Annotated in this window: 109 protein-coding genes, 1 tRNA gene and 1 riboswitch (2 of these 111 only partly in view); of the genes, 56 read left to right on the top strand and 54 right to left on the bottom strand. The window is 63.6% G+C overall.

All coding sequences use genetic code 11. The features are described from left to right. Positions 1–781, top strand: the 3' portion of a protein-coding gene (locus NKI64_RS01470; protein WP_352443954.1) for an esterase-like activity of phytase family protein. The gene continues 245 nt to the left of window position 1, outside the view; the window shows 781 of its 1,026 coding nt (coding positions 246–1,026); the start codon falls outside the window, past its left edge; the stop codon is at positions 779–781. A 5-nt stretch (positions 782–786) separates the two neighbouring features. On the opposite strand, the gene NKI64_RS01465 is transcribed toward NKI64_RS01470, so the two are convergent. The 3 genes from NKI64_RS01465 to rpmB form a co-directional block, all read right to left on the bottom strand. Next, the gene (locus tag NKI64_RS01465; protein ID WP_352666271.1) at positions 787–1,458 is read right to left on the bottom strand and encodes a polyamine aminopropyltransferase; all 672 of its coding nucleotides are present in this window, start codon (positions 1,456–1,458) and stop codon (positions 787–789) included. A 3-nt stretch (positions 1,459–1,461) separates the two neighbouring features. Next, a complete protein-coding gene (locus NKI64_RS01460; protein WP_352666269.1) occupies positions 1,462–2,142 on the bottom strand; it encodes a queuosine precursor transporter in 681 nt (226 codons plus the stop codon). Positions 2,143–2,263: 121 nt separating this feature from the next. Then, positions 2,264–2,560, bottom strand: coding sequence for a 50S ribosomal protein L28 (rpmB, locus tag NKI64_RS01455; protein ID WP_023670682.1), 297 nt, complete (start codon positions 2,558–2,560; stop codon positions 2,264–2,266). A gap of 259 nt (positions 2,561–2,819) precedes the next feature. On the opposite strand from rpmB, the gene NKI64_RS01450 reads away from it, so the two are divergent. The 3 genes from NKI64_RS01450 to NKI64_RS01440 are packed head-to-tail and all read left to right on the top strand — an operon-like array spanning position 2,820 to position 5,223. Then, entirely contained in the window at positions 2,820–3,620 is an 801-nt protein-coding gene (locus NKI64_RS01450; RefSeq protein ID WP_023685359.1) for a DUF3108 domain-containing protein, read from the top strand. A gap of 44 nt (positions 3,621–3,664) precedes the next feature. After that, the gene (yddG, locus tag NKI64_RS01445; protein ID WP_023670684.1) at positions 3,665–4,552 is read left to right on the top strand and encodes an aromatic amino acid exporter YddG; all 888 of its coding nucleotides are present in this window, start codon (positions 3,665–3,667) and stop codon (positions 4,550–4,552) included. Continuing rightward, positions 4,549–5,223, top strand: coding sequence for a lysoplasmalogenase family protein (locus tag NKI64_RS01440; RefSeq protein WP_023699113.1), 675 nt, complete (start codon positions 4,549–4,551; stop codon positions 5,221–5,223). Before yddG ends, NKI64_RS01440 begins: the two co-directional genes overlap by 4 nt. Here NKI64_RS01440 and NKI64_RS01435 read toward each other — a convergent pair. Continuing rightward, the gene (locus tag NKI64_RS01435) at positions 5,220–5,645 is read right to left on the bottom strand and encodes a cupin domain-containing protein (RefSeq protein ID WP_023706325.1); all 426 of its coding nucleotides are present in this window, start codon (positions 5,643–5,645) and stop codon (positions 5,220–5,222) included. The two genes, NKI64_RS01440 and NKI64_RS01435, sit on opposite strands and share 4 nt — an antisense overlap. Before the next feature lie 20 nt (positions 5,646–5,665). Further along, positions 5,666–6,433 (bottom strand): hydroxyacylglutathione hydrolase, encoded by a 768-nt coding sequence (gene gloB, locus NKI64_RS01430; protein ID WP_023706326.1) that lies wholly within the window; start codon positions 6,431–6,433, stop codon positions 5,666–5,668. 118 nt (positions 6,434–6,551) lie between these two features. Between gloB and NKI64_RS01425 the strand changes: the two genes are divergently transcribed. The 3 genes from NKI64_RS01425 (at position 6,552) to NKI64_RS01415 (ending at position 10,145) form a co-directional block, all read left to right on the top strand. Further along, the gene (locus NKI64_RS01425; protein WP_023670688.1) at positions 6,552–7,334 is read left to right on the top strand and encodes a class I SAM-dependent methyltransferase; all 783 of its coding nucleotides are present in this window, start codon (positions 6,552–6,554) and stop codon (positions 7,332–7,334) included. Between the two features lie 137 nt (positions 7,335–7,471). Beyond that, positions 7,472–9,292 carry an ABC transporter ATP-binding protein/permease gene (locus tag NKI64_RS01420; RefSeq protein WP_352463193.1) on the top strand — a complete coding sequence of 607 codons (1,821 nt, stop codon included), beginning with the start codon at positions 7,472–7,474 and terminating at the stop codon, positions 9,290–9,292. Between the two features lie 64 nt (positions 9,293–9,356). Then, on the top strand, positions 9,357–10,145 hold the full coding sequence (locus NKI64_RS01415; RefSeq protein ID WP_352666265.1) for a DUF1194 domain-containing protein: 789 nt from the start codon (positions 9,357–9,359) through the stop codon (positions 10,143–10,145). 51 nt (positions 10,146–10,196) lie between these two features. Here the strand turns inward: NKI64_RS01415 and NKI64_RS01410 are convergent, their stop codons facing one another. After that, a complete protein-coding gene (locus tag NKI64_RS01410) occupies positions 10,197–11,132 on the bottom strand; it encodes a glycosyltransferase family 2 protein (protein WP_023673297.1) in 936 nt (311 codons plus the stop codon). 248 nt (positions 11,133–11,380) lie between these two features. Between NKI64_RS01410 and NKI64_RS01405 the strand changes: the two genes are divergently transcribed. After that, positions 11,381–11,746 (top strand): DUF1330 domain-containing protein, encoded by a 366-nt coding sequence (locus NKI64_RS01405; RefSeq protein WP_352666263.1) that lies wholly within the window; start codon positions 11,381–11,383, stop codon positions 11,744–11,746. 7 nt (positions 11,747–11,753) lie between these two features. Here the strand turns inward: NKI64_RS01405 and metW are convergent, their stop codons facing one another. Both metW and metX read right to left on the bottom strand, forming a co-directional pair. Then, on the bottom strand, positions 11,754–12,368 hold the full coding sequence (gene metW / locus NKI64_RS01400) for a methionine biosynthesis protein MetW (RefSeq protein WP_023685353.1): 615 nt from the start codon (positions 12,366–12,368) through the stop codon (positions 11,754–11,756). After that, the gene (metX, locus tag NKI64_RS01395; RefSeq protein ID WP_023685352.1) at positions 12,365–13,534 is read right to left on the bottom strand and encodes a homoserine O-acetyltransferase MetX; all 1,170 of its coding nucleotides are present in this window, start codon (positions 13,532–13,534) and stop codon (positions 12,365–12,367) included. Before metX ends, metW begins: the two co-directional genes overlap by 4 nt. A 55-nt stretch (positions 13,535–13,589) precedes the next feature. Beyond that, positions 13,590–13,667: riboswitch (SAM riboswitch) on the bottom strand. Between the two features lie 126 nt (positions 13,668–13,793). Here metX and hisC point away from each other — a divergent pair. Both hisC and NKI64_RS01385 read left to right on the top strand, forming a co-directional pair. Beyond that, positions 13,794–14,903 carry a histidinol-phosphate transaminase gene (gene hisC / locus NKI64_RS01390; protein WP_352623534.1) on the top strand — a complete coding sequence of 370 codons (1,110 nt, stop codon included), beginning with the start codon at positions 13,794–13,796 and terminating at the stop codon, positions 14,901–14,903. 4 nt (positions 14,904–14,907) lie between these two features. Then, positions 14,908–15,843 (top strand): prephenate/arogenate dehydrogenase family protein, encoded by a 936-nt coding sequence (locus NKI64_RS01385; protein ID WP_352666260.1) that lies wholly within the window; start codon positions 14,908–14,910, stop codon positions 15,841–15,843. 7 nt (positions 15,844–15,850) lie between these two features. On the opposite strand, the gene NKI64_RS01380 is transcribed toward NKI64_RS01385, so the two are convergent. Together NKI64_RS01380 and NKI64_RS01375 are read right to left on the bottom strand one after the other, a co-directional pair. Next, the gene (locus NKI64_RS01380) at positions 15,851–16,774 is read right to left on the bottom strand and encodes a sugar kinase (RefSeq protein ID WP_352666258.1); all 924 of its coding nucleotides are present in this window, start codon (positions 16,772–16,774) and stop codon (positions 15,851–15,853) included. Positions 16,775–16,898: 124 nt separating this feature from the next. Further along, complete coding sequence (locus NKI64_RS01375; RefSeq protein ID WP_023731074.1) at positions 16,899–17,897, bottom strand: DUF2125 domain-containing protein; 999 nt, start codon at positions 17,895–17,897, stop codon at positions 16,899–16,901. Between the two features lie 124 nt (positions 17,898–18,021). On the opposite strand from NKI64_RS01375, the gene NKI64_RS01370 reads away from it, so the two are divergent. From NKI64_RS01370 to NKI64_RS01360, 3 genes are all read left to right on the top strand, one after another. Beyond that, positions 18,022–18,555 carry a gamma-glutamylcyclotransferase gene (locus NKI64_RS01370; RefSeq protein WP_023698719.1) on the top strand — a complete coding sequence of 178 codons (534 nt, stop codon included), beginning with the start codon at positions 18,022–18,024 and terminating at the stop codon, positions 18,553–18,555. 165 nt (positions 18,556–18,720) lie between these two features. Then, complete coding sequence (locus NKI64_RS01365) at positions 18,721–19,668, top strand: aldo/keto reductase (RefSeq protein ID WP_023698718.1); 948 nt, start codon at positions 18,721–18,723, stop codon at positions 19,666–19,668. A gap of 83 nt (positions 19,669–19,751) precedes the next feature. Beyond that, positions 19,752–20,378 carry a LysE family translocator gene (locus NKI64_RS01360; protein ID WP_023698717.1) on the top strand — a complete coding sequence of 209 codons (627 nt, stop codon included), beginning with the start codon at positions 19,752–19,754 and terminating at the stop codon, positions 20,376–20,378. A 69-nt stretch (positions 20,379–20,447) separates the two neighbouring features. On the opposite strand, the gene NKI64_RS01355 is transcribed toward NKI64_RS01360, so the two are convergent. Beyond that, the gene (locus tag NKI64_RS01355) at positions 20,448–21,257 is read right to left on the bottom strand and encodes a lysophospholipid acyltransferase family protein (RefSeq protein WP_023673308.1); all 810 of its coding nucleotides are present in this window, start codon (positions 21,255–21,257) and stop codon (positions 20,448–20,450) included. A 115-nt stretch (positions 21,258–21,372) separates the two neighbouring features. Continuing rightward, complete coding sequence (locus NKI64_RS01350) at positions 21,373–22,278, bottom strand: LysR family transcriptional regulator (RefSeq protein ID WP_023698716.1); 906 nt, start codon at positions 22,276–22,278, stop codon at positions 21,373–21,375. A 114-nt stretch (positions 22,279–22,392) separates the two neighbouring features. Here NKI64_RS01350 and NKI64_RS01345 point away from each other — a divergent pair, with 114 nt between their 5' ends. Then, positions 22,393–23,025, top strand: coding sequence for a pyridoxamine 5'-phosphate oxidase family protein (locus tag NKI64_RS01345; RefSeq protein ID WP_023673310.1), 633 nt, complete (start codon positions 22,393–22,395; stop codon positions 23,023–23,025). 92 nt (positions 23,026–23,117) lie between these two features. Here NKI64_RS01345 and NKI64_RS01340 read toward each other — a convergent pair whose 3' ends face one another. From NKI64_RS01340 to ftsE, 3 genes are all read right to left on the bottom strand, one after another. Next, a complete protein-coding gene (locus tag NKI64_RS01340; protein WP_023673311.1) occupies positions 23,118–23,837 on the bottom strand; it encodes a YdcF family protein in 720 nt (239 codons plus the stop codon). Between the two features lie 133 nt (positions 23,838–23,970). Further along, the gene (locus NKI64_RS01335; protein ID WP_023673312.1) at positions 23,971–24,960 is read right to left on the bottom strand and encodes a cell division protein FtsX; all 990 of its coding nucleotides are present in this window, start codon (positions 24,958–24,960) and stop codon (positions 23,971–23,973) included. After that, complete coding sequence (gene ftsE, locus NKI64_RS01330; RefSeq protein WP_023685344.1) at positions 24,953–25,612, bottom strand: cell division ATP-binding protein FtsE; 660 nt, start codon at positions 25,610–25,612, stop codon at positions 24,953–24,955. Before ftsE ends, NKI64_RS01335 begins: the two co-directional genes overlap by 8 nt. Positions 25,613–25,792: 180 nt before the next feature. On the opposite strand from ftsE, the gene NKI64_RS01325 reads away from it, so the two are divergent. The 3 genes from NKI64_RS01325 (at position 25,793) to NKI64_RS01315 (ending at position 27,430) form a co-directional block, all read left to right on the top strand. After that, positions 25,793–26,428, top strand: a complete 636-nt coding sequence (locus tag NKI64_RS01325; protein WP_023685343.1) for a hypothetical protein — start codon at positions 25,793–25,795, stop codon at positions 26,426–26,428. Positions 26,429–26,451: 23 nt separating this feature from the next. Beyond that, positions 26,452–26,994 carry a hypoxanthine phosphoribosyltransferase gene (gene hpt / locus NKI64_RS01320; protein ID WP_023673315.1) on the top strand — a complete coding sequence of 181 codons (543 nt, stop codon included), beginning with the start codon at positions 26,452–26,454 and terminating at the stop codon, positions 26,992–26,994. A 64-nt stretch (positions 26,995–27,058) separates the two neighbouring features. After that, complete coding sequence (locus NKI64_RS01315) at positions 27,059–27,430, top strand: response regulator (protein WP_023698715.1); 372 nt, start codon at positions 27,059–27,061, stop codon at positions 27,428–27,430. A gap of 6 nt (positions 27,431–27,436) precedes the next feature. Here the strand turns inward: NKI64_RS01315 and NKI64_RS01310 are convergent, their stop codons facing one another. Continuing rightward, on the bottom strand, positions 27,437–28,387 hold the full coding sequence (locus NKI64_RS01310; RefSeq protein ID WP_023804532.1) for a DMT family transporter: 951 nt from the start codon (positions 28,385–28,387) through the stop codon (positions 27,437–27,439). A 226-nt stretch (positions 28,388–28,613) separates the two neighbouring features. Between NKI64_RS01310 and NKI64_RS01305 the strand changes: the two genes are divergently transcribed. Then, positions 28,614–29,477, top strand: a complete 864-nt coding sequence (locus NKI64_RS01305) for a LysR family transcriptional regulator (protein ID WP_352666254.1) — start codon at positions 28,614–28,616, stop codon at positions 29,475–29,477. Here the strand turns inward: NKI64_RS01305 and NKI64_RS01300 are convergent. The 3 genes from NKI64_RS01300 to NKI64_RS01290 form a co-directional block, all read right to left on the bottom strand. Further along, a complete protein-coding gene (locus NKI64_RS01300; RefSeq protein ID WP_352543167.1) occupies positions 29,474–29,845 on the bottom strand; it encodes a glyoxalase superfamily protein in 372 nt (123 codons plus the stop codon). The two genes, NKI64_RS01305 and NKI64_RS01300, sit on opposite strands and share 4 nt — an antisense overlap. A gap of 41 nt (positions 29,846–29,886) precedes the next feature. Further along, complete coding sequence (locus NKI64_RS01295) at positions 29,887–32,475, bottom strand: TIGR02302 family protein (protein ID WP_352666252.1); 2,589 nt, start codon at positions 32,473–32,475, stop codon at positions 29,887–29,889. Positions 32,476–32,611: 136 nt separating this feature from the next. Continuing rightward, on the bottom strand, positions 32,612–33,553 hold the full coding sequence (locus NKI64_RS01290) for a threonine/serine dehydratase (RefSeq protein ID WP_352666250.1): 942 nt from the start codon (positions 33,551–33,553) through the stop codon (positions 32,612–32,614). Between the two features lie 50 nt (positions 33,554–33,603). On the opposite strand from NKI64_RS01290, the gene NKI64_RS01285 reads away from it, so the two are divergent. Next, the gene (locus NKI64_RS01285; protein WP_352666248.1) at positions 33,604–33,906 is read left to right on the top strand and encodes an ArsR/SmtB family transcription factor; all 303 of its coding nucleotides are present in this window, start codon (positions 33,604–33,606) and stop codon (positions 33,904–33,906) included. Between the two features lie 20 nt (positions 33,907–33,926). Here the strand turns inward: NKI64_RS01285 and lysA are convergent, their stop codons facing one another. The 3 genes from lysA to argH all read right to left on the bottom strand — a co-directional run bounded on the left by lysA (position 33,927) and on the right by argH (position 36,951). Beyond that, complete coding sequence (gene lysA, locus NKI64_RS01280; protein ID WP_023748497.1) at positions 33,927–35,195, bottom strand: diaminopimelate decarboxylase; 1,269 nt, start codon at positions 35,193–35,195, stop codon at positions 33,927–33,929. Between the two features lie 80 nt (positions 35,196–35,275). Next, entirely contained in the window at positions 35,276–35,482 is a 207-nt protein-coding gene (locus tag NKI64_RS01275) for a hypothetical protein (protein WP_023673325.1), read from the bottom strand. 68 nt (positions 35,483–35,550) lie between these two features. After that, the gene (argH, locus tag NKI64_RS01270; protein ID WP_352666246.1) at positions 35,551–36,951 is read right to left on the bottom strand and encodes an argininosuccinate lyase; all 1,401 of its coding nucleotides are present in this window, start codon (positions 36,949–36,951) and stop codon (positions 35,551–35,553) included. A gap of 35 nt (positions 36,952–36,986) precedes the next feature. Here argH and tlpA point away from each other — a divergent pair, with 35 nt between their 5' ends. Then, positions 36,987–37,679, top strand: coding sequence for a thiol:disulfide interchange protein TlpA (tlpA, locus tag NKI64_RS01265; protein ID WP_023694022.1), 693 nt, complete (start codon positions 36,987–36,989; stop codon positions 37,677–37,679). Here the strand turns inward: tlpA and NKI64_RS01260 are convergent. Together NKI64_RS01260 and NKI64_RS01255 are read right to left on the bottom strand one after the other, a co-directional pair. Then, a complete protein-coding gene (locus NKI64_RS01260; RefSeq protein WP_352666243.1) occupies positions 37,676–40,123 on the bottom strand; it encodes a bifunctional diguanylate cyclase/phosphodiesterase in 2,448 nt (815 codons plus the stop codon). The two genes, tlpA and NKI64_RS01260, sit on opposite strands and share 4 nt — an antisense overlap. Positions 40,124–40,270: 147 nt before the next feature. After that, positions 40,271–40,417 (bottom strand): hypothetical protein, encoded by a 147-nt coding sequence (locus tag NKI64_RS01255; RefSeq protein WP_023685332.1) that lies wholly within the window; start codon positions 40,415–40,417, stop codon positions 40,271–40,273. A gap of 185 nt (positions 40,418–40,602) precedes the next feature. Between NKI64_RS01255 and ugpB the strand changes: the two genes are divergently transcribed. The 4 genes from ugpB to NKI64_RS01235 all read left to right on the top strand — a co-directional run bounded on the left by ugpB (position 40,603) and on the right by NKI64_RS01235 (position 44,796). After that, positions 40,603–41,913 carry a sn-glycerol-3-phosphate ABC transporter substrate-binding protein UgpB gene (gene ugpB / locus NKI64_RS01250; RefSeq protein ID WP_023685331.1) on the top strand — a complete coding sequence of 437 codons (1,311 nt, stop codon included), beginning with the start codon at positions 40,603–40,605 and terminating at the stop codon, positions 41,911–41,913. A 71-nt stretch (positions 41,914–41,984) separates the two neighbouring features. After that, the gene (ugpA, locus tag NKI64_RS01245) at positions 41,985–42,869 is read left to right on the top strand and encodes a sn-glycerol-3-phosphate ABC transporter permease UgpA (protein WP_023686696.1); all 885 of its coding nucleotides are present in this window, start codon (positions 41,985–41,987) and stop codon (positions 42,867–42,869) included. Between the two features lie 9 nt (positions 42,870–42,878). Beyond that, positions 42,879–43,727: a sn-glycerol-3-phosphate ABC transporter permease UgpE gene (ugpE, locus tag NKI64_RS01240; RefSeq protein WP_352666241.1), complete on the top strand. Its 849-nt coding sequence runs from the start codon at positions 42,879–42,881 to the stop codon at positions 43,725–43,727. 7 nt (positions 43,728–43,734) lie between these two features. Then, positions 43,735–44,796 carry a sn-glycerol-3-phosphate import ATP-binding protein UgpC gene (locus NKI64_RS01235; RefSeq protein ID WP_023726979.1) on the top strand — a complete coding sequence of 354 codons (1,062 nt, stop codon included), beginning with the start codon at positions 43,735–43,737 and terminating at the stop codon, positions 44,794–44,796. Positions 44,797–44,831: 35 nt separating this feature from the next. Here NKI64_RS01235 and NKI64_RS01230 read toward each other — a convergent pair whose 3' ends face one another. The 3 genes from NKI64_RS01230 to NKI64_RS01220 form a co-directional block, all read right to left on the bottom strand. After that, positions 44,832–45,914: an ABC transporter ATP-binding protein gene (locus NKI64_RS01230; protein ID WP_023701410.1), complete on the bottom strand. Its 1,083-nt coding sequence runs from the start codon at positions 45,912–45,914 to the stop codon at positions 44,832–44,834. After that, positions 45,911–47,482, bottom strand: a complete 1,572-nt coding sequence (locus NKI64_RS01225) for an ABC transporter permease (protein WP_023818492.1) — start codon at positions 47,480–47,482, stop codon at positions 45,911–45,913. Before NKI64_RS01225 ends, NKI64_RS01230 begins: the two co-directional genes overlap by 4 nt. 154 nt (positions 47,483–47,636) lie before the next feature. Continuing rightward, entirely contained in the window at positions 47,637–48,644 is a 1,008-nt protein-coding gene (locus tag NKI64_RS01220) for an iron ABC transporter substrate-binding protein (protein ID WP_023711730.1), read from the bottom strand. 204 nt (positions 48,645–48,848) lie between these two features. On the opposite strand from NKI64_RS01220, the gene NKI64_RS01215 reads away from it, so the two are divergent. From NKI64_RS01215 to NKI64_RS01205, 3 genes are all read left to right on the top strand, one after another. After that, positions 48,849–49,400, top strand: a complete 552-nt coding sequence (locus tag NKI64_RS01215) for a sigma-70 family RNA polymerase sigma factor (RefSeq protein WP_023671665.1) — start codon at positions 48,849–48,851, stop codon at positions 49,398–49,400. Position 49,401: 1 nt separating this feature from the next. Beyond that, positions 49,402–50,040 carry an NrsF family protein gene (locus tag NKI64_RS01210; protein ID WP_352666239.1) on the top strand — a complete coding sequence of 213 codons (639 nt, stop codon included), beginning with the start codon at positions 49,402–49,404 and terminating at the stop codon, positions 50,038–50,040. A 202-nt stretch (positions 50,041–50,242) separates the two neighbouring features. After that, on the top strand, positions 50,243–52,177 hold the full coding sequence (locus tag NKI64_RS01205; protein ID WP_050587141.1) for a PAS domain S-box protein: 1,935 nt from the start codon (positions 50,243–50,245) through the stop codon (positions 52,175–52,177). Between the two features lie 27 nt (positions 52,178–52,204). On the opposite strand, the gene NKI64_RS01200 is transcribed toward NKI64_RS01205, so the two are convergent. The 7 genes from NKI64_RS01200 to NKI64_RS01170 form a co-directional block, all read right to left on the bottom strand. Continuing rightward, positions 52,205–53,083 carry a 3-hydroxybutyryl-CoA dehydrogenase gene (locus tag NKI64_RS01200; protein WP_023671668.1) on the bottom strand — a complete coding sequence of 293 codons (879 nt, stop codon included), beginning with the start codon at positions 53,081–53,083 and terminating at the stop codon, positions 52,205–52,207. A gap of 120 nt (positions 53,084–53,203) precedes the next feature. Continuing rightward, positions 53,204–54,133 (bottom strand): electron transfer flavoprotein subunit alpha/FixB family protein, encoded by a 930-nt coding sequence (locus NKI64_RS01195; protein WP_023671669.1) that lies wholly within the window; start codon positions 54,131–54,133, stop codon positions 53,204–53,206. Between the two features lie 20 nt (positions 54,134–54,153). After that, the gene (locus NKI64_RS01190; protein WP_023671670.1) at positions 54,154–54,903 is read right to left on the bottom strand and encodes an electron transfer flavoprotein subunit beta/FixA family protein; all 750 of its coding nucleotides are present in this window, start codon (positions 54,901–54,903) and stop codon (positions 54,154–54,156) included. Between the two features lie 215 nt (positions 54,904–55,118). Then, the gene (locus NKI64_RS01185) at positions 55,119–55,919 is read right to left on the bottom strand and encodes a rhomboid family intramembrane serine protease (protein WP_023671671.1); all 801 of its coding nucleotides are present in this window, start codon (positions 55,917–55,919) and stop codon (positions 55,119–55,121) included. Positions 55,920–55,950: 31 nt separating this feature from the next. Further along, positions 55,951–56,532 (bottom strand): cob(I)yrinic acid a,c-diamide adenosyltransferase, encoded by a 582-nt coding sequence (locus NKI64_RS01180; RefSeq protein ID WP_023698700.1) that lies wholly within the window; start codon positions 56,530–56,532, stop codon positions 55,951–55,953. 19 nt (positions 56,533–56,551) lie between these two features. After that, positions 56,552–56,743 (bottom strand): twin transmembrane helix small protein, encoded by a 192-nt coding sequence (locus NKI64_RS01175; protein ID WP_023671673.1) that lies wholly within the window; start codon positions 56,741–56,743, stop codon positions 56,552–56,554. 24 nt (positions 56,744–56,767) lie between these two features. After that, the gene (locus NKI64_RS01170) at positions 56,768–57,634 is read right to left on the bottom strand and encodes an SDR family oxidoreductase (protein WP_352666235.1); all 867 of its coding nucleotides are present in this window, start codon (positions 57,632–57,634) and stop codon (positions 56,768–56,770) included. 60 nt (positions 57,635–57,694) lie between these two features. Between NKI64_RS01170 and NKI64_RS01165 the strand changes: the two genes are divergently transcribed. Next, entirely contained in the window at positions 57,695–58,546 is an 852-nt protein-coding gene (locus NKI64_RS01165) for a YihY/virulence factor BrkB family protein (RefSeq protein ID WP_352666233.1), read from the top strand. Here the strand turns inward: NKI64_RS01165 and NKI64_RS01160 are convergent. Next, complete coding sequence (locus tag NKI64_RS01160) at positions 58,543–59,418, bottom strand: DMT family transporter (RefSeq protein WP_031193215.1); 876 nt, start codon at positions 59,416–59,418, stop codon at positions 58,543–58,545. The two genes, NKI64_RS01165 and NKI64_RS01160, sit on opposite strands and share 4 nt — an antisense overlap. Before the next feature lie 218 nt (positions 59,419–59,636). Here NKI64_RS01160 and NKI64_RS01155 point away from each other — a divergent pair, with 218 nt between their 5' ends. After that, complete coding sequence (locus NKI64_RS01155; RefSeq protein WP_023671677.1) at positions 59,637–59,924, top strand: hypothetical protein; 288 nt, start codon at positions 59,637–59,639, stop codon at positions 59,922–59,924. On the opposite strand, the gene gluQRS is transcribed toward NKI64_RS01155, so the two are convergent. Then, on the bottom strand, positions 59,925–60,800 hold the full coding sequence (gene gluQRS / locus NKI64_RS01150; RefSeq protein ID WP_352666231.1) for a tRNA glutamyl-Q(34) synthetase GluQRS: 876 nt from the start codon (positions 60,798–60,800) through the stop codon (positions 59,925–59,927). It lies immediately after the preceding gene. A gap of 74 nt (positions 60,801–60,874) precedes the next feature. Here gluQRS and NKI64_RS01145 point away from each other — a divergent pair, with 74 nt between their 5' ends. Both NKI64_RS01145 and NKI64_RS01140 read left to right on the top strand, forming a co-directional pair. Continuing rightward, complete coding sequence (locus tag NKI64_RS01145) at positions 60,875–61,516, top strand: DNA-3-methyladenine glycosylase family protein (protein ID WP_023685318.1); 642 nt, start codon at positions 60,875–60,877, stop codon at positions 61,514–61,516. 128 nt (positions 61,517–61,644) lie between these two features. Beyond that, on the top strand, positions 61,645–62,202 hold the full coding sequence (locus NKI64_RS01140; RefSeq protein ID WP_008874122.1) for an HNH endonuclease: 558 nt from the start codon (positions 61,645–61,647) through the stop codon (positions 62,200–62,202). A gap of 266 nt (positions 62,203–62,468) precedes the next feature. Here the strand turns inward: NKI64_RS01140 and NKI64_RS01135 are convergent, their stop codons facing one another. After that, positions 62,469–62,987 (bottom strand): disulfide bond formation protein B, encoded by a 519-nt coding sequence (locus tag NKI64_RS01135; protein WP_023731053.1) that lies wholly within the window; start codon positions 62,985–62,987, stop codon positions 62,469–62,471. 62 nt (positions 62,988–63,049) lie between these two features. Further along, the gene (locus tag NKI64_RS01130) at positions 63,050–63,634 is read right to left on the bottom strand and encodes a YqaA family protein (RefSeq protein ID WP_023685316.1); all 585 of its coding nucleotides are present in this window, start codon (positions 63,632–63,634) and stop codon (positions 63,050–63,052) included. A gap of 206 nt (positions 63,635–63,840) precedes the next feature. Here NKI64_RS01130 and NKI64_RS01125 point away from each other — a divergent pair. Further along, positions 63,841–63,925 (top strand) — tRNA-Leu (locus NKI64_RS01125). 188 nt (positions 63,926–64,113) lie between these two features. On the opposite strand, the gene NKI64_RS01120 is transcribed toward NKI64_RS01125, so the two are convergent. From NKI64_RS01120 to NKI64_RS01105, 4 genes are all read right to left on the bottom strand, one after another. Then, positions 64,114–64,689 carry a cation efflux transmembrane domain-containing protein gene (locus tag NKI64_RS01120; RefSeq protein ID WP_352666229.1) on the bottom strand — a complete coding sequence of 192 codons (576 nt, stop codon included), beginning with the start codon at positions 64,687–64,689 and terminating at the stop codon, positions 64,114–64,116. A gap of 139 nt (positions 64,690–64,828) precedes the next feature. Beyond that, positions 64,829–65,980: a YncE family protein gene (locus NKI64_RS01115; protein ID WP_023673758.1), complete on the bottom strand. Its 1,152-nt coding sequence runs from the start codon at positions 65,978–65,980 to the stop codon at positions 64,829–64,831. Positions 65,981–66,055: 75 nt separating this feature from the next. After that, the gene (locus NKI64_RS01110; protein ID WP_352666227.1) at positions 66,056–67,336 is read right to left on the bottom strand and encodes a GNAT family N-acetyltransferase; all 1,281 of its coding nucleotides are present in this window, start codon (positions 67,334–67,336) and stop codon (positions 66,056–66,058) included. After that, on the bottom strand, positions 67,336–68,739 hold the full coding sequence (locus NKI64_RS01105; protein WP_352666225.1) for a lipopolysaccharide biosynthesis protein: 1,404 nt from the start codon (positions 68,737–68,739) through the stop codon (positions 67,336–67,338). The genes NKI64_RS01110 and NKI64_RS01105 overlap by 1 nt, the downstream gene beginning before the upstream one ends. A gap of 444 nt (positions 68,740–69,183) precedes the next feature. Here NKI64_RS01105 and NKI64_RS01100 point away from each other — a divergent pair, with 444 nt between their 5' ends. The 3 genes from NKI64_RS01100 to NKI64_RS01090 all read left to right on the top strand — a co-directional run bounded on the left by NKI64_RS01100 (position 69,184) and on the right by NKI64_RS01090 (position 73,103). After that, on the top strand, positions 69,184–69,684 hold the full coding sequence (locus NKI64_RS01100) for a type IIL restriction-modification enzyme MmeI (RefSeq protein WP_352666223.1): 501 nt from the start codon (positions 69,184–69,186) through the stop codon (positions 69,682–69,684). After that, complete coding sequence (locus NKI64_RS01095) at positions 69,638–72,595, top strand: class I SAM-dependent DNA methyltransferase (RefSeq protein WP_352666221.1); 2,958 nt, start codon at positions 69,638–69,640, stop codon at positions 72,593–72,595. Before NKI64_RS01100 ends, NKI64_RS01095 begins: the two co-directional genes overlap by 47 nt. Positions 72,596–72,821: 226 nt before the next feature. Continuing rightward, complete coding sequence (locus tag NKI64_RS01090; protein ID WP_352666219.1) at positions 72,822–73,103, top strand: hypothetical protein; 282 nt, start codon at positions 72,822–72,824, stop codon at positions 73,101–73,103. 338 nt (positions 73,104–73,441) lie between these two features. Here NKI64_RS01090 and NKI64_RS01085 read toward each other — a convergent pair whose 3' ends face one another. Together NKI64_RS01085 and NKI64_RS01080 are read right to left on the bottom strand one after the other, a co-directional pair. Next, positions 73,442–73,945: a hypothetical protein gene (locus NKI64_RS01085; RefSeq protein ID WP_352666217.1), complete on the bottom strand. Its 504-nt coding sequence runs from the start codon at positions 73,943–73,945 to the stop codon at positions 73,442–73,444. Between the two features lie 441 nt (positions 73,946–74,386). Then, the gene (locus tag NKI64_RS01080; protein ID WP_023673765.1) at positions 74,387–74,659 is read right to left on the bottom strand and encodes a DUF4242 domain-containing protein; all 273 of its coding nucleotides are present in this window, start codon (positions 74,657–74,659) and stop codon (positions 74,387–74,389) included. A gap of 244 nt (positions 74,660–74,903) precedes the next feature. Between NKI64_RS01080 and NKI64_RS01075 the strand changes: the two genes are divergently transcribed. Further along, positions 74,904–77,492: a helix-turn-helix transcriptional regulator gene (locus NKI64_RS01075; protein ID WP_352666215.1), complete on the top strand. Its 2,589-nt coding sequence runs from the start codon at positions 74,904–74,906 to the stop codon at positions 77,490–77,492. Between the two features lie 222 nt (positions 77,493–77,714). Here NKI64_RS01075 and secA read toward each other — a convergent pair whose 3' ends face one another. Then, positions 77,715–80,447: a preprotein translocase subunit SecA gene (secA, locus tag NKI64_RS01070; protein WP_023672992.1), complete on the bottom strand. Its 2,733-nt coding sequence runs from the start codon at positions 80,445–80,447 to the stop codon at positions 77,715–77,717. 243 nt (positions 80,448–80,690) lie between these two features. Here secA and NKI64_RS01065 point away from each other — a divergent pair, with 243 nt between their 5' ends. Continuing rightward, positions 80,691–81,611 carry a peptidylprolyl isomerase gene (locus tag NKI64_RS01065; RefSeq protein ID WP_352666213.1) on the top strand — a complete coding sequence of 307 codons (921 nt, stop codon included), beginning with the start codon at positions 80,691–80,693 and terminating at the stop codon, positions 81,609–81,611. 46 nt (positions 81,612–81,657) lie between these two features. Here NKI64_RS01065 and NKI64_RS01060 read toward each other — a convergent pair whose 3' ends face one another. Both NKI64_RS01060 and NKI64_RS01055 read right to left on the bottom strand, forming a co-directional pair. Next, a complete protein-coding gene (locus NKI64_RS01060) occupies positions 81,658–82,245 on the bottom strand; it encodes a TetR/AcrR family transcriptional regulator (RefSeq protein ID WP_023701426.1) in 588 nt (195 codons plus the stop codon). A gap of 112 nt (positions 82,246–82,357) precedes the next feature. Then, positions 82,358–83,638 carry a caspase family protein gene (locus NKI64_RS01055; protein WP_245264077.1) on the bottom strand — a complete coding sequence of 427 codons (1,281 nt, stop codon included), beginning with the start codon at positions 83,636–83,638 and terminating at the stop codon, positions 82,358–82,360. Between the two features lie 115 nt (positions 83,639–83,753). Between NKI64_RS01055 and argJ the strand changes: the two genes are divergently transcribed. The 5 genes from argJ to NKI64_RS01030 all read left to right on the top strand — a co-directional run bounded on the left by argJ (position 83,754) and on the right by NKI64_RS01030 (position 86,902). Next, on the top strand, positions 83,754–84,995 hold the full coding sequence (argJ, locus tag NKI64_RS01050; RefSeq protein ID WP_023672988.1) for a bifunctional glutamate N-acetyltransferase/amino-acid acetyltransferase ArgJ: 1,242 nt from the start codon (positions 83,754–83,756) through the stop codon (positions 84,993–84,995). Positions 84,996–85,023: 28 nt separating this feature from the next. Continuing rightward, positions 85,024–85,773, top strand: a complete 750-nt coding sequence (locus tag NKI64_RS01045; RefSeq protein WP_023713717.1) for a GNAT family N-acetyltransferase — start codon at positions 85,024–85,026, stop codon at positions 85,771–85,773. After that, the gene (gene mutT, locus NKI64_RS01040) at positions 85,770–86,186 is read left to right on the top strand and encodes an 8-oxo-dGTP diphosphatase MutT (RefSeq protein ID WP_023685791.1); all 417 of its coding nucleotides are present in this window, start codon (positions 85,770–85,772) and stop codon (positions 86,184–86,186) included. The genes NKI64_RS01045 and mutT overlap by 4 nt, the downstream gene beginning before the upstream one ends. A 97-nt stretch (positions 86,187–86,283) precedes the next feature. Next, entirely contained in the window at positions 86,284–86,592 is a 309-nt protein-coding gene (locus tag NKI64_RS01035; protein ID WP_023686679.1) for a hypothetical protein, read from the top strand. 127 nt (positions 86,593–86,719) lie between these two features. Next, complete coding sequence (locus NKI64_RS01030) at positions 86,720–86,902, top strand: Flp family type IVb pilin (protein WP_023672984.1); 183 nt, start codon at positions 86,720–86,722, stop codon at positions 86,900–86,902. Positions 86,903–86,914: 12 nt separating this feature from the next. On the opposite strand, the gene NKI64_RS01025 is transcribed toward NKI64_RS01030, so the two are convergent. Further along, positions 86,915–87,787, bottom strand: a complete 873-nt coding sequence (locus tag NKI64_RS01025) for a methyltransferase domain-containing protein (RefSeq protein ID WP_023733657.1) — start codon at positions 87,785–87,787, stop codon at positions 86,915–86,917. A gap of 72 nt (positions 87,788–87,859) precedes the next feature. Between NKI64_RS01025 and NKI64_RS01020 the strand changes: the two genes are divergently transcribed. The 4 genes from NKI64_RS01020 to NKI64_RS01005 all read left to right on the top strand — a co-directional run bounded on the left by NKI64_RS01020 (position 87,860) and on the right by NKI64_RS01005 (position 90,324). Beyond that, positions 87,860–88,645: a ComF family protein gene (locus NKI64_RS01020; protein ID WP_196813620.1), complete on the top strand. Its 786-nt coding sequence runs from the start codon at positions 87,860–87,862 to the stop codon at positions 88,643–88,645. A gap of 22 nt (positions 88,646–88,667) precedes the next feature. Continuing rightward, positions 88,668–88,949: a glutaredoxin 3 gene (gene grxC / locus NKI64_RS01015; RefSeq protein WP_023672982.1), complete on the top strand. Its 282-nt coding sequence runs from the start codon at positions 88,668–88,670 to the stop codon at positions 88,947–88,949. Positions 88,950–89,035: 86 nt separating this feature from the next. Then, positions 89,036–89,902 carry a carbon-nitrogen hydrolase family protein gene (locus NKI64_RS01010; protein ID WP_023693997.1) on the top strand — a complete coding sequence of 289 codons (867 nt, stop codon included), beginning with the start codon at positions 89,036–89,038 and terminating at the stop codon, positions 89,900–89,902. Next, entirely contained in the window at positions 89,899–90,324 is a 426-nt protein-coding gene (locus tag NKI64_RS01005) for a DUF1178 family protein (RefSeq protein WP_023672980.1), read from the top strand. Before NKI64_RS01010 ends, NKI64_RS01005 begins: the two co-directional genes overlap by 4 nt. Positions 90,325–90,328: 4 nt before the next feature. Here NKI64_RS01005 and NKI64_RS01000 read toward each other — a convergent pair whose 3' ends face one another. Beyond that, complete coding sequence (locus NKI64_RS01000) at positions 90,329–90,814, bottom strand: MarR family winged helix-turn-helix transcriptional regulator (protein WP_023672979.1); 486 nt, start codon at positions 90,812–90,814, stop codon at positions 90,329–90,331. A 101-nt stretch (positions 90,815–90,915) separates the two neighbouring features. Between NKI64_RS01000 and NKI64_RS00995 the strand changes: the two genes are divergently transcribed. Then, complete coding sequence (locus NKI64_RS00995; RefSeq protein ID WP_023693996.1) at positions 90,916–91,806, top strand: DMT family transporter; 891 nt, start codon at positions 90,916–90,918, stop codon at positions 91,804–91,806. Between the two features lie 87 nt (positions 91,807–91,893). Here NKI64_RS00995 and NKI64_RS00990 read toward each other — a convergent pair whose 3' ends face one another. The 4 genes from NKI64_RS00990 to NKI64_RS00975 all read right to left on the bottom strand — a co-directional run bounded on the left by NKI64_RS00990 (position 91,894) and on the right by NKI64_RS00975 (position 95,224). After that, positions 91,894–92,226 carry an MmcQ/YjbR family DNA-binding protein gene (locus NKI64_RS00990; RefSeq protein ID WP_023693995.1) on the bottom strand — a complete coding sequence of 111 codons (333 nt, stop codon included), beginning with the start codon at positions 92,224–92,226 and terminating at the stop codon, positions 91,894–91,896. Between the two features lie 25 nt (positions 92,227–92,251). Continuing rightward, positions 92,252–93,001 carry a bifunctional 2-polyprenyl-6-hydroxyphenol methylase/3-demethylubiquinol 3-O-methyltransferase UbiG gene (gene ubiG, locus NKI64_RS00985; RefSeq protein ID WP_023672976.1) on the bottom strand — a complete coding sequence of 250 codons (750 nt, stop codon included), beginning with the start codon at positions 92,999–93,001 and terminating at the stop codon, positions 92,252–92,254. Positions 93,002–93,086: 85 nt separating this feature from the next. Continuing rightward, positions 93,087–93,386 (bottom strand): antibiotic biosynthesis monooxygenase family protein, encoded by a 300-nt coding sequence (locus tag NKI64_RS00980; RefSeq protein ID WP_352666209.1) that lies wholly within the window; start codon positions 93,384–93,386, stop codon positions 93,087–93,089. Continuing rightward, positions 93,383–95,224, bottom strand: a complete 1,842-nt coding sequence (locus NKI64_RS00975) for a CHASE3 domain-containing protein (RefSeq protein ID WP_023731038.1) — start codon at positions 95,222–95,224, stop codon at positions 93,383–93,385. Before NKI64_RS00975 ends, NKI64_RS00980 begins: the two co-directional genes overlap by 4 nt. A gap of 245 nt (positions 95,225–95,469) precedes the next feature. Between NKI64_RS00975 and NKI64_RS00970 the strand changes: the two genes are divergently transcribed. The 9 genes from NKI64_RS00970 (at position 95,470) to NKI64_RS00930 (ending at position 109,051) form a co-directional block, all read left to right on the top strand. Then, the gene (locus NKI64_RS00970; RefSeq protein ID WP_023707556.1) at positions 95,470–96,723 is read left to right on the top strand and encodes an aspartate kinase; all 1,254 of its coding nucleotides are present in this window, start codon (positions 95,470–95,472) and stop codon (positions 96,721–96,723) included. Between the two features lie 83 nt (positions 96,724–96,806). Continuing rightward, positions 96,807–99,077: a phosphoenolpyruvate--protein phosphotransferase gene (ptsP, locus tag NKI64_RS00965; protein WP_023672972.1), complete on the top strand. Its 2,271-nt coding sequence runs from the start codon at positions 96,807–96,809 to the stop codon at positions 99,075–99,077. 8 nt (positions 99,078–99,085) lie between these two features. Next, the gene (gene prfA, locus NKI64_RS00960) at positions 99,086–100,165 is read left to right on the top strand and encodes a peptide chain release factor 1 (protein WP_023686670.1); all 1,080 of its coding nucleotides are present in this window, start codon (positions 99,086–99,088) and stop codon (positions 100,163–100,165) included. Beyond that, positions 100,158–101,036 (top strand): peptide chain release factor N(5)-glutamine methyltransferase, encoded by an 879-nt coding sequence (gene prmC / locus NKI64_RS00955; RefSeq protein WP_352666206.1) that lies wholly within the window; start codon positions 100,158–100,160, stop codon positions 101,034–101,036. Before prfA ends, prmC begins: the two co-directional genes overlap by 8 nt. Before the next feature lie 304 nt (positions 101,037–101,340). Next, positions 101,341–102,336, top strand: a complete 996-nt coding sequence (locus tag NKI64_RS00950; protein ID WP_023748456.1) for a DUF4167 domain-containing protein — start codon at positions 101,341–101,343, stop codon at positions 102,334–102,336. 208 nt (positions 102,337–102,544) lie between these two features. After that, the gene (clpB, locus tag NKI64_RS00945; RefSeq protein WP_023672968.1) at positions 102,545–105,151 is read left to right on the top strand and encodes an ATP-dependent chaperone ClpB; all 2,607 of its coding nucleotides are present in this window, start codon (positions 102,545–102,547) and stop codon (positions 105,149–105,151) included. 71 nt (positions 105,152–105,222) lie between these two features. Then, positions 105,223–105,579 carry an MmcQ/YjbR family DNA-binding protein gene (locus tag NKI64_RS00940; protein ID WP_023685771.1) on the top strand — a complete coding sequence of 119 codons (357 nt, stop codon included), beginning with the start codon at positions 105,223–105,225 and terminating at the stop codon, positions 105,577–105,579. Between the two features lie 292 nt (positions 105,580–105,871). After that, on the top strand, positions 105,872–107,389 hold the full coding sequence (locus tag NKI64_RS00935) for a L,D-transpeptidase family protein (protein WP_023822820.1): 1,518 nt from the start codon (positions 105,872–105,874) through the stop codon (positions 107,387–107,389). 102 nt (positions 107,390–107,491) lie between these two features. Continuing rightward, positions 107,492–109,051 carry an MFS transporter gene (locus NKI64_RS00930; RefSeq protein ID WP_023824674.1) on the top strand — a complete coding sequence of 520 codons (1,560 nt, stop codon included), beginning with the start codon at positions 107,492–107,494 and terminating at the stop codon, positions 109,049–109,051. Between the two features lie 173 nt (positions 109,052–109,224). Here the strand turns inward: NKI64_RS00930 and NKI64_RS00925 are convergent, their stop codons facing one another. Next, on the bottom strand, positions 109,225–110,967 hold the 3' portion of the coding sequence (locus NKI64_RS00925; protein WP_352666204.1) for a M23 family metallopeptidase. 228 nt of this gene lie beyond the right edge of the window; 1,743 of the gene's 1,971 nt are visible here — the last part of the coding sequence; its start codon lies beyond the right edge, outside the window; it ends in the stop codon at positions 109,225–109,227.

Genomic DNA, 110,967 nt, shown 5'->3' with positions numbered 1-110,967 from the left:
CGTCAAACCCGGCAGCGATTTCATCGGCGTCGCCGATACGGGCTTCTGGTTCTTCGGCTCGATCACCCATGATGCCGACAAGCGGCCGTCCGGCATCCAGAATTTCCGCATGCAGCAGATGGTCGATGAAAAGGGCCGGCCGATCGACAGGAAATGGGAAGTCGATGCCGAGGGCCTTGCAGTCAAGGACGGCATCGCCACCGTCGGCTTCGAGCGCGATCACCGCGTCGCCCAGTTCAAGATTGACCCCAGCAACATGACGGCCCCGTTCAAGCAACTGAACTTTCTGGTTCCAGCCCGCGAACTGCGACAGAACCGCGGTTTCGAGACCGTCACCCACGCCAATCCCAACGGCCAGCACGAGGGCGGCCTCGTCGTGGTCTCGGAAAAGAGCTTGGACAAGGCTGGCAACATCTATGCCGCCATCATCGAAGGGCCGCACAAGGGCGTCTTCACGGTCAAGCGCAACGGTGATTTCGACATCACTGACGGCGCCTTCCTGCCGGATGGCGACCTGCTGCTTTTGGAGCGCAGTTTCTCGATGGCCGGCGGTGTCAGGATGCGGCTAAGGCGCATCTATGGCGAAAGCGTCGAGAAGGGCGCGGTTGCCGACGGGCCGGTGCTGATGGAAGCCGACATGGGCTACCAGATCGACAATATGGAAGGACTCGACGTCTGGACCCGCGATGACAGAGCGCTGATGGTGTCGCTGATCTCGGACGACAACCATTCGATCCTGCAGCGCAACCTCTATCTGGAATTCATCCTGCACCAGGATTGAGAGACCTAAGGCTTGGTGGCGATCCAGATGACGTGGCGCGCGCCGCGCTTGCCATTGGCGCGCGTCTTCACCTCGTCCACGACAAAGCCCGCCTGCTTGAGCCTAAGTGTGAAGCCGGCATCGGGGCCTTGCGACCAAACAGCCAGCACGCCCCCGGGCCTGAGCGCTGCACGCGCCGCGCCGAGGCCGGCAGCGCCATAGAGGGCGTCGTTGCCCTTGTAGACGATGCCTTCGGGGCCATTGTCGACATCGAGCAGGATGGCGTCCCAGGCTGCCTTGTCGGATCTTATGATGTGCCCGGCGTCGGCTTCGCGAACCGTCACACGGGGATCGTCGAGACAGCCGGCGAAGACCGCCTCCATGGAGCCGCGCGCCCAGGCGATGACGGCGGGGACAAGCTCGGCAACGGTGATGCCTGCGTCGGCGCCCATTTGGGCAAGCGCAGCGCGCAGCGTAAAACCCATGCCGAGGCCGCCGATCAGGATTTTCGGTTGGGCGCGGCCGCCGATCTTTTCACAGGAGAGCTTGGCCAGCGCTTCCTCGGAGCCGCTGAGGCGGCTGTTCATCAGCTCATTGGTGCCGAGCATGATCGAGAATTCGCTGCCGCGCTGCTTGAGGCGCAGTTCCTGTCCGCCGTCAGGCGTTTTGGCCGAGCCGAGCTGGACCCAGGGAATCACGGCCTAGACAGCCACGGCCGGCTGGCTCCAGTGGGCGGCGAGCAGCCGGTAGGGGATCAGGGCCACAACAGCGATGATCAGCTTCAAAGAGAGGTCGCCCAGCGCCCAGGAGACCCAGCGCATGGACTCGACCGGCAGCACGCCTATCAGCGGCGCCGTCTCCAGCGCAAAGCTGTCGTTCGGGCCGGCAAAAGCGAAGGCGGCCGAAAAGGCGATGCTGAAGAACACCAGGGTGTCGAACACCGAGCCGACCAGCGTGCCGACGATCGGCGCGCGCCACCAGCTCTGCCGGCGCAACCGGTTGAACACGGTGACGTCGAGCAATTGCGCGCAAAGGAAGGCCGCGCCGGAAGCTGTGGCGATGCGCACCAGCCGGTCGGCTGATGTCTCGAACTCGATCAGGCCGTGGCGAAACAGGAAGGGCGGGACGAGGATCGAGCAGACTACCGCGGTCATGAAGCCGACAAGGACGATGCGGCGCGCCACGGTCGGCCCGTAGCGGCGGTTGGCAAGGTCGGTGACCAGGAAGGAGAAGGGATAGGTGAAGGCGCCCCAGGTCAGGATGTCGCCCAGCGACAGACCGCCGGCCTGGCCCTGCATCGGGAACTGCACGAGGATGTTCGATGCCACGACGACAAGCGCCATGGCGGCCACAAAGGGCAGATATCGCGAGAAGGAAGTCATTTTTTTATCCTGGTAATGGAACCAGCCAGGCGCTAGCCGAAGTTCGGGTCGCGCTGCCTTAGAAGTTTTGAGCATCGGATTGCTCCGATGCTCAGGGCGGTCGTCCCCCGCCTTGATATCGTTAAGCGGCGGGCTGGTCGGCCAGCTTCTTGGCGATCTGCTTCTTCAACAGGCGCGCGCGCTGCGACAATTCCTTGGCGTCGGCCTTGGCCAGGAAGGCGTCGAGGCCGCCGCGATGCTCGACCGAACGCAGCGCGTTGGCCGAAATGCGCAGGCGCACATTCTGGTTCAGCGCTTCCGAAATCAGCGTCACATTGACGAGGTTCGGCAGGAAGCGGCGCTTGGTCTTGTTGTTGGCGTGGCTCACATTGTTGCCGGTCTGGACTGCCTTGGCAGTGAGTTCGCAGGTGCGGGACATGGTTCTAACCTTCAGTTCTGTCTAGCCTGCCAAACCTTGTTCGCCCGCGCCGGGTGGCGCGCGGTTTCAGTCAGGCGGCCTTATGGAAAAGTTGGCGTTCCTTAGTTGCATTTCGCCAATGCGTCAAGCTCCGGCTTGCCCACGACTGTGACGGGCGTTTCACATAAAGGCCGGAATTCAGCCTATAAGCGGTCGGACAGGGACATTTCAAGCCGGAGTCGCCCGCCTCCGGTTAAAAAAATCAAGGACCGAGCCCGCCATGCTTCGCCCGTCACATGCCGTTGTCGCCATATTTGTCGCCGCCTTGCCAACATCAACCCTTGCCGCCGCGCCCGCAGCCACCGCACAGTCCTTCAAGGGCGAATACACGGTGTCGTTCCTGGGCCTTTCCGTGGCCAAGGCGACATTTTCCAGCCACTACGAAGGCGATAGCTATTCCATAGACGGCACCGTCTCCAGCGCGGGTCTCGCCACCTTGTTCGACGACACGAGCGGCACGATCTCGTCAAAGGGCAAGATCCTGGGCAAGCAGATGCAGCCGCAGGTATTTCGCGCCGATTATAAGTCCGGCAAGAAGGCTTCCATGGTCGATATCCGCTTTGCCAATGGCGCGGTGACCGCCACCCAGATCATTCCCGAGCCGAAAAAGCGCAATCCCAAAAACTGGATACCGCTGGGCAGCAACGATCTGGCATCGGTGCTCGATCCGATGGCGGCTACCGTCATCCATGCTGACAGCCTCGACCAGGTCTGTGGGCGCAAGGTGAAATTCTATGACGGCGAGATGCGCGCCGACCTGACGCTGACCTACGCCTCGAAAGGATCGATCTCGGTCAAGGGCTACAAGGGCGACACCGTTACCTGCAAGATGAGCTTCGAGCCGGTGGCAGGCTACCGCAAGGGCCGCAAGGCGCTGAATTACCTGAAGAAGAAGAGCCAGATGATGGTGACGTTTGCACCGCTCGGCCAAACCGGCATATATGCGCCGATCCACGCCACGGTCGGGACGCAGATCGGCACCTTGACTGTCAGCGCGGGGCGGTTCGAAGCTACTGAATAGACGCGCCCACCCGAATAGAATGGGGCGAGTCGCCGGAGACGGGCATGGGGCGCGCAACACTGATCGGTTTCTCGGCGGTCGCCATGTGGGCGCTGCTGGCGTTGCTCACCGATGCGTCGGGCGCCGTGCCGCCATTCTTGCTCTCGGCCATCACCTTCACCATCGGCACCGCCGTCGGGTTGGTTGCCCGGCTGTTCATGCCGGCGACCGATAAAAGCCTGAAGATCCCACGCCAGGTCTGGGTGATCGGCATTGCCGGACTGTTCGGCTACCATTTCTTCTATTTCACCGCGCTGCGCAACGCGCCGGCGGTCGAGGCAAGCCTGATCGCCTATCTGTGGCCGCTGCTGATCGTGCTGGGATCAGCGCTGATGCCGGGCGAGAAGCTGGCCTGGAACCATGTCGTCGGCGCGCTGCTCGGGCTCGCCGGGACCGTGCTGATCGTCACCAAGGGTGGCGGCCTCGCCTTCGATGCTCGCTACACCTTCGGCTATGCGATGGCGGCCGTCTGTGCGCTGCTGTGGTCGTCCTATTCACTGCTGTCGCGGCGCTTTCCGGCGGTGCCGACCTCGATCGTCACCTGGTTCTGCGCCGCCACGGCAGCCCTGTCCCTCATCTGCCATCTTCTGCTGGAAAAGACGGTGCTGCCCGATGGCCCCGGCCAGTGGCTGGCGGTGGTTGGTTTGGGGTTGATGCCGGTGGGTGCCGCCTTCTACGCCTGGGATATCGGCGTCAAACGAGGCAACATCCAGGTGCTCGGCGCGGCAAGCTATGCGGCGCCACTGCTGTCGACATTGGTGCTGATCGCGGCGGGCGTTGCCGAGCCGTCGCTGCGTATCCTGGCTGCCTGCGTACTGATCACCGGCGGCGCGGCGCTGGCGGCGAAATCGTTGTTCCTGCGCAAGGCGGCAACTGGCGGGGCAAGCGCATGACGATGCCGTTTGCCGGCGGCATCGACGCCAACGCAAATGCAACATTGATTTTTTCGCTGGTGGCGGCAGTGATCTACGCCTTCACCCTGGATATGCGGCCGACGCTGGCCCGCTCGGCGGCAAAGACGCTGGCCGTGGCCATGCTTGCGGCACTCGCCTTCATGCAAGGTGGGCCACTGTTGCTCGTCGTCGCACTGCTGCTCAGCGGCGTCGGCGATGCCTTCCTGTCGCGTGACGGCGAAAAGGCCTTCCTCGGCGGGCTGGCCAGCTTCCTTGCGGCGCATGTCCTCTATGTGCCGCTCTTCCTGCTCGGCGGCGGCGGGCTGGATGTGCTCAGCACCGAGACATGGCGCGGCGCCATCGCGCTTGCCATGGCGGCCTTCGCAGTCGTCATGCTGGCGGCGCTCTGGCGCCGTGTCAGTCCCGGCCTGCGGGTGCCGATCGCCATCTATATCGCGGCCATTCTGGCGATGGGCATCTCGGCGTTGACGCTCGCCAATCCGTGGGTCATCGGCGGCGCTGTTATGTTCATGGCATCGGACGGGCTGCTTGCCGCGGAGAAATTCCTGGTTCCGGCAATAGCACCCTATCGCGCCGGCATCCGTTATGCGGTCTGGGTGCTCTACTATGCCGCCCAACTCTGCATAACTCTTGGTTTTCTTCTGGCCTAAGGCTGCCAGCCCGGCTCGGCCATTTCAAACGCGGCGAAGTCGAAGCCCGGCGCCACGGTGCAGCCGACCAACGTCCATTCGCCGAGGCTGCGCGCCGATTGCCACCAGCCGGCCGGCACGACGATCTGCGGCCGCTCGCCCGCCGCAAGCTCAATGCCGAGCACCTGCTCGATCACCTGGTTAAGCATTGGACTACCTTCCTCGCACATCGACAGCGCCAGCGGCGCTCCGGCATGGAAGTGCCAAACCTCGGCCGCGTCCTTGACCCGGTGCCAGGCCGAAATCTGGTCCTGTTCAAGGAGGAAATAGATCGCCGTCGAATGGCCGCGCCCGGCGCCGTCGCGAAAGGTCTCGGCATACCAGCCGCCTTCCGGATGTGGCTTGAGGCCGAGCGTGGCGATGATTTCAGCGGCGCTGGTCATGGCTGATCCCGGAATGATGCTCAGAAATTGTCCTTGCGCTTGCGGATTTCCGCGAACACTTCGGCGTCGGAGGCCGCCTCCATACCGAGATGCTTGCGGATCGCCGGGTCGTGCCAGCGCAGGAACGGATTGGTCGACAATTCCTCGCCGATCGTGGTCGGCAGCGTCGCCTTGTTGTCGGCGCGCAGGGTCTCGATCTTGGCGGCGCGTTCTTTCAGCGCCGAATTGGTCGGGTCGACGGTCAACGCAAAGCGGGCGTTCGAAAGCGTATACTCATGGCCGCAATAGATGACCGTGTCGGCCGGGAGTGCGGCGAGCTTCTTCAGCGACTCATACATCACCGGCGGCTTGCATTCGAACAGCCGGCCGCAGCCGAGCGCGAACAAAGTGTCGGCGGTGAACGCCACTTTCGAGGCCGGAAAATGATAGGAGACATGGCCCGCTGTGTGGCCGGGCGTGGCGATGACATCGATCCGCTCACCGCCGAGATGGACGACCGAGCCTTGCCCGACGGTCTCGTCGATGCCGGGGATCTTTTCCTTTTCCGCCTCCGGTCCGACGATGCGCAGCTTGAAGCGCTCCTTCAGCGCCAGATTGGCCTCGACATGGTCTACATGGTGGTGGGTGGTCAGGATCATCGTCGGCTTCCAGCCGGTACGCTCGATCGCGGCAATGATCGGCGCTTCTTCGGGCGCGTCGATAATGGCGGTCTCGCCGCTTTTCGGGTCATGCACCAGCACGCCGAAATTGTCGCTGCGGCACATGAACTGTTCGATTTCGACGGGCATTGGCATCTCTCCATCTGTTGGCGCAGACATAGGGCGCTTGGCCGCCGATGTCACTCTAGCTTTGCAGAACGTGCCGGCTTTGTTGAACTTGGGCGGCATCGCAGCTACCGTCCCGCGCATGCATTCCGATATCGTCGATCTCCGCTCCTTCTATTCGACCACGCTCGGCCGCCTGGCTGAACGCTCGATCACCATGGCGCTGTCCTCAATATGGGCAACAGTGCCCAATGAGCGGCTGGTCGGGCTCGGCTATACCTTGCCGTGGCTGGAGCGGTTCGGCACCGATGCCGAGCGGGTGTTTGCCTTCATGCCTGCCACGCAAGGGGCCGTCGTCTGGCCGGCGAACGGACCGACGGCGACGGCGCTGGTCTTCGACGAGGAATTGCCGCTGGTCGATTCCTGCATCGACCGCATGCTGCTCGTGCATTCGCTTGAACATGTCGAAAACCCGCGCGAGACGCTGAACGAGATCTGGCGGGTGCTGTCGCCGGCAGGGCGCGTCGTCATCGTCGTGCCCAACCGGCGCGGTGTCTGGGCGCGGTTCGAGCACACGCCGTTCGGCAATGGCCGGCCGTTCTCGCGCGGCCAGCTGACAGAATTGCTGCGCGAGGCGAATTTCACACCGGCTTCCTGGTCCGACGCGCTGTTCTTCCCGCCATCGCCGCGGCGCTTCATGATGCGGTTCCACAATGTGCTGGAGCGCGCCGGCCGGCGGTTCTGGCCGATCTTTTCCGGCGTCATCGTGGTCGAGGCGCAGAAGCGGCTCTATCAGGGCGTGCCGGTCGCGCAGCGCGCCTCGCGCCGTGTCTTCGTGCCGGTACTGTCACCGCACGGTGCGACGCGGCTTGGCCGCCGGGCGGAAGGGGTGACATCGACGACGCGTCAGGTGACACCTTCGTGATCATCATGAAAACTGGTGTTGCGTGGGTTTTTCCCACCTATCTGTCGCAGATGCATTCGCGGTCCGTTTGAGCGGCGGATGCCTTCAAGTCTCTCCATCTGGTTTCAGCAACGCTTCTGAACGCAAGGACCTCGTGCATGGCTGATCAACCGGACAAGTCCGCCACCGCTCAGCCGGTAACCGTCGAAGCCAGCAGCCTGCGCGATCAGGTGGCGACGATAAAACGGGCGCTGATAGGCTCACCGGTGCGCAAGTGGCTGGTCTGGACGTCGGTCGGCATTATGGCGGTCATCGTCGCGACGTCGATCGGCCAGGTTCTGCTCAACCGCTGGAACCAGCCTTTCTACGATGCGCTGGCGCGTCGCGACATGGCGGCCTTCCTGCATCAGCTGATGATCTTTGCCGTGATTGCCGGCACGCTGCTGCTGCTCAACATCGCTCAGACCTGGCTCAACCAGATGATCCGGCTGAAGCTGCGCGAGGCGCTGACGCTCGACCTGATCGACCAATGGATGCGGCCGGCGCGGGCCTTCCGGCTCGCCAATGCCGGCGCCATCGGCGTCAATCCCGACCAGCGCATGCAGCAGGATGCTGCGCATCTGTCCGATCTGTCGACGGACCTCGGCGTCGGCCTGCTGCAATCCTTCGTCCTGCTGGTGTCGTTCGTCGGCGTGCTTTGGCAACTCTCGTCGGGCTTCGTCTTCCACATCAACGGCTGGTCGCTGGCGATACCGGGCTACATGGTCTGGGCCGCGTTCCTCTATGCCGGCATCGCCTCCTGGCTGAGCTGGCTGGTCGGGCGGCCGCTGATCCGCCTCAACAGCGACCGCTACACCCGCGAGGCCGAGCTGCGTTCCGGGATGGTGCGCGTCAACGAGAATGTCGACGCCATCGCGCTCTATCACGGCGAAGCCGATGCCAAGAGACGGCTCGAAATCGACCTTGGCACGGTGCTGGGCGCGATGCGAAACATCTACAAAGCGCAGATCAACCTGTCCTGGGTGACCGATACCTATGGCTGGATCACCGTGGTGGCGCCGATCCTTGTGGCATCGCCGGTCTATTTTTCAGGCGATATCAGCTTTGGCGGGTTGATGATGGCGGTCGGCGCCTTCAACCAGGTGCACTCGTCGCTGCGCTGGTTCATCAACAATATCGGCGGCATCGCCGACTGGCGCGCCACGCTGATGCGCGTTGCCGACTTCCGCATTGCGCTCGATGAAACCGATGTGTTGCACGACAAGGAAAAGCGCATCGAATTCGGCGATAACGCCAATGGCAGCCTGACCTTCGAGAAGCTCCAAGTGGCCTCGCCGGAGGGCTGCACCAAACTTTCAGACAGCCATGTCGAGATCCATCCCGGCGAGCGCGTCATGATCACCGGCGACCCAGGCGCCGGCAAGACATTGTTCTTCCGCGCCATTGCCGGCCTTTGGCCCTGGGGCAGCGGGCGGATCGGCTTGCCGGCCGGAGAAACGCCGATTTTCGTGCCGCGTGTTCCGTATTTTCCTGCCGGCACGTTACGCGAAGTGCTGCATCCGAATGCCTCGGCGCCGGCTGGCGATGCTGATTTTGGGGCGGTGCTGGCCGAGGTCGGCCTCGAGCGGCTGTCATCCTCGCTCGACCGTTCCGCACGCTGGGAGCGTGAACTCAACGATGACGAACAGCGGTCGCTGGCCTTCGCCAGACTGGCCTTGCGGCAGCCGAAATGGGTGATCATCGACGAAGCGATGGACGCGTTCGATGGTCCTTCGCTGCGAAGGGTACTGTCCATGCTGGAGAAACGCCTGCCGGAAACCGCGATCCTCAACATCGGGCGCGGACTGCACAATGGTCATTTCTTTCCACGCGCATTGAACATCGTGAAGGATACGGGTGCTGCGCCACTGAAACCCGCCCGAGTCAGGACCGGCGCCATCGACCCGCCGCCGAAAGCGGCCGTGCGGCGAAAGAAGTAGAAGGGGCTTTATTTCGCCGCGATCGCGGCGAAGATTCACGGGTCGAAACATCCGTGGTGCGGCCATGCTCGATGCGCTCAGCCTGCTTGCCTGCCTTGCCTGCACCACGCCCGTGGCTGCCCCGGCCGTTGCCGTGGATGTCGAACTGGTGCTGGCCGTCGACATCTCACAGTCGATGGACGAGAGGGAGTTCGCGCTGCAGCGCGCTGGCTATGTCGAGGCGCTCAGGCATCCCGATTTCATCAAGGCCGTGCGCTCGGGAACCACCGGGCGCATCGCGCTTGCCTATTTCGAATGGGCGGGCGTCGTGCGCGAGGATGGCGTCATCGCCTGGCAGGTGATCGACAGCGCAGAGAGCGCCAGCGCCTTCGCCGACAAAATAGAAGCGCGGCCGTTCCGCAGCTTTCGCGGCACCTCGATTTCCGGTGCGCTTGCCTTCGGCGCCGGGCTGTTCGAGGGCACGGGGTTCGATGCGCCACGCAGCGTCATCGACATTTCCGGCGACGGTCCCAACAACACCGGGCCGCCCGTCGCCACGACACGCGATGCCGCTGTAGCCAAGGGTATTGTCATCAACGGCCTGCCGATCCTGATCAGCCCGTCGCCGACCTTCAGCCATCTCGACCAGTATTATGACGACTGCGTCACCGGTGGGCCCGGCTCCTTCGTGTTGCCGATCTATGCGGCCTCGGAATTCGCCACCGCCATACGCCGCAAGTTGATCCTGGAGGTGAGCGGCATCGCCGATGCGACCGTGGTCCCGATCGATGCCGCCGCACCCATGGACTGCCTGCAGGGCGAACGCGACCGGCGGCTATATTCCGACCCATATCTGCCGGAACTCGACAAATGAGGTTTGAGGCAGTTCGGAGGGGAAAGCCGCTGCGCGGCTTGTCGGCAAACTTCAGGCCGGCCGTGCACCGTATTTGTCGCGAAATTCGGCATAGAGATCGCGGCGCCAGCGCCGGCCGCCGACATAGCCACGCAACAGCTGCGGCAGCGAATAGCCAAGCGCCTTCGACGACCGGTTGGCCATATAGCCGGAGAACGCCTGCGAAACCCTGCCCTTGAGTGCATCGGCGATGAGCTGCCGGGCGATCATGTAAGGCGGAATGTAGGGGTAGCGGTCGGCGATATAGGGGTGCTTGTCGATCAAGCTCGCATAGGCTTCGACATAGCCGTCCCGGCGACCGGAGATCGAATTCTCCGAGTTGTACTTTTTCCAGTCGATCACTTCGGACAGCTGCGCGCCGCTGCGACGGGCAAAGCGCAGCAACAATTCGCGATCCTGCATGCGCGTGACGTCACTGTCGTAGCCGCCGATGGCCAGCAGCGACTCGCGCCGGGCGGTGATTGCCGACCCGGCAATGAAGATGGTCTGCGCGACAAGGGCCCGCTCCAGCGAGTCGCGGCTCAGCAGCGCTTCGCGGTTGACGCAGTTGGTGCGGCGATTGCCCTTCAGCGACACGAAGGAACTGATCAGCACTTCGAGCGAGGGATTGTTGTCGAACTGCTCCAGCGTCCGCGCCAGGCGATCCGGCAAATAGACGTCGTCGGAATCGAGGAATGTCACCACCGGCGCCTGCGCCCGCTCGATGCCGGCATTGCGGGCGGCATTGGCGCCGCGCCATTTCGAGCCAACATAGATCAGCCGTGGATCGCGGATTTCGGCAAGTGCGGCTGCCGTACCGTCGGTCGAGCCGTCATCGACGACAATGTGTTCGAACCGGGGAAAATTCTGCGCCAGCACGCTCTCCACGGCGCGCACCACCTTGCTGCGGCGATTGTGCGTCGGTGTGATCACCGAGATCAGCGGAGCGAGGTCGGTTGCCTTGGACATGTTGCTTCGATTGTGCCCCGAAATGCCTGGAGGCCGGAGGTGTTGATGGTCGCCGTCCAAGCCTTACCCCGGGATGGAATTCGATTCGACGCTACAAAAAACCAGCGGCAATGTCATCACAAACTGTTGAGCCAGGACGCCGGTAAGCCGGCCGATTACTCCAGACGTAATCGACCGATGGCCATCATGTCTGCAGATTGCGCCAACGAAGCCGGTCGTCGGGCTTCGATCTCACAGGGAGTTCAGCCGTGGCCGCCTACGCCGTCGCCCATATGCGTCAAGTCACAATGGGCCCGCAGATTGTCGAGTGTCTGCAGAGGATCGATGCCACATTGGGCCCGCAGATTGTCGAGTGTCTGCAGAGGATCGATGCCACATTGGAGCCGTTCGGCGGCCGCTTCCTTGTCCACGGCGGCGACATGGACGTGGCCGAAAACGAATGGCCCGGGCATCTGATCGTCATCGAATTTCCGGACAGGGGGAATGCGTGGGGCTGGTACGATTCATCAGCCTATCGGGAGATTCTGGCCTTGCGAACCGACAACTCCCACGCCGATGTGATCATCGCCGATGGCGTTCAGCACCCGCACAAGGCGACGGACGTGCTGGAATAGGGGCAAACTACCGCTTCAGCAAGAACACCGCTTGCTGGCCGAAGAAATTCCAGAACCACCATGGCATCGACAGGCCGATCTTCTGGCCGTTGCCGTCGAGCGCGGTGGCTTTCTCGACCGAAGCGCCGAGTTCCTCGACCAGATTGACGAAGTCGCGGATGGTGCAGAAATGGATGTTGGGCGTGTCGTACCAGGAATAGGGCAGGTCCGCGGTCACCGGCATCCGGCCCTTGACGAACAGCGACAGCCGCACCCGCCAGTGGCCGAAATTGGGGAAGGAGACGATGGCGCGGTTGCCGATTCGCAGCAGCTCGTCGAGCACCAGCTTCGGGTTGCGGGTCGCCTGCAGCGTCTGAGACAGGACGACGAAGTCAAAACCCTTGTCCGGATAGAATTCGAGGTCGGTATCGGCATCGCCCTGGATGACCGAGAGACCGCGCGCCACGCATTCATTGACTCCGCGCTGTGACAGCTCCAGCCCGCGGCCGTCGACCTGCTTGGTCTCCTGCAGGAGTTCGAGCAGCAGGCCGTCGCCGGAGCCGACATCGAGCACCCGCGACTGCGGCGGTATCAGGTTGGCCACGACTTCGAGGTCGACGCGCTGGCTGCCATTGACGCTCATGAGGCGAGCCCCCTTGCGCGGGCCGCCGAGCCGATGAAGCCCTTGATGGCGGCAAACAGTTCGGGTTCATCGAGCAGGAAGGCATCATGGCCGCGGTCGGTGTCGATCTCGACGAAGGAGACGGAGGCGCCGGCGGCGTTGAGCGCATGCACGATCGAGCGGCTCTCCTCGGTCGGGAACAACCAGTCCGAGGTGAAGGACACCAGGCAGAAGCGGGTCTTGGTCCCGGCAAAGGCATCGGCCAACCGGCCGCCATGGTCGGCAGCGAGGTCGAAATAATCCATCGAACGGGTCATGTAGAGGTAGGAGTTGGCGTCGAAGCGGTCGACGAATGTCATGCCCTGGTGGCGCAGATAGCTTTCGATCTGGAAGTCGGCATCGAAACCGAAGGTCAGCGCTTCGCGGTCCTGCAGATTGCGGCCGAATTTCCGATGCAGGGCGGCTTCCGACAGATAGGTGATGTGGGCGGCCATGCGCGCCACGGCGAGCCCCTTTTCCGGGCGCTTGCCGTGCTCGAAATATTTGCCGCCATGCCAGTCCGGATCAGCCATGACAGCTTGGCGGCCGACCTCGTGGAAGGCGATGTTCTGCGAGGAATGGCGTGCGCCTGTGGCGATCGGCAGGGCCGAGAAGACGCGCTCGGAATAGCATGACGCCCATTCCAGCACCTGCATGCCGCCCATCGAGCCGCCGAGCACGCAAAACAGCTTTTCGATGCCGAAATGGTCGACCAGCATCAGTTGCGCCCGCACCATGTCGCGGATGGTGATGATTGGCAGGTCGAGGCCGTAGGGCTTGCCGGTGGCGGGATTGGTCGAGGCCGGACCGGTGGAGCCGAGGCAGCCGCCGATGACGTTGGAGCAAATGACGAAGAAGCGGTTGGTGTCGATGATCTTGCCGGGACCGATCAGCACTTCCCACCAGCCGGGCTTGCCGGTCACCGGATTGGTGCTGGCGACATGCTGGTCGCCGGTCAGCGCGTGGCAGACCAGGATGGCGTTGGTGCGGGCATCGTTGAGGGCGCCATATGTCTGGTAGGCGATCTGGAACGGCGACAAAAGCGTGCCGGCGTCGAGCTTCAGCGGCTTGTCAGGGCCAAAACGCAACACAGGGCTCGACGGGTTGTCGGCCTCGTTGTTGGTTTTTGTAGCGCGGAGCGCGGCCATGTGACTCTCCTTGCCCGCCGTCAGGCAATAAAAAACCGGCAATGCGATCGCCGGTTACGTCACGCAAACGGCCCTTTAGCGAGTTGTTTAACGTGGCTGCAAGCCGACCGGCCAAATCACCACGGAACTGTTGCGTTCTTCTAGAACTCGTGCGGCCCGGCGTCAACGGCCAGCTATTGCCCGCCTCTCGACATTCGCGGCTACGGCTTGTATTTCCGCTGCGGCCTCCGGACGGAGGCATTCTCGATGGATTTGCGACATGGACAAGACAGCGGACAAGGCACGGCCGACGCCCCGCGCGGGCATTATGGACATCGATGCCTATGTGCCGGGCAAGAGCACGGCACCGGCCGGCGTTGCCAAGGTCCATAAATTGTCGTCGAACGAGAACCCGCTCGGCCCGTCGCCGAAGGCGATCGAGGCCGCGCGCGAAGTGGCTGGCAAGCTCGATGTCTATCCCGACGGCACCGCCCGCCGGCTGCGCGAGGCGATCGCCGAGGTGCATGGCCTCAACCCGGCAAACATCATCTGCTCCAACGGTTCCGACGAGATTTTGGGCCTGCTGGCGCAGACCTATCTGGCGCCAGGCGATGAGGCGATTTTTACCGAACATGCCTTCATGGTCTACAAGATCTACATTCAGTCGGCGGGGGCCAAGCCGGTTGCTGTGAAGGAAACCGAGGAGCGCGCCGACGTCGACGCGATCCTGGCCGCGGTGACGCCGCGGACCAAAATCATCTTCCTCGCCAATCCCAACAATCCGACCGGCACCTATCTGCCGTTCCAGGAGGTCCGCCGCCTGCATTCCACGCTCCCGGGCAACGTGCTTCTGGTGCTCGACGCGGCCTATGCCGAATATGTCAGGCGCAATGACTACGAGGCCGGCATCGAGCTGGCGGGCAGCGCACAGAATGTGGTCATGACCCGCACCTTCTCCAAGCTCGGCCTTGGCGGCGCGCGCATCGGCTGGATGTATGGCCCACTGCACATCGTCGATGCCATCAACCGTATCCGCGGCCCTTTCAACGTTAACGCAACAGCGATCGAGGCCGGCATTGCCGCCATCCGCGACCGCGCCCATGTCGAGCGCAGTTCGTTGCACAACGAGACCTGGCTTACCTGGCTGAATGAAGAGCTGACGAAGCTTGGGCTGCGCGTGACGCCCAGCGTCGGCAATTTCGTCCTCATCCACTTTCCCGACGACAAGAGGCATTCGGCTGAGGCGGCGGACGACTACCTCACCCAGCGCGGCTATATATTGCGGCGCGTTACCGGCTATGGCTTTCCCAATGCGCTTCGCATGAGCGTCGGCACCGAAGAAGCCAATCGCGGCGTCATCGATGCCCTCACGACATTCCTGAAAAGCTGAAACAATGACATTACCGATGTTTGAAAAGATCGCGCTGGTCGGCATCGGCCTGATTGGCTCGTCGCTGGCCCGCATCATCCGCCGCGAGGGCCTGGCCCGCCATGTCGCCATCGCGACGCGCAGCCCGGCCACGCTGGCACGGGCGAAGGAGCTCGGTCTTGGCGAGAGCTACACCACCGACGCCAGGGAAGCGGTCCGCAATGCCGACCTGATCATCGTCTCGGTGCCGGTGGGATCGTCGGGCGAGGTGGCGCAAGAGATCGCGCCGGCGCTGAAAAAAGGCGCCATCCTCACCGATGTCGGTTCGACCAAGGCCTCCGTCATTGCGCAAATGCAGCCCTATGTGCCGGAAGGCGTGCATTTTATTCCGGGGCACCCGCTGGCAGGTACGGAGAAATCGGGCCCGGATGCGGGTTTCGCCGAGCTGTTCGAAAACCGCTGGTGCATCTTCACGCCGCTGCCGGGAACCGATCCGGCCGCGCTGGAAAAGCTGTCGGAATTCTGGCGGCGCTGCGGCTCCAACATTGACACGATGGACCCGCAGCATCATGACATGACGCTGGCCATCGTTTCGCATCTTCCGCACATCATTGCCTACAACATCGTCGGCACGGCCGACGATCTGGAATCGGTGACCAAGTCGGAAGTGATCAAATATTCGGCTTCCGGTTTCCGCGACTTCACCCGTCTGGCCGCCTCCGACCCAACCATGTGGCGCGACGTGTGCCTGCACAACAAGGATGCCATCCTGGAAATGCTGGCGCGCTTTTCGGAGGACCTCGCCTCGCTGCAGCGGGCGATCCGCTGGGGCGACGGCGACAAGCTGTTCGACCTGTTCACCCGCACCCGGGCCGTTCGCCGTTCGATCATCGAGGCCGGCCAGGATATCGACGTGCCGGATTTCGGCCGCCAGGCGGTCGAGCACCCGGTGAAAAGTTAAATCTGTTTCAGACGGGCCAGGTCGCCGCGACCATGGCCATTGCCTCGTCCCTGTTTGGCGTCCCCAGCCGGCCGCCGAAGCGCTGGCATTTGAGCGCGGCCGCCGCGCTGGCAAAGCGCAACGCCTGCTCGATCGGCATGGTTTCCGCCAACGCGACAGCAAAGGCGCCGTGGAAGACGTCGCCGGCGGCAAGCGTGTCGATCGCCTTGATCTTCGGCGCCGCGATGTGGCGCACGCATCCGGCGGACCGGTCATGCCACCAGCTTCCCGCGGCGCCGCCGGTAACCGCCACGAAGGCATCGGTGCGGCTGGCGAGGTCGGCACAGGCGGTTTCGGGGTCCAGCGCATGGCCGCAGACGATGCGTGCCGCCGTCTCCGAAGCGACGATGTGCGATGCCAGCGGCAGCAGGCGCTCCAGCACCTCAACCGGCGCCGTGTCGGCGTCGAGGATGGCGGGACGGCCGGCGCTGCGCGCGGCGGTCAAGGCAAGAGCGGCGGCGCCCGGCCAGCGCACATCGACCAGCACGGCATCGAAGCCGGAAAGATCGGCGACAGGCACCGCCTCGGGGTCGGCCTGCGCCTTTGGGTCGTAGAAGGGCACGATGATGCGCTCGCCATGAGCGTCGACCAGGATCGCGGCCAGCGCCGAGCGGGCGCCTTCGACGCGGCGGACAAAGCCGCAATCGACGCCCTCGGCCTCGATGCCGGCCAGCAATTGGTCGCCGACGGCATCGTCACCTGCACTTGCCCACAGGAACACCTCGGCGCCGAGACGGCGGGCGGCGCAGGCAGCACTTGTCGCCATGCCCGAGGCGATCTGGATGCCGTCCGAGGCGATGAACTTGCCCTGATGCGTGGGCAGGGTTTCGACGCGCAGGATGGTATCCAGCGTCAGCGCGCCAACGCTCAGCAGTTTCACCGGTCGGTTCATGCGTCGGCTTGCTCGAGCATGATCTCTCCCCAAAAGCCGTTGCCGCTCTTTGCGATCATGCTCTATCTCTTTGTTTTAACGCAATTCCGGACGGAAAACTGCTCACACTTTTCCTGGAATTGCTCTAATCGAGCGGCTTGATCTTGCCCAGCGGAATGAAGCCGAGCGAGACCTTGCCCTTCACCACCTTGAGCGGCATCGACGGTTCGTTGCCGAGCAGCGCCAGACCGGCAAAGCCTTGCTCGATCTGGCTCTTCTGCTCGGGGATTGCGGTGGCGAGGATTGCCGCCACGGCTTTGGGATCCTGCAGCTTGATCGTCAGGTCGGCATTGACCTGGCCGTTGGCGTCGACCGACACCGGGCCGGAGACGGTGATGCGCGCGGTTCCCGACGACAGATCGAGCTTGTGGATGCCGACCGCCTGGCCGCGCAGGCTCCTGGCCTGCGTCTTCATCAGCGCGACGCCGTTCTTCAGCGTCGCGTCGCCGCTGCCGTCGAGCGGCGGCAGCACGCGCCCGCCGATCGCGTCGGCGTCGATCTCAAGATCGGTGAAGCTTCCGGTATAGCCAAGGTCCTGACCGTCCGGCCGCAACTCGCCCGCCGCCGTTCCGGCGCTGAACAGTGAAACCGGGTCGGTGTCGTCGGCCGGATCGGTCTGGCCGGACAAGCTCTCGGCCTGCAGCGAAATGCTGCGTGGCAAGGGCCAGGAGAGCTTGGCATTGGCCTGCAGATTGTCCCAATCGATCCATAGCGGCGCCATCCCGGGCACCGAGGTCCGCAGTGGCCCGCGCAACTCGGCGGCGGGCGACAAAGGCCGGATGAGTTCTGCAACGAAGTTGAAGCTGCCTGCCGAGGCGGCAACGTTCCTGGCGTCGTCCTCGTAAGCCAGATTGTCACAGGAGATGGCAAAACGCAGGGGGTAGCCGCTGACGGTGAGGTTGGCGCAGCCGGCCTCGATGCCTTTGTCCTTGAGCGAGGCCACCGCCTTGTCGGCTTCGCTGCTGACGCGACCGGCGACATAGAACCAGACCGCGCTGTAGGCGCCGAACAGCATAACGACCAAGGCAGCGAGCCACATCAGCCGGTGGCGAAACTTCGACGGACGCTCGTCACTTGACGTCATGCTGCGGCTTTCATTAACGCGGGCGTGTTGCGGGTGGACTGTGGCTTACGCAACAAGCAAAAAGAACAGAAGAGCACCGATTCCGATGCGGCGGCGTCACTCTCGTGCAATCAGGCTTGGCGATATGGGCGATTTTTGGGTTTTTGGCTACGGCTCGCTGATCTGGCGACCGGGATTCGCCCATGTCGAGACACGGCGCGCGCGGCTTTACGGCTACCGCCGGTCGCTGTGCGTCTATTCCTTCGTGCATCGCGGCACGCGCCAGCGGCCGGGCCTGGTGCTAGGCCTCGACCGTGGCGGCTCCTGCATCGGGCTGGCCTTTCGCGTGCCCGGCGAGCTGCGCGATGAGGTGCTGACCTATCTGCGCGAGCGCGAATTGGTGACCAGCGTCTACCTCGAGCGTGTGCTCGATGTCAGCCTCGACGGGAATGGGGCGGCCGCGGGAGAGAGAGTGAAAGCGGTCGCCTATATCGTCGACCGCCAGCATGAGCAGTATGCCGGCGGGCTCGACCCCGCGCATGCGGCAGGTGTTATCCGTGGCGCCGTCGGCCAGTCCGGAAACAACGAGGACTATGTGCTCAACACGCTGCAGCATCTCGCGGCGCTGGGTATCAGCGACCACTGGCTGGAAGAGGTGGCGAAGCGGATCGCCTCGTGAGCCAGTAGACCACGGCGAGCCTGCAGGCGAAGCTCTCGCGCCTTTGTGAAGCGCTGGCCCGCTGGAAAAATTGGCTGAGGCCTTTGACCTCGGCGCGGCGAGACCTAGCTTAGCTGCGGCCCGAAGCATTCGGGTCGCCCGCCGCCAGCCCCACGGAGCCCCGTCTTGCAAAAACGCCGTCTCGGTCAAACCGACCTTTCCATCGCGCCGCTGGTCCTGGGCGGCAATGTCTTCGGCTGGACCGCGGACGAGAAGACCTCCTTCGACCTGCTCGACCGGTTCGGCGACGCCGGCCTCAACGCTATCGATACCGCCGATGCCTATTCGCGCTGGGTGCCCGGCCACGCGGGCGGCGAGTCCGAGACCATCATCGGCAAATGGATGAAAAGCCGCGGCAACCGTGACAAGATCATCGTCATCACCAAAGTCGGCTCGGATATGGGACAAGGCAAGAAGGATCTGTCCGCTGCCCATATCGAAAGGGCAGTCGAGGCGTCGCTCAAGCGACTGCAGACCGATGTGATCGACCTTTATCTCTCGCATTGGCCGGACCCGACAACCCCTTATGAGGAGACGCTCGGCGCCTACCAGAAGCTGCTCGCTGCCGGCAAGGTCCGCCATATCGGCGCCTCGAATCTTGACGCCGGCCAGCTGCGCGCCGCGCTCGATGTTGCCAGCCTGCGCGGGCTGCCGCGCTACAGCGTGCTGCAGCCGGAATACAATCTCTACGACCGCTCATCCTTCGACGGGCCGCTGCATGATCTGTGCGTGGCCGAGGATATCGGCGTCATCACCTATTTCAGTCTCGCCAAGGGGTTTTTGAGCGGCAAATACCGTAGCGAGGCCGATCTCGGCAAAAGTGAACGCGGCGGCGGCGTGAAGGCTTATCTCAATGCGCGCGGCATGCGCATTCTGGCCGCACTCGACACCGTCGCGGCGCGCCATTCGGCCAAGCAGGCGGAAGTGGCACTCGCCTGGGTGATGGCGCAGCCCGGCATCACCGCGCCGATCGCCAGCGCCACGACGCTGGACCAGGTCGACAGCCTGGCGCGCGCCGCATCGCTGAAGCTCAGCGCGGAGGATCTCGTGGCGCTGGACAAGGCCAGCGCCTAGCCGCGCAGCTTCGGCACGATCGTTCAAGACGACGGCTGTCCGCCTCGCCACACTGCTCTCCATTATTGTGGAGAAGAGGCAGCATGGCCGCAGACATTCTTTCGCAGGCGCAGCCCTGGCAGCAATTGCTGGCGCTGGTGCTGGCGGCAACCGTCGTCATGGGCAGTCCTGGCCCGGCGACGATCAGCGTCACGGCGATAGGGGCCGCCTTCGGCCTGCGCAATTCGCTTCACTACACATCGGGGATCATTTTAGGCACCGTCGCGGTGCTGCTGGTGGTGGCCACCGGCATCAAGGCTATCCTTACCTCGATGCCGGGCGTAGCGCCGGTGCTGGCGGTCGCTTCCGCCGCCTATATTCTCTACCTCGCCTACAGAATAGCGACAGCGCCGCCGCTGGCCGCGCGTGACAGCAGCGCGGTTCTGCCGACCTTCCTCGGCGGCTTCCTGCTCGCCGTTGCCAACCCGAAAGCCTATGTGGCGATTGCTGCGGTCCTTGCTGGCTCCGCGACCGCAGCCGGCGCCGATGCTCTCGGCATCCCGGCCAGGCTGGCGGTTCTCACCCTGATGATCGTAGCCATCCATGTGCTGTGGCTGCTGGCCGGCGCGGCCTTCGCCCGCACCCTGCGCCAGCCGCTGGCGTCGCGGATCATCAATCTGGCCTTCGCGGCGACGCTGGTGCTGACCACGGCGCTGGCGGCGTGGCCTTGAGCCGGCCCGCAGAAGAGATCAAGCTTTGGTCTTTTTTGTTTTGGCGCGATTCAGGACGGAAAAAACCGCTCACACTTTTCCTGGAATTGCTTTGGCGGCCGCGGCGAGTTCGGCCAGCCGCTTGACCGCCGTCGGCGGCATTTGCGGCGGGTTAGGAGCCTGCGATGCCTCGATTAGCAGCTGGTCGCAGGCGGCTTCCGTATCGCCGATCAGCCGGTCCATGAATTCGTCCTTGCCGAGCCCGGGCGGAATCGGCGGCAGGAAGCGGGCCTTGATGGTACCGGGAAAGCGCAGGAATTTGCGGCGCGGCCAGTAGAGGCCGGCGACATGGGCGACCGGTACCACCGGGACGCCAAGCTGCGTATAGAGCTCGACAATGCCGTATTTGTAAGCCGGCTCGTCGCCTGGCGCTCGGCGCGTGCCTTCGGGGTAGATAATCAGCTGGCGCGGATTGCGCCCCATCTCCTGCTTTGTCGATGCAACGACCTGCTTCAACGCCTTGGAGCGGCTGCCGCGGTGAACCGGGATCATCCGCATCTTCAGGATGTACCAGCCGAAGAAGGGGATCCAGGTCAGCTCGCGCTTCAGGATATAAAGCGGGTCGTGGAGGAACGGAAAGAAAGCGATCGCGTCCCAAAACGACTGGTGTTTCGGCGCCAGGATGAAAGAGCCCTCCGGCAGGTTCTCGACGCCGGTGATGTCGCTCCTGGTGCCGGCGATCTTGTCGTAGAGCCACAGGCTGGTGCGCGACCAGAATTTCGGCACGAACCAGGCGCGATGGCGTGGCGAGAGGAAGTAGTAAGGGGTCCAGAGGACCATCTGGACGATCAGATTGACATAGAAGACGAAGTTGAACGCCAGCGAGCGGATATAGAGCATGCGGGGAAGGGCCCGTTGAGGAGGTGTGCGTTGGTTACACCAAGCGCGGGCAAAAAGGAAACGCCGCAATGGCCTGACATAGGCCGGCTCGCCACTGACTCAAGCCAGTCTCAACTCACCACGTCGCCTGCAATAGCCGCTGCTTCAGCCGCGGAGCGGCGAAATCGAGGAACGCCCTGAGTTTCACCGCCAGCAGGCCTTGGCCGGCATGGACGAGGCTCACCGGCCATGGCTGCGGCTCTAAGGGCCGCAAGACCGGGACGAGCACGCCGGAACGTACTGCGTCCGCGATCTGGTAGGAGAGCACCCGCGTCATCCCGGCGCCTGCAATCGCGGCATCGATTGCAGCTTCCGCCGTGTTGACGCGCAGCCGTGAGCGGATCGGCACGATCAGTTCGCCCTTGTCGCCGGCAAAGCTCCAGCTGGCGAGAGCGGAAGGCCCCTCGAAACTGATGCATTCATGCGCGGCCAGATCGTCCGGCGTCCGCGGCATGCCATGCGCGGCGATATAGGCGGGGCTGGCGCACACGACGCGACGGATCGCGCCGACGCGGATGGCAATGAGGCTCGAAGGCGCAAGCTCGCCGATGCGGATGGCAAGGTCGAGATGTTCCTCCGCCAGTTGGGTTATCCGGTCAGCCAGCGTCAGGCGAATGTTGACTTGAGGATAAGCCGCCAGGAATTCGGTGACGACAGGCAGCACGTGCAAGCGACCAAAGACGACCGGCGCGGTGATGAACAGGTCGCCGGTCGGCGTGCTGTATTCGCCGGCAGCGGTGCGTTCGGCTTCGCCGACCTCGCCGAGGATGCGGCGGCAGGCGGCGAGATAGGCCTGGCCGGCATCGGTCAGCGTGAGCTGCCGGGTCGAACGGTTCAGCAGGCGCGCCTGAAGGTGCTTTTCGAGGTCGGAAACCTTGCGGCTGACCGTTGCCAGTGGAATGCCGAAATGGCGGCCGGCAGCAGAAAGGCTGCCCGCTTCCACCGCGGCGACGAACAGCGACATGGCTTCGAGACGATCCATACTTTCTTCCGGAAATTGGAAGGATAGCTTGCAACTATGCCATCTACATCCAAAACATGGAAGGATCTACCTCTTCGCGTACAATGGCCGTGTTTCGGCCTCGCGGAGGCTTCCATGAATGCTCATACTTTCACCAGCGATGTCGCCTTCACGCCGACGGTCAAGGCGATCCAGACCCGCAAAGGTTCGCGCAAGGGCTATGCCAGCGCCGAGGAGCGCGGCGGATGGCGCGCCCATATGACGCCCGACCTCGCCGACTTCATCGCGGCGCAGACCAGCGTCTTCCTGTCGACGGCAAATGGCGAGGGTCAGCCCTACATCCAGCATCGCGGCGGGCCAGCCGGCTTCCTCAAGGTGCTGGACGAGAAGACCATCGGCTTTGCCGATTTCTCCGGGAACAGGCAGTTCATCACGCAGGGGAATCTCGCCGACAACAACCAGGCATTCCTGTTCCTGATCGACTATGCGCATCGCCAGCGCGTCAAGATCTGGGGCACGGCGCGCGTCGTCGAGGACGATGCCGAGCTTCTGGCAAGGCTGATGCCGCAGGACTACAAGGCGCGCCCCGAGCAGGTCATCTTGTTCACCGTCTCGGCCTGGGATGCCAATTGCCCGCAACACATTCCGCAGCGATTCGAGGCCGCCGATGTCGCGGCCGCACTCGCCGAACGCGACAAGCGGATTGAAAGCCTCGAACAGGAGATTGCGCGGCTGCGTGGCGCGGAAGACGGCACGGCCAAGGGGTAATCGAGCGCCGTCAGAGTCGTCTGTCCAATTCCCAAGGGAAAGCGTACGTGCTTTTCCCGGGAAAACCGCTACACACTTTTCCTGGAATTGCTTTAGTCCTTGGCGGTCGAAACCTCGGCCAGTGCGACGCTGTCGGCAGTCTGGCGGACCGGAACGACGCCGCGCGCAAGCGCCAGCAGGTATTTGCTGTATTCGGTCAGAAGCACGCGTAGCGCTTCCGGCTTGGTCAGCCAGTCGCCATTGTCCAGATTGGTGTTGACCACCGGATAGGGTTCAAGCCTGGCGCCATGCAGCAGGCGGCCCATCTCGAGCAGGCTGCGCGGCATGTGGTAATTGTTGGTGACGAGGATGACGCTGCCATAGGCGTGGCTCTCCACCCATTTAGCGCTTTCCTCGGCATTGCCGATCGTGTCGAGCGCGGCGCGGTCGATGTCGACACAGCAGGAAAACAGCGCCTTGTCGCCGCCGGTAGCAGCCTGCAATTGGCGGCGGCTGGCAGAGGGATGCACGCCTGAGATCAGCAGCCGCTCGCCCTTGCCGGAGGCAAGCAGATCGAGTGCTGCGTCGAGGCGGGCCTGACCGCCGGTCAAGACGATGATCGCATCGGCCTTGGCCGGGTTGGTCGGGGTCGTCATGTGGCTGACCTTGCTGGCGAACCAGCCGAAGCCACCGGCAAACAGGGCCACCAGCAGCAGTAGACAGAGGGAGGCGAGACGCAGGGCGGTGCGCAAACGGCCCAGCCCGGTACGCACACGCAAACGCACCACTGGCATCTGTCCAGCCGTTCCGGTCGACTCCCGCGCGTTCATCATCCTATGGTTAATCCTGAAATGCCTTTTTGGTAAGGAAAAAAGCGCACATTGCGTTACGTCGGTTTTCGATCCGTGATCGTCCCTTCCATTCCTGTCCTTGCCCCCGAACTGTTTTCGCTTCTGCCCTCACGGGTCACCCCGCATCCGGCTGGCGGACATCGATGTCGCTGAGATAGGCGACGACGGTGGCGTGCGAGGTCGCCGCCGTCAGTCCGCCGATCACCAGCACCATCAGGCCGACGCCGAGATAGCCTGCCGATCCGATGGCGAAATTGCCGAACAAAGCGGTGGCCTGGTCGGCCTGCGGCGTTGCCATGTTGCGCGACGACCACCAGGAAAAGACGATGAAAACCAGGATCGCGGCTGCGCCGCCGGCGGCTGCGCCCTTCATCCCGGTGACCAGGAAATGCCAGCGGAATTCGCGCGCGATGAAGCGCGCCTCGGCGCCGACGAAATGCAGCACTTCGATGATATGGCCGTTACCCGCCATGGCGCCGCGCGTCGCAAACACTACGGTCAGCACCGTCGCCGACAGCATCAGGACCAGCACGGCGATGCCGATGGTGACCGTGGTGCGGGCCATGGCGACCAGCCGGTCGACCCATGTACGGTGATCGTCGAGCGAAGCACTCGGCAGCTTGGGCGTGAGCGCCGCACGGATGGCGCTGAAGTCGGGCGGGCTGGTCTCGTCGATGGTGACGATGATCAGGCGCGGCACCGGCAATTCGTCGATATTCAGGCCCGAGCCCAGCCATGGCTCCAAAAGGCGCGCGGTGGCGTCGCGATCGATGATCCGGGTTTCCTTTACGCCGGGGAATTCGCCGACGATCTGCGAGGCCTGGGCAAGGGCTGCCTCCATGTCGAGGCCGTCGACCGGCTTGATCTGAATCGTCGCCTCGCGCGAGATCTGGTTTTCCCAGACCGAGGCAGTGTCGCGCACCAGCGTGACGGCGCCGAAAGTCAGGCAGGACAGGAAGGTCATGATGGCGATGACCAGCACCAAGGCGCGGCCGGCAATATTCTGCGCCGGCACGATCGGCGCCATGCGGCGCTGGACGCGCTGCGTCGTCGTTGCGGGCTCGGCGGCGTCTTCATGCAGCTGTTCGGCCGATAGCTCAGTCATAAATATCCAGCCTTCCGCCGGCCAGGATCATGCGGCGCGCGTCGACCTGCTCCATCAGGCCGAGATCGTGAGTGGCGATCACCACCGCGGTGCCGAGCCGGTTGAGCTCAATGAACAGCCTGAGCAACCGGCGCGCCAGCGGCGGGTCGACATTGCCGGTCGGCTCGTCGGCAAGCAGGATTTCGGGCTGTTCGATCAAGGCCCGGGCGATTGCCGCGCGCTGCTTTTCGCCACCCGAAAGGACCGGCGGCAGCACATGCATGCGCTCGCCCAGGCCAACCCATTTCAAAAGTTCGGTGACGTCGGTGCGGTAGCTCGCTTCCTCGCGGCCGCGCACGCGCAGCGGCAGAGCGACATTCTCATAGGTGGTCATGTGGTCGAGCAGGCGGAAATCCTGGAACACCACGCCGATGCGGCGCCTGAGATGCGGCAGTTCAGCGCGCGAGATGCGCGAGCGGTCCTTGCCGAAGATGGTGATCAGCCCGCGTGTCGGCTTCAGCGACATGAACAGAAGGCGCAGCAGCGTCGTCTTGCCGGCGCCGGAGGGCCCGCTCAGGAACTGGAAGGAGCTCTCCGGAATGTGCAGGGAGATGTCGCGGAGGATTTCCGGACCCATGCCATAGCGGAGGCCGACATTTTCGAAGCGGATCACGTGCGACGACCTGAGGTGTGTGGCGGCGGCGTGCCAGCCCTTTCTGTCCAACGACCATCGGCCGCCATGGTTAACCGTCGGTTAATTTTCGCTGTTTTTGAGTGCGTCACAAGGGTTCCGGTGGGGAAGCGTTAACCATTTCCATTTACGCAAAAGAAACGAAGAGGCAACAGCGGGGCCATGATGGCTGAGCAACGAACCGCGCGCCCGGTTTCCGGCGAAATCATGACCGGGACAAGTGTCGCACCGGAATCGCGGCCTGTGGCGACCGACATCGTCGATGCGGATTATGAGGTGCTGCCGCAGCTGATCCCACTGATAGAAGCCATGCCGACGCCGGCGCGCGACATCGCGACGCCGTCGATGGAAGGCATGGAGATGCTGCGCAAATCAGATGCGTCAGCCGGGCGGCCGGCATCGCGTGGCGGGCCGATCTTCTGGATTGCCGGCATCGGTGCGGCGCTTGCCGCCTTCTGGGTCTCGGGTGGCCACGCGCTGGTGCGCCAGACGCCGTTCTGGTCAGTCGAACAGCCGGAGGGCGCCGTACTCAGCATTGCCGGCGTCACGTCGCGTGTCGACGCCTCAGGACCCGCCCCGGTGCTGTTCGTGGATGGCGAGGCCGTCAATGACGGTTTGAAGGCGGGACAATTGCCGCCGCTGGAGATACGTGTCACCGGCAATGACAGCCGCATCACCCGTTATACTCTGGGGACATCCAACCGTTCTCTGGCGCCCGGCGAAAGATTCGGCTTTTCCAGCCGCCTCGATGTGCCTAGAAACGGCGTCAAGGCCGTGGCGGTCACCTTCGCCGGCTAGTCGGTTCTCTGGAAAGGTTGTTGATGCCAGTTGTGCGCGGCAAGGACATCGAGGTCCTGTTTTCGGCGTCCGCGATCGCGCGGCGCAATCTCGAACTCGCCAAGGAGATCGCCGAGCACGACTATCACGACCTGCTGGTGATTTCGGTGCTGAAGGGCTCGTTCATCTTCGCCGCCGATCTGATCCGCGCCATGCACGATGTCGGGCTGTCGCCGGAGGTCGAGTTCATCTTCATTTCCAGCTATGGCGCCGGCACCACCAGCGGCGAGGTGAGGGTGCTGCGCGACATCGACAATGAGGTCGCCGGCCGCGACGTGCTGCTGATCGACGATATCCTGGAGTCGGGCAAGACGCTCTCCTTCACCCGCAACCTGATGCTGTCGCGCGGCGCCAAAAGCTGCGCCATCGCGGTGCTGTTGGACAAGCGCATGCGCCGCCAGACCGAGCTGAACGCCGACTATGTCGGCTTCGACTGTCCCGATTACTTCGTCGTCGGCTACGGCATGGACGTCGCTCACGCTTTTCGCGAACTGCCGTTTGTCGGTGTCGTCAAAGGCGATGCCTGAGAAAAGGCCCCCGACGCTTCAAATTTTCAGAAAAAGTCAACTTTTGCCCGCCAAATTCCGGCCCATGGCAAAGCTTCTGATCGTCGAGGACGATGAGTCCGTCCGCACCCTCGCCGCCCGCGCGCTCGAACGCGCCGGGCACTCGATCGATATCGCCGCCGACGGCGCGCAGGGGCTGGCGATGGTCAGTGCTGCAGGCGGCGGTTACGACCTCGTCGTCTCCGATATCCGCATGCCGGAAATGGACGGCATCGAGATGGCGATCGCCGCAGCCAAGCTTTTCCCTGACATGAAGATCCTGCTGATGACCGGCTATGCCGACCAGCGCGAGCGCGCCGAGGAATTGAACGGCGTCATTATCGACGTCGTGCAAAAGCCTTTCACGCTGGCTGAAATCCGCTCGCGGGTCGACCAGGCGCTCGCCTGCTTCGCCTGACACGCTTCAGGCGACATCCTGAGACGCGGCGAGGACAGGCGCAGCGCTCCGGCGCCGTTCGGTGTTGAGCGCCAGCAGACCGGCGCCGATGATCAGCGCCGCACCGATGGCAGTGGTCGAGCGCGGCACCTCGTCGAAGAACAGGAAGCCCCACAGCGGCGACCAGATGATGCCGGTGTATTCGAAGGTGGCGACGCGGTTGGCGGGCGCCAGCCTGTAGGCCTGCGACAGCAGAATCATGCCGGCCGAAGCGACGAAGCCGCAGGCCGCCATCTTGAGGAAATCCGGGGTCGTCGGCCAGACCCACGGCCGCACCAGGAATTCGAGGCTGGGGTGGACAGCATGGGTTATGCCGGCAAGCCAGAATGTGCCGGCAACCGCAGCGGCGCCGACCAGATAGGCGCCGTTCTGGTAGAAGGCCATGACGGTGGAGGATTCGGTGTCGCCGATCTTGCGCGCCATCAGCTGTGAAAAGCCGTAGAGCAAAGCCGAGCCCAACGAAAGCAGCGCCGCCCAGTCGAACAGGCCGGCGCCCGGGCGCAGCATCACGACCACGCCCAGCATGCCGGTCAGCACGGTGGCGAGAGCCTGCCAGGAGACGCGCTCGCCGAGATAGGGCCCGGCCATCGCCATGATGAACAGCGGCGCCATGAAATAGAGCGCCACCGCGTCGGCGAGCGGCAAGGCAGCGATGGCCAGATAGTAAACCGTATAGGAGGAGAACTGGATGAAGGCGCGTATCGTCAGCAGGCCGAACCGCTTCGAGGCGATGGCCCGCAGGCCGACGTCGGCGCGAACGAGAAAGATCAGGATCGGCAAAGCGACGATCGAGCGGATCCACATCACCTCGGTCACGGGATAGCCGGCCGACACCGCCTTGACCAGCGGGTCCTGGAGCGAGAACACCAGCACGCCAAGGCAGAGGCTGATGATGCCGAGAACGATCCGGTTGCGCATGTTGTTCTGCCGGCCCTTGCCTTAACTGCCCGCAGCCGCCCGGCCATGGGGTAAAAAGAACCCGCCACCGTTTCGGGCAGCGGGTATGAGTGAGGACTCTTTGATTGGTCCGCAGCCGATTTCGCGGCGGCATATCCAATGGGCGAGCGGACTATGCTGCGGCGTTTGACATGTTGCAAACGAATTGGAATGATACCAGCGATCAAATTTGCTTATGACGGATTCGATGCGGCCACCCCTCGACAGCGATCTCCTGCGCACCTTCGTCGCCATTGCCGAAGCGGGCAATTTCACCCGGGCGGCGGAGCAGGCCGGGCGCACCCAGTCGGCGGTGTCGATGCAGATGAAGAAGCTCGAGGAGCTGGTCGGCGACAGCCTGTTCGAACGCGGCTCGCGCGGCGTGGCGCTGACGCGCCGTGGCGGCGAGCTGATCGTCAATGCCCGCCGCATCGTCTCTCTGCTCGACGAGACGGCGGCATCGATGGCGGCGGCACCGCTTGGCGGGCCTGTGCGCATCGGCATTCCCGAGGAATATGGTCACGCCATCCTGTCGCGCGCGCTCGGCGCCTTCTCGAAGCGTCACACCAAGGTCGAGGTCACCGTGCGCTATGCACATTCGGGCGCCCAGCTGGCAGCGTTGGTGGCCGGTGAACTCGACCTCGCCGTGGTGTTCGAATGGCAGGATCCTTCCGGCGGCGAGGTGCTGATGCACGATCCGACCGTGTGGGTGACATCGAGCCTGCATCACATGCATGAGGAGCGGCCGGTGCCGATCGCGCTCTACAACCGGGCCGGCTGGTGCAAGGACTTTGCCATCAAATCGCTGGAGCAGCGTGGGCTGGCCTACCGTGTCGCCTATACCAGCGACACCACCGGCGGCCTGAAGCTCGCCGTCACCTCTGGCCTGGCGATCGCGCCGATCTCGCACAGCAATATTCCGGATGGCTGTCGTGAACTCACCGCCGCTGACGGGTTCGGCCATATCGATTCCTCGAATGTGGTGATGCACCGTAGCCCAAATGCCTCAGGCGAAGCTATCGACGGCATGCAGGAGGCGATCCGCGAGGCGTTCGTCAACCGGCCGGCTTAGTCTGTTGCATCCTCGTAGAAATGCAGGCGATTGCCGAAGGGGTCGCCGACCGACACTTCACGGGTCTGCCACGACGTGGTTTCGAGGCCCGGCCGGGCGTAGCGGTATCTCTTGCCGATCAGTTCGCGGTGCAATGCCGCGATGTCCTCGACCTTGATGCGCACGGCTATACCCGGCGCGCCGTCGCCATGATGTTCGCTCAGATGCAGGACACAGCCGTCGCGGATTACACCCATATAGAGCGGCGCATTGTCGTCGAAGCGGTGCTCGAACTCGACCTTGAAGCCGAGAAAGTCGACATAGAATTCGCGTGCCTTGGCGATGTCGAAGATGCGCAGGATGGGCGTGACGGCACCGAGTTTCGGCATGGCGCTGATACCATTCAGTTCGACGGATGTTGCCTTGGAGGCTACTTCAGCTCCAGCAGCCGCTCGAGGTAGCTGCGCTCGATGTCGGGGCTGAGCGCGTTGCCGAGCCGCTTGCGAATCGCTTCGAGAATCTGGCGGGCGCGCTGCACGTCGATCTCGTCGGGTACCTTCACCGAATCGCCGAAATCGGGTCCGCGGCTGGCGCGCGGCCGGCCCAGCGGATCGCGGCCGGCGTCCTGTTGGCGGCCGCCTTCCTGGCTGCCACCCTGGTCCCCCTGCATCGCCTGCAGCTGCTTCATCATCTCCTTGGCGCCCTTGCGCAGCGCTTCCAGCGCGCGACCCTGGTGGCCGACTGCCTGGTCGCCTTCGCCTTCGCCAAGCGACTTTTCGGCATTGCCCATGGATTTGCCAGCGTCGCCAAACCCCTCATTGGGTTGCATGCCCATGCCTTCCAGGCCCTTCTTCAGCTTGTCGAGTTCGCTCTGCAACTGGCCCTGGCCTTCCTGCAACTGCTTCATCGCATCGGCGAATTCCTGCGGTGTCATCGACTTCGGCCGGGCGAGAGGATCGCGATCCTTGCCGACGCCCGGCTGGTCCGGGTCGTCGCCATTGCCTTCGCCGGGCTGCTGATTATCTCCGCGCTGCATCTGGTCCATGCGGTAGGTGTCGTTCATCATCTCCTGCTGGCGGCGCATGATCTCGCCCAGCTTGTCCATCTGCTGGCGCATCTCGCTGTCCTGCTCGCCGCCCTGCTGCTGACGGCCGGCCTGCAGGTTGTTCATCATGTTTTCCAGCTGCGACAGCAGCTCCTGCGCCTTGTCGCGGTCGCCCGACTTCGCCAGGTTCTCGATCTGGTCCATCATGCGGTCGATATCACTGTGACGCAGCTCGCGACCATTCTGCTGCACCTGCGGCGCGTTCGGGTTCTGCTTGGCGCGCTCGGCGAATTCCTGCAGGAATTCGTTCATCGCCTCGCGCAGTTCCTTCATCGCCTTTTCGATCTCTTCGTCGCTGGCGCCGCGCTTGATGGCGTCCTGCAGCGCCTGCTGGGCCTGGCGGAGCCGCTTTTCGGCGGACGAGAGATTGCCTTCCTCGATGCCGAGCGCGATTTCCCAGAGATAGGCAACCTCGTTGCGCAACTGATCGTCGCTGTCCGACATCTTCAGCCGGCTGCGGGCGCTCATGATGGCGAGGTAATGCGACATGTTGTCGAACGTGTCCTCGGGCCGCAACGTGATGGCGTCCATCAGGTCGAGCACGCGCGGCTTGGCATTGGCGTCGAGCGCCAGCAGGCGGCGCTGCTCGACCACCGCCCGCGCCACCGGGTTGGCGAAGGGCCGCTCCGGCATCACAATAGTCTTGGTTTCGCTGGTCGCGGTGTGTCCGGCATCGTCGGTGGCCACAAGCGACAGCTTGATGCTGGCGCCGGCCCAGACGTGCTCGGTGAGGTCCTTGGTGGTCTTGGCGGCGTTCGCCTTGCCGCCGCGGCGCGGCAGCGCCAGCGGCAGGTCAGGCGGGCCGTAGAGCGGATGCGCATCGGGCGCCGCCGGATCGGCCAGCGCGAAAACCGCCTTGGCGGTGGCCGCGCCATAGTCGTCGTCGATTTGGTAGTTGAGCTCGAAGGCGCCGTTGACGGCGCGCTTGGGCTCGCCGACGAAGCGGATCGTCGGCGGCTTGTCGGGGATCACCGCGAAGGCCCAGCGACCGAGATCGGCTTCGCCCGACTTCAGCGTCAGTGTCCCGTCGGCGGTCAGCTTGCCGGTGAACTGGCGCAGCTTGGGGGTCGCGGGGTTGACCGCCGCTGCCTTGACGGCCGCCACCTGTGGTCCCGACGGGTCGATGGCGCGAGCATTGCCGCCCTTGTCGGCAAAGCTTAGCGTTTCCTCGCCGGAGCCGCCGGTCACGCGCAGCGAGACGTCGCTGCCTTGCGGCACGGTGAAGGTGGCAACCGCCTGCTTGGCGTTGCCATCGATGACTGGCGCGGTCAAGAAGATGGGCGGCTTGCCGGTATAGGCCGGCGGGGTCACCCAGGCATCGATGCGCGGCGGTACGATGTCGCGCGCCGCATGGGCACTGAAACCATCGGACAGCCTGCCGCCGGACGGTCCGAAGGAAAAGGCAAAAGCGGTGACCAACAGCAGCGCCGCCACGGCACGCAATGCCCACGGATCGCGCTCCGGCACGCGGGTACGCGGCAGGTCGGCGCCAAGGCTGCCGAGCTTGTCGGCCATGCGCTTTTGGTGTTCGCGCCACAACGCCTGGGAAAAGATGCTTTCCTTGCCGCTGGGACGGTCGGTCTGCACCAGCACCGGGCTGTGCTGCAGCTGGTTGGCGGCCTCGATACGGCGGTCGATTTCAGCGGCGGATGGAAGCTTGAAGAAACGCATCGGATAGAGCGCCGCCAGCGTGGCAATACCGAACGCAGTGACCAGGATAATGCGCGCAATGTCAGGCAGCCGGGGGAAAAGGCCGAGCCAGGAGAGGCTGAGAAACAGGCTGGCGATGATGAGCAGCGGCAGAAGCAGCGGCCAGCCGCGCTCGACCGTCATCGAGACCCGTGTCGCCAGCCGGCTCAGGGCAAGCCGCCCGGCCAGGCTGCGATCGCCACTGGAAATGGGGCGTTCCGTCATTGGCCCTTCCTGCCCGGGCGGGATAGCCCGGACTCAACAAGCAGAAGTTTACCAGCAAACACGGCAAAGGCGAGGCGGTTCCGGAAAACTTGAAAAGCTTTGGCGGGTTTGCGTCCCACTTCAGTCGCAGCAAGGTTTAGAATTTCGTGGGATCGGTGTTCGAGCCGCATACCAGGACCGCGATCCGTTCGCCCGGCGCCGGGGTGTAGCGACCGGACAAGAGAGCCGCAAAGGCAGCGGCCCCACCCGGCTCGGCGATGATACGCACCCGCTCCCACAGCGCCTTCTGCGCGGCAATGATGGCGTCGTCGGTGACCAGAATGGAGCGCTCGACAAAAGCCTCGGCGATCGGGAACATCATCTCGCCGACGCGCTTGGGCGCCAGCGAATCAGCGGCAACGCCTTCGGCGGGCGCATCGACGGGGTGGCCGGCTTCGAAGGCGCGATGCAGCGTCGGCGCGCCTTCGGGCTCGATGGCGATGATCCTGATGCGGCCGGCAAACCAGGCGGCGATGCCGCCGATCAGGCCGCCGCCGCCGACAGCGACCAGCAGCGTGTCGATGTCGGGCAGATCGTTTTCGATTTCGAGGCCGAGCGTGCCCTGGCCGACCAATGTTTCCTCCTGGTTGAAGGCATGGATTTGCAGCGCCCCGGTCTTTTCGGCAAAAGCCTCGCTGGCGGCCAGCGCCTCGGCATAGCGGGCGCCGCCGACGATCAGTTCGGCGCCGTAGCCGCGGATGCGCTGCAGCTTGGCCGGTGGGCTGACTTCGGGAACGAAGATCGTCGCCTTGTGGCCAAGCCGCATGGCGGCATAGGCGACCGCGGCGCCATGATTGCCGCCCGATGCGGCGACGACGCCGGCCGCAGGCACCGGCCGTTCGAGCAGATTGGTGAAGGCGCCGCGCGCTTTGAACGAACCGGAATGCTGCAGGCATTCGAGCTTGAGGTCGACCGCCAGCGGCGGCCGGTCGAAATCGGCCATGTCGACGCGCAGCACCGGCGTGTGCCTGATATAGGGGCGGATCCGCGGTTCCATCGCGGCGATGCGTTCGCGCGTGACCGTGTTGCCGTTCGTCATGACCATCTCCTTGGGATTGACAGCAATTAGTAACTTGGCAAAATAGCTAAATGCAAGAGGTTGAAATCTTCAAGGCGATCGCCAATGAACGCAGGCTGCAGATCCTCGACTGGCTGAAGGATCCGCAGGCGCATTTCCCGGCCCAGGCAGACGGCGATCTGGTCGAGGATGGCGTTTGCGCGCTGCTGATCGCGGAGAAGCTCGGCATTACGCAGGCGACGCTCTCCGAACATATGCGCGTGCTTACCCAGGCCGGCCTGCTGCGGCCCAAGCGCATCAAGCAATGGAGGTTCTACCGCCGCGACGAGGACAGCATCGCCGACGCAAGGTTGCTCATCCAGAACCGGCTGTAGCGCAGCCGGCGCTGCGGCTCCTATGCAAGCCAGTCGGGCACCGAATCCAGGCCGATCAGCTCGTCATAGGTCTGGCGCCGGCGCACGACGTGGAAACGGTCGCCGTCGACCAGAACCTCAGGCACAAGTAGGCGGGTGTTATAGGTGCCGGATTGCACCGCGCCATAGGCGCCGGCGGTGGTGACGGCAATGAGGTCGCCAGACTTGAGCCGGGGCAGGTCACGGTCGAGGCCGAGATAGTCGCCGGTCTCGCAGACCGGGCCGACGACGTCGACCGCCATGCGCGGCGTGTCGGCCGGCGGCTGCACCACCGGCTTGATGTCGTGGAAGGCATCGTAGAGCGTCGGCCGGATCAGATCGTTCATGGCGGCGTCGACGACGAGGAAGTTCTTGGCGTCGCCTTCCTTCACGAATATCACTTCCGAGACCAGGATGCCGGCATTGCCGACGATCAGCCGGCCCGGCTCGAACATCACCTTCACTCCAAGCTTTGTCAGATGCTTCCTGACGATCTCGGCATAGGCATCGGGCAGAGGCGGCGGGCTGTTGTCGGTGCGGTAGGGGATGCCGAGGCCGCCGCCGAGATCGACATGCTCGACGGCGTGGCCATCGGCGCGCAGCGCGCCGACCAGTTCCGCCAGAAGCGCGAAAGCATCGTCAAAGGGCTGCAACTCGGTGACCTGGCTGCCGATATGGGTATCGATGCCGATGGGCTTGGTGCCCGGCAGCCCGGCCGCGCGGGCATAGACCTGGCGCGCCCTTTGCCAGGGAATGCCGAACTTGTTCTCGGCCTTGCCGGTGGAGATCTTCCTGTGCGTCCTGGCGTCGACATCCGGGTTGATGCGCAGCGAGACCGGCGCCACCTTGCCGAGCGCGGTGGCGCGGGCCGACAGCAACTCCAGCTCCGGCTCGGATTCGACATTGAAGCAGAGAATGCCGGCCTCGAGCGCAAAATCCATTTCGCGCGCGGTCTTGCCGACGCCCGAGAATACGATCTTGCTGGCCGGGATGCCGGCGGCGAGCGCGCGGCGCATTTCGCCTTCCGAGACGGTATCGGCGCCGGCGCCGAGCTTTGCCAGCGTCCGCAGCACCGCCTGGTTGGAATTCGCCTTCAAGGCGTAACAGACCAGCGTGTCGAGCCCGGCAAACGCCCCGGCGAACACCCGGTAGTGTCTGGTCAAGGTTGCCGTCGAATAACAATAGAACGGCGTGCCGACGCTTGCGGCGATGTCTGGTATCGCCACGTCCTCGGCATGGAGCACGCCGTCGCGGTAGTCGAAATGGTTCACGAGAGTGTTTCCGGAAGTTGGAGCACGAGACCTGGTTAGCACGAGACCTGGTCAGAAAGACCAAGCCGGTCTCATCGGCCCTAGATCAGCGGGTCGAGGATGAATTTCTTGTCCACGACCGGTTTTTCCGGCTCCGGCGGCACCGGCTGTTTGGCGCGCTCGGCGTCCTTGCGGGCCTGGACGGCCGCTTCATAGGGCGTGTCGAGACCAGCCTTACGGCCGCAAGCGGTCACGGCAGCCATCGCCGTCAGCAGCGTCAGCGTCACCAAAATCCTGCTTGCGGTCATCGATCCATCCGTCCGAAACTTTATGTGCTGCGCTTTTAACCGAGTTTTAGGCGCATTGCACCCCGGCATCATGCCTTGGCGATGCGCTTTTTCCAGCTGCGGATCTGCTTCCTGACCTCCGACGGCGCCGTGCCGCCGAAACTGGTGCGGCTCTTCACCGAATTCTGCACCGCCAGAACCGAGAAGATGTCTGCCGTGATGCCGGGGTTGATCGACTGCAGATCTTCCAGCGACAGCTTTTCAAGGCTCACCTTCTTCTCTTCGGCCACCGCCACCGCGCGGCCGGTGACATGGTGTGCCTCACGGAAGGGCAGGCCCAGCGTGCGCACCAGCCAGTCGGCGAGGTCGGTCGCGGTCGCGTGGCCCGAGCCGGCGGCCTTCTTCATGGCGGCGGCATTGACCGTCATGTCGCGCACCATGCCGGTCATCGCCGCCAGCATCAGATCGAGCGTCTCGGCGGCGTCGAAGACCGATTCCTTGTCTTCCTGCATGTCCTTGCCGTAGGTCAGCGGCATGCCCTTCATCACCGTCAGCAGCCCGACCAGATGGCCGGTGACGCGGCCGGTCTTGCCGCGCACCAGTTCGGCGGCGTCCGGGTTCTTCTTCTGCGGCATGATCGAGGAGCCGGTGGAGAAGGAATCCGACAGCCTGACAAAGCCGAATTGCGGCGTCGACCAGATGATGATTTCTTCGGCGAGCCGTGACAGATGCGTGGCGCAGATCGCGGCCAGGCTCAAGAACTCCAGCGCGAAATCGCGGTCGGAGACGCTGTCGAGCGAATTGCGCATCGGCTCGCGAAAGCCGAGCGCCTTCGCGGTCTTGTGGCGGTCGATCGGAAAACTGGTGCCGGCAAGCGCTGCCGCGCCGAGCGGGCTTTCATCCATCCGCTCGATGGCATCGCGGGTCCGCGACAGGTCGCGCGAAAACATCTCGACATAGGCCATGCAATGATGGCCGAAGGTCACCGGCTGCGCCGCCTGCATGTGGGTGAAGCCGGGCATCACGGTCGCCGCATGCTCCTCGGCGCGGTCGAGCAAGGCTGAGATCAGCCCCTTCAGCGCCTCGGCGACGCGAAAGCACTCGTCCTTGACCCAGAGCCGGAGATCCACCGCCACCTGGTCGTTGCGTGACCGCGCCGTGTGCAGGCGGCCGGCGGCCGGGCCGATCAGATCGGCAAGGCGGGCCTCGATGTTCATGTGAATGTCTTCCAGCCGGGTCGAGAACTCGAACGTGCCGGCCTCGATCTCTTTCAGGATCGTGTTCAGCCCGTGAGCGATTTTTTCTTGATCGGCCGCCGAAATAATGCCCGTTTCAGCCAACATCTCGCTGTGGGCGACCGAACCTCTTATGTCTTGGGCATAGAGTTTGCGGTCGAACGAAATCGATGCGTTGATCGCTTCCATGATCGCGGCCGGACCCGAGGCAAAACGTCCGCCCCACATCTGGTTGCTGGCCTTCTTGTCGCTCATCGCTATAACCCGTGCTCCGGAGCAGTCTTAGAAAAATGGCAGACGGTAACAGATACTTCCCGGCCCCGCGCCTGATCCTCGCCGCTTTGGTGGCGGGCGTGCTGGCCGGCGCGGTCGCGGTATATGTCAGCGAGAGCGGGTCTGGCAACAACGCAGCCACCGGCAGCGCACCTGCGGCCGGCGCGGGCAACAGCAAGGACGATGTCGCCTGCGCCGCCAAGAGCGACCGCGCCAAAAAGGTTGCCGCCGCAGCCACCGGCCAGGTGGCGGCATTGCTGCCCGCCGATCCGCCGCAATCGCTGAAAAGCCTCGCCTTCAACGGCCCAGACGGCAAGCCGATGACGATCGCCGATCATGTCGGCAAGACCGTGCTGCTCAACTTGTGGGCGACGTGGTGCGCGCCCTGCCGCGCCGAAATGCCGGCGCTCGATACGCTGCAGAAGGAAAAGGGCAGCGATGCCTTCGAAGTGGTCGCGGTCAATGTCGATGCCGGCGACGATGTGAAGCCGAAGAAGTTCCTAGCCGATATCGGCATCGGGTCGCTCGGCTACTACCGCGATTCGACGCTGGCGCTGTTCAACGACGTCAAGACGCGTGGCTTGGCGCTAGGCCTCCCCGTCACCATGCTGATCGACGGCGAAGGCTGCCTGATCGCGCATATGAACGGACCGGCCGAATGGTCGGGACCGGATGCCAAGCGCTTGGTCGAGGCCGCACTCGCCCCTTAGGATGAGCGCAGGGCCGCCGCCGGCGGCAGCATCAAGATGCTGCCGCCGCGTTGTTTGACGCCGGCGTCGTCTTGTGCCGCCGGTGCCGCTACGCCGGTCAGTTCGCTGAACGCCTCGATCGGGCTGGGCCGGCCTAGATAGTAGCCCTGGCCGATCTCGCAGGCCTCGGCGTCGAGGAATTTCAGCTCGCCCAGCGTCTCGACGCCCTCGGCCAGAACCGGCAGGCCGAGACCGCGGCCAAGCCCCAGAACGGCGCGCACGATGGCTGCCACCTGGCCGTTGCTGTCGACTGATTTGATGAATGAGCCGTCGATCTTGATCTTGTCGAAGGGGAAGGCGCGGAGATTGGACAGCGAGGAGTAGCCGGTGCCGAAATCGTCCATCGCCACACGCACGCCAAGCGCCTTCACCTGGCGCAAGGTCGCCAGCGCGCGCGGCATGTCCTTGACCAGCGCCGTTTCGGTGATCTCGAGTTCGAGCCTGCCGGGCGTCAGGCCGGAGCCGAGCAGGACTTCATGCACCTTGCGGCTGAAATTCGGATTGTGGAGCTGCACCGCCGAGACATTGACCGCGACGGTGAGAGGGTTCTTCCAGCGCGCTGCCTCGGCGCAGGCCGTCGCCAGCACCCATTCGCCGATCTGGATGATGACGCCGCTGTCTTCGGCCACCGGGATGAAGGTCGCCGGCGACACGTCGCCGCGCTGCGGATGGCGCCAGCGGATCAGCGCTTCGAACCCGACCATCCGCCCGCTGCTGATCTCCTTTTGTGGCTGGTAGACGAGGCGAAACTCATCGCGCGCCATGGCCTGGCGCAGTTCGTGCTCCATCACGCGCCGGTCTCGCGCCTCGGCGCCCATCGAGGCCTCGAAGTAACGGTAAGTGTCCTTGCCCTCGGCCTTGGCGCGGTAGAGCGCGGTGTCGGCGTGGCTGACCAGGAGTGTCGGCTCATCGGCGTCGAGCGGATAAAGTGCAATGCCGATGCTGGCCGACACCAGCCCGCCACCGACCGACAGCCGGTTTTCCTCGCGCATGGCCGCCAGCACCGCCTCGGCGATGCGGCCGGCCGCCTGCGGATCGGGAAGGTTCGGAGCGATGATGGCGAACTCGTCGCCGCCGAGACGCGCCAGCATCTGTCCGTGGCGGAGCACGGCGGAGGCGCATAGCGCCACCTTCTGCAGCATGGCATCGCCGGCGCCATGCCCGAACAGGTCGTTCACTTCCTTGAAGCGGTCGAGGTCGAGCAGCAGCAGCGCAAGATGCCCACCCTTGCCGCCGCGGTCCATTGCGGCAATTTCGGCCTCGAGCCGGCCGGAGAAACTGCGGCGGTTGGGGAGCCCGGTCAGCGGGTCGAAATGGGCGAGGCACAGGATCTCCTGCTCGGCCTTCCGGCGTTCGCGGATGTCGCGCACGGCGACAACGCTGTGCCGCTTGCCGCAATAGTCGATGCTTCTGGCGATAAGTTCGACGGGGATGGTGGCGCCGTCATGGGCTCTGAGTTCGGCTTCCTGTGCCTGTCCGCTGCAGTCGGACATGCCGGCCGCGGTGCGTTCGCCGAAGAGGTCGCCAAGCAGCATCGCGTTCAGCACTTCCGGCGCAATGCCGGTGAGTGCCGCGATGCTGTCATTGGCGCTGACGATGCGGGCGCCATCGCAGACGATCAGCCCCTCGACGGCGGCGTTGGCGAGGCCGTGCATGCGCTCGGCCTCGAGCTTGTGACGCCGGAAGCGAAGGTCGATCCACAATGCTGCGGCTGAAAGCACCAGGATAGCCAGGCTGACTGCAGCGGCGGCGAAGGCCTGCGACACCGGTTCGACCGTGAACTGCGATATCTCGATGGAGGAGTCCGGGAAGATCGACACCGCGCCCATGGCGATGAAGTGCAGGCTGCAGATCGCCAGCGTCAACAGGATGGCGGCGGCGATTGTGGCCTGCATGGACGGCCGTCGCAACACCACCAGCAGCGCCAGCGCGGCGAGGGTGACGCCTGTCAGCACCGAGACGCCGACCAGCAGCGGGTTCCAGACGATGCGCCCTTCGACCTCGAAGGCGGCCATGCCGATATAGTGCATGGCGGCGATACCAGCGCCGAGGACCGCGCCGCCGACCAGAGGGTAGTCGATGCCCCGGCGCAAGGTGGCGATCCACATGCCCGCAGCGGTCAGGGCGACGGAACCGGCGAGCGAAAGCGCCGACATTTCCGTATTGTAGGCGTTGGGGATTCCGGGAGAAAAGGCAAGCATTGCGATGAAGTGCGTCGCCCAGATACCGAAGCCGGTGGAAGTGGCTGCTATCATCAGCCAGGTATAGCGGTTGCGCTCGCTCGAGCGGTCGACATGGCGAAGCAGGTTGACCGCCGAGAAGGAAGAAATACCGCAAATGAGCGCTGCCAGTGCGACCAGTCTCAGATCGTGCTCATGCACGATACAATTATAGACCGTCAGCATCTCGCCCCACCTGCTCTCCCACAGCAATCAAGCCGTCCACTTGATTAGTATGCCACGCTTGACGAAGAATCGGTTATGCGAACTACAACTACAGCGGGTTTTTCGGGTTGTACGTTGCGGCGATCCTGTCTCATTCCAGACGCACGGTTACAGCAGCGCCTGGCGCGATGCCGCTCGGCCGATCTCGATCTGGCCGAGCGCCGGTTTGGCGGCCGCACGGTGCAGGTGCGTGGCGCTGTCACGCGGGCCCTTCACGCATCGCTGGGCGGTCGGCGATCCTTGCAGGCCCACCATGCCCCATTCTATCGCTGAGCCGGCTTGGCATTTCTCTCGGTCCTCGTTGCAAGGCGAGGGGGCGCGAAGTTAGCCGGGTATGAAATTCACGAAACAGCAACAAATCCGTTGTCCGATTGTCATCAGAGACACATATTGCGTTCGCGGGAGCGCCCCTTTCGCCAATGACAAACGGGAGATGAAACATGAAGTTGTTCGGCTTTGCGGCCGGTGTTGCCGCCACCTTGACCCTGCTTTCCACCACCTCCGCCTTCGCCGCCACCCAGATCAGTTGGTGGCATGCAATGACCGGCGCCAATGCCGAGGTGGTCGACAAGATCGCCAAGGATTTCAATGCCAGCCAGAGCGACTATGAAATTCTCCCTGTTTTCAAGGGCACCTATCCCGAAACGCTGAATGCCGGCATCGCTGCCTTTCGTGCGGGGCAAGCGCCCGACATCATCCAGGTGTTCGACGTGGGTACCGGCGTCATGATGGCCGCCGAAGGTGCGATCAAGCCGGTGGCCGATGTGCTGACCAGCGCCGGCGTGACCTTCGACAAGAGCCAGTATTTGCCCGGCATCGTCGGCTACTATTCGAAGCCGGACGGGACCATGCTGTCCTTCCCCTATAATTCCTCGTCGCCCATCCTCTACTATAACAAGGATATCTTCCAGAAGGCCGGGCTTGATGTGAACAATCCGCCAAAGACCTGGAACGAGGTGTGGGAAGCCGCCAAGAAGATCAAAGCGAGCGGCGCCGCTTCCTGCGGCTATACCTCGACGTGGTTGACCTGGATCCACCTTGAGGCCTTCGCTGCCTGGAACGACGTTTCCTATGGCACCAACCAGAACGGACTTGCCGGAACCGACGTCGAGCTCAAGATCAATGCGCCGATCTTCGTCAATCATTTCCAGGCGCTCGCCGACCTGGCCAAGGACGGCACCTTCAAATATGGCGGCCGTACATCCGAAGCCAAGCAGATCTTTCTTGCCGGAGAATGCGGCATCTTCACCGAATCGTCGGGGGGTCTCGGTGACATCGTCAAGTCGGGCATGAACTACGGCATCGGCCAGCTTCCCTATGATAGTGACGCCAAGGGCGCGCCCCAGAACACCACGCCGGGCGGCGCCAGCCTGTGGGTGTTCGGCAACAAATCGGACGAGGAATACAAGGGCGTCGCGGCGTTCTTCTCCTACCTGTCCAAGACCGAAGTGCAGGAGTATCTGCACCAGAAGTCGGGTTATCTGCCGGTGACGCTCGCTGCCTATGAGGCGACCAAGAAGTCCGGCTTCTATGACAAGAATCCGGGCCGTGAGACGCCGATCCTGCAGATGCTGGGCAAGGCGCCGACCGAGAACTCGAAGGGCGTGCGCCTCGTCAACCTGCCGCAGGTGCGCGACATCGAGAACGAGGAGTTCGAGAAGATGCTGGCCGGCCAGCAGACTGCGCAGCAGGCGCTCGACAACGCGGTCGCACGCGGCAACAAGGCGATTCAGGAAGCGATCGGAAACTGAAGCGATTTGTCAGTTGAACCTCGTCCACGCGGACCCGCGTGGACGATTTCCTGCACAGCGAGGGAATCACCCTGTCTCCACGCGTCGTCTTTCCCAACAAGACCCTGCCTTATCTGCTGGTGGCGCCGCAACTCGCCATTACGCTGATCTTTTTCTACTGGCCGACGGGGCAGGCGCTCTACCAGTCGATGCTCAGGGAAGACCCGTTCGGGCTGAAGAGCAAGTTCGTCGGGCTCGCCAATTTTCGCAAGGTGCTGGCCGACCCGGCCTACCTCAACTCGATCAAAGTTACGCTGGTGTTCTCTCTGGCGACCGCGATCGTCGCCATGGGTGTGGCCCTGTTGCTTGCCGTCATGGCCGAGAAGGTGGTGCGCGGCAGAGGCCTTTATCGCACGCTGCTGATCTGGCCGTATGCGGTGGCGCCGGCGATTGCCGGCATGTTGTGGCTGTTTCTGTTCAACCCCTCGATCGGTTCGCTGGCCTACGCCTTGAGAGGTCTCGGCATCGCCTGGGATCCCTTGCTTAACGGAAACCAAGCCATGATCCTGCTGGTATCTGCGGCTGCCTGGAAGCAGATCAGCTACAATTTCCTGTTCTTCGTCGCCGGGCTGCAGGCGGTGCCGAAGACGTTGATAGAGGCGGCGGCCATGGACGGCGCCGGGGAGACGAAGCGCTTCTGGACCATCGTCTTCCCGCTGCTCGCACCGACGACCTTCTTCCTGCTGGTCGTCAACACGGTCTATGCGCTGTTCGACACTTTCGGTATCGTTCATGCCGTCACCGGCGGCGGGCCAGGCAAGGCCACCGAGACGCTGGTCTACAAGGTCTACAATGACGGTTTCGTCAATTTGATCCTCGGCGATTCGGCCGCGCAGTCGGTCATCCTGATGGTCATCGTCATCTCACTCACGGCCATCCAGTTCCGCTATGTGGAACGCAAAGTCCACTACGGTTGAGCGCGAGCGATGATTGGTCAGTCCCCGCTTCGCGCCCTCATCGCCCACGCCGTGCTCATCCTGGGCATCCTGATCGTCGCTTTCCCGATCTACTACACCTTCGTTGCCTCCACGCAGACGCTGCAGACCATCCTCAAGCCGCCATTGCCTCTTTTGCCCGGCGACCAGGTCTGGAACAATTACAGCGAGGCGCTGTTCGGCGGTGTCGGCCGCATCGGCGGCGTCAGTGTCGGCCGATTGCTGCTCAACACCACGATCATGGCGCTCGGCATCGCGGTGGGGAAGATTTTCATCTCGATCCTTTCGGCCTATGCGATCGTGTTCTTCCGTTTTCCGCTTCGGATGGTCTTCTTCTGGCTGATCTTCATCACACTGATGCTTCCCGTCGAGGTGCGCATCCTGCCGACCTACAAGGTGATGGTCGATCTCGGCATGATCGACACCTATGCCGGCCTGATCATTCCGCTGATCGCCTCGGCCACCGCCACGCTTCTGTTTCGCCAGTTCTTCATGACCATCCCAGGTGAGTTGGTGGAAGCGGCGCGTGTCGACGGCGCCGGACCATGGCGCTTCTTTTTCGACATCCTGCTGCCGCTGTCGCGCACCAACATCGCAGCACTGTTCGTCATCCTCTTCATCTATGGCTGGGCGCAGTACCTGTGGCCGCTGCTCGTCACCAACAGCAACGACATGAACACCATCGTCATCGCACTTAGAAAGATGGTTTCCTTCGCCGATGCCGATACCCAATGGCATCTGGTCATGGTCACCGCGATGCTGGCCATACTGCCGCCGATCCTGATCGTGGTGCTGATGCAACGCTGGTTCGTGCGCGGACTTGTCGATTCCGAAAAGTGAGAAGCCGATGGCGACCGTCGATCTGAAGGATGTGAAGAAGGTCTATCCCAGCGGCGTCGAGGCGGTGAGGGGTGTCTCCATCGCCATTCCCGACAAGGAGCTTTGCGTGCTGGTTGGGCCGTCCGGCTGCGGCAAGTCCACGCTGCTGCGGATGATCGCCGGGCTTGAGACCATTTCTTCCGGCACCGTCGCCATCGACGGCAAGATCGTCAACACGATCGGTCCGACCGAGCGCGACATCGCCATGGTGTTCCAGAACTATGCGCTCTATCCACATATGAAGGTCTACGACAACATGGCCTACGGGTTGCGCAACCGGGGTACTCCCAAGGACGAGATCGACAGCAGGGTTCGCTCGACCGCCAAGGTGCTGGAGCTCACGGCGCTGCTCGACCGGCGCCCGCGCGAGCTTTCCGGCGGCCAGCGCCAGCGCGTGGCCATGGGTCGCGCAATCGTGCGCAATCCAAAAGTCTTCCTGTTCGACGAACCGCTTTCCAACCTCGACGCCAAACTGCGCGGCCAGATGCGGGTTGAAATCAAGAATTTGCAGCGCTCGCTCGGTGTCACCTCGGTCTACGTCACCCACGATCAGCTTGAGGCGATGACGCTGGCCGATATTCTCGTCGTCATGAATGGCGGATTGGTCGAGCAGACGGGCGCGCCGCTTGACATTTACGAGAAGCCGGCCTCGACCTTCGTCGCCTCCTTCATCGGCGCGCCGCCGATGAACCTTTTGCCTCTTTTGCAAGCATCGGCTGGTCCAGCGCTGATTGATGGCAAGACGATTGACTTTGCGCCCACGAACGCCGCCACGCTTGGCTTCCGCCCTGAGGATGCCGACGTCACCTTCAGTGCCGAGGCATCATCCGGCGCGCTTATTCTGCCTGCGGCGGTCGAGGCGGTCGAACCTGTGGGAGCCGAAAGCTTTCTTCACTGTGCCGCCGGCGGCAACCGCATCGTCGTGCGTGTGGCCGGCCGCGCCACGGCCAAACCCGGCGATCAACTGCGCGTCGTGGCCAGGGCCGAGAAGCTGCATTGGTTCGACAATGCTGGGAAACGAGTCGATTGACGCAGCCGCTCGCGCCAATCCGACGCATCGGCAGTTCAGGCGAAGACATGCGCCTTGCCGGAGACGGTCAGGCGCACGATCTCGCCGACGGAAGGCGCGTCGATACCCGGTTTGCGCAGGATCAGCGGCGTGCTGCCTATTGCCGCGGCGTCCGGCGGATCGGGGTTGTTCAACAGCCGCACGGCAATGGTGCACATCGAGCCTGCGAATTCCGAGTCCGTCACCTCGGCGAATATCGTGCCCGCAGGACCCGACATGCCTTCGCGCGACGTGCGCTTTACCTGCACCTGCTCCGGTCGCAGCATGATGCGGGCGATGTCGCGCCGCTCCTTCGAGTCGACGGCTATGCGACCAAGCGAGGAGGTGGCGAAGCCGCCTGAAATCTTTGCCGGCAAGATGATGGCGTCGCCAAGAAACTCGGCAACCATGCGGTCTTTCGGCTGCAGATAGAGTTCTCGCGGTGTGCCGATCTGAGAGAACTTTCCGTCGCGCATGACCGCCACCTGGCTGGCGAAGGACAGCGCCTCGGCCTGGTCGTGGGTGACCAGGATGGTGGTGATGCCGGCGGCTTCGAGTAGTTCGGCGACCGCCTTGCGCATCGAGGCGCGCAGACCGGTGTCGAGCGCCGAGAACGGTTCGTCAAGAAGCATCAGCCTGGGCTTCATCGCCATGGCGCGGGCCAGCGCCACACGCTGCTGCTGGCCGCCGGAGAGCTGGTGCGGGCGGCGCTTGAGGATCGCCTTGTCGAGCCCGACGGTATAGGCGAGCTCGGCGATGCGCTCGGCGCGCTGGTCCTCGCCGCGGGCCATGCCAAAGCCGATATTGTCGCCGATGCTGAGATGCGGGAACAGGGCGCCGTCCTGCGCCACCAGGCCAATGCCGCGGCGGTGCGCCGGCACCGCATGGCCGCCATTGGCCAGCACCTCGCCGTCGAGCACGACGCGGCCCTGGTCGGGCGCCTCGAAGCCGGCGATCAGCCGCAGCAACGTCGTCTTGCCGCAGCCGGACGGGCCGACGATCGCGGTGCGACTGCCGCTTGCGGCGCTGAGCTCGATGCCGGCAAGGGCTGCGACCGGGCCGTAGTGCTTGGTGAGGCCATTGATTTCGAGAAAGCTCATCGCCCGGCCATCCGTTTCGACTGGACATAGAGCAGCCAGGTCAGCGGCAGCGACATCGCCACCATGATGAAGGCGTAAGGGGCGGCGGAGGCATAGTCGATCTCGCCGCTATAGGACCAGAACGCCATGGCCAGCGTGCGCGTGCCGTTGGGCGCCAGCATCTGGGTGGCGGTCAGCTCGTTCATGATGCCGAGCGCGACCAGCGCCATGCCGGCCGCAGCCCCCGGCGCCGACAGGCGAATCGTTGTCGACCAAAGCGCCTTCAACGGCGGCCGGCCAAGGCTGGCGGCGGCGCGTTCGAGTTCGACCGGCGCCTGTGCGATCGAGGCTCTGAGGCTGATCAAGGCGCGCGGCAGGAACATCAGGGCATAGGCGACCAGGATTGTGAACAGCGTCTGGTAGAGCGGCATGGCGATGCGCACGGTAATGGTGACCAAGGCCAGCGCGATGACCACGCCAGGCAGCGAACCGACAATGTAGTTGCAGCCTTCGAGCAGCCGCTGCAGCGGTCCCGGCGCGCGGATCGAGATCCAGGCCATCGGCATGGCGGCGATGGTCGCAAGCAAGGCGCCGGCCAGCGCCAGGAACAGCGTCTGGCCAAGCGCCAGGCCGATCTCGTCCAAACGCCAGACATCGGCGCCGCCGGCGACCAGCCAGCGGCCGATGGTGACGAAGGGCACGCCGATGGCGAGAAGCGTGGCGATGGCAGGCAGAGCCAGGCAGGGCAGGGTGGCGCGACCGAGCCTGGTGCGCTGCTGGCGGCGCGCGGCACCCGAGCCTACGCGGGCATAGCGTTCCTCGCCGCGCACCAGCACCTCCAGCGCGAGCAGCACGAAGCAGCAAGTCACCAGGACGCCGGCCAGCATGTTGGCGGCGGGACCGTTGAAGGTCGACTGGAACTGGTCGACGATCGCCGTGGTGAAAGTGTCGAAGCGGATGAAGACGTAGAGGCCGTATTCGGCCAGCAGATGCAGGCCGACCAGCAGCGCGCCGCCGCAAATGGCCAGTCTCAGCTGCGGCAGCACGACACGCCAAAACACCCGCCACGGTCCAAGGCCGAGTGCTGCGGCTGCGTCCTCCAAAGCAGGATCGAGCCGGCGCAGAGCCGCCGCCAGCGGCAGATAGAGGAACGGGAAATAGGCGAGAACCGAGACCAGCACGCCGGCCCACAGGCCGTGCAAGGTCGGCACCATGGTGATCCAGGCGTAGGAATGCACGAAGGCGGGGATGGCGAGCGGCGCCACCGACAGCCAAGCCCACAGGCCGGCGCCGGGCAGGTCGCTGCGCTCGGTCAGCCATGCCAGCGTCACCGACAGCACGGTGGCGATCGGCACGGTGAGCGCCACCAGAAGCACGGTGTTGACCAGAAGTTCGCCGACGCGCGGCCGGAAGACCAGGGCCGAAGCAGTGTCCCAGCCGATCTGCACACCGATCCAGATGATGAACGCCAGCGGCAGCAGCGACAGCAGCGAGACAATTATGGCGGCAAGCGCGATCCAGGACATGGGCTTCCGGCGGGACCGCCCGACTGTCTGGCCTGAACGTGCGAGATCGACCGCAGTTTGCATCAGCTCGACCGCGCCACTGCTGCCGGGGCGGGGGCGCCGCAGGCGCGGCCGGAAACGCAATGTGTTGTCATGGACAATGCCATCTCGAAAACAGAGCGCTCCTGCGGAAAGTCCGGCAGGAGCGCAATCGTTGCCCTTTTAGGACGAACCCAGCCTAAAGCAAGCCGGCTGCCGTCATCAGGTCCGTCACCTTTTTGGAGTTCAGTGTCGCCGGATCGACCTTCGGCGCCTGCAGGTCGGCCAGCGGCACCAGCCTGGGATTGGACTGCGCGTCCTTGCCGATAGCGTATTCGAAGGACGTGCCGGTCTTCAGCACGTCCTGGCCGCCTTTCCCGGTCACCCATTTGAGGAACGCCTGGGCTTCCTTCGGGTGTTTGCTCGAGGCGAGCACGCCGCCGCCGGAGATCGAGACGAAAGCGCCGGGATCCTGGTTCTTGAAATAATGCAGTTCGACGTTCTTGCTGTTTTCGCCGGTCTTTGCCTGATCGCCGAAATAGTAATAGTGGTAGATGATTCCGCCTTCGATCTCGCCGGCATTGACCGCCTTCATCACCGTGCCGTTGCCCTTGTAGGCGGTGAAATTCTCCTTCATGGCCTTCAGCCAGTCGGCGGTTGCGGCTTCGCCCTTGAGCTCAAGCAACGCGCTGACGATGGCCTGAAAATCGGCGCCGGAAGGCGAGGCTGCCCAGCGGCCTTTCCAGCTCGGATCGGCGAGATCGAGCATCGATTTGGGCAGCTTTTCGGCCGTCAGCTTGGTTTTGTTGTAGGCAAAGACGGTGCTGCGCGCCGCGACACCCACCCATCTGCCGCTGCTCGGCTGGAATTCGGCCGGGACTTGCGCCAGCGTGTCGGCGTCGACCGGCGCGAAAAGGCCCGCCGCTTCGACCAGGGTCATCGCCGGCGAGTTTTCGGTCAGGAACACGTCGGCCGGCGAAGAAGCGCCCTCGGCGACGATCTGGTTGGAGAAATCGCTGTCGCCGCCATTGCGCAGCGTGACCTTGATGCCGGTTTCCTTGGTGAAACCTTCGACCCATTCCTTGGCCAGGCTCTCATGCTGGGCGTTGTAGACGATGATGCCGGCATCCGCGGCCATCGCCGGCCCGGCGATCATGCTCACGGCCAGCGCTGTGGCCCCCGCTAGGGTGGAGAGCGTGTATCTCATGGCGTCATCCTCAATCTCGGTGGTTCTGGTTTCGCAGGCTGCACCTATCGATACCTGACAGCAGTAGTCAACATTGCTCGGCTGCTTCAATCGGTCGCCGCTCCCGCAAACTTTCGTGATTTTGCGGCACTTTGGCTTGGACATCATTTCGCCGGACACGTAACAAATCGGTGCCGAGGCGCGAAGATCGGGGAGTGAACTCTTGTGAGCGGCAAGGATGAGGCCGAGCTTTCCCGGCTGATGCGGGCCGCGATCGCGGGAGATGAAAGGGCCTACGCCGACTTTTTGCACCGGATCGCCGCGCTGGTTCGCGGCTTTGCGAGGCGCAAGATCGTACAGGGCGGGGTCGATCCCGAGGATGTCGTGCAGGAAACCTTGCTGGCCATTCATGTGAAACGGCATACCTGGCGCCAGGACGCGCCGGTGTTGCCATGGATCTATGCGATAGCCCGCTTCAAGCTGATCGATGCTTTCCGGCGGCGCGGACGGCGCATCGAAATCGAGATCGACGAGATCGCCGAGACCTTTGCCGAGCCGGAAACCGAGACCGTCAGCGAACGCGACATCAACCGGGCGCTGGACGGACTGCCGGCTGCGCAGCGCTCCGTCGTTTCTTCGATCTCGGTCGACGGCCGCTCCATCGGCGAGACGGCGGCCAGGCTCGGCGTCAGCGAGACGGCGGTGCGGGTGTCGCTGCATCGCGGGCTTGCCGCGATCGCCAAGCGATTTGGGCAGGGGCGCTTCGGGCGGCAGTGACATGAGGACGGAGGATCTCATCAAGGCACTCGACGCCGACACAAGCAGCAAGGCGATGCCGCTGCGCTCGGCCTGGTTGATGGCGGCGGCAGCCGCGGCGGTGATCGCGGCTCTGGTCTTCTTTCTCACCATCGGCCCGCGTCCCGACATCATGACCGCCATGCACACGATGCGGTTCCTGGCGAAGTTCGTGTTCACCATCGTGCTAGCCGTCACCGCCTTTGGCCTGGTCCGGGCGTTGTCAACGCCGGGCGCTTCGACGGCAAGAGCCGCGGCCTCGATGCTGGCCGCGCCGCTGCTGGTGGCCGTGGCGGTGGCTCTCGAACTGTTCATGGTGCCGGAGCCGATGTGGAGCACGCGCATGGTCGGCTCCAACATGATGATCTGCATGGGCTTCATCCCGCTGATCGGAATCGGCCCGCTTGCCGTCTTCCTGTGGATGCTGCGCTATGGCGCGCCGACGCGGCCGGTGTTGGCCGGGGCGGTCGCGGGACTGCTCGCCGGCGGCCTGGCGGCAACCTTCTACGCCGCGCACTGCTTCGACGATTCGCCGCTTTTCGTCGCCACCTGGTACACGCTCGCCATCGCCGTCCTCGCCGGTCTGGGCGCGCTCGGGGGACGGTTCTTCGTGCGCTGGTGACCGGGCGGTTCAAGATCGCCCAATAATCACCGATCCTTAATCATGCCGGCAATTGTTTGCGGGTTCACCGTGTTGCCGGTGGCTCCGGCGCAACCTTTCCTTAAAATCGATCATCCAGTGTTTTTTGCAGAAATGTGTTGCGCATGGGGTGGCATGCACAGTGATGCGACGAGAGCGAAAAAGCCTGCGGGCTGACAGTCACGTGGCTTTGGTGCTTGCGGCCGGAGGGCTTTGCGCTGCCGTGGTCGCGCTCCTGCTGTCGCGGCTCGATGTCAGCGCCGAAGTGCTGAAACTCTGCCTGCAGATATCGGTGCCGGTCGCCGCCGTTGCGCTGATTCTCGCCGCCCTGTTCATTTACCGGATACTGGACGACCGCCGGCAGATCGCCGAAAGCGAGCAGCGTTTCCGCCGCGCCATGGAGGATTCGGCGATCGGCATCGCCATTGTCGGCCTCGACGGCCGCATCCATGAAACCAACCCGGCCTTCGCCGCCATGCTCGGCTATAGCAAGCAGGAGATCGAGGCGCTGACCTTCTTTCAGATCACCCATCCCGACGATGTGCAGATCGGCCGTGAGACGATGGACGGCATGCGGGCGGGCACCGTCAACGCCTTCCACTTCGAAAAGCGCTACCTCAGGAAGGACGGCACGCCGGTATGGGCCCATCTTGCCGGTTCCGTCATTCGCGACGAGAAGAGCGGGAGCCCGCTCTACCTGGTCTCCCAGATCGAGGATATCGATGCGCGCAAGCAATCCGAGGCGCGCATAGCCGAAGCCGAAACGCGCTGGAATTTTGCCCTGGCCAGCGCCGGACAAGGCGTCTGGGATCTTGATATGCGGAAGGGCGGCACCACCTACTCCGCCACCTGGGTGAAGATGCTGGGCTATGCCGATGGCGAACTGGACGGCGACCCCGACCGCTGGCTGGCGATGATCCACCCCGACGATCGCGAAAACGTCGCCGAAGCCGATCGTGCCCATCTGGAGGGCAGGACACCGTTCTTCGAAGCCGAGTTCCGGATGCGCCACAAGGATGGCCACTGGGTCTGGATCCTCGACCGCGGCAAGACGCTCGAACGCGACAAGGACGGACGGCTGGTCAGGGCCATCGGCAGCCTGACCGATATCACCCAGCGCAAGCAAACCGAGGAAAGCCTCATCGTATCGGCGGCAATGCTGGCCGACGAGAAGGAGCGGCTGAGGGTGACGCTGCAGTCGATCGGCGACGCCGTCATCTGCACCGATGCCGCCAACCGCATCACCTTCATGAACCCGGTCGCCGAAAAGCTCACCGGCGTTGTTGGCGCGGAGGCGCTCGGCAAGACGCTTGGCCATGTCTACTGGGCGGTGGACGAAGAAACCGGGCAAAGGATCGGCATGACGCGGCCGGCGCTCGGCAGCGCCAGCCCTGCCGACCAGAACAGTCGCGCCGTCCTCATCCGTCGCGACGACACACGCTGCAGCATCCGCCAGGTGGTGTCGCCGATCATGAACGACCGCCAGGAGTTCTGCGGTCTTGTCATCGTCTTCCAGGACTTCACCGATGCGCGCGCCTTGCAGCGCCAGCTCGCCTATGCCGCCGCGCATGATGCGCTGACCGGCCTTGCCAACCGTTCGAGCTTTATCCGCACCATGGAGGAACTGGTCGACCGGAGCCGCAAGGCCGGCACAGCCAGGTCGGCGGGCGAACATCATTTCATGTTCATCGATCTGGACCATTTCAAGCTGGTCAACGACACTGGCGGGCACGCCGCCGGCGACGCCTTGCTGAAGCGGGTTGCCGAGGCCATTCGCGGTGCGCTTGGGCCGGAGGATATCGTGGCCCGCCTCGGCGGCGACGAATTCGCGGTCATCCTGAAAGCCGGGCCGAGCGCCGGCGCCAGGATTGCCGCACGCTCTGTCATCGACGCCATCCGCGGCCTGCAGTTCAGCTGGGACGGCCGGCCGCATGCGATCGATGCCAGCATCGGGCTGGCGCCAATCCACAGCAACAGCGGTGAAGTCGACGAGATCATCGCCCGGGCCGATGCTGCCTGCTATGCGGCCAAGGCCGCCGGCCGCGGCTGTGTTTCCGTGGCGCCTGACGATACCGGGTCAAGAGGCCAAGCAGAGCCGCCGCTTGCAGCGGCGTCCTGAGGGAGCACGGAACTTTCGTTCTGGTGGTTAGCGCGTCGGAACCGGATGCTCGCCGCGATAGTCGTAGAAGCCGCGCCCGGTCTTGCGGCCGAGCCAGCCGGCCTCGACATATTTCACCAGCAGCGGGCAGGGGCGATATTTCGAATCCGACAGGCCGTCATGCAGCACCTGCATAATCGACAGGCAGGTGTCGAGGCCGATGAAATCGGCGAGCTGCAGCGGTCCCATCGGATGGTTGGCGCCGAGCCGCATGGCGGTGTCGATGGCATCGACCGAGCCGACCCCCTCATAGAGCGTGTAGATCGCCTCGTTGATCATCGGCAACAGAATGCGGTTGACGATGAAGGCCGGAAAATCTTCAGAGACGGTGATGGTCTTGTCGAGCTGTTTCACATAGGCCTTGGCCGCCTCGAAGGTCTGATCCTCGGTAGCGATGCCGCGCACCAGTTCGACCAGCTTCATCAGCGGCACGGGGTTCATGAAATGTATGCCGATGAAACGCTCAGGACGGTCGGTCTGCGCGGCAAGCCGGGTGATCGAAATCGACGAGGTGTTGGTCGCCAGAATGGCTTCCGGGTTGAGCTGGGGACAGAGCTGCGCGTAAATCTTGCGCTTGACCGTCTCGTCCTCGGTCGCCGCCTCGATAACCAGATCGGCACCGGCGAGATCAGCCATGGTGGGGGCTGCGGAAATGCGCGCCATCGCTTCGTTACGCAGCTTTTCCTCAAGCTTGCCGGAGCCGACCTGGCGGGCCATGTTGCCGCTGACCGTGGCAATGCCCTTCTCGATACGGTCGGGCGAGACGTCGTAGATCAGCACCTTGAAACCCGAAAGTGCTGATACATGCGCGATGCCGCCGCCCATCTGGCCGGCGCCGATGATGCCGATCGTCTCGATCTTGGCCATTTGCAGCGATCCCGTCGAAAAGGCCTTTGCGGCCTGCTTTTTGTGCAGTGCAAACTAAAAGGGTGGGGCAGCTTCGTCTACCCCACCCTTTCACAATTTAATACGCTTTGGCAGAAAGCGTCAAAGCGCCTTTTGCAGTTCCGGCAGGATGACGAACAGGTCGCCGACCAGGCCATAATCGGCAACCTGGAAGATCGGCGCCTCTTCGTCCTTGTTGATGGCGACGATGACCTTCGAATCCTTCATGCCGGCAAGGTGCTGGATGGCGCCGGAAATGCCGACGGCAATATAGAGGTCAGGCGCCACGACCTTGCCGGTCTGGCCGACCTGCCAGTCATTCGGGGCGTAGCCGGCGTCGACGGCAGCGCGCGAGGCGCCGACGGCTGCACCGAGCTTGTCGGCGACCGGCAGGATGACTTCCTGGAACTTTTCCGAGGAACCGAGCGCGCGGCCGCCCGAAATGATGATCTTGGCCGAGGTCAGCTCCGGACGGTCGGTTTCCGAGAGTTTGTTCTCGACGAAAGTGGAGAGGCCGGGATTGGCCGCGGCCTTGACCGTCTCGACAGCTGCCGAGCCGCCCTCGGGGGCAGCCTGGAAGGAGGCGGTGCGCACAGTGATGACCCTCTTGGCGTCGGTAGACTGCACCGTCTGGATCGCATTGCCAGCATAGATCGGCCGCTTGAACGTGTCTGGTGAAACCACTTCGATGATCTCGGAGACTTGCGCGACATCGAGCAGGGCCGCCACGCGCGGCGCGACGTTCTTGCCCGACGAGGTCGCCGGCCCGATTATGGTGTCGTAGGCGCCGGCCAGCGAGACAACGAGTGCGGCGAGCGGTTCGGCGAGGCGCTCGGCCAGTTCGTCGGCCTCGGCCAGCAGCACCTTGCTCACGCCCTTGAGCTTGGCGGCGGCGTCGGCAGCGCCTTTGGCGCCTTTGCCGGCGACCAGCACATGCACGTCCGAACCGATCTGCAGCGCCGCCGAGAGCGCTTTGGCGGTCTGGTCGGAAAGAGTTGCGTTGTCGTGTTCTGCGATGAGGAGAATGGTCATTTTATCTGTTCCTTCCAGTCTCAGAGCACGCCGGCTTCGTTCTTCAGCTTGTCGACCAGTTCGGCGACGCTCTTGACCTTCACGCCCGCCTTGCGGCCGCTGGGCTCCTCGGTCTTGAGCACCTTCAGGCGCGGCTTGACGTCGGCGCCGTAATCGGCCGGGCTCTTTTCGTCGAGCGGCTTCTTCTTGGCCTTCATGATGTTGGGCAGCGAGGCGTAGCGCGGCTGGTTGAGGCGAAGATCGGCGGTGATGATCGCCGGCATCTTCAGTTCCACCGTCTGCAGGCCGCCATCGACTTCGCGCGTCACCTTGGCCTTGTCGCCGTCGAGCACGACCTTGGAGGCGAAAGTGCCCTGTGCCCAGCCGAGCAGGGCGGCCAGCATCTGGCCGGTCTGGTTCGAGTCATCATCGATCGCCTGCTTGCCGAGGATCACGAGGCCGGGCTGCTCGGCGTCGACGACGCCCTTCAGCACCTTGGCGACGCCGAGCGGCTCGGTCTGTTCATCTGTCTTGACCAGGATGGCGCGGTCGGCGCCCATGGCGAGCGCGGTGCGGAGCGTTTCCTGCGCCTGCTGCGGGCCGATCGAAACGACGATGATCTCTTCGGCCTTGCCGGCTTCCTTCAGCCGGAGTGCCTCTTCCACCGCGATCTCGTCGAACGGGTTCATCGCCATCTTGACATTGGCGAGTTCAACCGCCGAACCATCAGCCTTGACGCGAACCTTGACGTTCGCATCCACAACCCGCTTCACGGGCACAAGGATCTTCATTTGCCTGTCACCTCTCCTGAGATATCCGGGCGCGCTATAGCAGCGTGCGCCTCCGCAGAGTTGTCGAAAGCCGACATTCCTGACTGAATTCCGGCCAAACGGAATCCTGGCCGGACGAATTCTGGTCTTCTGCCGCCTAGCGGTGGCGCTCTCCGTAGTTGTGGCGACGCAACACGTCAATATGCCACGGCAGCGGCCAAACCACTCAAATCGGTTCAGTTGTGACCGGAAGCGCCACCCCGGCCCCAACGCGTCTCAGGTTGCACGGGAGCCGGACCGGCTGGCGCCGGCCCAATAGAAGCGGCTGGCTGATCGGCGGGTTCCGGCTCGCCGTCGTCACCGGCGAGCAGCGGCACGCCGCGGCTGCGCATGATGAGCACCAGCACGCCACCGGCAATGATGCCGCCAATGTGGCAGGCCCAGGATATCTGGTTTTCGCCGCCGGCGGCAAACATCACCACCTGGAAGCCGATCCACAGGATCAGCGGGATGAAGGCCGGGATACGCAGCGGAATCCGGGCAAAGACCAGCACCCACACTTTCACCCGGGGGTAGAGGACCAGATAGGCGGCGACGACGCCGGCAATGGCGCCGGAGGCGCCGATCAGCGGAACCTCCGAACTCCAGGCGACGAGCCCCTGGAAGAAGGCGCCGGCGATGGCGCAAAGCAGGTAGAAGATGAGGTAGCGGATGTGGCCGAGTGCGTCCTCGACATTATCGCCGAACACCCACAGGAACAGCATGTTGCCGCCGAGATGAAAGATATCGGCATGCAGGAAGGCATAGGTAAGGTAACTCAGGCTCTCGGGAATGACGACGAATTGGGGCGAGAGTTCTGCCGTGTCGTGGACAACCGAAGGAATGAAGCCGAAGCCGAGCACGGCTGCGTTGTTGAAATTTTCGCCGCCGATCGTCGTGATGAGAAAGACCAACACGTTGGCCGCGATCAGGCCGATCGTCACATATTGCAGCCGGATGTGGCGCAACCTGTTGGAGTCGTAAAGCGGGATGAACATGCCCCAAGCCCTTTCCCGCCTTCGAGAAAATTCAGCGGTTCTTGCCGGGCACCCATAACACGTCGGCATTTCCGTTGTCATTGACCGCACGGGCGGCGACGAACAGAAAGTCGGAGACGCGGTTTATGTATTTCAGCCCCTCGCGATTGACATGTTCGGCCGGGTCCTGCGCCAGCGCCACCATGATCCGCTCGGCCCGTCGCGCCACGGTGCGGGCAAGATGAAGTGCTGCCGCCGCCGGCGTGCCGCCATTGAGCACGAAGGATTTGAGCGGCTGCAGATCCTTGTTGAGAAGGTCGATATCCTTTTCGACGCGGTCGGTCTGCGAGGCGATGATGCGCAGCGGCTCGTAGCCCAGCGGCTTGCCGTCGTCGGGCACGGCGAGATCGGCGCCGAGGTCGAACAAATCGTTCTGGATGCGGGACAGCATGGCGTCGATGGCGGGATAACTTGCCGCTGTGTGCAGGCGGGCGATGCCGATGCAGGCATTGGCTTCATCGACGGTGCCGTAGGCATCGACGCGCAGGTCGGATTTCAGCCTGCGTTCACTGGTGCCGAGGCCAGTGGTGCCGTCATCGCCGGTGCGGGTGTAGATCTTGTTGAGCTTGACCACGTCGCCTCCCGAACGGCCGTCACTTGCGGGTGAAGTACACCACCAGCAGGATCAGTGCCAACGCCAGCGCCTGCAACAGCACGCGCGCCTGCATCAGCTTGTTCGAGCTCACACCGGAGCCGCCGCGCATCATGTTGATGAGGCCGCGGACAAGCACGATCACCACGGCGACCATGACGAGGACGAGGAGGACTTTGATGACGGTTGCCATGATCTGTTCCCAGTTCTGTTGCGGTCAGGCGCGTCTGGCCAGAACGCGGTAGAGCATCGATGCCGGCAGGATGCGCTTGAGCATCACGCCAATCCTGGCCGGCACTGTTACCACATAGTGCGGGCGCGGGCGCCGCGACAGAAGTGCATGGCGCAAGGCCGCATAGACCACCTCCGGCCCCTTTTTCAGCCGTGATGAGCTGCCGCCGGCCCGAAGCCGCGCCAGCTGCGTGGCATAGGCGACGTGGTGGACGGAATTCTCGTGGTCGATGTTTTTCAGGAACCAGAACAGCCCGTTGCTGGCGATTTTCGAGGTCACCGGCCCCGGTTCGATCAGCGAGACATGGATGCCGCTGCCCCTGAGTTCCTGCTGCATGCACAGCATCAGGCCTTCGAGCGCGTGCTTGGAGGCTGAGTAGGCGCCGCGAAAAGGCACCGGCGCTAGCCCAAGGATCGAGGAACAATGAACGAGGCGGCCATGTCCCTGGCGACGCATTACCGGTACGATGCGTCGGGTGAGGTCGTGCCAGCCGAAGAAATTGGCCTCGAACTGCTCGCGCAATGCCGCAACCGGCAGGTCTTCCACGGCGCCGGGCTGTGCATGGGCGCCGTTGTTGAACAGGGCGTCGAGGCGTCCGCCTGTCCGCTCCAGCACCGATGCCGCAAGTGCTGCGATGGAATCCGGCTCACGGTAGTCGAGATAAAAGGCCTCGATGCCGTCGGCTTCAAGCGCGGCTATGTCATCCGGCTTGCGCGCCGTTGCAAACACGCGCCAGCCATCCGCCTTCAGCGCACGGGCGCAGTGGGCGCCTATCCCGGACGAGGCGCCGGTGACGATGATGGTGCGCAACTCTTTGGCAGGCGGGATCGTGGTTTGAGCAAGGGTTGCCATTTGCCACAATCCCTTCCCATATTCGCGGCGTCGAGACAATCGAAGGGAACGCGGCTCTTGATGCGGAATATCGTCGTGCTGCGCCGCGTGCTCTATGACGCGCTTGGCCATTTCAACACCGATGACGGCTGGGCCATGGCCAGCCATCTGGCGATCACTTCGCTGATGGCGCTGTTCCCGTTCCTGATCTTCGCCACCACGCTGGCGAGCTTCCTCGGTGCGCAGGCGTTCGCCGATACTGCCGTGCACCTGGTCTTCGACACCTGGCCCGAACAGATCGCCAAGCCTATCGCGCGCGAAGTGCTCAACGTGCTGACCGTGCGGCGCACCGACCTTTTGACCTACGGTGTGCTGCTGGCCGCCTATTTCGCCTCCAACGGCATCGAGGCGCTGCGCACCTCGCTCAACCGCGCCTACCGCGTCGCCGAAACGCGCGGTATCATCTACCGCCGGGTGCAGAGCATCATCTTCGTGCTGATCGCGACGGCCGGTTTCCTGGCGATCAGCGTGCTCCTGGTGTTCGCGCCGCTGCTCGCGCGGCTCGCCGAAGCGCATATCGAATGGATCAAGCCCTATATTGGCACGATCACGCTGTGGCGTTACGTCATCGCCTCAACCGTCATTATCGGCGGCTTGTTTGCCGTGCATTACTGGCTGCCGGCAGGCAAGCGCCGTTTCGTTTCGCTGGTGCCGGGCATCATCTTCACGCTGGCCGCGTGGCTTGTCGGCTCGACCATGTTCGCGACCTATCTCGATCACTTCTCGTCCTATGTGACGACCTATGCGGGGCTTGCCTCGATCATGATCGCCGTGGTTTTCCTCTATATGCTGTCGGCAATCTTCATCCTCGGCGGCGAACTCAACGCCGCGATCAGCCGCTTTCTCGAAGCGCGCGCACGTGTCGGCAGCTAGGTTTTGGCTGGCCGAGCCGTGGCCAGCCCGACGCCGAGCGTCGCGATTGCCATGCCGACGATCTGCACGAGGCTGAGCCGTTCGCCGAACAGCGCCCAGGCGATGACAGCGGTGACGACCGGCACCAGGTAGAACAGCGACGCGACCTTCGACATCTCGCCGTCGCGGATCATCACCATCAGCAAGAAGATGGCGCCGATCGACAGCACCAGGACCAGCCAGGCCATGGCGAAGATCAGTTCGCCGTTGATGATCACCGTGTGGGTCTCAAGGGCCAGCGAAGCCAGGATCATCAGCGAGCCGCCGCCGATATATTGCCACATCGTCGCCGCCACCAGGTCGCCACCCGAGGCATAGCGCTTCTGCCAGATGGTCCCGGCGCTCATGCCCAGCACCGAGACCAGCGACGCCGACAGGGTTTCGGGCGTAACGCCGCCGCCGAGAGCGCCGAGCTTCGGCCACAGCACGATGATCACCCCCACAAGGCCGACGGCAAGGCCGGCCCAGTGGCGCGGCAGGATGGCCTCGCCGAGGAACCGGCCGGCAAGCACGGCCGTGATCAGCGGTTGCAGGCCGACGATCAGCGCCGAAAGCCCGGCGGGCATGCCCCTGTGGATCGCCCAGAACACCGCGCCGAGATAGATGCCATGCATGAGGATGCCAGAGACCGTGGCGTGAAGCGCTTCTACCCTTGTGGCTCGCTTCGAGCCAAGCACGAGCATCAGGCCGGCGAGCAGCAAGGCGGCGATGACAAAGCGGGCCGCCAGAAAGGTGAAGGGCTCCGCCCAGGGCATGGCGTAGCGCGCGCCTATGAAACCTGTCGCCCACAGGACGACAAACGAGGCGGGGATGAACCGCTTGAGACTGTGCATTTCGGGGAAGCCGTTTCCGGTGGAGAGGTCCGATTCGGTGAAGAGACAAATACGGCAATTGCTCTAATGCGGTTCAATCCGGCAAGCAAAGTGAAACAATTGGTACATAAGCTCATCCTGATGTAGGAGGTGGCCGAATTCAAAGGGCGGCGTCAGGGCAATCGACTTCTGTCGATCGATCCGGCGACATGGCGTTTCGGCTTCGACAGGGAGCGCGCATGCTGTTGCATCTCGATACAAGCTGGCTGTTGATGACGGTGGCCAGTGTGGCCGTGTTCGGCTTCTTCTTCGGCTCAGCGCTCGACGCCATCATGCAGGAGGACGGTTTTGGGTCGACCGGCAACACGCTGCTGTTCACGCTCGGCTTTTTCGCCGCGGTCATGGCCGCGAACGAACATGGCATCGTCCTGAGAGATCTGAAGCTCGCGGTTGCCTGGGGACTGGGCGGCGCCTTCGCGTTTATCGGCGCGTTGGCGCTGCTCAAGGCGGGGCTGGCCCGGCTTTAGTCATAGCCCGACCAGCCGCCTGACATCGTCCGGCGACATGCCTGCCTGCCTCAGCGCGGCAAGGCCGGTATCAGCAAAACTCTTCGACAGTTTGCGCCCATCCGGTCCGAGTATGAGACGGTGGTGGAAATACTGCGGCTGGCCGAGGCCGAGCAATTCCTGCAGCAGGCGCTGGATGCCGGTCGCGGAATAGAGGTCGCGGCCACGCACGACATGGCTCACACCTTGCAGGGCGTCGTCGACGACGACGGCCAGGTGATAGCTGGTCCGTATGTCGCGGCGCGCCAGAATGACGTCGCCCCAGTCCTGCGGACGCGCCTCGACGCGCTGCGTCGCCGAAAGCGTCTCGTTGGTGAATTCGCGCCAGGACAAATCCGTGCCGACGCGCGCCAGCGCTGCATCAATGTCGAGGCGCCAGGCGAAGGGCGCATTTTCGGCGATGCGGCGGTTGCGTTCGCTGACCGGCAGCGCCTTGTCGGCGGCGGGATAAAGCGGCACGCCGTCCGGGTCGCGCGGCCAGCCGCGGCCGCGCTTTTCGCTGTCGGCGATGAAGGCCCTGATCTCGCCACGGCTCATAAAGGCAGGGTAGACGAGTTCTTCGCGGACCAGCCGGTCGAGCACGGCCTGATAGTCGGAGAAATGCTCGGCCTGGCGCCGCACCGGCTGTTCCCATTCGAGACCTAACCATTCGAGGTCGCGAAAGATGCCGGCCTCGAATTCAGGCGTGCAGCGGATCGTGTCGATGTCCTCGATGCGCAGCAGCAGGCGGCCGCCGGCCGCACGCGCCAGTTGCTGGTTGAGCAGTGCCGAATAGGCATGGCCGAGATGCAGTTCGCCATTCGGGCTCGGCGCGAAGCGGAATGTCAGGAGCGTCATCTCACAAGCGGCAATCGGGTTGTGCAGCGGTTTTGCCAATTGCTACCGTGAGGTCGGTTCAGGAACAAGAAAACATGCAACGCATCGCGACACTGGACGATATTGCGCGCGGGCTGGATGCGCTTTGCGCAATCGATCCGCGCCTGGAAAAGGTGCGCGGCATGGCCGGCGAGGTGCCGCTGCGGCTGTCGGAGCCCGGCTTTCGAAGCCTGGCCTCCATTATCGTTTCGCAACAAGTATCCCGTGCGAGCGCCGATGCCATTTTCGGCCGGCTGGTGAAACTGGTCGATCCGCTAACGCCGCAGGCGATCCTTGCCGCCGGCGAGGACATGTTTCGCGAGGCCGGGCTGTCGCGGCCGAAGCAGCGCGGTCTGATCGCGGTTGCGCAGGCTGTGGTTGAGGGGCTCGACCTGCATCACCTCTGTTCGCTCGACGCCGAAGAGGCGATCGCGGCTATGATCGCGGTGCCGGGCATCGGCCCGTGGACGGCGGAAGTCTATCTCCTGTTTGCCGCCGGCCACCCCGATATTTTCCCCGCTCGCGACGTCGCGCTGCAAAGCGCGGTCGGCCACGCGTTGGGCATCGAACCGCGTCCGCCGGAGAAAACGCTCATCGCCCTGGCCGAATCATGGAGCCCGTGGCGAGGTGTCGCATCGCGGCTTTTCTGGTCCTATTATCGCGAAACCAGGGGCAGGGACGCAGCACCCCCCGCCTGAATCGGCAAAAAAGCGTTAAAATCCTGCATTTTTGCCGCTTTTGACGAGTGACAATCCGCTTCACATCCCTGTCATGTCGGGCTTACAGTATCCGCGCCGATCGGTTCTAGAATGAGGAGGTCAACAAGGTGACGGTTGCCGTATCTCCGGATGGGCTTCCTGCGCTGGTGCTGAATGCGGATTACCGTCCGCTCAGCTATTACCCCTTGTCGCTCTGGTCCTGGCAGGACGCCATCAAGGCGGTGTTCCTCGACCGGGTCAACATCGTCGCCGAATACGAGCATGCGGTGTCTTCGCCGACCTTTTCGATGAAGCTGCCCAGCGTCGTCAGCCTGAAGGCCTATGTGAAGCCGTCGAGGCACCCGGCATTCACCCGCTTCAACGTGTTCCTGCGCGACCGCTTCCAGTGCCAGTATTGCGGCACGCCCGAGGATCTGACCTTCGACCACGTCATCCCGCGCCATCGCGGCGGGGCGACGACGTGGGAGAATGTCGTGGCCGCCTGTTCACCCTGCAATCTGAGGAAGGGCGGCATGATGCCGGCGCACGCCAAGATGTGGCCGCTGCAGAAGCCCTACCAGCCGACCGTGCACGACCTGCACAACAATGGCCGGCTGTTCCCGCCCAACCATCTGCATGAAAGCTGGATGGATTATCTCTACTGGGATGTGGAGTTGGAGCCATAGGGATTGGCCCGATCGGCCTTGCCAGGGCAATCGCCGATGTCAGGTGCTGCCCCTCATCCGGCTGCCGCCACCTTCTCCCCGTATTGTGACGGGGAGAAGGGAATTGGCTGCAAATCTGGCGCCCTTTTTTCAGCGTTCGGGATTGGCGAAACCATCGATGACTGCGTCTTTCTCCCCGTCACTACACGGGGAGAAATGCCCGGCAGGGCAATGAGGGGCGGTGCCAACATTTAGAGACTGGCCGCATGGCGCGACCTCGCACTTGATTAGTCGCGCGCCAGCGCGCCGCGGAAGGCGATGGCGGCGAGGATGAAGCTGGCGATGGCGTTCCAGCCGGCCAGCGACAGGCCGAGGATACGAAGGGCTGCCTTGTCGCAGGATGGCGGCACGAATTTGTCGAGCGCGTCGAGCACGCCCTTGCCGCCGGTGTCGACCGGGCCGGCGCCGGCCGTGCAATCGGCCGGGCCCTGCCACCAGGCCCATTCGACGCCCGAATGATAGACGCCGAGATAGAGGCCATAGAGCATCAGCAGGCCGCCGACGGCAAGCAGGCCGCGCGTCAGCCATGCGGGCGCGCTAAGCATCGAGGCAATCACCGCCAGCAGCATCAGCGGGGCGCCGATATAATAGGGCGTGCGCTGCTCCAGGCACAGATGGCAGGGGATGTAGCCGCCTATGTGCTGGAAGGCGAGCGCGGAGCCGACCGTGGCGGCCATGGCGACGGCGAGAAACAAAGCGGTGCGCGTCCGCTGGCGTCCGGTATCGGCTGTCATCGTGGCTGTCATGTTTCGTCCGTTGAATTCGCCGTCCGCCGGCATAGTCCTGACCCACCGCCCGCCTTGGGCGGTTAGAAGGCGTATTTGACGACGATATAGAGCAAAATCAGGGCGGCGGCGCCGGCGCCGACGATCAATCCCAAACGCTTCTCGATGAATTCCTTGATCTCCTCGCCATAGCGGCGCAGCAGCCAGGCAAGAAGCAGGAAACGAGCGCCACGCGCCAGGATGGCGGAGACGATGAAGACGACAAGATTGACGTGGAGGGCGCCTGCCAGAATGGTGACCACCTTGATCGGCGGCAAGTGGGCGGCACCCGATGTGACAAGCAGCACCAGCATCAGCCCGGTGCCGGCCGACTGCCACCTCTCGAACGCGTCAAGGCCGCCAAAGTGCTCCAGCATCGGCCGTGCTATCGTGTCGTAGGCATAGTAACCGATCAGCCAGCCGGCAATGCCGCCCAGCACCGACGCGACAGTGGCGGTCAGCGCATAGCGATAGGCGCGTTCGGGCCGCGCCAACGCCATGGGCAGGTACAAGACGTCGGCAGGTATGAAAAACACCGAGCTTTCGACGAAGGCGATGAAGGCCAGCCACCATTCGGCGGATTTGCGGGCCGCCAGCGACAAGGTCCAGTCGTAAAGTCCGCGAAGCATCGGCTCTCCTGGATGCAAGTTGCCCAGACGCAACGCGCTTTGATACGCGTCTGTCTAGAAAGGTTTTCCGCGCCGCACAATGGCAGGAGCTTCACGAAACAGAAAGGCGGGCTTTTGCCGCAAGCAGGGCACGGCGGCGCATTTGGCCAGTTGACGAACAGGCCTCCAACCGTATAGTCCGCGCCCATCCAGGCCTTTGGGCCTGAGCCCCTATGGCGGAATTGGTAGACGCGCTCGACTCAAAATCGAGTTCCGCAAGGAGTGCTGGTTCGATTCCGGCTAGGGGCACCATTTTTGATCTCACGCCAGTTCGCTTCGCTCATGGGCTCCGATGGGGCGGCCTGACCGGCCGACGGGCGGTCGCCCTTGCGAACCCTCCGGGTTCGAACAGTGCCTCGAACACAGAGCCAACCGCGGCTGCTGAGGATGACAGCGATAGCGCCAATCAGCGGCGGCCGGTAGCCCCGCTCTACGTGCTCTCAGGCCGCCGCACGGTGTTCTTCACGGGCAGCTTCCCACACTTCGCGGGCCGCGTCGGCGTTCATGACCGCGATCCCCAATCCCACCGCCAAATCGGGCCACGCGGAATGCCAGAGCAAGGCCGTGACCAACCCTGCGGCAATAATGGCGATGTTGGCCAAGGCGTCGTTGCGGGCCGACAGGAAGGCCGCCTTTGTGAGGCTGCCGCCACGATGCCGGTGCGCGGCCAGCATGTAGGCGCAGGACAGGTTGACGGCGAGAGCGCCAAGTCCCGCCAAGGTCAAGGCGATGGGCTGCGGCGGCACCGGGACGTTGAACTTCTCCCAAGCCGTCCAGAGCGTTGCCAGACCCGGCATGAGAAGGATGAGCGCCAATGCCATCCCCACCCGCGCACGGGAGCGCACAGACCACCCAAGTGCGAGCAGGATAAGGAGGTTCACGGAAGCCTCTTCAAGAAAGTCGATGCTGTCGGCGAACAGGGACACTGATCCAATGGCGAGCGCCACAGCGAACTCGATCCCGAAATAGGCAAGATTGAGAAGCGCGACGATGAGGACGATGCGGCGAAGGTTCATCTTCTGGCAGTATCCGAAACCAGTGTGTGGAGCTACAGCTTCGCGGTTTCCAAGGAAAGCCCCTGCTCGTTCCGGGTCCCGGCCGATGGGCGGTTGCCCTTGCGACCTTTTGCGTGCGAGCCGCGCCTCGAACACGGACTTAGCGCATATTCCCCGTATGCCCTTGCGAATACCGCCCCGGCTGTGGCCACACCGTCAGGCCGTGCGGCTCTGAGCCAACCCGAAACTTGGTCACCGCGCCTGATGTCGTGTCGATCATGTAGGCGGCACTGTCGAAGCGGCCGGACAGCCATAGTTGTTTGCCGTCGGCGCTGACGTTGCCCATGTCGGGGCTGCCGCCGCCGGGGATCGGCCATTGCGTGACGACCGCGCGGGTAGCGAAGTCGATCACGCTCACGCTGCCTGGGCCCTTTGCCTTGCCCTGCTCCATCTTGTGCGAGCCGCGGTTCGAGACGTAAAGCCGCTTGCCGTCGCGGCTGACGACGAAGCCATGGGCGCCGATGCCGGTCGGAATGAAGCCGATCTCCTTGAAACTGTCGCCATCGACGAGGAACACGCCGTCATTCATCATGTCGGCGACGTAGAAGACCTTGCCGTCGGGCGAGAGGCGGATGTCTTGCGGCATGCCCATTTTCGAAAAGTCGAGATGGCCAAGCACCTTCTGGTTCTTCAGGTCGATCTTGGCCAGTCCGCCATTGCCGTATTCGCAGGTGAAAATCGCGTAGGCGCCGTCGGCCGAGAAATCGGCGTGGTTGATGCCGGGGCAAGTGGGTGTGGGCAGGCTCGACTTCAGCGCCATGGTGTCGGGATCGCGGAAATCGAGCCGCTCCAGGGCTTCGTCGACGACGATGGCCGCGCCCGGCATGAAATACAAATTGTAGGGATCGTCCACGGCGATCTGCGGGCCGGGCTTGCCGGTCATCGGGTCGATCGGCGTCAGGCTGCCGTTCTTGCCGGTGCCATTGTTGGCGACCCAGAGCGTCTTCAGATCCCAGGACGGCACGACGTGCTGCGGTTTGCTGCCGACCGGGAACCTGTCGACTTCCTTGAGTGTCATGGTGTCGATCACCGTGACGCTGTTGGAGGAGCGGTTCGGCACATAGACGCGCGGCAGTGCACCCAGCGTGGCCGGGCTGAGATGGCCGGCGGCGGTGTGGCTGTAGATGTTGATGGACGGCGCGGGCTCGCTGCAATCCTCGGGACAGCTATCGGCCCAGGCGCGGACAGGCAGCAGCGCAAGCAGCAAAAAGGCCGCACGGGGACCGGCGTGACGCAAAAAGGTTCTGATCATCAGGATGGCTTGTCGTGAAGGCCGGCCGAAATTGCCGCCGGAGCCATAGCTGGTGTCTTGCCGTTGATCCAGTGGCTATCGCCGTCCCAGCAAACTCTTCACGCGATTGCGCAGCAGGCGGGCCATGTTGCGGGTTTCGCGGTAGAGGTGCAGCTGCGAAGCCGCCTGGCGGGCCAGCCGATCGGCATCCGGCGTCAGCCCGATCACCAGCGAGCCCATCGGCTTGCGCTCGCTCCACAGCCGGCTCATCACCGGGTGGTCGGGCACGGCGCAGGAATCCGTCATCATGATGTTGGGGTCGTCGAGATGCTGCCTGGTCACCTCGATCATCAGCAGCGTGCCCGGCGAATAGGTCGCCAGCGTCTCGTCATAGGCGGTCTTCCAGGTGTAGGCGACGCCGGCTTCGACGAAGACGACCAGGCAGGCGATCGTGCGGCCGTCCAGCGTCAGCGAATGGATGCGGCACATGTCGTGCTCGGCCAGCCGGTGCACGGCTTCGCGGGCAAAGGCGGCGCGGTAGCGGTCGATGGCCATGGCGGTGCGCTCGCGGCCCTTCCAGCCGGCCGCCTCCAGCGTCAGGAAACTTTCGATGGCGTGGCGGATTTCGTCCGGTCCCCGCGCCACGACATGTTCCAGCCTGCCGAGATCGCCCAGGCGCCGCTTCAGGCGGCGGAATTCGCGGTAGTGGTGCGCGCGCAGCGATGCTTTCAGATAGGCCTCGCCGTCGAGCGTGCTTTCGAGCACCGGCCGGTCCGCCTTGGCGGTGGTGACCATTGTCAGGCCGCGCGTCTCGGCAACGGTGGCAAGCACGCTGGCCAACGGGCCGTCGAGCCGCATGTCGGGCAGCACGAAGACCTTCGGCAACTTGAGATGCGCCCGCGATAGCATGCCGAAGAAATCCTCGACGACGCCGATCGGGTCGTCATGGTCGACCAGCGGTGTGCCGATCGGGCCGAACGGGCTCGACCAGGTGCGCATCACCGGAACGCCGAGCGGCACCGCCGGCCTTTCGACCGAGAACGGCACCAGCAGGCGTAGCCGGTTGCGGTATTCGTCGCCGTCGCGGATCACCGCCAGCTTGACCTCGCGATCTTCCAGCCGGGGCATGGCCGGCGCCAGAAAGCGCGGGTTGAAGAAGACGTTGGGCTCGATCGTGCGGGTGCACAGATAGTCGAGTTCCTCGACCAGTTCGAAGCCGGCCGAAGCCGGATAGATCGCCAGCTTGCGCAGCGGCCGGTTGTTGGCGAGGATCTCGAGATGCGCCGGATCGGCGTCGCGCGCCAGGCCGGCAAGGCCCGACACCATTGCGCCGGCCGGGCCGCCGCTGGTTTCCTCGATCAGCGGGATGGCGGCCATCAGGCGGCTTCCTCGGCAGCGGGCACGAAGATCAGCATGACGATGCCGAGCTTGCGCCAGACGGTGAAGGACAGGGCGCTGGCCTCGAAGACCATGGCGAGGCTGGTGGCGATCGCCGCCCCCCACAGGCCAAAGAGCGGGATCAGCACCACGTTGAGGCCGATGTTGAAGGCCAGCGTCATGGCATAGACGGCGGCGCAGATGTTCTGGTTGCCGCTCATCGTCAGAAGGCTTTCGCACGGGCCGACCGCGGCGCGCGCCACGACGCCGAACACCAGCAGGAACAGCAGCGGATAGCCGTCGGTGAATTCGGGCCCGAACAGCACCAGCATCGGTTCGCCGAGCGCCAGCACCAGCAGCGCCATCAGCAGCGACGGCCAGAACGTCCACGACACGGTCTCGCGGGCGAAGGCGGCGAGCTTTTCCGGTTCGCCATGGGTGAACTGCGCATAACGCTGGGCAACGCCGGCCTTGACGGAGAAATAGACGAAATGCACCAGCGCCAGCGTCTTGACGGTGGCGAAGTAGACGGCGACGTCATTGGGCTGGAGATAGGCGCCGACCATCAGCACGTCGGCGTTGGTGAGCAGGAAGAAGAAGCTCTCGACCAGGAAGATCGGCAGCGAGACGATGAACCACTCGGCGAAATGCACCTTCATCGGCCCGGCCGGGATATTCCTGCCCATGCGTGTGGTCACGCCGATGAGCTGGCCGAGCGTGGTGGCGTAGGTGGCGGCGATCGAAGCGAAGATCGCTGTCCTGGCGTCGGGCGCATAGCCCATTGCCAGCATCAGCGCCATCAGCGCCAGGATCAGCACCGGCCGCACCAGATATGTCGGCGACAACGCAAACAACGCCCAGGAATTGGCGCGTGACTGGCCTTGCAGCAGATCGCCCATGGCGATCATCGGCAGGCAGAACAGGCCGAGGATGAAGGGCATCACATAGTAGCTCTCGATCCAGTTCGCGCACAGCCAGACGCCCAGTGCGCCAAGTCCGGCGATCGCGGTCGAGGCAATCAGCACGAACAGGCGGCTGGCGACCACGATGCCGCGCAGCTCGGCCAGCATGTTGCGTTCGCGATATTCGGGGATGAAGCGGATGACCGAGGTGTGGAAGCCGAGGCAGGCGAGGTTGCCGACGATGACCATCGTCACCCAGACGAGGACGAAGATGCCGTATTCGAACGAGCCCATCCAGCGCGCCATCAGCACCTGGCTGATGAAGGCGATGACGGCGCTGACGATGCGGATGGCAAAGGCGATCAGCGACATGCGGCCGGCTTCGCCGCGTTCGTCGGCGGTGAACAGCACCGCATCGATGCGGCCAAGCAACGGCCTCATGCGCAGCGCCAAGCGCTGCGGCAAGAACCGCCCGGCCGTCGTCGCCGCGGAAAAGCGCACCCCGATGTCTCTCCGTTTTCCGCCTCTTTTCAAGGTTTCGATGTAGCGGAGACACATTAAGAAAGGGTGGGCGGAGAGGCGGTCCGCCGGAGCGGACGAAAGGCCAACGATTTGGCTTTTCGAGCGACGAACGCCCGAAGCCATAGCGTAGGGCCGGCAGGAACGGGTGCGCGGCGCGCGCATTCATCATGCCGGTGGCATGACGAATGGCGAGCGAACCCCGGTCAGCTGGCCCTGCCAAGTGACTCCCTGAGCGAACCAGTAGGGCGAAGTGCAGACAAGTATCAGGTGGGAGCGAGGAATGCAGGTAGAACTTCGGGCCGAGCGATATTCTCTTTTTGGTGCCCTGTATTTCGAGAGTATCTGGTCGAAATTTGCTCGATATATCCGGCGTAAACCAAGTATTAATCATGTTTTGCTGTCGTGTCGTGTGGGGGCAGTCACATGGACGCAGAGATTTTCATCCAACGTTGGACAGCGCGCGAAGGCGGGGCAGAGCGTGCCAACTATCAGATGTTTCTTTCCGAGTTGTGTGAGGTAATTGGTGCCCCTCATCCTGATCCTGCTTCTGCTGAACGAGAGCACAACGACTATGTATTCGAGCGAGCGGTAAGGCGACGTGCAAGCGATGAAATCATCTCTTCAAAGCGTATCGATCTCTATAAGAAGGGTTGTTTTATTCTCGAGGCCAAGCAATCGCGCCTGCCGGGTGCGAAAAATGCGATCCCCGGCCAACTTTCGCTACTGAACGACGAACCCGAACATCTTGGTCGACGCAGCGCCGCGCGCGGTTGGGACGTGATGATGCAGAATGCTCGACGTCAGGCAGAGAACTACGTCTCCTTGCTTGATGCTAGCCATGTCGCCCCGCCATTCATTATCACCTGTGATGTTGGCCATGCATTTGATTTTTGCCGATTTTTCGGGCAGCGGTCGTGCTTATAGTCAGTTTCCCGACCGGAAGGGATTCCGAATTTATCTGGAGGATTTGCGACGTAAGGAAACACGCGAGTTGCTTATGCGCATCTGGACCGATCCGACTAGTCTAGATCCCGCAAAGGAGTCGGCGCGCGTAACCCGCGAGATCGCCAAACGACTTGCGGAAGTGAGCAAGGCACTGGAGGTTGATCACCCGGCCGAGGAGGTGGCGCACTTTCTGATGCGCTGCATATTCACGATGTTCGCTGAGGATGTCGATCTCATTCCAAACGGAAAGTTTGCAGAACTTCTGACCGATTGCATCGATTCTCCCGGCGCTTTCGTGCCGCTAGTTGAAGAACTATGGGCGAAGATGGACGAACCATCACACACCCTTCGTTTTTTCTCAGCATTCCGCACCCACCTCAGGCATTTCAACGGCAATCTGTTCAAAAATGCACGTGCCTTTCCACTCGACCGTGCGGAAATTGGTGAGCTTTTGCAGGCGGCGAAAGCGAAATGGACTGAGGTTGATCCTGCCATCTTTGGCACACTACTTGAGCAGGCGTTGGAACCATCGGAGCGCAGAAAGCTAGGTGCGCATTACACGCCAAGAGCCTATGTGCAGCGACTGGTGGAAGTGACTGTGATGGAGCCACTGCGTGGGGACTGGCAGAAGGCTTTGACCAAAGCGGAAGCTGCAAAGGAAGAGGGTAACGAGGCCAAGGCAGCAGAAATTGTGCGGGGCTTTCACCACCAACTTTGCGCTACGCGGGTGCTTGATCCCGCCTGCGGCACAGGCAATTTCCTCTACGTCAGTCTTGAGCTTATGAAGAAACTTGAGGGTGAGGTGTTGGAGACCTTGGCCCGCCTTGGTGTTTCCGAAAGTTTGGGGCTAGAGCGTGGCTCTGTCGATCCACACCAATTTCTTGGTCTAGAACTCAATCCGCGTGCCGCAGCCATCGCAGAACTCGTGGTCTGGATAGGTTATTTGCAGCAACACTACCGTACGCGCACAGGCCATCCGGCCGAGCCGATTCTCAAGGCATTCAAGAATATCAACTTCGGCCACCGCGAGGGTTACGACGCCGTGCTGACCTGGGACGGCTACCCGGTGCCAAAAGTCGAGGAGCGAGACGGCAAACCGGTTGAGATTTTTCCCAACGCTCGTAGGCCAGATTGGCCGGAAGCAGAATTCATCGTTGGAAATCCCCCGTTTTTGGGCAAGGGCGCAGCTATGCGCGGTCCGCTGGGCGACCCTTATGTAGATGCTCTCTGGGCGGCCCATCCTCACATGAATGAAAGCGCCGACTTTGTCATGTATTGGTGGGATCGGGCTGCAGAACTCCTAGGAAGGAAGATGAGCCGGTTGAGGCGATTCGGATTTGTAACGACGAACTCGATCAGCCAACTCTTCAATCGCCGAGCTGTCGAGCGACATCTGAAAGGTAAAAATCCAATCAGTATTGTTTTCGCGATCCCCAACCATCCTTGGACAAAGGCGACGAAGGATGCCGCCGCGGTTCGGATCGCTATGACGGTTGTGGAAGCCGGCTTGAAACCCGGGTTGCTTCAGATCACAGCAAGCGAAAGGAAGCTTGAAACTGATGAGCCGGAAATCGAGTTTGCGTCCGCTATCGGCGCGATCTTTGCGGACCTGAGAGTCGGCGCGAATCTCGCTGATGTTAGCCCATTGTTGGCAAATGAGGGCTTGGCGTCGATGGGACCAGCGCTAGGCTCACGCGGCTTTGTTCTGACGTCGGATCAAAGGAAATATCTTGTTCCCCTCCTGAATGAATACGAAAAGTCGGTACTAGTTCCACTGCGGAATGGTGATGATCTTCTATACGGTGCAAGAGGGGTTTTTGTTCCAAATCTCATTCAGGTGGAAACCGAATTTGAGCTAAAAGGAGTCGCGCCGCATCTTTTTCAGTACCTTCGCGAAAGCGTTTTTCCAAAGCGTCAATTGGATCGAGACCCGCGCCTGCAGAAGTATTGGTGGCGTTTCAGGAGAAGTAATGAAGGATATTTCTCCCTAAAATCTAACTTGGATAGATGCATTGTTACAGTCGAAACTGCAAAGCATCGCATATTCTTTTTTATCGAGAGCAATATAATTGTGGAACACGGCAGCATTAGTTTCGGGTTCGCTGACGCAGCGATGCTTAGCCTGCTGTCGTCGAAGCCTCATGTGAGTTGGACGCTGGCGACCGGTGGTACACTGGAAGACAGACCTCGATATAACAAGATACGCTGCTTCGATCCGTTCCCCTTTCCCGACACTTCTGACGCTATACGCCAAGATCTTCGCGAATGTGGCGAGGAACTTGATGCGTTGCGAAAGAGAGTAATCGCTGAACATCCCAAGCTGACACTAACCGGGCTATACAATGTGCTGGAGAAACTGAAGAGCGGCGAGGCTCTCTCTGACAAAGACGAAGATATAAAGCAGCGCGGTTTGGTAGTGATCCTACGGGAATTGCATGAAAGAATCGACGAGCTGACATCAAGAGCCTACGGCTGGCCGGCGGACTTGGCAGAAGCGCAAATTCTCGAGCGGCTGGTTGCGCTGAATGCAGACCGCTCGAAGGAAGAGGCTGTAGGGAACGTGCATTGGCTGCGGCCTGATTACCAAATCCCGCTCTTCGCTAAAGAAGCAAATGTGAAAACAAGCGAGATCGACTTCGACGAGACCGTGGTGGCCTTCGACAAGGGACTGCCTGTTTGGCCCTCCGATCGATATGAACAACCATTGGCTGTGGAAGCGCTATTGGCCGGGGCGGGTCGAGCGATGGGAGTTGCTGACATTGCCCGGGGCTTCAAGAGAGGCGGCAAGAAAATCGAAAAGCGCGTAGAGCAGGTGCTGGTGACGCTAGCTCGCTATGGTCGGGTAACGGCACTCGCAGATGGCAAGTTCGCGGCACGCAGAGCGGCTTGACGTGTAATTCTAGCGAGGGGCGGGACAGCGCCCCCCTCTGGCCTGCCGGCCATCTCCCCCACGGGTGGGGAGATCGGCCAATCGTGAATGCCGGCGCTGCCCGGCGGCCCCAAACGGTCAACTGACGACAACGCCGGGAATGCGGGATGAGCCGGTAGCGCGTGCTCGCTTCAGAAAACGGGATGACGCATAGTCCGGGTCAGATCAAACCCTCGCATCCGTGGATATGGCAAGAAATCAACTCGATCTTTTTGGCGCCGATGAACAGTCCGGGCTGTTCGATGAAGATGCGCCGACTGTTTATCATGGCGATCCAGACCGGGTTCGCGCGCGGTTGCATAAGCTTATCGCCGAGGCGCGAAGCGCGGAAACACTGCCTTGGGATCAGGACAGTGTCCGGCTCTACCGCAAGATCGTGCCCCAGATGGTGCTCTGGCTGCCGGAAGAAGAAGCCGCGCAGCTGAAGTTCGAGTTCGAGGCCGAAATGGTGCGGCTGAAGGCGGCGTAGAAACGGATACGCCAGCCTTGGGCCGGGGTGGCGTCGTTAAGCAAACAGCGGTGAATCACCCAGGAAAACAAAAAATCCGCCTCGGCGCCGGGTCGTCGGCGCAAATCAGCACCATGGACAAAAATGTAGCATACCTGCCGTCACCGTGTCAAGAAAATATTCCTATCGTTCCGTCAGCCATCGGCTCGAGCGCCTAGGGCTTGGCAACATCGGTGGCAAAACGAAAGGCGAGCGCACGCCGGGGAAGACTGGGGAGCCGGTCGGCGTATCGCTCGCCCCTCCCCCCGCCAAGGGGGAAGGCCAGGCACCGGGTGTCCGGTGCCGGAGGTGTCGGAAGGTTACATCCCCTTCATCGCGTCGCAGGACACGTTCGGGTTCATGTCGGCGAAGGCGCCGGTCGGGTTCTGTTTCCAGGCCCAGACATGCAATTCGTAGAACGGGCCGAGGCCGTAGCGATTGGGGGCGCTGTTGAAGTTGAACAGCTGGCCTTCGAGCGAGGCCGGGCCTTTCGAGGTGATGTATTCGACCGCTATCAGCTTCAGGCTGCCGTCGGCCGTCGGCTCGTACATCACCGCTTCGGGCTTGGCGACATCGACGGCATCGTCCTTGAGATAGGCGCCGTTGACATAGTGGATGCCCATGGCGCCGCCGGTGATGCCGCTGGCGCAAGGGATGGGGGCATAGCCTTCGGCGGTGGCGGCTGCCACATTTTCGAAGCGGCTGTTGGCTGCGCGCACCTTTTCGACCAGCGGATTGGCGTCGTGCGCCTGGGCGGCCGCACCCGCCGCGATCGAGATGGCGGCGAAAGCCGCGAAGCGTGTCGTCCAAAGAGTTATGGTCATGGTCTTCCGTCCGTTTGTTGACGCTCGAGGCGACGGCGGCCGATCAGGCTGCCCGAAACGCTGCGGCGTTGGTTTAGGATTTGGTTTGTCCGTCCCGGTTCATGCGATGCGGCTTCCGTTGCCGGGCTTTGGCCGCAGCCCTTAAAAACCGTGCAAAATCAACGATCCCAAAAGTAATATTGCCAATATTCCTGCGGGACGTCCCGCTCCGATAGCCCGATGTCGCGCCTCAGATAGTCGCCTTCCGGGGGCAAGCGCCGCCTTTCAGACAGATACGCAGGCAGCCTCGTCGCGAACCGCCATAGACGGCCGAGCACGGAGGTTGGCCGGACGGTCTTTCCCAGGACAGGCCCGATTCCGCCGAGCGGCAGCCCATCAGGCAGTTCGCCACGGCCGCGAAGGACAGTTTGATGCTCATCATCGTGGCGACCGAACGCAGGATCAGAGGTAAAAGTAAGGGTCAAGAACCCGCACCTCCGTGATCTTGTCGACCGGCAGCGAGTTTTTCTGAGCCGTGCTGCGGATCGCTTCGGGCGTCGGCGCGTCGTAGATGCAGAAGCTGTGCTTCTTGTCGGGCGTGACGAAGGACTGGATCCAGGTGACGCCCTTTTCGGCATTGCGCATGACGACGCCGCCCACCGCGCTGGCGCCGATATCGGTCATCGGTATGTTGAGGCCGTCCGGAAATGTGCGTTCAATCAGGTAGCGAGGCATGGAAGACTTCCTTTTCCATTGGTTCACGCTCGATCGGAGCGCGGCTGGACGTTGACCACGCCGGCCCGGCCCGCGCATCGGAACGATTCCCCATATTGGACGGGACGATTCCCTATATTGGCGTCGTTCTTTGTGGAAAGAGGCACGGCAATGTGTGCAAAGTCACATTGCGGCGCTTTCTTCACGGGCTAATCGTGAGCGGCCCGCCATGGTGGGAAAACTCCGATCCTGTGAGACGATGACAATGATGCTTCTGGAACGGCAGACGCAGCTGCAGCAACTGGAGACACTGCTTGGCGATGCAATAGGCGGCCATGGCCGAGTCGCGGTGCTGGCGGGGGAGGCCGGCGCCGGCAAGACGGCGATTGTCGAGGCGTTCGCGGCCCGTGTCGGAGAGAGCGCGGCAATGTTGCGCAGCGCTTGCGAGGATCTGTCGATCCCCGATCCGCTGGGGCCGCTTTACGATCTGGCCCGTGAGGCGCAATGGGCGCTGCCGCGCGCAATCGACGCCCGGCATGGGCAGAGACTGCCGCTGTTTTCCGATGCGCTCGACGCCTTTGCGGCCAAGGGACCGAGCCTGCTGGTGATCGAAGACCTGCACTGGGCCGACGATGCGACGCTCGATTTCGTGCGCTTCCTCGGCCGGCGTATCGCCAACACCCACATCCTGCTGTTGCTCACGGCGCGCACCGACCGCAGCGAGGGACAGATGCGGGTGCGCCGCGCCCTGGGCGAAATCCCGGCCGGCAGCGTGGCGCGCATCGACGTGCCGCTGCTCAGCCAGGCGGCCGTGCTGTCGCTCGCCGATGCGGCCGGCCGCGATGGCGACGCCATCTACCGGGCGACCGCAGGCAATGCCTTCTTCGTCACCGAATTGTTGTGCGCCGAAAACGAAATGGCGCTGCCGGCAAGCGTGCGCGACGCGGTGCTGGCGCGGGCCGAGCGGCTGTCGGCTGGCGCCCGGGCCATGCTCGACGCGGTGTCGGTGTTTCCGCGCCGCGCCGACGCCTGGGCCTTGCAAGGCCTGTGCGGCGTCGCCAGCGCCGGCCAGTTGGCCGAGTGTGTCGCCAACGGCCTGCTTGACGATCTGGGCGACGGCTACGCCTTCCGCCACGACATCGCGCGACGCGCCATCGAAATGATGCTGACGACGTCGCACAGGCGGCAGTTCAACCAGCGTGCGCTGGCGGCACTGCTCGAAAATGGCGACGTCTCCACAGGCCGCCTGGTGCATCATGCGGTCGAGGCGCACAATCTGGCGGCGGTGCGCGAACTTGCGCCAATCGCCGCGCGCGAGGCGTCGCGCGTCGGCGCCCATCGCGATGCCGCCGGCTATTACGAGATCGCCTTGCAGCAGGCCGACAGCCTGCCGGTGATCGAGCGCGCCGCGCTCTACGAAAGTCATGCCTTCGAGTGCCATCTCATCGGCAAGATCGATGATGCGCTTGCAGCGCAGGGACAGGCGCGCCGGTTGCATCAGGCAGACGGCAACAGGCTGAAGGAGGGCGACAGCCTGAGATGGCTCTCCCGGCTGAGCGAAATGGGCGATGACCGCGAGGCGGCGGCCGCCTTCGGCGCCGAGGCTGTGGCGATGCTGGAAGCGGCTCCCGCCGGTCCCGAACTCGCCATGGCCTATTCGAACCTCTCACATCTGGCGATGCTGTCGGAGAGGGTGGAAGACACGCTGTTCTATGGCGAGAAGGCAGCGGCGCTGGCTGCGCGCATGAACCGTCCCGACATCGCCTCGCATGCCCTCAACAATGTCGGCTGCGTCGAGCAGTGGCTCAATCCGGATGCGGGACGCCTGCGCCTCGACCAAAGCCTTGAAATTGCGCTCCAGGGCAATTTCCAGGAGCATGCCGCGCGCGCCTTCACCAACCGCGCCTGTTTCGAGATCACCCAGATGAGCTACGACGCGGTACGTCCGGTGCTCGAGAGCGGCATCCACTATTGCACCGAGAACGACCTCGGCACCTGGCGCGACTATCTCAGGGGCATGCTGGCCGATGTGCAGCTGCGTCAGGGCCAATGGGATGAGGCCGCCGCGACGGCAAGCGATGTCATCGACAATGAGCGGACAACCACCGTGGGCCGGTTTCCGGCGCTGCTGGCACTGGCGAAACTGCGCCTGAGGCGCGGCGATCCCTCGGCCGAGCCGCTGTTCGCCGAAATGGCGCGTCTGGTCGGAAGCGGCGGCGACCTGCAGATGCTGAGCTCTTACGCGGCGCTGATGGCGGAGCAGGCATGGCTGGGCCTGGCCGACAGGCAAGAGGCGCTGGCGCTGATCACCCGCGCCGAAACGCCGGTGCGCTCGCGTGCCCATGTCGGTGAGCTGGCTCTGTGGCGAACATTGCTCTCTCCCGATATGCCGGCCGGCGACACCGCCGAGATGGCGACACCATACCGGCTGCTCCTGACCGGCGACTGGCGTTCGGCTTCGGCACTCTGGTCCGAATTGAATGCGCCATACGAGCGCGGACTGGCGCTCATCCTCGGCGACGACGAGGGGCAGCGGCTGGCATTGGATATTTTCGACGGCCTGGGGGCAAGGCCGGCAGCCCAGCGCCTGCGCGATATCATGCGCAAGAACGGCGTTGGCGGCATCGCCCGCGGCCCGCGCCGCTCGACGCGCGCCAACCTCGCCGGCCTCACCTTGCGCCAGATGCAGGTGCTGCAGCTGATCGAACGCGGCCTCTCCAACAAGCGGATCGCCGAGCAATTGACGATTTCGCCAAAGACGGTCGATCACCATGTCTCGGCGGTGCTGGGCAAGCTGGATGCGGTGTCGCGCGGCGAGGCGACAGCGACCGCGCGCGATTCGGGGTTGTTGTGAGGTTTTGACGAGGGTTGGACCGAGAGGTCGCGATCCTTCGCACCCCCCTCTGTCCTGCCGGACATCTCCCCCTGAAGGGGGGAGATTGGCTGTCACTGTGGCTTTCGCCAATTGTCGAAATTGAAAGAAGTTACGGCGCCGAAGCTGCTGATCTCCCCCCTTGAGGGGGAGATGGCCGGCAGGCCAGAGGGGGGTGCTGTCCCGCCGACCTAGCCTTCGAAATCAGGCGAACGCGCCGTGGCAGTGTTTGTATTTCTTGCCGGAGCCGCAGGGGCAGGCTTCGTTGCGGCCGATCTTGCCCCAGGTCGCCTGGTTGTTCGGATCGCGGTCTTCGGGAGCGACGATGGCGTTGCTCTCCTGGCGGACCAGAAGTGCGGTCTCGCCACCCTCGAAATCGTCCTCGCCCGTGGTGCCGTCAATGTGGCTGCCGAACATTTCAGGCGCTTCGGGCGGCGGCGCTTCGGCGGCCTGGCGGACCAGTTCGACGCGCATCAATTGCGCGGTGACGGCCTGGCGCAGATTGCCGAGCAGCGCCTGGAACAGCTCGAACGCCTCGCTCTTGTATTCCTGCAGCGGGTCGCGCTGGGCGTAGCCGCGGAAGCCGACGACCGAACGCAGATGGTCGAGGTTGACGATGTGCTCGCGCCACAGATGATCGAGCGTCTGCAACACCACCGAGCGTTCGACATAGCTCATCACGTCTGGGCCGAAGCGCTCGGCGCGCTCCTTGGCGGCGGCGTCGGCGGCCTTGGTCAGGCGCTCGCGGATGTCGTCCTCGGCAATGCCTTCTTCCTTGACCCAGTCCTCGACCGGCAGGTCGAGATTGAGGAATTCGGCGACCTCGGCCTTGAGGCCGGCGACGTTCCACTGCTCGGCATAGGCGTTTTCGGGGATGTTCTTGGTGACGATCTCCTCGATGACGCCTTCGCGCATCTCGGCGATCGTCTCGGACAGGCCTTCGCCGTCCATCAATTCGATGCGCTGCTCGAACACCACCTTGCGCTGGTCGTTCGAGACGTCGTCGTATTTCAACAGGTTCTTGCGGATGTCGAAGTTGCGCGCTTCGACCTTCTTCTGCGCCTTTTCCAGCGCCTTGTTGATCCACGGATGGATGATGGCCTCGTCTTCCTTGAGGCCAAGCTTCTGCAGCATGCCGTCCATGCGCTCGGAGCCGAAGATGCGCATCAGATCGTCCTGCAGCGACAGGAAGAATTTCGAACGGCCGGGGTCGCCCTGGCGGCCGGAGCGGCCGCGGAGCTGGTTGTCGATGCGGCGCGATTCATGGCGCTCGGTGGCGAGCACGTAGAGGCCGCCGGCGGCCAGCGCCTTTTCCTTCAGGCGCTCGACATCGGCAATGATTTCCTTTTCGCGCGCCTCTCGCTCGGGACCAGCAGGCATGTCGCCCAGTTCGTCCTCGATGCGCATCTCGGCGTTGCCGCCGAGCTTGATGTCGGTGCCGCGTCCCGCCATGTTGGTGGCGATGGTGATGGCGCCGGGCTTGCCGGCCTGGGCGACGATGGCCGCTTCGCGCTCGTGATGGCGGGCGTTCAGCACTTCGAAATCCTTGAACCCTTCCTTGCGCAGGCGCTCGGCCAACTGCTCGGATTTCTCGATCGAGGTGGTGCCGACCAGCGTCGGCTGGCCCTTGGCGCGCGCTTCCTTGATCTCCTTGACGATCGCCTTGTACTTCTCCTCGACCGTCCGGTAGACCTCGTCGTCCTCGTCCTTGCGGATGACCGGCAGATTGGTCGGGATCTCGGTGACTTCGAGGCCGTAAATGTTGCCGAACTCCTCGGCCTCGGTCAGCGCCGTGCCGGTCATGCCGGACAGCTTCTTGTAGAGGCGGAAATAGTTCTGGAAGGTGACGGAGGCCAGCGTCTGGTTTTCCGGCTGGATCGCGACATGCTCCTTGGCTTCGAGCGCCTGGTGCAGGCCTTCCGAATAGCGGCGTCCCGGCATCATGCGGCCGGTGAATTCGTCGATGATGACGATCTCGTCGTTGCGGACGATGTAGTCCTTGTCCTTCTGGAACAGCCGGTGCGCCTTCAGCGCGTTGTTGACGTGGTGGACGATGGCGACGTTCTCGACGTCATAGAGCGACTCGCCCTTGAGCAGGCCGGCCGCGCGCAGCAGGTTTTCCAGCTTCTCGGTGCCTTCCTCGGTGAAGATCGAGGTCTTCTGCTTCTCGTCGATCTCGTAGTCGGCTGGGCCGAGCTGCAGCATGAAGGCATCGATGGTGTTGTACATTTCTGAACGGTCTTCGAGCGGACCGGAAATGATCAGCGGCGTGCGCGCCTCGTCGACCAGGATGGAATCGACTTCGTCGACGATCGCGTAATTGTGGCCGCGCTGCACCATCTGCGCGCGCTCATACTTCATGTTGTCGCGCAAATAGTCGAAGCCGAGCTCGTTGTTCGTGGCATAGGTAACATCGGACGCGTAGGCGACGCGGCGCTCCTCGTCGGACAGGCCATGGACGATGACGCCGACCGAGAGGCCGAGGAATTTGTAGACGCGGCCCATCCATTCGGAGTCGCGGGTGGCGAGATAGTCGTTGACGGTGACGACATGGACGCCCTTGCCGGCAAGCGCGTTGAGATAAACGGGCAGGGTGGCGACCAGGGTCTTGCCCTCGCCGGTGCGCATTTCGGCGATGCCGCCATTGTGCAGCACCATGCCGCCGATCAGCTGCACGTCGAACGGGCGCATGCCGAGCACGCGGCGGGATGCCTCGCGGACGGTGGCGAAGGCCGGCACCAGCAGGTCATCGAGCGTAGCGCCGTTGGCGATATCCTGGCGGAATTTTTCCGTGCGGGCCTGAAGCTCGGCGTCGGACAGCGCCCGCATCTCGTTTTCCATGGCGTTGATCGCCTCGACACGCGGTCGGGTCGATTTTACGCGACGATCGTTGGAGGAACCGAAAACCTTACGGGCGAGACCGCCGAGACTGACCATCCGATGGTCCTTTCGATAGAATTCTCAATTTTGAGATGAGCGCCGGCCGGCCCCATCAATTCCGCGTGAAACGCGGACAAACACAAAAAGCGCCCGGAAAACGGTTCTGGACGCAAAGTCGTTGGACAGATAAGAGGGGGCTCAACTGATGTCAACGCCGCGTTAGCCCTATGGGCAGCGCCAAATTCCGCCACAATCCGGCTGATCTGCAAGCCTACCAATCCCCCCTTGGAGTTAATCTTGATGTCCTTACTGTTTCGCCGTGCGTCGCTCGCCAGCCTTGGCTTGGCTTTCGGCCTGTCGGCCCTGTCGCTGTCTCCGCTGATGGCCCAGGAAGCCGCTCCCGCCCCGGCCGATGCCGCAGCAGCGCCGGCGGCAGCCCCCGTCGATCCGAACGCCGTTATCGCTACCGTCAATGGCCAGAAGCTGACCGAGGCGGACCTTGGGCTTGCCGAGGGCGAGCTGTCGCAGCAGTTCTCGCAGTTGCCACCCGAGCAGCGCCGCGCCGCCGCCCTTTCGGCGGCCATCGAAATCCGCGTCATGGCCGCCCAGGCGGTCGCTACCGGGCTCGACAAGGATCCCGAATTCCAGCGCCGCATGGCGTTCCTGCAGCAGCGCGCGCTGCATGGCGAGATGGTCGAGAAGGGCGTCGTCGACAAGGTTACCGATGCCGAGGTGCGCGCCCGCTACGACCAGGAAATCGCCAGCACGCCGCCGGTCAATGAGATTCATGCCCGTCACATCCTCGTGAAGACGAAGGGAGAGGCCGAGGCGATCATCAAGCAGCTCGATGGCGGCGCAGACTTCCAGAAGCTCGCCAACGAGCATACCAGCGATCCCTCGGGCAAGACCAATGGCGGTGATCTCGGCTGGTTCGGCCCGGGGCAGATGGTGCCGGAATTCGACAAGGCGGCAGTTGCGCTCGAAATCGGCAAATACACCAAGGAGCCGGTGCAAACGCAATTCGGCTGGCATGTCATCAAGCTCGAGGACAAGCGCACCAAACAGCCGCCGGCCTTCGACGACGTCAAGGACCAGGCCAAGCAGGCGGTGATCCGCGACAAGTATTTCGCACTGGTCAAGCAGCTGCGCGGCGCCGCCAAGGTCGAAATCCCCGACGCCAATCTGAAGAAGGCCGTCGACACGATGGAAGCCGGCAAGTAAGGCCGGCACCGAAAAAACATGCAAAGGGCGCCGTTCGGCGCCCTTTTCAATTGCGGGAGATGCCTGACATCACATAGCGGGCAGTGGCACGGATTGTCGCCTCATCTTCGTCCAGCCGGTTGGTCAAAAGGTGTTTCCAGGCATAGGAAGCGATGAGGTCGGCGACCAGCGCTGCGTCGATATCGGCCGCAACCTCGCCGCGCGCCTTGGCGCGCTCGATGATCCGAGCGGTGTGGGACACGCGCCCATCGGCATAGCCAGTCAGGGCCGCGGCCGCCGCTTCGTCCGACTGGGCCTCGGCGATCAGCGAGCGGAATACGCTGCCCGAGGATGTGTCGCGCCAATGCGCGAAGAGGTTCCTCAGGAAACCGACGAGGTCGTCTTCGAGACTGCCGGTATCGGGGACGTCGACACGCTTTTGCCGCTTGTAGACCTCCAGCAGCAGGGCCGCCTTGCTCGGCCACCAGCGATAGATCGTGGGTTTGCCGGCGCGGGCACGCCGCGCGACGGCCTCGATGGAGAAGCCGGCATAGCCGGCCTCGACCAGTAGTGCCTCCGCGGCCTCGAGAATGGCCTCGGCGCTGTCCGGATTGCGCCGCGCCCCAATCGATCTGCGCGCCGGATCCTCGCCCATATTTGTCCTCGCCAGCAATTTCGTAGACAATATAGGTTAGCTGGCAGTCAAACGAAACGGCCCGTTTCCAGCGGTGTAGAAACAGGTCTCACATTCGCCCTTGGCGGGGATTTCAGTTCATCGCTTGCGAGGTTTCCGAGGCGATCCGCCATTGGCCGTCGCTCTTCACAAGCCCAAGCGTGACGCGTGCCTTGCCGGTCATGCGCGCCGCCGATTTGTCTTTCGACATATAGTCATAGCTCATCGCGAACACGGCTTCGGCGCGGTTCTCGCCCTGCGGCGTCACCTCGAGGCTGCCGGGCTCGAGATTGAACGACCAGGATGCAAATTGCGCGAACCAGTCCGTCTTGAGCTTGACGACGGCGTCGCTGTCATAGCGCGTGCCGAAGATGGTGGCGGAAGGCGCATAGAGCCGTTTGACGGTCTCGCCGATCGCCGCGGCATCGGGCGCAAGATAGGCGTCGCGCAGAAATTTCTCGATCGCGGTTTTGTCGTCGCCAACGGAACGTTCGAGCGCTGCCACCTGGCTGGACTGCGCCGGCGCAACGGCCGGCGGCGGCGCTGCAGCCACACCGTCAGGCACAAACTCAAACCGTTCGAGCAGCGAGCCCTGTTCCCATGGGCGCTGGCCCTCACGGGTTTCGGAAACCACGTCGCGGCGCACCGCGATCATCATGTCGTTGATGCTCTGGCCGGGCTCGGCCATGTGCCGCAGCAGGGCGGCGGCGAACGGCGAATTGCGCCCGGTGCCGTCCATGGCGACAGCGCCTGGCGCCGTCGAGAAGGCGATGAAGGAGCCGCGCGTCGAATCGAACTGCGCCAGACCGGCAAGCGCCGTTGCCGAGCGCGTGGTGGCGGTGCGACTCAGGCTGCGGGCAAAGGGATTGTTGCGGCAGGCGTCGAGGAAGACCAGGCTGACCTTGGTCTGCTGCTCCATGATATCGAGGACTTCGTCGATCGGCACGGCTTCGAGCTGCAGCTTGACCGGCATGTCGAGCCGGGCGTCGACCGGCACGATGTAGTTGCGCCCTTCCACCTGCAGGCCGTGGCCGGCGTAATAGAAAAGCCCGACGCCCGCACCTTCCAGCGCGTCGGAAAATTCGCCGATCTTGCGCTCGAGTTCGCGCTTGCCGAGATCGTTGCCCTCGATGACGTCGAAGCCGATCGAGCGCAGCTTGCCGGCAATATCGAGGGCATCGTTGACCGGATTGGTGAGCGTGCCGGCTTCGGCATAGGTGCCATTGCCGATGACCAGCGCCACGCGCCGTTCCGGCTGCGCATCGGCGCTTAGGAGCAAAAGCCCCATATACGCCACCGCCAAGATCACCAGCCTGCCCATGGCCGATATCATAACGCCAGAGGCCCCGGTGACGCCAACGGATTTGAAATGCAAGCTTAATCCCTGGTGGCTTGCCGACAGCGGCGGCCAAGAAAACGCCCTTGCGCCGGGCCGTGCTATCGGGCAAACCGGCCTTCGCCCAGCGTTTTTCCCTCGCCAGAGGTCTCCAATGTCCGCAACGATTTCGCCGCTCGCGCCGAAGAAATATCCCAAAATGCCTGCCATCGAGGGCGTGCGCATCGCCACCGCCGAGGCCGGGATCAAGTACAAGAACCGTACCGACCTCTTGGCCATGGTCTTCGATGCCGGCACAGCGGTTGCCGGCGTGTTCACGAAGTCGAAATGCCCCTCGGCACCGGTCGACTTCTGCCGCGAGAACCTTGGCGCCGGCAAGGCGCGGGTGCTGGTCGTCAATTCCGGCAACGCCAACGCGTTCACCGGCAAGAAGGGCCGCGCCTCCACCCAACTGACCGGCGAGGCCGCGGCCAAGGCCGCAGGCTGCACGCCAGGCGAAGTGTTCCTCGCTTCCACCGGGGTAATCGGCGAGCCGCTCGACACCACCAAATTCAGCCATTTGCTCGCCGGACTGGTCAAGGACGGCAAGCCGGATCTGTGGACCGAGGCGGCAAAGGCCATCATGACCACCGACACCTATCCGAAAGTGGCGACAGCGACGGTCAAGCTCGGCGACACCGACGTCATCATCAATGGCATCTCCAAGGGCGCCGGCATGATCGCGCCCGATATGGCGACTATGCTGTCCTTCATCGCCACCGATGCGCCGATCGCCGCCCCCGTGCTGCAGGACTTGTTGTCGCGCGGCACGGCCAAGACCTTCAACGCCGTCACCGTCGACAGCGACACCTCGACCAGCGACACGCTGCTGTTGTTCGCCACCGGAGCCGCTGCCAAGCGCGGCGCGCCCGCCATCAGCGATCCCAAGGATGCCCGTCTCGGCGCCTTCCGCCGGGCGCTGGGCAAGGTGCTCAAATCGCTGGCGCTGCAAGTGGTGCGCGACGGCGAGGGCGCCCGCAAGCAGGTCGAAGTCACCGTTACCGGCGCCAAATCGGCGCGCTCGGCCAAGCGCATCGCGCTGTCCATCGCCAATTCGCCGCTGGTCAAGACGGCGGTTGCCGGCGAGGACGCCAATTGGGGCCGCGTCGTCATGGCCGTCGGCAAGGCCGGCGAGCCGGCCGATCGCGACCGGCTGTCGATCTGGTTCGGCGACAACCGTCTGGCGCATGAGGGCGAACGCGACCCGGGCTACTCCGAGGAAGCGACCTCGGCCTATATGAAGCGCGACGACATTCGCATCCGCGCCGATATCGGTATCGGCCGCGGCAAGGCGACGGTGTGGACCTGCGACCTCACCAAGGAATATGTCGCCATCAATGGCGATTACCGGAGTTGATGGGTTGGCTTCCAGGCATCCGGCAAGCATGCTGGCCATCGTGCGCCGCTACGAGGCGGCGGGTTTTCGCGCCTGGCCGGCGGCGGCCGTGCATTATGACGGCACCTGGGTGGTGCGGCTGACAGCCGGCCATCCGGCCAAGCGGCTGAACTCGGTCAACCCGCTCGATCCCGGCGACACCCAGCACATTGCCGAGCGCATCGGCCGCGCCAGCCGGCGCTTCGACGCCTATGGCAGGCCGCTGACCTTCCGCATCTCGCCGCTGTCGGGGCCGGACCTAGCCAAGCATCTCGACAATGAGGGCTGGAGCACATTCGACGAATCCCTGGTGATGCGGCTGCCGCTGGCGGACGCGCAACTGGCGCCGGCCATGGACCAGATTCCGCTGAAGGATATCAGCCGCTTTCTCGGCGCGTCGCTCAAGGTCAGCGGCTCGGATGCATCGCTGCGGCCCGGTCTTTCGGAAATCATCGGCGCTATCCAACCCGAAGTCGGGCTGTTTGCGCTGGAGGAAGGGGCCGACCCTCTGGCGGTGCTGATCTGCGTCCATGACGGCGATCTTGCCGGTCTGTTCGAGATCGCCACCGCCAAGTCGGCGCGCAATCAGGGCCATGGCCGCAACCTGATCCTGTCGGCGCTGAAGTGGGCGAGGCTGCGTGGCGCTCGCGAAGCCTGGCTGCAGGTCGAGGCCGGCAATGCGCCGGCGCTGGCGCTCTATCGCTCACTGGGCTTCGACGAAGTCTATCGCTACCACTATCGCCGGCCGCCGGGCGCATGAGCGAGATCACCGGCAAACGCCTGCTGCTGGTCGCCGCGTGCGCGCTGGTCGATACCGATGGGCGGGTGCTTCTGGCGCAGCGGCCCGAGGGCAAACAGCTTGCCGGCCTGTGGGAATTTCCCGGCGGCAAGGTAGAGCCAGGCGAGACGCCGGAACAATGCCTGATCCGCGAACTGCAGGAAGAAATCGGCATCGAGACTGACATTCCTTGCCTGGCGCCGCTCACCTTCGCCAGCCATTCCTATGATGATTTCCATCTCCTGATGCCCCTGTTCGTCTGCCGCCGCTTCCGCGGCATCGCGCAGCCCAGGGAAGGGCAGGCGTTGAAATGGGTGCGGCCAAAGCAGATGCGCGACTATCCCATGCCGCCGGCCGACGCGCCGCTAATCCAGTTCCTCATCGACCTGTTGTGATACAAAGCCATTTCGCGGTCTGATCTAGCCAGCGTTAATGGAAGATTTATCTCGTCGTGAAAAATTGCGGCAAAGCGGGTTCGCGGGGAGCGATTGCATGAGCCTCGACAGGGAATGGGACTCGATCCGGCCAGATCGCAGCTTTCGCGCCGCCGGCGTCGGCTTATTGCGCGTCACGCTGTTGTTCGGCTCGGCCGCAGTGGCGCTGGCGCTGATCGCGGTCCCCGTGCTGGACAACCAGACGCGATCGTCCAGCCGCGATGCTCTTGCAGGCGGTCTCGACCCGATGAGCACGGGTTCGATCGGCTCGCGGGCCACCTATACGCTGCGCAGAAGCGTGCTGCAGCCCTCACCGAACTCAGTCTGCATCATCCGCGCCGACGGCCAACGCAGCGGCGACTGCTGACCAACAAGGTCGACACCAGCTTGAGAACTTCCTCAACGCAGGCCCATTTCACAGCCTGTTAAGCTTGTGCCGTTAACCTTTCTTAACAGGTCGGCGATATGGTCGGGGATGAGAGGGATCGACGATCATGAAGCCATTGCTGCGCCGATTTTTGCAGGACGAAACAGGCGCCACGGCCATTGAATATGGCCTGATCGTTGCGGTGCTGTCGCTTGCCATCGTCGGGGGTGTCGGCAAGGCCAGCAATGCGATCCAGTTTCTGTTCAGCGACAACAACAGCAGGCTCGCAAACGCCTTCGCCGAGCACTGATCCGGAGCGCCGTCACCGCCCGCCGGGGTTTTCCAGTATCGTCTTCAGCGAGACCTTCGCCGAACCCGGTTTCAAGGGCTTTTGCTGCGAGGCATCGGGCGCCCAGCCCGACATCCAGACGATGGAAAAGCTTGCCCTGATGCGGCCATCAGCGTCCGAAAAGCGTTCGGCATAGATTTCGGCGGCACGGGTAAAAAGCTTTCGCGCTCCCGGTCGCCGGCTGCGATCGGTCAGCGCGCTGGTTTCGCCCATCGCCCTGAGATCTGCAATGAGGTCGAAGAGGGTATCGTAGCGGACGGTCACCGTTTCGACGTCGGCCACCGGCAGCGCCAGTCCGGCGCGCTGCAGCAGTGCGCCGGCGTCGCGAACATCGGTGAAGGGGATGACACGCGGGCTGGCGCCGCCATAGAGTTCGGTCTCGGCGGCGAGCAGGCTTTCGCGCAATTCGGAAAGCGTGCCGGCGCCGGCAAAGGCGCCGAGGAAAAGCCCGTCGGGCCGCAGAGCGCGGCGGATCTGCACCAGCATGCCGGGAATGTCGTTCATCGCCTGCAACGACAGAAGTGAAACGACGAGGTCGAGGCTTTCCGGCTGGAACGGCACTGTTTCCAGCGGTGCTATCAGCCCTGGCCGGCCGTCCAGAAACGCTGGATCTGCCTCGACGCGCACGATCTCCGCTGCCTTGCCGCTTGCAGCGACCACGTCCGTTGCGTCCGGCGTCTGGCAAAACAGCACCGCGGCCTTGCCGAATTTCCGCTCGACCGCGCCGAGCCGGTCGGCAAGGTCTTCCGCCGCCCGCCGCATCAGAAAATCCGCGCCGGCTACGGGGTGGGCCAGCGCCCTGCGCTTGCGCACCAGCCAAAGTTCAGTATCGATGATCGGCTGCAACGGTAGACATCCCTGTTTGTCTGTCTAGTGATATCCTGGCGCGGACGACAAAACCACGTGGCCGATCCGGTGATGGAGATCAAGAGCCTCGCTCAAACCATGTTGAAACTGGCCATGTTGGACTGGCCGGCGCGGATGCTGTTCCCGCCGGTCTGTGCCGGCTGTCGCAGGCACGTCTCGCAACCCGGCGTTTTGTGTGGTGCCTGCTGGCCGAAACTCAGGCTGCTGGAGCGGCCATGGTGCGCGGTGATGGGCACGCCATTCACGCACGATATGGGCGAGGGATTCCTGTCGGCCGAGGCGATCGCCGATCCGCCGCCGTTCGAGCGGGCGCGGGCGGCCGTGGCCTATTCAGGTGTCGCCCGCCAGATGGTGCAAGGTCTGAAATACCAGGATCGCACCGATCTGGCGCCGTGGATGGCGCGCTGGATGCTGCGCGCCGGCGCTGAGGTAATTGCAGACGCCGATGTCGTCGTACCGGTGCCGCTGCACTGGCGGCGCTTCTTTCGGCGGCAGTTCAACCAGTCGGCGGAGTTGGCAAGGGCGGTTGCGCAGCTTAGCGGGCTGCCTTTCTCGCCCTCGGCGGTCCGGCGCGTCAAGCTCACGCGCCAGCAGGTCGGGCTGGAGCGGCAGGAGCGAGAGGACAATGTGCGCGCCGCCTTCCGTGTGCCTGCGGAAGCCGAAATCGAGATCACTGGGCGCCGCGTGCTTCTGGTCGACGATGTCTACACCACCGGCGCTACCGTGCGCTCGGTCGCCAAGGCGCTGAAGAAGGGCGGCGCCGGAGCGGTCGATGTGCTGACCTTTGCGCGTGTCCTGCCGGGGGACTTTCGGGCCGACGAGTCCGCGACTATATAAGGTCAAGGAAAGGCACGGACCGATGCTCGATGTGACGATTTACACCCGTATGATGTGCGGCTATTGCGCGGCGGCCAAGCGGTTGCTCGACCGCAAGGGCGTCGCCTACACCGAGCATGACGCTTCGTTTTCGCCGGAATTGCGCCAGGAAATGATTTCGCGGGCGCATGGCCGCTCGACCTTTCCGCAGATTTTCATCGGCGACACGCATGTCGGCGGCTCCGACGACCTCCACGAATTGGAGGCACGGGGGCAGCTGGATAGGCTGCTTGCCAACGGCTCGACGACAAAGAGCGGTTCGTAGCGCCGCTCTATGTCTTTGTTTTTACGCAATTCCGGACGGAAAACCGTTACACACTTTTCCTGGAATTGCTCAAAGAGGACGTGACGATGGGTGTTTTCAAGGCGGCGGCGATCCAGATGCGTTCGGGCGAGAGCCCTGAGCGCAACGCGATCGATCTCGAACGGCTGGTGCGCGAGGCGGCAGGCCTCGGTGCAACCTACATCCAGACCCCGGAAATGACCGGTGCGCTGATCCGCGACAAGGAAGCCAGGGCTGCTTCCTTCACCTCGGAAGACAAGGACATCGTCGTGGCGACCGCGCGCAAGCTCGCCAGCGAACTCGGCGTCTTCTTGCATATTGGCTCTACCGCCATCCTGCGCGCCGACGGCAAGCTCGCCAACCGGGCGCTGCTGTTTGGGCCGGACGGCGCGACGCTCGCCACCTACGACAAGATCCACATGTTCGACGTCGATCTCGACAATGGCGAAAGCTGGCGCGAATCCGCCGCCTATGAGCCGGGCACCGAAGCGGTCGTCACCGAGATCGACGGCGCCAGGCTGGGCTTTGCCGTCTGCTACGATCTACGCTTTCCACAGCTGTTCCGCGCCGAGGCGATGGCCGGCGCCGACCTCTTGTCGGTGCCTGCCGCCTTCACTCGCCAGACCGGCGAAGCGCACTGGCATGTGCTGCTGCGAGCCCGTGCCATCGAGAACGGCGCCTATGTGGTTGCTGCAGCACAAGGTGGCCTGCATGAGGATGGCCGCGAAACCTATGGCCATTCGCTGATCGTCGACCCATGGGGTCGCATCATCGCCGAGGCCGACCATGACGATCCGGAGGTGATCATCGCCGAGATCGACACGGCGCAGTCGTCGGCCGCGCGTAAGAAAATCCCCAATCTCAAGAACGCGCGTGATTTTGCCGTCAATGCCGGCGCAGTGGAAGCGCCGCGGCTCAGGGGCGCGGCTTCGTGATCCGCTTTGCCCTGATCTGCGAGCACGAGCACGAATTCGAGGGCTGGTTTCGCAGCAATGACGATTTCGACACGCAGAAGAAGCGCGGCTTCGTCGATTGCCCGAGCTGCGGCTCGCACAAGGTGCAAAAGGCGCTGATGGCGCCAGCCGTCTCCACCGCGCGGAAGCAGGAAACAATTGCGCTGGCCATGGGCGAAACCCAGAAGCAGGCTTTGGCGCAACTGAAGGCGATGGCCGAGAAGGTGCGCGAGAATGCCGACTATGTCGGCGACAAGTTTGCCGAGGAAGCGCGCAAGATCCATTTCGGCGAGAGCGATGCGCGCGGCATCTATGGCGAGGCGACGTTGGACGAAGCCAAGAGCTTGGCCGAGGATGGCATCGATTTCATGCCGATCCCGAGTTTTCCCGAGGAGCGCAATTGAGCGATCAGCTGGCGCTATCGATCAATTTGCCAAGCAACTGAGCCAGTGCCCCCCGCTCCGTGCCGGTGAGCCCGGCGAGGATTTCATGCTCGTTGGCGACGTGGGCGGTCAGGGCTTCGTCGATCAAGGCCAGACCTTTTTCGGTCAGTTGCACGACAATGCCACGCCGGTCGTTGGGGTGCGGGCCGCGCAGGATCAGTCCGGCCTTCTCAAGCCGGTCGAGCCGGTTGGTCATGGCCCCAGAGGTCACCATCGTCGCCTCGTATAGAGCGGTCGGTGTCAGCGCGTAGGGCTGGCCGGAGCGGCGCAGCGTCGCCAGCACATCGAATTCGCCGGCCTGCAGTCCGAAACGGGCAAACAGCGGGGCGAGGCGCTCGCGGGCGATTAGCGACGAGGCTTCGTTCAGCCGCCCAAGCACCAGCATTGGCGACACCTCCAGGTCCGGCCGTTCCCGCTTCCATTGCTCCACCGCCTTTGCCGCGCGATCCATTTGTCTCACCGCTAAGTATCTTGACGTTAAGAATCTTTGTGGTATGCTACCTCAAGATACAGTTTCGACCCAGTGCCGCAAGTGAGTGACGGGACCATCCGATGAAATTTCTCTGGGAATCGGCGCTTGGCCTGCTGGTCGTCACCGGCGGCCTGCTCGGCCTGACCTTGCCGTTCGGCAAGCTGGCGACGGCTGCCGGCGTTCCGGCCATGGTCTGGGCCTTCGTCATCTCGTTCGGCGCCGGGGGCGTGCTGCTGTGCGCGTTGCTCGCGAACGGCGAGCGCATGCGGCTCACCTCGCACAGACTGCGCTATTTCTTCATCACCGCCGCCGTGTCCTACGCCGTGCCCAATCTGCTGATGTTTTCGGCTATCCCGCATCTCGGCGCCGGCTATACCGGCATCATGTTCACGCTGTCGCCGGTCATCACACTGGTGTTTTCGATCCTGCTCGGCGTTCGACGGCCAAATACGCTCGGCAGTATTGGTATCGCCGTCGGCTTCATCGGCGCCGTCATGGTGGCGGTGACGCGCGGCGAGGCCGGCCAGCCGGCCGATGTCTACTGGGTGCTGGTCGGACTTTTGATCCCGGTCAGCCTTGCCGCCGGCAATATCTATCGCACCGTCGACTGGCCCGAAGGCACCGGTCCGATCGAACTGGCCGTCGGCAGCCACCTGGCCTCGGCGACGCTGCTGCTGATCGGCATTCTCGCGCTGTTCGGCGTCGGCGCTTTCGCCCCGCTCAGGGCCGTGCCGCTGGTTGTCGTGGCGCAAGTCGCTTCGGCCTCGGCGATGTTTGCCTTCTTCTTCCGGCTGCAGGCCGTGGGCGGTCCGGTCTATCTCAGCCAGATCGGCTATGTGGCGGCGGCCGTCGGCCTGTTTGCCGGAACCATCTTCCTCGGCGAGCACTACCAGTTGCTGACCTGGGCCGGCGCGGTGATCATCACCATCGGCGTGATCATCACCACCAAGGCGCAGAGCCAGAAGGCATAGGGTCTTTGGTTTACGCAATTCCCTAGGCAAAGCGCTATGCGCTTTTCCCGGGAAAACCGCTTCACACTTTGCTCGAACTGCTCAAGCTTAAATTTGGCTCGCGTCGAGGCGCTTCCGTAGCGCCGGCGGGACGACGTTTCGCCAGGCCGTCCGAACGGCGCTGCGGAATGTCTGTTCGTCGCAGGCTTCGAGCATGATCGACGTCCATCCCTTTTGGCCCCAGCCGCCTGTCACGGGCCTGAAAACCGATGGCTCAGCCGCGGCCATCATCTCTTGCTGGTCGCGGTCGAGCTTGACGACAGCACGGTCGGCTTCGGGCAGCGAGACGAAGATACGGTTGCGGACGCGGAAGTCAGCCTTGCCGAAATGCGATTGCTCGACCGTTTCGGGAAGATCGAGCGCCAGCTCTCGGGCCCTCATAGTGTCCACGGCCGCCCCCTTTCGTTCAGACCGATCGTTTTTCCGCCAGCACCATATAGTTGACGTCCATGTCCTTGGAGCGTGCCCAGCGGTCGGCGAGAGGATTGTAGGTCACGCCGGTGCGGTCGATGATGGTCATGGCGGCGCTGCCGAGCGCCTTTTCAAGCTCTTCGGGCCGCACCAGCTTGCCGAACTGGTGGGTGCCGCGCGGCAGCCAGCGCAGCACATATTCGGCGCCGATGATGGCCAGGCCCAGTGCCTTCAGCGTGCGGTTGATGGTGGCGACGAACATGATGCCGCCGGGCTTGACCATCTCGCCGCACTTGCCGATGAACAGGTCGACATCGGCAACATGCTCGACGACTTCCATGTTGAGGACGACGTCGAATTTCTCGCCGGAATCGGCCAAATCCTCAGCGGTCGTAGCGCGATAATCCACCGTCACGCCGCCTTCGGCCGCGTGCAGCTTCGCCACCTCGATGTTGGTTGCCGAGGCGTCGGCGCCGACCACTTCGGCTCCAAGCCTTGCCATCGGCTCGCACAATAACCCACCACCGCAGCCGATATCGAGGAAACGCAGGCCTTCGAACGGCCGCGCCGCCCGCGGATCGCGGCCGAAGCGCGCCGCCACCTGGTCCCGGATATAGGCCAGCCGGACCGGGTTGAATTTGTGCAGCGGACGGAATTTGCCGTTCGGGTTCCACCATTCGGCGGCAAGCGCGGAAAAGCGTTCCACTTCTCCGGCATCGATTGTCGATCGTCGGGCCTCTGGCATGGGGCGGGTCTCCTCGGACGCTAGGAAGTCGGGTGCCGGGGCAAGAAAGTCAAGGCCGGTTTTATGCGACTGCTGGCAAGTCGACCTAGGGCCTCGAGATCACAATCGCCGCATGTCCCATCTCAACACTCGCGGGATCGATGGCCCGCATCGCTTCGCAATCGCCGATCTCGGCGATGATGCGGCCGGCGGCGGCGAGAGCCTGCTCGCGACTTCGCCAGCGCACGACATCGACCCAGCTGCCATCGTCCCGCCGCGCCAGGCAGCGGTTTACGAAACCAGGTTGCCGCGCCAGCCAGTCGGCGACCAGGTTGTTGACGGCGGCAAAGCCCGCTTCCGCTCCAGGCTTGAGGCGAAAGGTGACGATTTCCAGGGCCTCGGTCATTTTGCGTCCAGCACGTCGCGCAATTTCGCCGCCAGCTGCTCGATGGTGAAGGGCTTGGCCAGGAAATGCACGTCATGGTCGAGCACGCCATTGTGGACGACGGCGTTCCTGGTGAAGCCGGTGGTGAAGATCACCTTCAGCTTCGGCATGCGCGCCAGCGCCTCCTCGGCGAGCTTGCGGCCATTCATCACCGGCATGACGATATCGGTGAACATGAGCGCCACACCAGGGTTGTCGCCCAGCTTTTCCAGCGCTTCCTGGCCGCTTGTGGCATGAATGACGGTGTAGCCGAGTTCGCGCATGGCATCCGTGGTGGAAGCCCGCACGCGTGGATCGTCCTCCACGACAAGGATGGTTTCGGTGACCGGCACGGCAGGATTTCCGGCTCGTTCCGAAGATATGGCGGCCTCTTCCGGGCCGAAGAAGCGCGGCAGGTAGATCCTGATCGTGGTGCCTTGGCCGGGTTCCGAGTAAATCTTGACGTGTCCGCCGGACTGTTTGACGAAGCCGAACACTTGGCTCAGCCCGAGGCCGGTGCCCTTGTCGACTGGCTTGGTGGTGAAAAATGGCTCGAAAGCCCGCTCCATGACGTCCGCCGGCATGCCGGCGCCGGTGTCGCTGACCGCAATCATTACATACTGGCCGGCTTTGACCTCGGCATGGGTGGCGGCGTAGCCCTCGTCGAGGTGGCTGTTGGCGGTCTCGATGGTCATCTTGCCGTCCTCGCCCATGGCGTCGCGCGCATTGACCGCCAGGTTGAGAATGGCATTTTCGAGCTGGCTCGGATCGGCATGGGTCTTCCACAGGCCGCCAGCCAGCACGGTTTCGATGCGGATGGTTTCGCCGAGCGCCCGCCGAAGCAGGTCCGACATGCCGGCGACCAGACGATTGGCGTCTACAACCTGAGGCGCGAGCGGCTGCTGGCGCGAGAAGGCAAGCAGCCGTGACGTCAAGTTTGCGGCCCGGGTCGCCGCATCGGTCGCCGCTTCGATGAATTTCATGATGTCGTGCTCGCCCCGCGTCAGCTTGCGCTGGGCGAGGTTCATGGCGCTGATGATCACCGCCAGCATGTTGTTGAAATCGTGGGCGATACCGCCGGTCAGCTGGCCCACAGCCTCCATCTTCTGCATCTGGCGGATCTGTGATTCGGCCTTTTCACGCGTCTGGATTTCGTTGCCGAGCTCGATGTTCTTGCGCATCAGCTCTTCCTGGGCGATGGCCACTGCGCGGAACCGGCGGCGCGAAAGGCGAACCGTGTAGGCGCCAAGCAGGAAGATCGCCAGCAGCGCCGCTATCGAGCCGATTCGCAGCCAGTTTTCGACCCGGTCGGTATGAGCGTCGCGCGCGGCGATGGCTGCGCCGCCAATGCGCCGGATCGTGTCCATGCTGGCCCGGATCTGGTCCATGGCGGCCTTGCCCTGGCCGCTGCGGACCAGTTCCAGAGCTTTTGCCGCATCGCCGCGATCGTAGAGTGCAATCGTCTCAGCCAATTCGGCCTGGTTTTGTGAAAGCGCGTCCTTGACGTGGTTGATCTGCTGCACGAGTTCGTCGTCCGGCGCGGTCATGCCGTCGATGCGCGCAAGCTGGCCCGGAATGGCGTCGACCGCCTGCCGATAAGGCTGGAGGTAGGATTTCTCGCCGGTCAGGAGATAGCCGCGCTGGCTGGTCTCGGCCTCCTGAGCCATGGCAAGCAAACCGGAAAGCAATTCCTGATACTCGACCGCCTCGCGCGCGGCCTCACGATTGGCTCTCTGGGTCTCGACCAGCACGGCGCGTGTGCCGACGATCAACGCCAGCACGGCGAAGCCGATGAACAGCGGCAGCGATTGCCACCGCATGGCGCGTCGAAGGCGAACAATCATTCGATATGCCGGACCAAAAGGAGTTTCCCGCGGGCAGCATTTGGTAAGCGGCGGCGGGGCCGAACGCAATATGCCGCGATCCTGAAGCCGGCATCCGCCGCCAGCCTTGCGAAACCGTCATCATTTGGCTAAGGAGGCGCGCATTCAGCGGCCGGCTTCTGTCGAGCGCTTACTTCCCCTTTCGGTCCTGGGCCGGCTTCAGTCAAAGGCATTTCGCTTCCATGGCGCGCATCGTGATGAAATTCGGCGGAACCTCCGTCGCCGACATCGCCCGCATCCGCAATGTGGCGCGTCACGTCAAACGCGAGGTCGATGCCGGCCATGAGGTCGCTGTCGTGGTTTCGGCGATGGCGGGCAAGACCAATGAACTGGTTGGCTGGACGCGCGAAGCCTCGCCCATGCACGACGCGCGCGAGTATGACGCCGTGGTCGCCTCGGGCGAGCAGGTGACTGCCGGCCTGCTGGCGATCACACTGCAGAATATGGGCGTCCATGCCCGCTCCTGGCAGGGCTGGCAGATCCCGATCAAGACCGACAACGCGCATGGCGCGGCGCGCATCCTCGAAATTGACGGCGCGTTCCTGATCAAGCGCTTCGGCGAGGGCCAGGTGGCTGTCGTCGCCGGCTTCCAGGGCATCGGCCCGGACAACCGCATCGCCACGCTCGGCCGCGGCGGCTCCGACACAAGCGCGGTGGCCATTGCCGCGGCGGTCAAGGCCGACCGCTGCGACATCTACACCGATGTCGACGGCGTCTACACCACCGATCCGCGGATCGAGCCGAAGGCGCGGCGGCTCAGCAAGATTTCGTTCGAGGAAATGCTCGAAATGGCCTCGCTCGGCGCCAAGGTCTTGCAGGTGCGCTCGGTCGAGCTTGCCATGGTGCACAGGGTGCGTACGTTCGTGCGGTCGTCCTTCGACGATCCCGATGCGCCCGGAATGGGGGATTTGCTCAATCCTCCGGGAACGCTTATTTGCGACGAGGAAGAGATCGTGGAACAGCAGGTCGTCACCGGAATTGCCTACGCCAAGGACGAAGCGCAGATTTCTCTGCGCCGCGTTGGCGACCGCCCGGGCGTTGCCGCCGGCATTTTCGGCCCGCTGGCCGAGGCCAACATCAATGTCGACATGATCGTCCAGAACATCTCAGAGGACGGCAAGTTCACCGACATGACCTTCACCGTGCCGTCCGGCGACGTGGACAAGGCGCTGGCCGTGCTGGAGCGTCTGAAGGCTTCGATCGGCTATGACGTGGTGCAGTCGGAAGCCGGCATGTCGAAGGTTTCGGTCATCGGCATCGGCATGCGCAGCCATGCCGGTGTGGCCGCCACCGCTTTCAAGGCGCTGGCCGACAAGGCGATCAACATCCGCGCCATCACCACCTCCGAGATCAAGATTTCGATACTGATCGACGGTCCCTACACGGAACTCGCGGTTCGCACTTTGCATTCCGTGTACGGTCTGGATAAGCAGTAGCGAGAGCGATTTGAGTTGTTGCGTGTGCGCCGGTGGCAGTGGAAACTGCGGCGGGCAAAATGCCCATTGGAGAAGAAGCCGCGATGCGTGATACGGCCAGTGGCCCGCGCGTTCTGCTGAAACGGCTCCGCGAGCTCATGCAGGAGCCGCTGGAGCCGCAGGAGCGGCTCGACCGGATCGTGCGCGACATCGCCTCCAACATGGTCGCCGAGGTCTGCTCGCTCTATGTGCTGCGCGCCGATTCGGTGCTCGAACTCTATGCCACCGAAGGTCTGAACCCGAACGCCGTCCATTTGGCGCAGCTGCGGCTGGGGCAGGGCCTCGTCGGCACCATTGCCGCCAGCGCGCGGCCGCTCAACCTCTCCAATGCGCAGGAACATCCGGCCTTCGCCTACCTGCCGGAGACCGGCGAAGAGATCTACAATTCCTTCCTCGGCGTGCCGGTACTAAGGGCAGGGCGCACGCTCGGCGTGCTGGTGGTGCAGAACAAGACCATGCGCCACTACCGCGACGACGAGGTCGAGGCGCTGGAAACGACCGCCATGGTGATCGCCGAGATGATCGCCACCGGCGATCTCGCGCGCCTGACCCGGCCCGGCCTCGAACTCGACCTGCGCCGTCCCGTCAGCTTTACCGGCCTGTCCTTCAACGAGGGTGTCGGCCTCGGCCATGTCGTGCTGCATGAGCCACGCATCGTCGTCACCAATCTGTTCAACGAGGACAGTGAGGAAGAGGTGCGCCGGCTGGAGACGTCGCTCGGTTCGCTCAGGCTTTCCATCGACGACATGCTGGAGCGGCGCGATGTCGCCTTCGAGGGAGAACATCGCGAGGTGCTCGAGGCGTATCGCATGTTTGCCAACGACCGCGGCTGGGTGCGCCGGCTGGAAGAGGCGATCCGCAACGGCCTGACGGCGGAAGCGGCGGTGGAAAAGGTGCAGAGCGACATGCGCGCCCGCATGCTGCACATGACCGATCCTTATTTGCGCGAGAGGATGAGCGACTTCGACGATCTCGCCAACCGGCTGCTGCGCCAGCTGATGGGGCGCGGGCCTGACGACGTCGCGGCGTCACTGCCGAAGGATGCCATCCTGGTCGCGCGCTCGATGGGCGCGGCCGAACTGCTTGATTATCCCAGGGACAAGCTGCGCGGCGTGGTGCTGGAAGACGGCGCTGCCACCAGCCATGTCGTCATCGTAGCGCGCGCCATGGGCATTCCGGTCGCCGGCCAGATGAAGGGCGCCGTTTCCATGGCGGAAAACGGCGATGCCATCATCGTCGACGGCGAGGAAGGCACCATCCATCTGCGGCCGCAGCCCGACCTCGAAGCTGCCTATGCCGAAAAAGTGCGCTTCCGGGCGCGCCGGCAGGAAGTCTACCGGGAACTGCGCAAGAAGCCGTCGGTGACCAAGGACGGCGTCCAGGTCGACCTGCTGATGAATGCGGGCCTGGCCGTCGACCTGCCGCAGCTGGCCGAGGCGGGTGCGGCCGGCATCGGCCTGTTCCGCACCGAATTGCAGTTCATGGTCGCCTCGACCTTCCCGCGCGCCGAGGCGCAGGAGCGGCTCTACCGCGACGTGCTGGACGCGGCGCGTGGCAAGCCGGTCACCTTCCGCACCATCGACATCGGCGGCGACAAGGTGCTGCCCTACTTCAAGGGCGCTGTCCAGGAAGAAAACCCTGCGCTCGGCTGGCGCGCGATCCGGCTGACGCTCGACCGGCCGGGTCTGCTCAGGACCCAGATCCGCGCTCTGCTGAAGGCCTGCGGCGGGCGCGAACTGAAGCTGATGCTGCCGATGGTGACCGAGCTCGGCGAAATCGCCCAGGCGCGCGAGATCATCGACCGCGAAGTGCGGCATCTCTCCCGCTTTGCCCACCATCTGCCGACCAGCCTCAAGGTGGGCGCCATGCTGGAAGTGCCGTCGCTGCTGTTCCAGCTCGACGAGTTGATGAAGGCGGTCGATTTCGTCTCGGTCGGCTCCAACGACCTGTTCCAGTTCGTCATGGCGGTCGATCGGGGGAACACGCAGCTCTCCGACCGCTTCGACACGCTGTCGACGCCGTTCCTGCGGGTTCTGAAGCAGATCGCCGACGCCGGGGTTCGCAACCACACGCCGGTGACGCTGTGCGGCGAGCTTGCCGGAAAACCCATTTCCGCCATGGCGCTGATCGGCCTCGGCTACCGCTCGATCTCGATGTCTCCAGCCTCGATCGGCCCGGTCAAGGCGATGTTGACCGAACTGCCACTGGAGGAATTGGAGGCTTTCTTTGCCGACAATCTGATGGCGCCAGCTCAAGGGCTGCCGATGCGGGCGCTGCTGCAGGCCTTCGCCGACGACCGCTCCATCCCGCTATAGCATTAGCCATGGTCAATCTTCCCCGCGAGCGTATGGATCAGGTCGTCAAGCGTTTCGAGATGCTCGAAGCGCAGATGTCGGCCGGCCCGGCAGCCGATGCCTATGTGAAGATGGCTTCCGAATATGCCGAGCTGCAGGACATGGTGGCCAAGGTCAGGGAACTGCGCTCAGTCGAGCGCGAGCAAGCCGACCTCGAGGCGATGCTTGCCGACAAGGGCACCGACGCCGAGATGCGGGCCCTGGCGGAGGCAGATTTGCCTGGCGTCGAAGCGCGAATCGAAGAGCTGCAGAAGGACATCCAGATCCTGCTGTTGCCCAAGGACGCGGCCGACGACAAGAACGCCATCCTTGAAATCCGCGCCGGCACCGGCGGCGATGAGGCGGCATTGTTCGCCGGCGACCTGTTTCGCATGTATGAGCGCTATGCCGCCGAACGCGGCTGGCGCTTCGAGACGGTGTCGGCCAGCGACGGCGACGCCGGCGGCTTCAAGGAAATCATCGCCACCATTTCCGGTAGGGGAGTCTTTGCCAATCTGAAGTTTGAATCCGGCGTGCACCGCGTGCAGCGCGTGCCGGCGACCGAGGCCAGCGGGCGCATCCACACTTCGGCGGCGACGGTTGCCGTACTGCCGGAGGCCGAAGAGGTCGACATCGACATTCGCGCCGAAGACATCCGTATCGACACGATGCGCGCCTCGGGTTCGGGCGGCCAGCACGTCAACACCACCGATTCTGCGGTGCGCATCACCCATTTGCCGACCGGCATCATGGTGGTGCAGGCGGAGAAGTCGCAGCATCAGAACCGGGCGAAAGCCATGCAGATTCTGCGTGCGCGGCTTTACGACCTCGAGCGCAGCAAGGCGGACGAGGAGCGCTCGGAGTCACGCAAATCGCAGGTTGGTTCGGGCGACCGTTCGGAGCGCATCCGCACCTACAACTTCCCGCAGGGCCGCCTTACCGACCATCGTATCAACCTGACGCTCTACAAGCTCGACCGGGTGATGATGGGCGAGCTCGATGAGGTCATCAATGCGCTGATCGCCGACCATCAGTCGAAGCTGCTCGCCGATATCGGCTTCGATGGCTGACATGTTGCCCGGCGCGCTCGGGCCGTTGTTGCGGGTGGCGCGGGAGCGGCTTGCCGCGGCCGGCCTTTCCGACCCGGCGCTGGATGCCAGGCTTATCGTCGAGCATTTTTCCGGCACGGACCGTACGCAGGCGATCGCCGACCCGCAACGGACGGTCGATGCGGGTGCGGTTGCCGCAATCGGCGCTGCTCTGCAGCGCCGCATGGCCGGCGAACCGGTTCACCGCATCCTCGGGTTTCGCGAGTTTTACGGCCTGCGGCTGTCGCTGTCGCCGGAAACGCTGGAGCCGCGGCCGGACACCGAAACGCTGGTCGAGGCGATCCTGCCTTTTGCCGGCGCGACGGCCGAAAGGCTGGGGGAATGCCGTATCCTCGATCTCGGCACCGGTACCGGCGCGATTGCGCTGGCGCTGCTCAGCGCGGTTCCGGCCGCGACCGCCACCGGGGTCGATATTTCACAAGACGCGCTGGCAACCGCGATACGCAATGCCGAGCAACTCGGACTCGCCGGCCGGTTCGTGGGGCTGCAGTCTGACTGGTTCGAAAAAGTTTCGGGCCGATACCATGTAATTGCCGCAAACCCTCCCTATATATCGTCTAGAGACATTGGAAATCTGCAGGACGAGGTCCGCGATTTCGATCCGCACAGAGCCCTTGATGGCGGTGTGGACGGTCTTGGCCCCTACAGGATCATCGCCGCCGAGGCGGCAAAGTTTCTGGAAGCAGAAGGCAAGATAGCGGTCGAGATCGGCCACACGCAGCGCAATGAGGTCAAAGACATATTCGCGGCAGCCGGCTACAGGCTGGCCGGGGCATTTGTCGATCTTGGCGGAAACGACAGGGTTCTTATGTTTGAACAGGGAAAGCCTTGACGCAGTGCAAAAAAGCGCTTGGCAATGCCGGGGAATGCGGCTAGGGTCCGCCCTAACCGGATGAGACGAAGCAGGCAGTGCTCTTAGCGATTCGGTTTTCCTTGGAAATAGCTGCCTTCTTGCGCAAACGACGCCCAAGCTTCGTGCGGGAATCGTCCGGCAAGTGATGTAACCGGAACAGGATGACACGTGGCGCCAACGCAATTGATGCGGGCGAACGCCGGTGAAGAAACGAAACGGCTGGCTGCATGAGCGCCTCCGTTCGCGAAACGTTTTTCGAAAATTTCAAAATGAAGAGAGTCTTATGAGGCCACAACAGCAGAACAGGCGCATGCGCGGTCGCAACAACAATGGCGGCGGCGGTGGCAACAACAATAACAACAACAACAACCGCAAGGGCCCAAATCCCCTGACGCGCAACTACGAGAGCAACGGCCCGGACGTGAAAATCCGTGGATCGGCTCAGCAGATCGCCGAAAAATACGCCACTCTGGCCCGTGATGCCCAAAGCTCCGGCGACCGGGTTATGGCGGAAAATTACCTCCAGCACGCCGAGCACTACAACCGCATCATTGCCGCCGCACAGGCGCAGATGCCGATCCAGAATGCCCCGCAGAACCGCGACGAATTCGACGACGATGAAGATCGCGACGATTTTGACAATGCCGGCAGCGGCAATGGCGGCGAGACTCAAGCGCCGATGGCGAACCACGGCAACGGTCCGCAGCCGACGATTGAGGGCACGCCGGCCGAACTCGCATACGGCCAGGAAAACGGCCGCGAGAACAACAGTGGCCGTGACAATAATGGCCGTGACAATAATGGCCGCAACAACAACGGCCGCGACAACAATGGCCGCAACCGTGACCGCCGCCCCAATGGCGGCTATGGCCAGAACGACCAGCGTGGCGACTTTGCCCAGCGTGGCGAGCAGAACGGCCAGCGCGGCGACCAGCAGCGCTTCACCGAAACCCCGGCACAGGCGGAAACCGTTTCCGCGGTTGAGCCCGAAGCCGAGAGCGGTTTCTCCGAGCCGGCGCCGCTGTACGAAAACCTGTCGCCGGCGGCTCTTGCCGCCCGGGCCGAACTCAATGAGGCAGCCGCCGAGAGCGGCGCTGCCCGTCGCCCGCGGCGTCCGCGCCGCCCGCGCAACAATGCCGATCAGGTCGGTGACGAACAGTCTGGTGGTGGCCAGGTGGTGGATGGCGCCGGCGAGACCGCTGCCGCTATTGACGTGGTGGATGCGGCGCCGGCCGAAAGCCCTGCCGGCGACCCGTTCGCCGTCGACGCCAACAACTGACCCATAAGACATAAGTCGATGAAACGGCGGAGAGAAATCTCCGCCGTTTTCGTTTGCTCGGCCATGCAATATCATCAGCCGGACGTCTTGAGCGGCAATGGCTTGCGCCCCATATCTGGCGTGAACTGGACCCGGCTCGGATGAGCGGGTCCGTCACCGCAATCTGATCCGGTGCCGCAAAGCGGGCCGGTGATGGAAGGAGACAGATATGAACCTCGAGAAATACTCCGAGCGCGTCCGCGGATTCATTCAGTCCGCCCAGACCATGGCGCTCTCGCGCAATCACCAGCAATTCACTCCCGAACATATGCTGAAGGTCCTCGTCGATGACGACGAGGGGCTGGCCGCCTCGCTGATCGAGCGCGCCGGCGGCAACGTGCGCGACGTCAAGCTTGGCGTCGAGACCGCCCTTGAGGCCATGCCCAAGGTGGAAGGCGGCAACGGCCAGCTTTATCTGGCGCAGCCGCTGGCCAAGGTGTTTTCGACCGCCGAGGAATTGGCCAAGAAAGCCGGCGACAGTTTTGTCACGGTCGAGCGGCTGCTGCAGGCGCTGGCGATGGAGAAGTCGGCCAAGACGGCCGATATCCTGTCCAAGGCCGGCGTCACAGCGCAGGCGCTGAACCAGGTGATCAACGACGTCCGCAAGGGCCGTACCGCCGATTCGGCGAGCGCCGAGCAGGGCTATGACGCGCTGAAGAAATACGCGCGCGACCTCACCGCCGATGCCCGCGCCGGCAAGCTCGACCCTGTGATTGGCCGTGACGACGAGATCCGCCGCACCATCCAGGTGCTGTCGCGGCGTACCAAGAACAACCCGGTGCTGATCGGCGAGCCGGGCGTCGGCAAAACGGCGATCGCCGAAGGTCTGGCGCTGCGCATCGTCAATGGCGACGTGCCCGAATCGCTGAAGGACAAGCAGTTGATGGCGCTCGACATGGGCGCGCTGATTGCCGGCGCCAAATATCGCGGCGAGTTCGAGGAGCGGCTGAAGGCCGTGCTCAACGAAGTCACCTCGGCGGCCGGCGGCATCATCCTGTTCATCGACGAGATGCACACGCTGGTCGGCGCCGGCAAGGCCGATGGCGCCATGGACGCTTCGAACCTGTTGAAGCCGGCGCTGGCGCGCGGCGAACTGCACTGCGTCGGCGCGACCACGCTCGATGAATACAGGAAGCATGTCGAGAAGGACGCGGCCCTTGCCCGCCGGTTCCAGCCGGTCTTTGTCAACGAGCCGTCGGTGGAAGATACCGTGTCGATCCTGCGTGGCCTGAAGGAGAAGTACGAGCAGCACCACAAGGTGCGCATCTCGGATTCGGCGCTGGTCGCGGCGGCGACCTTGTCCAACCGCTACATCGCCGACCGTTTCCTGCCGGACAAGGCGATCGACCTTGTCGACGAAGCCGCGTCGCGGCTGAGGATGCAGGTCGATTCCAAGCCCGAGGCGCTGGACGAAATCGATCGCCGCATCATGCAGCTCAAGATCGAGCGCGAGGCACTGAAGGTCGAGAAGGACGAGGCGTCAAAGGACCGGCTCGCGCGTCTCGAAAAGGAACTCGTCGGCCTCGAGGAGGAATCGACCGAGATCACCGCCAAATGGCAGTCGGAGAAGCAGAAGCTTGGCCTCGCCGCTGACCTCAAGAAGCAGCTCGACGCGGCCCGCAACGACCTCGCCATTGCCCAGCGCAAGGGTGAATTCCAGCGCGCCGGCGAGCTTGCCTATGGCAAGATCCCGGAACTGGAAAAGAAGCTGAAGGAAGCCGAAGCCCAGGACGGCAAGGCCGGCATGGTCGAAGAGGTGGTCACGCCCGACCACGTCGCCCATATCGTGTCGCGTTGGACCGGCATTCCGGTCGACAAGATGCTGCAGGGCGAGCGCGACAAGCTGCTGCGCATGGAAGACGAGATCGGCAAGCGAGTCGTCGGCCAGGGCGAAGCGGTACAGGCGGTGTCCAAGGCCGTGCGTCGTGCCCGGGCCGGGCTGCAGGATCCGAACCGGCCGATCGGCTCGTTCATGTTCCTCGGACCGACCGGCGTCGGCAAGACCGAACTGACCAAGGCGCTGGCCAATTTCCTGTTCGACGACGAGAGCGCTATGGTGCGCATCGACATGTCGGAATACATGGAGAAGCACTCGGTCGCCCGGCTGATCGGAGCGCCTCCCGGTTATGTCGGCTATGAGGAAGGCGGTGCGCTGACCGAAGCGGTGCGGCGCCGGCCCTATCAGGTCGTGCTGTTCGACGAGATCGAGAAGGCGCATCCGGATGTCTTCAACGTGCTGTTGCAGGTGCTCGACGACGGGCGGCTGACCGACGGGCAGGGCCGCACGGTCGACTTCCGCAACACGCTGATCGTCATGACGTCGAACCTCGGCGCCGAATATCTGGTCAATCTCGGCGAAGAGCAGGACGTCGATGCCGTGCGCGACGAGGTTATGAGCGTGGTGAGAGCCTCGTTCAGGCCGGAGTTCCTCAACCGCGTCGACGAGGTGATCCTGTTCCACCGGCTGCGCCGGCAGGATATGGGCCGCATCGTCGAGATCCAGCTCAAGCGGCTGGAAAGCCTGCTCGCCGACCGCAAGATCACACTGTCGCTCGACCAGGATTCGATCGACTGGCTGGCGGCGAAGGGCTACGACCCGGCCTATGGCGCGCGGCCGCTGAAGCGGGTGATGCAGAAGGACCTGCAAGATCCGCTGGCGGAAAAAATCCTGCTTGGCGAGATACTCGACGGCTCGACCGTCAAGGTCACCGCCGGCTCCGACCGGTTGAATTTCCGGTCCAGGCCCACTGTGGTGCCGACCGACGCGGCAGCCTGATCCAACGCCGCGCGTCCGACCGGACGCGCGGCATTTTCTTATGAAACAACAATCCTTTGACGGGGGTGCAGATGACGCTGGACGACTACAACAGCTTCTGCGCCTCGCTGCCGCAGACGACGCATGTCGTGCAGTGGGGCGGGGCCGATGTCTGGAAAGTCGGTGGCAAGGTCTTCACCATCGCCGGCCATGACCGGGAGGGTGGCGTCTTCGTCACCTTCAAATGCTCTGAAATGGCTTATGACGTGCTGAAGGATCAGCCCGGCTGCCGGCCGGCGCCCTATCTCGCCTCGCGCGGCATGAAATGGATCCAGCGTCAGACAAGCCAGAGCATGGATGATGATGCGCTGAAGGACTATCTCGGCGAAAGCCACCGCCTCGTCGTCCTCAAGCTGACGAAGCAGACGCGCAAGGAATTGGGCCTGTAGCAACCAGTAATCCGCCATCTTCATGCCCGGTTCATGTTGGAAAGCTTATGTTGTGGTTTGCTGGCGAAGGGGTTTGCCTGCAGGCTTTTGACGATCAGGGCGTTCCTTGCGCATCCAAACGGTGGCGAGAACGTTCTGGTGGGAACACTGCCGGGCGGCGGCAATTACGCATGACCCCGAAAATCGAAATTCGATTTTCGGAAAGGATCATGCGCAGACATGAAGTGTTACAGCGTCCTTTGCGCGTCCAAACGGACGCGCGGCGCTGTAAGTACCGGAGAGTTTGACCACCATGTTCCGCACGATCCTTGCCTTTTCGGTGCTCGCCGCCGGGCTGCTCACGTCCAGCGCCATGGCATCGCCGACTGTGGACAACGCACTGCCGGCCGTCCGCGCCGCCGATAGCGGCGGCATTGTGCTTGCCCAGGACGGCAATCTCGACATCTATTACGACGCCAGGGGCAACCGCGTCATCGTCGATGCCGAGACCGGCAAGGTCATCGCCATCCAGCCGCCGCAGACCAGGCTCGACCGCCGCGCGCTGCGCCGGGAAATGCGGGCACGTGAGCTTGGACGCGCACCGGTCGAAGACGACGACCGCTACTATCTCGACGATCCCGAAGACATGGCGCGTTTCCGCCGCAGGCAACTGGACGATCAGGGACGAATCCCCGGCCCGCCGGTTGATGAATACGATCCTGAAAGCGACAGATTCCTGGGGGCCGCTCCGCAGGATGATGCCAATGACAGCGACACTTATCCGGAAGCGCCGAAATCCGCTGAACCGCGGCCCGTCAAGCGCAAGCCGCTGAACGAAGCCTCTATCGATCCCGCCGAACCGGCGGCGCCCGCCGACCAGGGCGCGCTGCCGCCGAAAGCCGGTGGCAAGACCGTGGTCGATCCCTCGCTTTCACTCGGCGCACGCCAGGATGTAGCCGCCTTGCAGGTGCTGCTCGACCGCGCCGGCGCTTCACCCGGCGTCGTCGACGGGCGCTTCGGCTCCAATGTCGACAAGGCGCTTGCCGCCTACAACCAGATCACCGGCAGCAATCTGCGCTCGACCGACGCGGTCGGCATCCAGGCTGCGCTGGCGCAAACCGGTGGCGATGCTTTCGCCAATTATACGATCACGCCCGAGGACGCGGCCGGGCCTTATGTCGCCTCGATACCGGAGGATTACAGCCAGAAGGCGCAGCTCGACCGCATGGCTTACACCTCCGTCACCGAAGCCTTGGCCGAACGGTTCCACATGGACGAGAACTACCTGAAGGGGCTCAATCCCGAGGCCGACTTCAGCCGTCCCGGCACCATCATCAAGGTCGCCAATTTCGGCAGGCTGGTGGCGACGCCGGTTGCCCGCATCGTCGCCGACAAGGACAAGAAGCAGGTGTTCGCCTACGATGCCGGTGGCAAGCTGGTCGCGGCCTATCCGGCCACCATCGGTTCAGCCGACACGCCCTCGCCGACCGGCACCCATACGGTGTCGCGCGTCGCGCTCGATCCGAACTACACCTACAACCCCAGCATCAATTTCAAGCAGGGCCAGAACGACAAGATCCTGACCATCCCCCCGGGTCCGAACGGCCCGGTCGGCTCGGTGTGGATCGCGCTGGACAAGCCGACCTATGGCATTCACGGCACGCCCGATCCCTCCAAGATAGGCAAGACCGAAAGCCATGGCTGCGTGCGCCTGACAAATTGGGATGCGCGCGAGCTGGCCAAGCTGGTGTCGCCGGGCGTCACCGTCGAGTTCGTCGGCGGTCCCTCGGCCGATGATGTTGCGGAGCAAGCGAGCGCTCCAGCGCAGTGATGTCGGCCTGCCCACAAGGCAGACCGATATCCAAAGCTGGATTCATGAGCGCAGGGCGCTGGCCGGTTGTTGCCGGCCCGCAACAAGTCTAAGCAGACGCTCATGAAGTCTCCGAGCGAAGCCGCAGCCGTTCCCCTGACCAGGTCGCTTTCCAACGGTACATTTTGCCCGCAGTCGCAGCGCAAGTTCGTGCTGGTAGCGGCGATCCTGGCGTCAGCGCTCGGCTTCATCGACGGGTCGATCCTGGCCATTGCCATGCCGGCAATGCGCGTCGACCTCGGCGCCAGCCTGGCCGAGGTCCAGTGGATTTCCAACGCCTATGCGCTGACGCTGTCGGCGCTGATTCTGGCCGGCGGCGCCGCCGGCGACCGGTTTGGCCTCAGGCGCGCCTTCGTTGCCGGCATTGCGCTGTTCATCGTCGCTTCGCTGGCCTGCGCGGTGGCGCCGAATGCGCTGGTGCTCATCGCCTTTCGCGCCATTCAGGGCATTGGTGCGGCGATCATGGTGCCGGGCAGCCTCGCCATCATCGCCAAGGCCTATCCGAAGAAGGAGCGCGGCCGGGCGATCGGCATCTGGGCCGCCGCCTCGGCGCTGACGACTGCGCTCGGTCCGGTGCTCGGCGGCTTCGTTCTGTCGGCCTTTGGCGGCGGTATCTGGCGGGCGATCTTCGCCGTCAACCTGCCGCTCGGGCTGATCTCGATCTATCTCCTGCTGGCCAAGATTCCCGCCGACGCGCCGACGGAGAAGCGAAGCCTCGATCTCGGCGGCGCCGCTCTCGCCACGCTTGCCTTCGGGGCGCTTGCCTACGGACTGACCTCGATGAGCGCCGAAGGCAGCGGGCTGATGTCGCGGCCGAGCATCGCCGCAGGCGCCGTGCTGCTTATCATCTTCATCGTCTTCGAGCTTCGGCAGCGCGAGCCGATGATCGATCTCAAGCTGTTTCGGATCGGCGCCTTTGCCGGCGCCAACCTCGCCACCTTCTTCCTGTATTTCGCCCTGTCGGCCAATCTGTTCTACCTGCCGATGCTGTTGATCGCCGGATGGGGGCTGAGCACCAAAGAGGTCGGTTTCATCTTCCTGCCGCTGTCGGCGTCGATCGCGCTGCTGTCGGGTCTCGTCGGCCAGTGGTCGGATCGCATCGGTCCGCGTTTTCCGATCGCCAGCGGCTGCCTGGTAGTTGCCATCGCCTTTGCCGGGCTGGCTTTGCTCACTCATGCCGGCATGCACAATTTCTGGACCGGTATCTTTCCGCTGATGGCCGTGATGGGGCTCGGCATGGCGCTGGTGGTGTCGCCGCTGTCGACGGCGGTCATGACCGCGGTCGAGGACAAGGATACCGGCGCCGCTTCCGGCATCAACAATGCGGTTTCGCGCATTGGCGGGCTGATTGCTGTGGCGGCGATGGGCTCGCTCGCGGCCTGGGTCTATTCGACGATGCTCGATACCAGCGTCAGGCCGGGCATTCCGGGGTTCGGAGAACCGGCATTGGCCGGCCTGGCGCCAGACCTTGATGCAACACGGCTCGCCGCCAGCGATGCGGCGTTCGCGGCCGTGTCGACAGTGACGGCCGTGCTTTGCCTCCTTGCCGCTGTTATCGCCTGGGCCACCGTTTCGGGGCAAAAGCTGCCTTGGTCACGAGCCGAAGAGGAGCAGTCGACCTGATTCGGAGCCGACCCGATTCGGAATGCTCTGATGGGGCGATTATGATTCGCCGGCGTCGAGTGTGACGGCTTAAAGCGCGTCGCGCTGAAACGGATTCATACGACGCGCTTTAAGTGTTTGTTTTGAGGCATGTCGTTGTCCCAGAACCGCGGCACACTTCTGGGCGACATGCATTAGCCTTCGATCTTGGCGCTCGCGACCTTCAGCGGATTGCTGTCTTCCTGCTTGAGCAGTTCATCGATGCGCTCGCGCTCGCGCTTGAAAGCGACCAGGTCGTCGCCCTTCAGCACCTTGCCGACCGGCAGGCGCACGCGCATCGGGTCGACCTTGGTGCCGTTGACGATCAGCTCGTAGTGAAGATGCGGACCGGTGGAGAGGCCGGTCTGACCGAGGAAGCCGATGGTCTGGCCCTGGCGGACATGAACGCCCGGTTCGATGCCTTTGGCAAAGGCGCTCTGGTGATTATAGGAGGTCTCGTAGCCATTGGCATGGCGGATGATGATCTGCTTGCCGTAGCCGCCGGCCCAACCGGCCTTTTCGATGGTGCCGTTGCCGGCGGCGATGATCGGCGTTCCGATCGGCGCCGCCCAGTCGACGCCGGTATGCATGCGGACATAACCGAGGATCGGATGCCGGCGGGCGCCGAAGCCGGAGCGGAATTTCCCGGCCGGCAGGGGATTGCGCAGCAGGAACTGCTCGGCGCTCGATCCGTCCTCGTCGAAATAGTCGGTCGAGCCGTCCTGCATCTGGAAGCGGTAGAAATTGCGTGTCTGGCCGCCGAAGGTCGACGAGACATAGAGCAGTTCCGATTCGTCGGAGGCCTGGTCGTCGCCGTCCGGCTGCGAGAACAGCACGTCGATGCGGTCCGATGGATTGAGCCTGGACTGGAAGTCGACGCCGGAGGCCAGGAGCTTGACCAATTGCTGGGTCAGCTTCTTCGACATGCCGTAGGAATAGGCGGCGCGGTAGATGCCGTCATAAACGTTCGGCAGATTGCCGCGCACCACCACCGGTGCCGACGAATCGTCGAACGCGGTCAGCAATTCGGGGTTCGGCTCAGGTTCCTGCGCCGGCACATACTGGCCGCGGTCGTCGAGCGCGATGGTGACGATGTGCGTTGTCTTGTCATAGACGCTGGTGCGAACGACCTTGGCGGCGTCGCCATGTACCTCGAGCCCGACCCGCAGCACGGTTCCGGCCTTCAGCGCCGGTGCGTTGAGCAGCTTACCGATCGCCTCCGCCATGCCGGTGGCGTCATCGCCCGTATAGCCCGAATCGGCGAAGGCCTCGGCAATGTCGCGGTCCCTGGTGAAGGGAATGATTTCCTCGGCGAAAGCCGGGGTCTGGTCGTCGAGCGCGACGCGCGGCGCCACCGAGACGTTTTCCGGCACGATCTTGACGTCGTAGGAGCCGGCCATCGATTCGGCGAAGGCATCGCCGAATCGCTGCGGGTCGACATAATGCAGCGAGGCGACCTGCACGGCGCCGTCGCTGAGGTCGGTGCCGGCTTCGCGCACCACTTTTTCCACCTCGTCGGCGGACAGGTCGCTTTTCTCGTCGAAGGAGGCCGTCTCGACCGGGAAATCGACCGTCTTCAGGCTCATCTCGCTTTCGACCTTGGCGCCGTAGATCTGGCCCCCAACTGCGGCAGCCGTCGCCGGCTGCGCCGGCGTCGAGTCGCCATCGTCGCCGAACACCTGCATCGGGTCGAAAGGCGGATAGGCGCGGTTGGTGGTGTGGCCGGCGGCCAGCGCCATCTTGATCTGCACGAACGGCATGGTGTGGATAACGTCGCGGTCACCGACCTTGGTCACCATCGACACTTCCATGCGCCGGCGGTCCTTGGCCTTGGCGATCTGGCGCGGCGCCACCAGCCTGGTGGTCTTGGCGACCTCGCCGGAATCGCCGCCGCTTTC

The sequence above is a fragment of the Mesorhizobium sp. M0478 genome (genome assembly GCF_040321305.1).
Classification (GTDB): domain Bacteria; phylum Pseudomonadota; class Alphaproteobacteria; order Rhizobiales; family Rhizobiaceae; genus Mesorhizobium.
This window is presented reverse-complemented; position numbering and strand designations above follow the sequence as displayed.

Bases quoted from the DNA above. Each gene is read 5' to 3' on its own strand.
- NKI64_RS01460 (WP_352666269.1), bottom strand. From the start codon at position 2,142: ATGACTTCCTTCTCGCGATATCTGCCCTTTGTGGCCGCCATGGCGCTT.
- rpmB (WP_023670682.1), bottom strand. From the start codon at position 2,560: ATGTCCCGCACCTGCGAACTCACTGCCAAGGCAGTCCAGACCGGCAAC.
- NKI64_RS01450 (WP_023685359.1), top strand. From the start codon at position 2,820: ATGCTTCGCCCGTCACATGCCGTTGTCGCCATATTTGTCGCCGCCTTG.
- yddG (WP_023670684.1), top strand. From the start codon at position 3,665: ATGGGGCGCGCAACACTGATCGGTTTCTCGGCGGTCGCCATGTGGGCG.
- NKI64_RS01440 (WP_023699113.1), top strand. From the start codon at position 4,549: ATGACGATGCCGTTTGCCGGCGGCATCGACGCCAACGCAAATGCAACA.
- NKI64_RS01435 (WP_023706325.1), bottom strand. From the start codon at position 5,645: ATGACCAGCGCCGCTGAAATCATCGCCACGCTCGGCCTCAAGCCACAT.
- gloB (WP_023706326.1), bottom strand. From the start codon at position 6,433: ATGCCCGTCGAAATCGAACAGTTCATGTGCCGCAGCGACAATTTCGGC.
- NKI64_RS01425 (WP_023670688.1), top strand. From the start codon at position 6,552: ATGCATTCCGATATCGTCGATCTCCGCTCCTTCTATTCGACCACGCTC.
- NKI64_RS01420 (WP_352463193.1), top strand. From the start codon at position 7,472: ATGGCTGATCAACCGGACAAGTCCGCCACCGCTCAGCCGGTAACCGTC.
- NKI64_RS01415 (WP_352666265.1), top strand. From the start codon at position 9,357: ATGCTCGATGCGCTCAGCCTGCTTGCCTGCCTTGCCTGCACCACGCCC.
- NKI64_RS01410 (WP_023673297.1), bottom strand. From the start codon at position 11,132: ATGTCCAAGGCAACCGACCTCGCTCCGCTGATCTCGGTGATCACACCG.
- metW (WP_023685353.1), bottom strand. From the start codon at position 12,368: ATGAGCGTCAATGGCAGCCAGCGCGTCGACCTCGAAGTCGTGGCCAAC.
- metX (WP_023685352.1), bottom strand. From the start codon at position 13,534: ATGGCCGCGCTCCGCGCTACAAAAACCAACAACGAGGCCGACAACCCG.
- hisC (WP_352623534.1), top strand. From the start codon at position 13,794: ATGGACAAGACAGCGGACAAGGCACGGCCGACGCCCCGCGCGGGCATT.
- NKI64_RS01385 (WP_352666260.1), top strand. From the start codon at position 14,908: ATGACATTACCGATGTTTGAAAAGATCGCGCTGGTCGGCATCGGCCTG.
- NKI64_RS01380 (WP_352666258.1), bottom strand. From the start codon at position 16,774: ATGAACCGACCGGTGAAACTGCTGAGCGTTGGCGCGCTGACGCTGGAT.
- NKI64_RS01375 (WP_023731074.1), bottom strand. From the start codon at position 17,897: ATGACGTCAAGTGACGAGCGTCCGTCGAAGTTTCGCCACCGGCTGATG.
- NKI64_RS01370 (WP_023698719.1), top strand. From the start codon at position 18,022: ATGGGCGATTTTTGGGTTTTTGGCTACGGCTCGCTGATCTGGCGACCG.
- NKI64_RS01360 (WP_023698717.1), top strand. From the start codon at position 19,752: ATGGCCGCAGACATTCTTTCGCAGGCGCAGCCCTGGCAGCAATTGCTG.
- NKI64_RS01355 (WP_023673308.1), bottom strand. From the start codon at position 21,257: ATGCTCTATATCCGCTCGCTGGCGTTCAACTTCGTCTTCTATGTCAAT.
- NKI64_RS01350 (WP_023698716.1), bottom strand. From the start codon at position 22,278: ATGGATCGTCTCGAAGCCATGTCGCTGTTCGTCGCCGCGGTGGAAGCG.
- NKI64_RS01345 (WP_023673310.1), top strand. From the start codon at position 22,393: ATGAATGCTCATACTTTCACCAGCGATGTCGCCTTCACGCCGACGGTC.
- NKI64_RS01340 (WP_023673311.1), bottom strand. From the start codon at position 23,837: ATGATGAACGCGCGGGAGTCGACCGGAACGGCTGGACAGATGCCAGTG.
- NKI64_RS01335 (WP_023673312.1), bottom strand. From the start codon at position 24,960: ATGACTGAGCTATCGGCCGAACAGCTGCATGAAGACGCCGCCGAGCCC.
- NKI64_RS01325 (WP_023685343.1), top strand. From the start codon at position 25,793: ATGATGGCTGAGCAACGAACCGCGCGCCCGGTTTCCGGCGAAATCATG.
- hpt (WP_023673315.1), top strand. From the start codon at position 26,452: ATGCCAGTTGTGCGCGGCAAGGACATCGAGGTCCTGTTTTCGGCGTCC.
- NKI64_RS01315 (WP_023698715.1), top strand. From the start codon at position 27,059: ATGGCAAAGCTTCTGATCGTCGAGGACGATGAGTCCGTCCGCACCCTC.
- NKI64_RS01310 (WP_023804532.1), bottom strand. From the start codon at position 28,387: ATGCGCAACCGGATCGTTCTCGGCATCATCAGCCTCTGCCTTGGCGTG.
- NKI64_RS01305 (WP_352666254.1), top strand. From the start codon at position 28,614: ATGCGGCCACCCCTCGACAGCGATCTCCTGCGCACCTTCGTCGCCATT.
- NKI64_RS01300 (WP_352543167.1), bottom strand. From the start codon at position 29,845: ATGCCGAAACTCGGTGCCGTCACGCCCATCCTGCGCATCTTCGACATC.
- NKI64_RS01295 (WP_352666252.1), bottom strand. From the start codon at position 32,475: ATGACGGAACGCCCCATTTCCAGTGGCGATCGCAGCCTGGCCGGGCGG.
- NKI64_RS01290 (WP_352666250.1), bottom strand. From the start codon at position 33,553: ATGACGAACGGCAACACGGTCACGCGCGAACGCATCGCCGCGATGGAA.
- NKI64_RS01285 (WP_352666248.1), top strand. From the start codon at position 33,604: ATGCAAGAGGTTGAAATCTTCAAGGCGATCGCCAATGAACGCAGGCTG.
- NKI64_RS01275 (WP_023673325.1), bottom strand. From the start codon at position 35,482: ATGACCGCAAGCAGGATTTTGGTGACGCTGACGCTGCTGACGGCGATG.
- argH (WP_352666246.1), bottom strand. From the start codon at position 36,951: ATGAGCGACAAGAAGGCCAGCAACCAGATGTGGGGCGGACGTTTTGCC.
- tlpA (WP_023694022.1), top strand. From the start codon at position 36,987: ATGGCAGACGGTAACAGATACTTCCCGGCCCCGCGCCTGATCCTCGCC.
- NKI64_RS01260 (WP_352666243.1), bottom strand. From the start codon at position 40,123: ATGCTGACGGTCTATAATTGTATCGTGCATGAGCACGATCTGAGACTG.
- NKI64_RS01255 (WP_023685332.1), bottom strand. From the start codon at position 40,417: ATGGTGGGCCTGCAAGGATCGCCGACCGCCCAGCGATGCGTGAAGGGC.
- ugpB (WP_023685331.1), top strand. From the start codon at position 40,603: ATGAAGTTGTTCGGCTTTGCGGCCGGTGTTGCCGCCACCTTGACCCTG.
- ugpE (WP_352666241.1), top strand. From the start codon at position 42,879: ATGATTGGTCAGTCCCCGCTTCGCGCCCTCATCGCCCACGCCGTGCTC.
- NKI64_RS01235 (WP_023726979.1), top strand. From the start codon at position 43,735: ATGGCGACCGTCGATCTGAAGGATGTGAAGAAGGTCTATCCCAGCGGC.
- NKI64_RS01230 (WP_023701410.1), bottom strand. From the start codon at position 45,914: ATGAGCTTTCTCGAAATCAATGGCCTCACCAAGCACTACGGCCCGGTC.
- NKI64_RS01225 (WP_023818492.1), bottom strand. From the start codon at position 47,482: ATGCAAACTGCGGTCGATCTCGCACGTTCAGGCCAGACAGTCGGGCGG.
- NKI64_RS01220 (WP_023711730.1), bottom strand. From the start codon at position 48,644: ATGAGATACACGCTCTCCACCCTAGCGGGGGCCACAGCGCTGGCCGTG.
- NKI64_RS01210 (WP_352666239.1), top strand. From the start codon at position 49,402: ATGAGGACGGAGGATCTCATCAAGGCACTCGACGCCGACACAAGCAGC.
- NKI64_RS01200 (WP_023671668.1), bottom strand. From the start codon at position 53,083: ATGGCCAAGATCGAGACGATCGGCATCATCGGCGCCGGCCAGATGGGC.
- NKI64_RS01195 (WP_023671669.1), bottom strand. From the start codon at position 54,133: ATGACCATTCTCCTCATCGCAGAACACGACAACGCAACTCTTTCCGAC.
- NKI64_RS01190 (WP_023671670.1), bottom strand. From the start codon at position 54,903: ATGAAGATCCTTGTGCCCGTGAAGCGGGTTGTGGATGCGAACGTCAAG.
- NKI64_RS01185 (WP_023671671.1), bottom strand. From the start codon at position 55,919: ATGTTCATCCCGCTTTACGACTCCAACAGGTTGCGCCACATCCGGCTG.
- NKI64_RS01175 (WP_023671673.1), bottom strand. From the start codon at position 56,743: ATGGCAACCGTCATCAAAGTCCTCCTCGTCCTCGTCATGGTCGCCGTG.
- NKI64_RS01170 (WP_352666235.1), bottom strand. From the start codon at position 57,634: ATGGCAACCCTTGCTCAAACCACGATCCCGCCTGCCAAAGAGTTGCGC.
- NKI64_RS01165 (WP_352666233.1), top strand. From the start codon at position 57,695: ATGCGGAATATCGTCGTGCTGCGCCGCGTGCTCTATGACGCGCTTGGC.
- NKI64_RS01160 (WP_031193215.1), bottom strand. From the start codon at position 59,418: ATGCACAGTCTCAAGCGGTTCATCCCCGCCTCGTTTGTCGTCCTGTGG.
- NKI64_RS01155 (WP_023671677.1), top strand. From the start codon at position 59,637: ATGCTGTTGCATCTCGATACAAGCTGGCTGTTGATGACGGTGGCCAGT.
- gluQRS (WP_352666231.1), bottom strand. From the start codon at position 60,800: ATGACGCTCCTGACATTCCGCTTCGCGCCGAGCCCGAATGGCGAACTG.
- NKI64_RS01145 (WP_023685318.1), top strand. From the start codon at position 60,875: ATGCAACGCATCGCGACACTGGACGATATTGCGCGCGGGCTGGATGCG.
- NKI64_RS01135 (WP_023731053.1), bottom strand. From the start codon at position 62,987: ATGACAGCCACGATGACAGCCGATACCGGACGCCAGCGGACGCGCACC.
- NKI64_RS01130 (WP_023685316.1), bottom strand. From the start codon at position 63,634: ATGCTTCGCGGACTTTACGACTGGACCTTGTCGCTGGCGGCCCGCAAA.
- NKI64_RS01120 (WP_352666229.1), bottom strand. From the start codon at position 64,689: ATGAACCTTCGCCGCATCGTCCTCATCGTCGCGCTTCTCAATCTTGCC.
- NKI64_RS01115 (WP_023673758.1), bottom strand. From the start codon at position 65,980: ATGATCAGAACCTTTTTGCGTCACGCCGGTCCCCGTGCGGCCTTTTTG.
- NKI64_RS01110 (WP_352666227.1), bottom strand. From the start codon at position 67,336: ATGGCCGCCATCCCGCTGATCGAGGAAACCAGCGGCGGCCCGGCCGGC.
- NKI64_RS01100 (WP_352666223.1), top strand. From the start codon at position 69,184: ATGGACGCAGAGATTTTCATCCAACGTTGGACAGCGCGCGAAGGCGGG.
- NKI64_RS01095 (WP_352666221.1), top strand. From the start codon at position 69,638: ATGCATTTGATTTTTGCCGATTTTTCGGGCAGCGGTCGTGCTTATAGT.
- NKI64_RS01090 (WP_352666219.1), top strand. From the start codon at position 72,822: ATGGCAAGAAATCAACTCGATCTTTTTGGCGCCGATGAACAGTCCGGG.
- NKI64_RS01085 (WP_352666217.1), bottom strand. From the start codon at position 73,945: ATGACCATAACTCTTTGGACGACACGCTTCGCGGCTTTCGCCGCCATC.
- NKI64_RS01080 (WP_023673765.1), bottom strand. From the start codon at position 74,659: ATGCCTCGCTACCTGATTGAACGCACATTTCCGGACGGCCTCAACATA.
- NKI64_RS01075 (WP_352666215.1), top strand. From the start codon at position 74,904: ATGATGCTTCTGGAACGGCAGACGCAGCTGCAGCAACTGGAGACACTG.
- secA (WP_023672992.1), bottom strand. From the start codon at position 80,447: ATGGTCAGTCTCGGCGGTCTCGCCCGTAAGGTTTTCGGTTCCTCCAAC.
- NKI64_RS01065 (WP_352666213.1), top strand. From the start codon at position 80,691: ATGTCCTTACTGTTTCGCCGTGCGTCGCTCGCCAGCCTTGGCTTGGCT.
- NKI64_RS01060 (WP_023701426.1), bottom strand. From the start codon at position 82,245: ATGGGCGAGGATCCGGCGCGCAGATCGATTGGGGCGCGGCGCAATCCG.
- argJ (WP_023672988.1), top strand. From the start codon at position 83,754: ATGTCCGCAACGATTTCGCCGCTCGCGCCGAAGAAATATCCCAAAATG.
- NKI64_RS01045 (WP_023713717.1), top strand. From the start codon at position 85,024: ATGCTGGCCATCGTGCGCCGCTACGAGGCGGCGGGTTTTCGCGCCTGG.
- mutT (WP_023685791.1), top strand. From the start codon at position 85,770: ATGAGCGAGATCACCGGCAAACGCCTGCTGCTGGTCGCCGCGTGCGCG.
- NKI64_RS01035 (WP_023686679.1), top strand. From the start codon at position 86,284: ATGAGCCTCGACAGGGAATGGGACTCGATCCGGCCAGATCGCAGCTTT.
- NKI64_RS01030 (WP_023672984.1), top strand. From the start codon at position 86,720: ATGAAGCCATTGCTGCGCCGATTTTTGCAGGACGAAACAGGCGCCACG.
- NKI64_RS01020 (WP_196813620.1), top strand. From the start codon at position 87,860: ATGGAGATCAAGAGCCTCGCTCAAACCATGTTGAAACTGGCCATGTTG.
- grxC (WP_023672982.1), top strand. From the start codon at position 88,668: ATGCTCGATGTGACGATTTACACCCGTATGATGTGCGGCTATTGCGCG.
- NKI64_RS01010 (WP_023693997.1), top strand. From the start codon at position 89,036: ATGGGTGTTTTCAAGGCGGCGGCGATCCAGATGCGTTCGGGCGAGAGC.
- NKI64_RS01000 (WP_023672979.1), bottom strand. From the start codon at position 90,814: ATGGATCGCGCGGCAAAGGCGGTGGAGCAATGGAAGCGGGAACGGCCG.
- NKI64_RS00995 (WP_023693996.1), top strand. From the start codon at position 90,916: ATGAAATTTCTCTGGGAATCGGCGCTTGGCCTGCTGGTCGTCACCGGC.
- NKI64_RS00990 (WP_023693995.1), bottom strand. From the start codon at position 92,226: ATGAGGGCCCGAGAGCTGGCGCTCGATCTTCCCGAAACGGTCGAGCAA.
- ubiG (WP_023672976.1), bottom strand. From the start codon at position 93,001: ATGCCAGAGGCCCGACGATCGACAATCGATGCCGGAGAAGTGGAACGC.
- NKI64_RS00980 (WP_352666209.1), bottom strand. From the start codon at position 93,386: ATGACCGAGGCCCTGGAAATCGTCACCTTTCGCCTCAAGCCTGGAGCG.
- NKI64_RS00975 (WP_023731038.1), bottom strand. From the start codon at position 95,224: ATGCGGTGGCAATCGCTGCCGCTGTTCATCGGCTTCGCCGTGCTGGCG.
- NKI64_RS00970 (WP_023707556.1), top strand. From the start codon at position 95,470: ATGGCGCGCATCGTGATGAAATTCGGCGGAACCTCCGTCGCCGACATC.
- ptsP (WP_023672972.1), top strand. From the start codon at position 96,807: ATGCGTGATACGGCCAGTGGCCCGCGCGTTCTGCTGAAACGGCTCCGC.
- prfA (WP_023686670.1), top strand. From the start codon at position 99,086: ATGGTCAATCTTCCCCGCGAGCGTATGGATCAGGTCGTCAAGCGTTTC.
- prmC (WP_352666206.1), top strand. From the start codon at position 100,158: ATGGCTGACATGTTGCCCGGCGCGCTCGGGCCGTTGTTGCGGGTGGCG.
- NKI64_RS00950 (WP_023748456.1), top strand. From the start codon at position 101,341: ATGAGGCCACAACAGCAGAACAGGCGCATGCGCGGTCGCAACAACAAT.
- clpB (WP_023672968.1), top strand. From the start codon at position 102,545: ATGAACCTCGAGAAATACTCCGAGCGCGTCCGCGGATTCATTCAGTCC.
- NKI64_RS00940 (WP_023685771.1), top strand. From the start codon at position 105,223: ATGACGCTGGACGACTACAACAGCTTCTGCGCCTCGCTGCCGCAGACG.
- NKI64_RS00935 (WP_023822820.1), top strand. From the start codon at position 105,872: ATGTTCCGCACGATCCTTGCCTTTTCGGTGCTCGCCGCCGGGCTGCTC.
- NKI64_RS00930 (WP_023824674.1), top strand. From the start codon at position 107,492: ATGAAGTCTCCGAGCGAAGCCGCAGCCGTTCCCCTGACCAGGTCGCTT.